Genomic DNA, 83,409 nt, shown 5'->3' with positions numbered 1-83,409 from the left:
GCGTCCTGGAGGATTCGAACCTCCGACCGCCTGGTTCGTAGCCAGGTACTCTATCCAGCTGAGCTAAGGACGCGCAGATCTTCTTGCTAAGAAGTTGTGAAGTAAATCACATTCATTTCTTACGAAACAAAAAAAAGGCCATCGGGCCAGTCAATGAATGGCGGTGAAGGAGGGATTCGAACCCTCGATACGGGATAAACCGTATACTCCCTTAGCAGGGGAGCGCCTTCAGCCTCTCGGCCACCTCACCGTTTTCATTGTTATATCTCAAAAGAGATATGGCGCGTCCTGGAGGATTCGAACCTCCGACCGCCTGGTTCGTAGCCAGGTACTCTATCCAGCTGAGCTAAGGACGCACTTTTTGTTGATAAATCAACGTTGCAAGAATGGCGGTGAAGGAGGGATTCGAACCCTCGATACGGGATAAACCGTATACTCCCTTAGCAGGGGAGCGCCTTCAGCCTCTCGGCCACCTCACCGTCTTGCGGAGGCACATATTACGTTTTACCGAAAATATGTCAAACACTTTCTTTGAAAAAATCTACGAAACTGGCTTAACCGTTGCTGATTTAATCAAAGTGACTATTAAACGAACTTTATCACTCTATTATGATGAAAAAAAGAGAGTCTTCTCTGAAAAAAAGACATTTATTTTCAAATAACTTTCTGAAGTTCGAATCAACATTATTGATGAATTCACAGCCATACTCAACACAATAGTTTCTGCAAATTTTCAAAAACAGTAAAAACTAAAAAGGCCAACCCTCCGGTTAGCCTTTTTCATTCAAACTAAGCTCTGTAAACAGGAGCGACTTAGTAGTTACCTGAAGCAACGTTGCCATTGCCTTTTTCAGCTTGAATGCGCATGTAGATTTCTTCACGGTGAACTGAAACCTCTTTCGGAGCGTTAACGCCGATACGCACTTGGTTACCTTTAACACCTAGTACAGTTACAGTCACTTCATCACCAATCATCAGTGTTTCGCCTACGCGGCGAGTCAAAATTAGCATTCTTTGCTCCTTGAGTAATCTCTAAATTTTCTTGCTACAAAGCTATTATCCAACAAAAGTTATATTTTCGTAAACTACCTTGTTAGCGAAAATCAGCCTAAAAAGGCATGTTTTTGTTGAATGTTTAATGCTTCACTAGACGTAATGTAAGCATCATGCAGAATGTTTGCTGCTGTATCCACACATTCGGGTGCTAAAACTAGCATCATAGTGAGTGCATTCGTTGCGCTGAAATTGATCTCAATATCTCGCTTTGCCAACAAATCGCATGCGTGCTCTACCATTCCATTGGCCTCAAGCCCCACTGCGGTCAACAGGCTTACCACTTCACTATTACGGATTTTGTCGCTGAACACCAGATCGAACTTGGCACATGCATCTTGTTTTATCATGATACCTGCCCGTTCTGTTTCCTCGATCACATTCCAAATGTCGATACCCAACATCTGACATTGTTTTGTAGCACTAGATAAATGTTCTTTATCGACTTCGATTATGGCAAGGTCACGTTGAATGGCTATACCAGAGACGGCTTGATTGCCTAACTCCCCCTTTACCAGACTGCCTTCATTAACATCAAATGTCGAAAGCACGCGCAGTGGCACATTATTCTTCCATGCAAATTGCACTGAAGGTAAATGTAATACTTTCGCGCCTCGGCTTGCCATCGCTTCCATGGAAGGAAAATCGATAACCGCCAATTTTCGCGCGTTTTTCACTACACGTGGGTCACAAGTATAAATACCATCAACGTCGGTAAAGATTTGACACTCATCAGCGCGCAATGCGCCTGCCAGTGCCACTGCGCTCGTATCTGAGCCACCTCGACCTAATGTGGTGATATCCCCGTTCTCATTCACACCTTGAAAGCCTGCAACAATCACGATTTGGTCTTGCTCAAGCAATCCCAGAATTGTCTTAGTATCAATGTGTTTAATCGTTGCGTCATTGTGTTGATTATCCGTCACAATATTCGCCTGTGCTCCGGTAAGCGAGCGTGCAGCATGACCCAATTTATTGAGTGTCATTGCTAACAGTGCCATTGACACTTGCTCACCAGCAGAGAGCAAAACATCAAGTTCTCGAGCTGTAGGCACGCTATCTATCTGTTTAGCGAGGTCCATCAGTCTGTTTGTTTCGCCTGACATTGCAGACACGACAACAACAACTTGATTGCCATCATTTTTCGCCTTAATGATGTGTTCAGCAACTTGGTGGATTCTTTCAATTGAACCCACGGAGGTTCCGCCAAACTTTTGCACGATAAGGGGCTTTTTCACCAGTCTTCACCTTCCCAAGACCGAAGTCTCTTTAGAACTGCTTACATCGTCAGTATTTCCTTTTAGAAAAATTATATAAGCAGTAGTTACAACAAAAACCAAATAGCTTAAATGACTCGGTTAACTTTTGGTCAATTAAACCACTTGGCTGCTAAAAAAAATTACGCTCAATCAAAGAAACTTGATTGAGCGTAATTTTAGTAGTTAAAAGCTTATAAGCGCTCTTCTAACCAAGGCTGAACTGTTTTAATTGCCTCTGGTAGTGCGGCTACATCAGTACCACCAGCTTGAGCCATGTCAGGACGACCACCGCCCTTACCACCGACTTGCTCAGCAATCATCTTAACTAGATCACCAGCTTTTACTTTACCAGTTAGATCTTTAGTCACACCAGCAATCAGGCCAACCTTGTCACCTGTTACGTTAGCAAGCAGTACGACACCAGACCCCATTTGGTTCTTGATGTCATCAACCATAGTACGTAGGTTCTTGCTGTCAGCGCCTTCAAGAGCTGCGACTAGAACTTTTGTACCATTGACTTCAACCGCTTTGCCCATGATGTTAGCGCTTTCTGCTGCCGCCATCTTATCTTTTAGCTTCTGCACTTCTTTCTCTAGCGCTTTTGCTTTCTGTGCAGATTCTGCGAGTTTCTCTTCGTACTTCGCGTTTTGAGCTTCAATAGCGTCTAATGCAGCCTCGCCTGTTACCGCCTCAATACGTCGAATACCTGCAGCAATGCCGCTTTCTGAAGTGATTTTGAATAGGCCAATATCACCTGTGCTTGATGCGTGAATACCACCGCAAAGCTCTGTCGAGAAGTCACCCATAGACAGTACGCGTACTTCGTCATCGTACTTCTCACCAAACAGTGCCATTGCGCCTTTCTTCTTAGCAGACTCAATGTCCATCACGTTGGTTTCAATCGTGTGGTTGCGACGAATTTGCGCGTTAACTAGACGCTCAACTTCTTTCAGTTCTGCTGCAGTTACGGCTTCTAGGTGTGAGAAGTCGAAACGTAGGTTGTCTGCCTTCACCAATGAGCCTTTCTGCGTTACGTGCTCACCTAAAACTTGGCGTAGTGCTGCGTGTAGCAAGTGCGTTGCTGAGTGGTTTAGAGAGATAGCTGCGCGACGCTCTGCGTCAACGATAGTTGCTACTTCATCACCTTTCGCTAGAACGCCTTCTGCCATTACACCGTGGTGCGCGATTGCGTTACCTAGTTTTTGAGTGTCCTCAACGCGGAATACACCAGACTCAGTACGGATTTCACCAGCGTCACCACACTGACCGCCTGACTCTGCGTAGAATGGTGTTTCACCAAGTACGATGATTGCTTTGTCGCCCGCAGATAGCGAATCTACTTCGTTGCCTTCAACGAACATCGCTGCTACAGAACTAGAGCCTTTAGTACCTGTGTAACCACAGAATTCTGTTTGCGTATCAACTTTGATTGCTGCGTTGTAGTCAGTACCAAAGTTACCCGCTTCACGCGCACGTTGACGCTGCTCTTCCATCGCTTTCTCAAAACCTTCTTCGTCGATTGCGAACTCACGCTCACGTGCAACGTCGTTAGTTAAGTCAGCTGGGAAGCCGTAAGTGTCGTAAAGTTTAAATACGGTTTCGCCGTCCAGTACTTTACCGTCTAGGTTATCTAATGCTTCGTTTAGAATCGCCATACCGCGCTCAAGTGTACGACCAAAGTTTTCTTCTTCGATACGCAGTACTTTTTCAACCACAGCTTGTTGACGCTTCAGCTCTTCACCAGCCGTACCCATGATGTCTGCCAGTACGCCAACCAACTTGTGGAAGAATGCACCTTGTGCGCCCAGCTTGTTACCGTGACGAACTGCGCGACGGATGATACGGCGTAATACGTAACCACGACCTTCGTTTGAAGGCATAACGCCATCCACGATCAGGAATGAACATGAACGGATGTGGTCAGCGATAACGCGTAGTGATTGGTTTGATAGGTCTTCGTAACCGATCACTTCTGCTGCTGCTTTGATAAGAGCTTGGAATACATCAATTTCGTAGTTTGAGTGAACGCCCTGCATGATTGCAGAGATACGCTCGATACCCATACCAGTATCTACCGATGGTTTGGGTAGCGGTTCCATAGTGCCGTCTGCGTGACGATTGAACTGCATGAATACGTTGTTCCAGATCTCGATGAAACGGTCACCATCTTCTTCAGGCGTGCCAGGACGGCCACCCCAGATGTGCTCACCGTGATCGTAGAAGATTTCAGTACATGGACCACAGGGGCCAGTGTCGCCCATTTGCCAGAAGTTATCAGACTCGTACGGCTTGCCGCCTTCTTTATCACCAATGCGAACAATACGATCAGCGGGCACGCCAACTTTCTTGTTCCAGATGTCAAACGCTTCGTCATCGGTTTCGTAAACAGTTACCAATAAACGATCCGCTGGCAGTTTAAGAACTTCGGTTAGGAATTCCCAAGCAAAGGAGATCGCATCTTCTTTGAAGTAATCGCCAAAACTGAAGTTGCCTAACATTTCAAAGAATGTGTGATGACGAGCAGTAAAGCCAACATTTTCTAGGTCGTTATGTTTGCCACCAGCACGTACGCAACGCTGAGCCGTAGTCGCTCGAGTGTAGGCTCGTTTTTCTAAGCCTAAGAAACAATCTTTAAATTGGTTCATACCTGCGTTTGTGAACAGCAGGGTTGGGTCGTTATGTGGAACTAACGATGAACTTTCTACGATTTGGTGTCCTTTGCTCTCAAAGAACTTGAGGAACGCGTTACGAACCTCATCAGTGCTCATGTACATGCAGCTCTTCCTGAAAATAGTCGAGTTAGAATTTTGCCGTATTGTAGATCATGCAAACAGCTGAGACTAGTTTTCTTGAGGAAAAGAGGGAGTAGGAGAAAAAATTTGAAGCAAAACAAAAATCAGTGCGGACGACTGACCGTTAATCTTCGTCCTCAAAGCTCAGCGCGTAGCTGATTTGGTCAAAACTGTAGCCACGATATTGCAGAAAACGAACTTGTTTTGCGTACTCTTTTTGGTCTTTGGCTTTAATACCTTTGAATTTCTTTTCTGCCGCCTGTTTAGCCAGTTCAAACCAATCTTGCGGCTCTTCAGCCATAGCTTGCTCAATCACCGACTCCGCAACACGCTTCTGGTTTAACTCTTGACGAATTCGACGCTCTCCATGTCCTTTGTATACATGCTGTCTAATTTGACTCTTCGCGTAACGTAAATCATCTAAATAGTTATGGTCTAGGCAAAAATTAATTGCGATGTCGATGTCTGATTCTTCATAGCCCTTCATCGATAATTTTTGGTAAAGCTCATACTGACCATGATCGCGACGGCTAAGCAATTGGATAGCAGCCTCTTTGCTCGATAATGTTGGCGCCTGGCGTTTTTGGTACATGATGATCCTAAAAGTATTTTTGCTGTACAGGCTCTCAATGGCCTTTGTGATAATTCGATTTTTGATTTCAATAGATACAACAAAGCCCCGCATTGCAGGGCTTTGTCATTTATTAATCTATGAGAGATTAAAACTCTTCAGCTTGCTCTGGCGCTTCACCAGCTTCAGGCGCTTCCCCAAGTGCTGGCGCTAGCAACATTTCACGCAGTTTTGTATCGATAGTTTTAGCCACTTCAGGATGCTCACGCAGGTAGTTACACGCATTCGCTTTACCTTGACCAATCTTATCGCCATTGTAGCTATACCAAGCACCGGCTTTTTCAACTAACTTGTGCTTCACACCTAGATCGACAAGTTCACCTTCGCGGTTAAAGCCTTGGCCGTACATGATTTGTGTGTTTGCTTCTTTAAATGGTGCTGCAATCTTATTCTTAACAACTTTGATGCGCGTTTCGTTACCTACGACTTCGTCACCTTCTTTGATTGCGCCAGTACGACGGATATCTAGACGAACAGAAGCGTAGAACTTAAGTGCGTTACCACCTGTTGTTGTTTCTGGGTTGAATGTATGATTACGTAAAGCGAGTAATTCTGTTCAAGTCGGTAATGAAAGACTACAACACCTTACAAAAGAAATCCACTCAGCTTCCAATTGCAATCAAAATCTATTCAGAACATATACCCACTCACTGAACAACTGACTAAAAATCAAACAAAGGTCAAACAGTTCAGATTACAACCCCCTTACTAAAGTGTAGTATTTACAGTTACACAACAGGAGGTTCCATGGCTGTAAAAGAAAGATTAATAGACATTTTTAACAGTAAGGCGGCAGGCCCATTCCTTTTTCTTGGTTCTGGATTTTCAAGAAGATATTTAGGCTTGGAAGATTGGAAAGGTTTACTTAATCGCTTTTGTGTTGCTGGAAAGCCATTCGAGTACTATCTAGCTTCTGCCGATGGAAATTACCCCAAAATAGCAAGCTTACTAGCGAAAGATTTCAATGAATATTGGTGGACTGCTCCACAGTATTCAGCAAGTGTTGAAAGGTACAAGTCAAAGATCGTCGATCAAACTTCAGCCTTGAGAATTGAAATAGCAAATTACTTATCAACATTAAACCAAGATAGAGCAAAAGAATCAGGATATCAGCAAGAGGTTGAACTACTAGCCAACCTTAATGTTGACGGCGTCATCACGACCAATTGGGATATGTTTATTGAACAGCTTTTCCCTGAATATACCACTTATGTTGGTCAAGAGGAGCTGCTTTTCTCTAATCCTCAAGAGATTGGAGAGATCTATAAAATCCACGGTTGCTCGACTAACGCTAACTCTCTCGTATTAACAGATTCAGATTATGTTGATTTTAATGAAAAAAACACATATCTCGCTGCAAAGTTGATCACGCTATTCGTGGAGCATCCTATAGTCTTCATTGGTTATTCTATTTCCGACGAAAACATTAGCAGCTTGTTGAAGGCAATCTCAAATTGTATCGGTAAAGACAATATAGAAAAACTGCGTCAAAACTTAATTTTCGTACAACGTTTAAATGCCAATGAAGAACCAAACATTTCTGATACTTACCTGTCAATTGATGGTATACAGATACCGCTTATTTTGGTTAAAACTAACGACTTTTCTCCAGTTTATGAAGCTATAGACGCAACAAAGAGGAAAATACCTGCTAGGGTTCTCAGGTATTGTAAAGAGCAACTTTATGAACTTGTCCAGTCGTCTGAGCCTGAGAAAAAAATATGTGTCGTTGATATTGATGAAATAGAGAGCAAGGATGATGTTGAGTTTCTCGTTGGGGTTGGTGTTGCATCAACAGAACCTGTCGGGCCATCGAGTCTTGGCTATGAACAACTATGTGCCGCCAACTTATATAGAGATATTCTTCATGGTGATTGTGAGTATGATAGTGAACAAGTACTCAAACATGTTGCACCGAGAGGTTTAAAAAGTTCACCAAATATCCCCGTATTTAAATACCTGAACCAACTGGGCATAACTACGCAAGCTGATTACGAAGCATCAGGCTATGCTTTAGGTAAAGCTATAAGTAGGGACTTCAAAAAGCTTGGAGTCGCCTCATATAAAAAATCCTTTTTTAGAAACTATCGTCACTCTTCCCTACAGGACATTATCGATAAATGTACTGTCGAAAATGCTTCAGCTTACATTCCCTACCTATCATCGGATAAAATAGACTTAGATTTACTACATCAGTTTTTACTCGATAACGAAGAAAAGCTTGATTATAAGGTTTCTAGTTACGCTAGCAACTTCAAGAAGCTAGTTTGCTTATACGACCGTTTAAAGTGGGGGTGGAAGTGATCTACAGGATGGCGTAAGTAATGTAGAATCTGCAAAGGTGGAGGGTAATACGTACACCTTTGCAGTGTTTAACTTACGGTTTAGTTTACTCGCCATAAAGGAGCCTAAAGTGGAGGAATTTGTTCGGTATATTGATAAATTAAACTCTGAAGACAGAATGAACTTGTTTCATGTAGTAAATGCCAGCCTTGGTGAAAAAGGGTGTGAGCTAACTTTATCTATAAAATCGTCAGAACCAGAGTTATCTAGCGATTGGTTGATTTCGTGCAAGGACTGCTTGAAGGTGAACATAGATAGAACAAATATGCCTGCCCATGAGATCACTATCAAATATGGGATAATACTAATCGGAAGCTCTTATATAACAGGCTCTTATTTTAAAGCTGTAAAACTACACACATCCCACATGTGATTGCTCAGCTCACACTGCTAGCAATGAGAGAAAATACTCGGATAGCCCTATCCGAAACTGTCGAGTCGAATTCGCCGCATTTTTGTAAATACTGCCTTTAGCATCCAACTCCATTACCGAGCACCTTTTCCAGTGTGAAGCGTTCTTGCTGTAGTCTAGCTGGCCTAGCTCTTTACCTGCGGTACTTAATTCGGTTAGTGACGCGCCATTGTTCACTAAGTGATGGATTGTGAGGCCTATTGCTTGCCAAACTTGAGGAGATAAATGGTAACCAGAGCGATTATGCACAAACGCTTCCTTCAATGGTTCAAGCCAAGCTGCTAAGAAGGCGGCTATATTACTAACATAACCTTCTGACAATATAGATGAAAGACTATCGCCACTCGATAAAGTCACGTCTTTCGACATCTTACTGTACTCTTGTGTTCCTACCCCAGCCACGGCACCAACAATTAATTTGAACAATATATACTGTGTGGTAATGCTGCTCTCTGATACTTTTACATGCTTAGAATTAAAGTTAACACCACCATAACGTTCAATATTCGCTTCTTTTATTAGCTGATTTATATAATCTTTTAGTGGGAAGTCATCATTCGGTAGTAAGTTTTTTCCTTCACTCAGATGAGGCAGGTTCAATGATGAGTCAAAAATGCTACTTTTTTTAAACAGGTCGATAGCATGACTGGCTTCCAACCCCTTCTCGTCATCAAATACAACTCGTACCTCCACGTTTTCCATAGCTAGGCGCTGCCTAAGCTCGCTCTTCTGATTAGCCTCTTTAACACTTAGCCTTGAGCTAAACAAAAACGTTTTTAAGCCAAGAATCTTACAGATTGCTACCAGCACTAAAACGTTCCCCACAATATGAGTATCCGAGGGGTTGTAACTCAGTATGGGCAGAGAACGAGCTGCATGATGAAGGTGTGGCTTTCCGATAACCGCAAATGTTAGGGACAACGGCATGCATACCGATTTATCAAACAGGATACTCTCTAGCTCAGCTTGAATTTCTTGAACCTTGTCAGCGTTTTTAGCATTAACAGCGGCATCGGCTGCCCATTTTAATTCGGGCAATAAGTTTCCTACCGAAAAAAAAGCGGCGACTTCAAACACAGGCATAGTTGCAATTAGTGTTTTTTGCGTTCGTCCTTCCGAAGAAAGCAAGATCCCACTGATTTTTTTATCCGAAAGTATCAATTTTTTTCATCCAGTTATCTGAAAAACGCAGTCTAAAACAAAATTAAAATTTGATCCGACATGCATGTCGGATCAATAATGGTAATTATCTAAGGCAGGTGAATGCCTAGTCATTATATTGCCACAAGTAATACAGAGAGGTCGCAAATGGCAGATAACAAAGAAAACGCATTTGATGAAATATCAGATCAGGAATTAGAAACATCGATAGTTGACTCGTTGGTAGATAGATATGATGACAAAGAAAGCTCTAGTTATTTAGCAAGTTCTAAAAAACTTTTAGCTAACTCCAGCTCTGTTCTATCGTCCGAACAACTAAAAGATATTTTTAAGTCCAACGCACGCTACTACTCCGGGGTAAAACAAGTAGAAACGAGTCTAAAACACACGGTCATTTACATCACACCACAGTTAGCCAGAGACATGTTGAAGTTTTCTCGGCGCGGAGCCATAAATGACAACAATAAAAATAGAAAATTGAGCAAGGCAAAGATCAGGAAATACGCGGAGGCTATGGCGAAAGGCCAATGGTGCCTGACTGGTGAACCACTCATTTTCTCTGATGAGGGAGAAATTTTGAACGGACATCATCGTCTAGAAGCATCCTATGAATCAGGGGCTGGATTTATTGCGCCCGTAACCTATGGAGTCACTGACGATCTGTCCTTCGCGCATATCGATGTAGGCAACCTGAGATCTAGATCTCAGGTTTTAGAAATGGCGGGGGTTAAGGTCAACGCGAACGTATTGTCTCGAGTAGCGATGTTAGCGAAGGCATTTGATAAAACATCTAATCCTTATGCGTTTAGGGGGACTCAAGGAACCTCATTTCAACCCGCTGAGATTTTGGCATATGTGGAAGAAAATGAAGAGCTAGCGTTATCGGTGCATTTTGTTGCAACTGTAGTAAAGCGCCATCGACTGGAGAGCCAAGTTTCTGAGGCAATTTATGCGTTTGCACACTATCTGATTACGCAAAAACTCAAAGAAACTTCACTTAATGATACTTTGCCTATGACACCAGAAACTTATCTTACTCGTATCATTTCATCATTGGGTTTAGAGTCGGAGGATGACATCGAGTATCAGGTACGGAACTATCTTCAGTCACTCGTTCATGAGTCCACCTCGTACTCACTATTGTGCAAATTGTCTGCAATTTTCAAGGGGTGGAACATGAATCTTGGTATTGCGGTTACAGGAAACAAAATTAGCGTGCGAAGGGTTGCACGATACAAAAAAGATGCAGACGGAAACAAAATCCAGCTTCCTGCTGCTGGTAATATTAATGAGGCCTTCACTATTCCTTGCTTACCTAAAGGAAGGACGCCAAAAAACATTCAAAAACAAGGTAATGTTCAGCTCAAGAGCGCTTAATAAAAGTAAGGGGTGAGCATGTCTGCTCACCTCTGCTTCCCATTCCTTCCCCTGTCTTTGAACCATGCGTTTATCCAACCACAACACCGCCACCTAAAGTACGAATATTGCCAAGGAAAAATACGTGTTCGTTACGTATTTTTCCTCTTCTTTAGTGATAGAATTGCAGCAACAAACATAAATAACAATGAAACTCCTTTTTGCTAAGTCCCTGAATCTTTGATTGTAAACATTAGCTAATGTTGGTTTCGATTTGATATTCACCATTATTCAAGAGCAAGTAGTAAATGCCCCATACTAATATCAGTCAAGATGCAATAAACAAAGCCGTCTGGGCTGCCTGTGATACTTTCCGAGGCACCGTTGATCCGTCGATTTACAAAGACTTTGTCCTAACCATGTTGTTCTTAAAGTACATTTCCGATGTACATAGAGATAAAGTAGCCGAACTAACGGTTGAATACGGAGATGTACCAGAGCTGATCGCAGCAATGATGGAGAGCCAGTCTTTTAAAGTCCCAACAGGCGCAACTTTTTGGGATCTATACGAAGCTCGCCATGAAGCAGGTAACGGATCACGTATCGACCAAGCTCTGCACGCTATCGAAGAAGCCAACGGCACCAAGCTAAAAGGCGTGTTCCAAGACATCAGCTTTAACACCGATAAACTTGGTGATGAAAAGCAAAAGAACGAAATCCTTCGCCACTTACTGGAAGATTTTGGTAAAGAGACGTTAAACCTTCGCCCTAGCCGTGTTGGCTCATTAGATGTGATAGGTAATGCCTACGAGTATCTAATCAAACACTTCGCGGCAAGTAGTGGCAAATCGGCTGGCGAGTTCTATACACCACCAGAAGTCTCTGATTTACTCTCTATCATCCTTGAACCACAACAAGGCGACAGTATTTGTGACCCTGCCTGTGGCTCAGGCTCACTATTGATGAAGTGTGGTAAGCAAGTTCAAAAGAACTTTGGCGGTTCGAAGCAGTATGCTTTGTTTGGTCAGGAGGCAATTGGTTCAACTTGGTCACTGGCGAAGATGAACATGTTCCTGCATGGTGAAGATAACCACCGTATTGAGTGGGGGGACACAATTCGTAACCCTAAACTACAAGATCAGGAAGGTGGATTACTGCACTTTGATGTGGTTACCGCCAACCCTCCATTTTCCTTAGATAAATGGGGATACGACATCGCGAGCAATGATCACTTTGGTCGCTTCCGCCGTGGTCTTCCACCAAAAACTAAAGGTGACTATGCGTTTATCTCACACATGATTGAGACGTTAAAACCACAGACTGGTCGTATGGGTGTTGTTGTACCTCACGGTGTGCTATTCCGAGCATCTTCAGAAGGTAAAATTCGTAAACAATTGATTGACGAAAACTTGCTGGATGCCGTGATTGGTTTACCTGAGAAGCTGTTCTTCGGTACAGGTATCCCAGCCGCCATCCTGATCTTCAAAAAGCAGAAAAACGATAACAAGGTATTGTTTATTGATGCCTCTCGTGAATTCAAATCAGGTAAGAACCAGAACCAACTAACGCCTGAGAACATTCAAAAGATTGTAGATACCTATAAGGCGCGTCAAACCACCGACAAATACTCATACCTAGCAACGCTCGAAGAGATTGCTGAGAACGACTACAACCTCAATATTCCTCGTTATGTCGACACGTTTGAGGAAGAAGAAGAGATCGACCTGATGGCAGTGCGTGAAGAACGTTTAGCACTGCAAAGTGAACTGGCTGATCTGGAAGCGGAAATGGCAGGTTACCTAGAGGAGCTAGGTTATGGTGCCTAATGGTTGGAAGGTTCTACCACTATCTGAGATTACTAAAGAAAAAATTTCTTATGGTATCGTTCAAGCTGGCCCACATGTTGAGGGTGGTATCCCCTATATCAAAAGTGCTGACGTAGGCGGTGATATCGATGTTCAAAAACTTCAAAAAACTGCCCCCGAAATTCATCATAAATATAGACGTTCGGCTGTACATCCTAACGACATAGTATTTTCATTGCGTGGGAATATAGCAAGAACAAGTATTGTACCTTCAGACCTACCAGAAGCTAACCTGACCCAAGGTACTGCTCGTATTTCTGTGAATGATAAAAATGATACAAAGTTTGTTTATTACAAGCTTGCTAGTACCTCCATCCTAAATCGAATCAATTCTTTAAGTAAAGGTTCTACATTTAAAGAGATTTCATTAGAAGAGTTACGCAAAGTCAAATTGCCATTACCTCCACTCTCAGAACAACGCAAAATCGCCAAAATTCTATCAACATGGGATAAAGCGATTAGCACCACAGAAAAGCTAATTGAAACCAGCAAGCAGCAGAAAAAAGCCCTGATGCAACAGCTTTTGACGGGTAAGAAGCGTTTGGTGAATCCTGAAACGGGTAAGGCGTTTGAGGGGGAATGGAAAGAAGTTACCGTTGATGATACATGTATTGTTGGTCGTGGTCGTGTCATTAGCAAAATTGAAATATCAGATAATCAAGGTATGTATCCTGTCTACTCATCTCAAACATTGAATAATGGGATCATGGGTTGCATTGGTACATATGACTTTGAAGGTGAATATGTAACGTGGACTACTGATGGAGTTAATGCTGGAACAGTATTTTTCAGATCAGGAAAGTTCAATTGTACTAACGTTTGTGGAACCCTCAAACCCAAGGATATAAAAAGCCTAGATACAAAGTACCTAGCATTAGCATTATCTTTAGAAACATTTAAGTATGTATCTCATACATTAGCAAATCCTAAGTTAATGAATGGTGTTATGAAGACAGTATTGTTTAGGATGCCATTATTTTCTGAACAACAAAAAATCTCCTCAGTCCTTACTGCTGCCGATAAAGAAATCGAAATACTGACAGCTAAACTTGCTCACTTTAAACAAGAGAAAAAGGCATTGATGCAGCAGTTGTTGACGGGTAAACGTCGTGTGAAAATTGAAGAAATGGAAGTCGCATAATGAATAAGAGACCTCGCACCATCCAGATTTTTCTACCAAGTGGTGACCCTTCTGGTATTCGCATTGCCGAACAAACCACTTCAATCATTCGTTTGATTGAAGTGCCGCGAAGTGAAATGGCCGAGTTTGTTAAAATGCCAGAATCAAAGCAAGTTGGTTTGTACTTTCTTGTTTCTGGTGACAACAAGGAAGAATGTTATATCGGTCAATCTGGTGATGTAGGGTCTCGGTTAATGCAGCATCATAAAGATGAGAAAAAAGATTGGGAACGAGCCTTAGTTTTGATTTCTCTTACCAATAATTTGACTCAGACCCATGTGCTGTATCTGGAATCTCTTTCGATTGAAAAAGCAAAGTCCTGCCAGCGTTATGACCTGCTCAATGGAAATGGTGGGCAAAAACCTCATACTCCTATCCCTCTCAAAGCAGATTGCGACGAAATCCATGATATTGGTAGTCTGCTTTTGGCTACATTAGGTTACCCGATTTTCGAACCGCTTACAGAACCAGCAATGACAAAGGCCGAACAGACCTTTATATGTAATCGCGCAGGTGTTGATGCGAAAGGCATCTATACCAGTAAAGGAATGGTTGTCTTGAAAGGCTCGTCCGCACCGATGACAACAAAAAGAAAAACCGATCAACGCTTTTACGATAAGCGTGATGCATTACTCGCCAAAGGTATCGTGGACACTGATGGTCAACGTTTTGTCTTTCAACGCGACTACCTATTCAGAACACCAAGCGGTGCATCCATGTTCCTGTTGCTCGCCACTTCTAATGGCTGGGTAGATTGGAAAACAGATAAAGGTGTTACCTTGCATGACTATCAAGGGCGAACGCTTGAATCAGCCAGTGAACAAACGATGAATTAAAACTAAAAACAAAGGCTAGGCTTTATGAACATCACATTTAATGAGCGAGATGAATTTCAACGTAAACAAATTGCAGAGAAAGCCATTCAACTACTAAGAGCAGACATAGATATCTCACCTATGGTGATTGATGGTAGTTGGGGAACGGGGAAAACGGAGTTCTGCCATAAGTTAATTAACCTTATGGCTGAAGATGAGACACATCACTTAATATATGTAGATGCCTTCCAAGCGGATCATGCTGATGAGCCTCTCTTAACTGTACTAGCAGAAGTTATTAATATTCTACCTTCAGAAGAAGCTCAAGAAAGCTTTATTCAGAAAGCCATACCTGCGGCAAGATACGGTTTGAAGACTCTAGCAAAAGCTGGCGTAGCGCATCTACTTCGCCAAGATGCCGCCGATGTAGTTGACGACTTCGACAAAGAAATTCAGCAAGCAGCCAATAAGGCCATTGATGCATCGGTAGAGTCGGTACTGAAAGATCACGTAAAGGCATCTGAAAGCCTAAAAGCGCTTCAAGAGACACTGCAAGAGATAGCTCAGGAAAAACCTATTATACTGTTTGTCGATGAACTAGATCGCTGTAGACCAGACTTCGCAGTTAACATGTTGGAGATCATCAAGCATACATTCAACGTTGAAGGTGTACAGTTTGTATTAGTAACCAATACTCAACAGCTTAGGTCTTCTATCAATCACTGTTATGGCAAGGCTGTTGATGCGCAAAGGTACTTGGATAAATTTCTCAAGTACTCCTTCAGCTTACCTCAAACACAAGGGCTTAACACACACCAAGAAACCGCTGTGTCATTGAGCCATTACAAAAATTTAGTTAGAACCAGCGATGTACTCAATATATTAAACTTACACGAGTGCGGTTCAGTTCGAGTCATAAAACAAATAATAAAAATCAATAACTTATCGTTAAGGGAAGTTGAAACCCTTGTGCGTCACCTAGAGGTATATGCAATACTCTCTCAGCAAGGGTATCTGGGTAATCGAGCAGTATTCGGCTACAAAGTTCTTACTGTTCTCGCCATTGCAATCTATTCAATAAGACCGACGTTAGGCAATTCCATTCTATCTCAAACATTTGATGCAAAAGATGTTGGAAGTATTTTAGGTAAAACAGAATTATCCGTAATCAATGAGCGGACTCACCCAGACGAGATGGAACTTTTGTGCTATCTGATATGCTCAAATAATTGTAAAAACTCAGATCTCTTTACTCCTGAAGAAGAAAATAAAACGTCATGGGAGCATGTTGCCGGAGAATACTTTAGAGGAAGTTACTTCAGACCACATGAGGGCTATGTATCGATTTGCAAAGAAGCATTAAGAGTAATGTCTCTTCACTAAAGGTGCTGAAAATATGAACTCTAATTTACCTAATTTTCGCGAAGAACAAAGTGCAAAAATCCCAACCCTTACGTTACTTACCAATCTTGGATACAAGTTCATTCCTCCGAGTGAATGCCTAGTCAAACGTGGTAGCCTTTCAACGGTCATCCTGCCGGATATCCTGCGTAGCGTACTTCGTCATAAAACTTACTCGTTTATGGGGAAAGAGCATACGTTATCGGAAGCTGCTATCGATAAAATCATTCACGAGCTGGCTAACCCAGCCATGAATGAAGGGTTAAAAGCCGCCAACGAAAAAATTTATGATGCTTTAACTTATGGCATCGGTGTTACAGAGTTTATTGATGGCAAAAAAGCCAATCCAACCATCAATGTGATTGATTGGCAAACTCCAGATAATAATCAGTTTCACTATACTGAAGAACTGATCGTAGAAAACGCTCATGGCACCGCAAATCGTATTCCTGATATCGTCTGCTTTGTGAATGGCTTGCCTTGGGTAGTCATAGAAGCTAAGCGCCCAGACTCATCTCATGAGGGTAAGCCAACGGTAGCTGAAGGTATTTCTCAAAACATTCGCAACCAAAAAGTGGATGAGATCCCACATCTTTTCGCTTATAGCCAATTATTACTGTCAGTGAATGGGCACGATGGCTTATACGGAACATGTGGCACCCCTGAAAAATTCTGGGCTAAGTGGAAAGAAGAAGAGATCACTGAAGCGACCTTTGAGCGCTTGAAGAATGCTCCACTTACTCAAGATGAATTGGATCTTATCTTTAATCACCGTCCTGCTAAGGTTCGAGATGAATACCTTTCGCTTATCGCAGGCGGTAAGCTTGTAGTCACCGATCAAGACCGTCTATTGGTGTCGTTATTGCGCCACGACCGTTTACTCGAAATGACTCAGCTATTTACTTTGTTTGATAAGAAAGTTGGTAAAATTGTTGCTCGTTATCAGCAAGTTTTTGGTATTAAAGCCTTGATTGAACGGGTAACTTCTTTTGATGAAAAAGGTGCTCGCAACGGCGGCGTGATTTGGCACACTACTGGCTCTGGCAAATCTTTTACCATGGTGTTCTTATCTAAGGCTCTGATTTGGATAAAAGAGCTAGCTAAGTGCCGTGTTGTGGTCGTAACCGACCGTGTCGATTTGGAAGATCAGCTCTCTAAAACATTTGCCTCTGGAGGGGCACTATCTGAAAAAGATCGTGAATCAGCAAAGGCAACCACAGGCCGACGCCTAGCCGAGCAAATAGGTAAAGGAAACGAGCGGATTATATTCTCTATTATCAACAAATTCGGCACAGCGATTGAGTTGCCTGAGTGTTATAACGATAGTCCAGACATTATCGTTCTGGTTGATGAAGGTCACCGTAGCCAAAACGGTGAGAATAACATTCGCATGCAGCAAGCTTTACCTAAAGCAGCTTATGTTGGTTTTACGGGAACACCACTGTTGCAAGATGATAAGACCGAGAACAAGTTCGGTAAGATCATTCACTCTTACACCATGCAGCAAGCTGTCGAAGACAAAACCGTCACACCACTACTGTATGAAGAGCGAGTACCTGATCTCAGTACCAATGATAAAGCCTTGGATGCATGGTTTGACCGCATTACCGATAAGCTCTCAGAAAAACAGCGTACCGATTTGAAGAGAAAATTTTCTCAGAAAGGTCAAATTTATCAGACAGAAGGACGCATAGAGCTTATTGCGCATGATATCTCTGATCACTTCCAAAACTTTAAGAACCAAGGTCTGAAAGGGCAACTTGCGTGTGACTCGAAAGCTTCAGCTATTCAATATAAGAAGCTGTTAGATCAAATTGGCAAGGTAACCTCTGTGGTTGCCATGTCGCCACCGGATACCCGTGAGGGGCATGATACGGTAGATGGTGAGAGCAAAGACATCGTACAAAATTGGTGGAAGGAAAATGTAGGCAACCAAGACGAAAAAGCTTACACCCAGCACATTATCGATGAGTTTGGTAAAGACGATGGCCCAGACATCATGATAGTAGTGGACAAGCTACTCACTGGGTTTGATGAGCCGAAAAACACCGTGCTTTACATCGATAAGCCACTTAAGCAACATAACTTGATTCAGGCTATTGCCCGTGTGAACCGCCTGCATCAAAAGAAACAGTTTGGCTATCTGATTGATTATCGAGGCATCTTGAAAGAGTTGGATGCTTCTATTGCGAGTTATCAGGAACTAGAGGAACGTATCAAAGGTGGTTTTGATATCGAGGATCTAAAAGGCCTCTACAGCCGCATGGATACCGAGTACAAGAAGCTTCCGGGTTTCTACAGTGATCTGTGGGCGATTTTTGAAGGCGTACAAAATAGGCAAGACGGTCAGGCGCTACGCCAAGCACTTGCACCTAAGATTAATACCATTGATGGCCAGCTAACTGATACTAACCAAAAGAAACGTGAAGACTTTTATGCAGCTCTCACCACATTTTCTAATTGCCTGAAAGTGGCTTTGCAGTCTGCAACTTACTTCGAAGATAAGAGCTTTGACGACAAGCGAGTACTCTACAAAAAGACGCTGAAATCAATGTCTGAATTGCGTAAGCAAGTACGTGAAGATGCGGAAGAGACAGTTGACTACGATGAGTATGCAGAGAATATTCGCACCATGCTGGATAAGCATATTGGTGGTGTCGAAATTCAAGAGTCAAAAGGCGCGTACCTTGTCGGTAATATGGGCAAGAACGTTAAGCCAGAAGAATTGACGGACGATGATGCTCGCAACAAGAGGGATGCTATCACAGGTCGTGTCACTAAAATGATTGAACAGGACTTGGCAGACGACCCATATGCTCAAGAATACTTTTCAAAGCTACTTAAACAAGCGATTCAGCAAGCTAAAGATATGTTCGATGCGCCTGTAAAACAGTACCTTCTATTTGCTGACTTTGAAGAGCAAGTAAAGGAACGCAATATCGATGGTATACCCACCGACCGCTTCGCTGAACTCGACCCTAAGGTTAAGCGACATGTTCAGGCGTACTTTGGGCTGTTCTTAAAACACTTGTCAGATGTAACGAGCCTCAGTGAAGAAGAACGCTTCAACTATGCGGTGCAAATTGATGAGGTAGTAACGGCTTCGGTTGCGGAGTTCTCAATTAACCCACAAGAAATTGAGAACCAAATTCGCCGTAAGTTGTTGCCTGTTTTATTTAAAGCCATTGGCATGGATACAGCCAAGCTCATCATCGCTGACGTTATCCAAATTACTCGCCTTGGCGTTGCAGGTCATCACTAATGACGGCAGTTGCATCTACTGAGCACAACAAAGAGGAATACAGCTTTGTCTATGGGGATGAAGCTGTCACTTACGAAGTTGTGCGAAAGGCTCACCCAGAAGGTAAGAAAAGGAAAATTACCATCAAGGTTCATCCTAACTGTGATGTCATCATTTCTGCGCCAGAAGATGCCGAGCGTAGCGATATTCATGAAGCTGTTATGAGGCGTGCTAAATGGATTTATGACGCACTGAAAGAGTTTCGTAGTCATTTGGAGTATGTGCAGCCAAAGCACTATGTCAGCGGTGAGATGCAGTTTTACCTTGGTCGGCGCTATGTCCTTAAAATCGTAGAGGACGCTGAAGCTTTGCCAACTGTAAAAATGACTCGCGGCAAGCTACTTGTTACCTTGACTCGGTTTAACAACGACAAGACAGCCATGGTTAAAGCTTTAGTGCGCAACTGGTACAAGGTTCGCGCTGAACGCATTTTCCATGAACGTTTGTCTGAGCTACTGCCTCAAGCTACATGGGTTGCTGGAATACCTAGCTTTCGAGTTTTACCCATGAGTAAACAATGGGGGAGTTGCTCGGCTAAGGGCACTTTGATGCTCAACCCACACCTCATCAAAGCACCCAAGGAATGTATTGATTACGTGATATTGCATGAGCTTTGCCACATCGCTGAGCACAATCACAGTGACAGATTCTGGCGTTTATTGACGAGTGTGATGCCCAACTGGAAAGAAGTGAAAAGCCGTTTGGATGGAATGGCAGAGTTGTATTTGAATGAGTGATGGCAACGTCGCAACTTTTGCAATATCAACTGTATTAGTCTGAATGCAATCTGCCAGTTTCGTTTCCACGATGTGACTAGATCTGACAGGTTACCCTAAATAGATTCTACCCCATTTCAATTTATAACCATTAACCCAAGCAGGACATTTCCTCTTTAGATAATACATGCCCCTTATGTGTAAAGTTGATTATTTCCCTAAAAGTGGCATGATTAATATTATTATGACGACATGTTCTACATTTATCTGATGATCTTCTGGTATTTAATCGATAAACCAGATGGTTACATTAGATTTATCTGTATTTTTACCTTGGAAAAATGCGGACATTGTCGGCTGAAAAAACACTGTTATGCGCACAGTCATCTACGCTACCAAAGAGAAGAAAATGACAGAATCTAACGAAAAAGAAATTGAAGTCAGTAATGATGCGAGCGAAAGCAATGAGTTTCTATACAGTGATTATTTTCATTGTAAAGAAGCCTTTTTGATATTCGTATTATTGTATGTTGATGGTGAAAAAAGAGCCGACTTTCTTGGTATTAAAGAAGAAATGTATGAGTCAAAAGCTAAGGCGAAAGAATGGCGAAATTCTTTGGTTAAAGTACTTCATTCTGACCGCTGCAAGCACCTATCTTCGGATGAGGCCACAGCAAAAGTCAACGAAATCTATTCAAGGATGAAAAAGCATGCCAAATAATGAGAAGAATAGTACCAGTAAGCTTCCTGTAACTTTAAAGCCAGTTGACTTTGAGTACCAAAAGCCAGAACGAAGAAATGAGTTAACTGAACCCAAAAAATACGACAAGATTGATTCGAAAGTTGGTGAACTAGTAAAGCTTGGAACTAATGGTGTAACCTACGTAGATGAAGATGCCTTTCCAACAATTTTTCAAACCACTGGGCCGAAAGCTGCTTTTATATTTGAAAACCAGATTCCAGAAGCAGACAAAAGAAGTTTTGATGGTAAAAATTACGCTCATAGCTCTGCGGTAGTGGGATTAACCGATAAGAAATCACAAGAAGTCAGAGATGCTGAAAAGCAAGCCTTACTTCAATATTCTCGGGACTCTATTATTAATGTGTCAGACTCACCTGAGGCGCAGGATATGAGAAGAAAGGTCGATTCATTCACATCCAAGACCCTTCCGAAACTCCGAGACGAGAGAGGTGTAAATACAGATGAAGTAACTGGTGAGGAAAGAAAAAAAGGCTTTGCATTTCATCACGTTAACCCCAAAGAATTGCATACAGATCCGGAGGATGTCTTAGATCCTACTAAGGGGAGGAATTTAAACCCTGAGACTCATGCGGATGTACACAGAAATAATATCAATAATGAAGTGCAGTTTGAGAGGTATCAGACTGAAAATAAACCGAAGTGAGGCGCATAACAAGTTGCTGTTCGCGGAAAAATTACTCTCTACACTCCTAATTTTCCGGTAAGCAAGGCGTTACTGAATTTCCGTCATAAATTGAAATTGTCCAAATGTATGCGGGATGTCGAGTGCGGGTGTTCGATTAAGCCACACTGTATAGTCAAAACTGTCAGATCGTGTATAAGTTAGTACATATCCAACCACACAATAACAAGTACCTCAGTGCTGTCGACCATCGTTGACCATACGTGGTCAATGGTGGTCAATGGTGGTCAACATGTAGGCTGTAAGACTGCGGACTCGATAAAGAACCTCTATAGAATATCTTGGGATGCACTCCCTGACAGACGCATCTTCAATTCATCATTCTCTCGTTTGAGTCTGGCTATTTCATTTTCTGCATCACTTAGCTCACATTTCAACGTTGCTGGATTTTCCATTTTCGCTAAATTTAAATCCCTTAACGCATCCAGGTAATGTTTACGTATAGTCGAGCCATCAGACTTACTAGAGTGCCCAGCATGCTCAGATAATAACAAGAGTATATCACCTTCACCAAGACCTTGATTCAAAAGCCCCATAGCCATTTCCGAAAGAGAGAGCATTCGGTTTAAATGTGGGTTAATGCCATACTCTTTAAAAATCCCATTAACTGAAGTTCTTGTGAGCGCCTTACCCGTTTTCTTTGATGGAAATACAGGGTCTGTAGGAGATGGTTGCAAACCCTTCATTGCTTTTGGGAGTATTTGCTTCCTGAACATCTTGATAAATCTTCGGATCTGCTTATCAAGCATTGCAGGAATCTCTACATACCTACGCACCTTGTGTTTACCCTTTGTCTCTGATGTCCGTATCCAGACCTTGTTGCCTTCTATGTTGTATTCAGGCTCCCCTTCAAACTGAGATAACTCAAGAGTTATATCCTCGACATTTCGCAGAGAGCCTTCCCTCATAACTCTCAGGATTAACAAATTTCGAAAGTGTAGCGCCATTTCTTTAGGAGTTGCTGAAGAATCCCTTTTGATCTGTAGATTTGTGTACGCATCATCGACCTTCTTTTTGACTCCGTAGCCATTCCTCCTACCTTGATCTTCCTTGTTTAACTGATGAGGGTTACTGTATTCATGGTACTTGTTTTTTTTAGGCTCTAAGGCTACCGAGAACTCGTTATCACCATGAACACCGCGATCATTAATTCCCGTTAGCCAACGACTGTATTTTTTCTCTTCTGCCCACCAAAGAAATGCAATAAAGTCACCCATCTTGCGATTTGTCGTGGAGTTTAGATTGGGGCTTGTCTGCTCGCTATTATTTAGCATTAGAGAAATTAAGGCGTCTGACGCTGATAGCCACGTTCTGTGAAAATCATCGCCATAAAGTTCAAAATCAAAACTCAAGTCAAGCTCATAGTTCATAAAGGACAATGCATTTTGCACTCGTTCCTCTTCTTCCTTTTTCTGTCCAATTTTGTCGGTTGAGATGAAGGTTTGACTTAGTTGATTAAACTGGCTTGCAATATTTCTAGCAGCAGCAAGAGCCGTAGTGGAGTCATTCTTTTTATTGAATACATGGTACTCTCGTAGAAACCTGTTGATTATCACATGAGGGTTTCCATATTTATCCATGACAAATGGAAACTTAGGTAATTTCTTTCCGTCTAACTCAAAATCTGAGGACAACGGCATTACAACCAATTCGTTCATGCGGCTTACCCCTTCGGGTTAAAAGGAACGACATCAGCTTTACTCTGAAGCTGATCATGTAATCGCTTATTGGCTTGCTGACTTGCTTCTAGCATACTTTTGAGGCGTGACACTTCGCGGCTAAGCTTCTGGTCTAATTTATGATTCGCCTCCATTAGGTTAGTATTAATTAACACAAGCTCATCAATCCTTTCATTAAGTGCGCTAATCTCACCATCCATCTGTTTAGGATTTTTGATGCGCTTAAAGAGGCCGTTAAGCCTCTTTTCAAACTTATCAATGTTCCACTCTTGGTAATAGGTTCCACGACTAAATGTCATCGACTCCAGATCAACATCACCCACAATCCAATCGTTGCTATCAGTGAACTCTTTGAGCTTGGTAGGAAGCCCTTCCATGCTGGCCAATCTAGTTTCTCGTTCACTGATGAGATTTTCAAGAAGGCTGATACGTTTATCAATGCGAGCTGTAGCCGCCGCTTTTTTCTCTTCCGAGTTATCGACATTCTTGTGACCTTTATTGACCTTCTTGTCTGACATCTTATCCAGCCTTCTGTGTTAAGTTTTTCAATATCGCAGACTCCCCGCATGCTCTCATTGGCCTCATCTCGCCCTTGGCTATCTCTGGGACAGTTACTTGTGCAGGGCAACCTTCGCACATCTCACTAGAAGCATCGTGCTGCATTACAAAGCCATCTCTAAAGCAGTTGCAGCGTTCAGAGAGCCAAGGAGTGTTGCCAAGACACAGGCCACTTGGAATAAAGTCAAAGACAAGGTTGTTGGCCTCAACAGTCTCGATGGCAATTTCACGCATCATCTCGGGCATAGATGAGACAGTTTCTTCAAGCTTTTCTTTAAGCAGGGGAAAACCTTCACCACCTAAGTCATCTCTAAGCGAATAGTCAACCAATCTATTCGATCGAGCCTTGTTATATTGTTGATGTAGTTTCCTAAGAGCAGCTCCTGTTTTTTTCTCGATAAGATAGCGGACGGTCATGCTCCAGTCGACGTGTGCCAGTTCATGCATAAGGGCATCAGCGTCAGCTTTCTCATAGCGGTAATAAAACATGATCGCGAAGAAGCGACGGAACTGGTGCTCTGATAATTTCCAATGCTTACCGTCATTTCCACGCTCTATACCAATGAAATCGAAGAAGTCATCCGCAATTCGGTTGATTGTTCTCATTGTTGTAGGTGGGCGGTCAAAGGTGTCGTCAAATACGAAAATAGAATCCGAATTCTTTTGTTGGCGCCCCTTCTCGCTCAACCGTTCAAGTATGGAGACCGCTTTTTCAACCAAAGAAACAGTTGTGAAATCATCGTGTTTCTGCAAGGTTTTTGCGACAAAGCTGTTTAGCCATAGCAAGCCGTCTAGGTCTTTTTTGATGCACCCAACCTGTAAGCCAAACACCTCGGATTCCCGCCTTGCTGTTAAGGCGAAAATGATGACAACGCAACAAAATGGTAGGAAATGATATAGAGCTTTATGCAGCGAAATTTTCTTAGTCTTGTTCGCTAAAATAGACAGCCTTATTGAGTTGTATTGTCCACGGGTTAACTTAAAATCTTCCATGGACTTTTTCCGTGAAACCCCAACTGCCATGTTGTTAGCTATGGCTTCGTAGACATTATCAGAATGTTTACGGTTGCCCTCTCTATTCTGGGCATGTTTATAAGCAGACATCGGGAAAGGTGAGTGCAACCTATCATCGTCAGTCCTGTAGTTCCTGACTAGTTTATTCGTCCGTTTACCAGCCTGATAGTCATCACCCTGAACCAAGTCAAGTTCACGGTTGTATATAGCTTTAAAGTGCTTTTCAGCTTCAAATAAATCGTCAGCGTAGTCCAAGACGAAACGAGCTGCACCATCCATCATGTCTAAAAAGAGCATGGGAGGTATATCTCGTGTTCGCTCCGCCAAATCCAACATCTCATTGAAGTCGGGGTATTCGTAATTGGTATCTGCCTGAATGTCTTCGACGTCAAACGGAATGAAGTTGTAATTAAACAAACTACCGTAAACAGACTTAGCCTGAGAGTATGCTTTCAGCGTGGCTAAATAGTCCTTGTAAGACTTTTCATGCCCCATCTTCCTTTCATTTTCCTCAGTTAAAGTTTGGGAGTATAAAACCTCAAATCTTTCACTACTGTAATGCCTTTGCAGTTCAAGACTTTTTAGTGCGACGACTCTTTTGGCGCTTTCGTAGTTGTTGAAAGCGTACTCATTGATTCCCAATTCCTTGAATATTGAAGTTGTGTCTATTTTAGTTGGCTGCTTCTTACCTTTACTTCTAAGTATAGGAATTTTATATATATCCATATCTTCAAAGTAATCTTCCAGTATCTCAACGTACTTCAGGTTGTAGCCAAGTTTGTTGCCAGCGTTTTGAATTAAGTCGAAAAAATCACCATAAGATAAATCTTCAAGGTTGGTGATATACGGAGTTGAGAGAGCCTCAGAGACATAACGCTTAAGAGAGTCAACAAAGACTTTAACACGACTGTTTGATCCTAGGGTTATTGTATTATTGAAGTTGGCTGTAATTGTAATGGCAACAAGCAACTTCATATCATCAATAAGCCTTTGATTGTCTGACAGACGACCTCCGCCTAGAACGACAGTATCAAAGTGGACGTTTAGTTCCCCTGATGGTCTCTTTGAAGCAGAATCCTTGTTCGGCATAGATACGCGCCAAATGTTTTCTTTATAGTCATTCAGTAGCCAAGCGTAGTCATGATCAATTAAATCAGAGGGCTTTGTAAATCCGCCAGCCGCTAACAAAGACTCCTTGTCTGTTGGACTAAGGGAAAGGTAATCAGTAAGCGATATTTTCCTTGAAAGCATCAACTAATCTCTTTGAAATCAATTAATAGGTATGGATTATCGTGTTTTGACTTTTGATTCTTTGCATCTTCGACCAGCGCCTGTTTATTCTCAACAGGAGAGTCAGTCAATCGCGACAGCATGGTCTGAATAAATTTGAACCAAAAGTGCCAGTTCAAGTCCGTTGCATCAATTTGGTTCTCATCATTGGCTTTAGTTAGGGCTTCTTCCCACATAAGCAGGTGCATAACATTATCGACCGTTTCAATAAACACGTGCTCTTTGCTCTGGCAGGTTAGGCAGCGACCTACCTTTGTGCATAACTCACCTTCTTCAACATCTGGTTGCGTTCCACCAGTTGGATTAGAGCAAGCTATTCCACCAAAACCAGAATCAATAATTTGTTCCAAACGCTTCTGGTATTCGTTCGAATCTACACCTAGCTTTTCTGCTGCGTTGTCAATACGCATAGTGATTAAGGTTTGTAACCACTCCTTAAATTCTCGCATAACTGCGTCATGCTTAGCCTTCATGGCCGCTCGGTCGGCATAGGTTGTAGAAGTCTTGCCTTTCTTGTGCTGCGCTTCATCTTTGAGTTTTGATACACCACCATTCATGGCTGACAGAAGTAGAACACTCTTCCTCACCATTTCTGCTGTTGCAAACCATTGACCATGACTTATTTCGGAAAGAGTGGCTTTCATCTGCTCAGTAAAAGTTTGATCATCTGGTTTTCTAGGGAGCATGTCATCTACTCTCTTGTCCATAGTATTTGCATACGACAAGAACAGCTTTTCCTTGTCATCAGGCATGATATCCATATCCCTGTATGGCTGAGTCACCCTTCTGACATGCCGAACAACATCAAAACTCGATACTTTGAGCTTGCTGCTTATCGCTTTAAATAGATTACTTTTGGCTCGGCGCTTGTACCATTGAATCTCATGACCATTAACTATTTGTTGTTTCTTTATACAGTCTAGGGGAAGGTTAGTTGCAGACGAGACATTCATACTGTTGTCAAAGATTAACAACAATGCTGCTGGGGCGTATAATCGTGATGTGCAGCCAAGGCGATCAGCAAACCATAAGTCATTCCAGCCATAGACTTTTACATCCAAGCCTTCCTTTTTCCGAAGTTCGTTTAACCGCTTAGCCGCTGTACGATAAATATTCCCGTCTTTGTCCTTTAATTGAATTTTACCGTTGTGATACCAGAACCAAGCAAGAAGCCCATTCCGAAGTTCGTCATAAGTAAGATTTCGAATGTCTTTTAGCCTTGGGCTAGTTCTGCCACTGCCACCTGCAAAATTAAGGTATTCATCGATAAGAGGGCACAAGTGGCGATGGTTACGAATGGCAACAAGCCCCTTGGCTCTAATTTCCCTAGCCTCAAGAAACTTACCTTCAAGCGCCAACCTTATCCCAGACAAGCGTTTTGTTAACAGCCACTCTGCTTTTTTATCAAGTGCGAGTTCATTGAAATGCTCAGGGAGTTGATATAACCCCATAACCTCAACAGCTTTCACGTTTGCAATTAGCCGACTCATTTCAGAGTGGTTGTCTTTCTTGGAGCCTCCAATTGCATCAAGAACATAAGGGGGCAACATCGCGTCAGCAACGGTAGCTGGCTTCTGGTCACCACTACCTCCACCGAAAGAGTTCAATTGATAGAGCCTAGGAATCTTGTTTTTATGCGCAAGCAGACCCGTCCAAAAATTCATTCCAGATAGATAATTATTCTTGTTCGACGGTGATTTGTAAGTTTGATCTACATGTTCACGAAAGGAGATCATTGCCGACTGCCAGTGCTCGAAAGAACCATAGTCATTGAAAGGGGAGTCAGTATGGAGGTGTTCGAAAAGAGAATGGTTAATTCCCTCAATATGTTTAAGGAAACTTTTGAGAGCCATCCAGTTGATATTAAAGGTGCTTTCGCTGACCTCGGAGAACTTAGTTAGCCAGCACAGAGTATCGATAAACTCAGAGTGGTAATGGGCGGTGAACCCATCTTTATTAAAACAATATTCACCGCCATACAACATGAAGTTGCTTCGCATCATTAAAATGCATCATCCTCAGCAACATCTTCTTTTTCGGTTTCTTCTGGCTTTTCTGCTACTGGAGTTAATAGCAACTCACGCAACTTCGCATCAAGCTCCTGAGAAATATGACTATTTTCTTCAATAAACCGACACGCATTCGCTTTACCTTGACCAATCTTGTCGCCATTGTAGCTATACCATGCACCAGCTTTTTCTACAAGTTTGTGTTTCACGCCTAAGTCAATCAACTCACCGAAACGATTAAAGCCTTTACCATACAAAATTTGAGTATTAGCTTCTTTAAATGGGGCTGCAATTTTATTCTTAACCACTTTGATGCGAGTTTCGTTACCTACAACCTCATCACCTTCCTTGATAGCACCTGTACGACGGATATCAAGACGGACTGAAGCGTAGAATTTTAATGCGTTCCCGCCTGTCGTTGTCTCGGGATTCCCGAACATCACGCCAATTTTCATGCGAATTTGGTTGATAAATATGCACATGCAATTTGAGGCTTTCAGGTTACCTGTAATCTTACGCATAGCCTGAGAAAGCATACGTGCCTGAAGACCCATATGGCTATCACCCATCTCACCTTCAATTTCTGCTTTTGGAGTCAAAGCTGCTACCGAATCGACAACCATCACATCAACAGCACCAGAGCGAGCTAGAGCATCAACAATTTCTAGGGCTTGCTCACCAGTATCTGGCTGAGAGACTAATAACTCATCAATATTAACACCAAGCTTTTTAGCATAAATAGGATCGAGAGCGTGCTCTGCATCGATAAAAGCACAAGTTTTACCAGCTTTCTGAGCAGCAGCAATAGCTTCAAGAGTGAGGGTTGTTTTACCGGAAGATTCTGGGCCGTAGATTTCAACAATACGTCCCATAGGCAAACCACCTGCACCTAACGCTATATCTAAAGCAAGAGAGCCAGTTGAAATAGTTTCTACGTCCATTGTGCGATTATCGCCCAACTTCATTATGGAGCCTTTACCAAACTGCTTTTCAATTTGACCTAGTGCAGCAGCTAGTGCTTTTTGCTTATTCTCGTCCATCGTATACCTTCAATTCTTTGAAATTTGTAAACTGATTATTAGGTTCTTTGCCAACCCTTTGTCAAATCTTAATTCCAGACCAAGACAAAAAGCACCGACTCAAACTGTTCGCATCGGTATTAGCACTAAAAATTACTTTAGATACAATACTAATACCGATACGAACAATTATGCAATAGCACATTCGGGATTACCAAACATCACACCAATCTTCATACGGATTTGGTTGATGAAGATACACATACAGTTAGACTGCTTTAGGTTACCCGTTAGCTTACGCATTGCTTGAGAAAGCATACGTGCTTGCAGACCCATGTGGCTATCGCCCATTTCGCCTTCGATTTCTGCTTTCGGTGTTAGCGCTGCAACAGAGTCGACAACCATAACATCGATAGCACCAGAACGTGCAAGTGCGTCACAGATCTCTAGCGCTTGCTCACCTGTGTCTGGCTGAGAAACTAGCAATGCATCGATATCTACGCCAAGTTTCTTCGCGTATACAGGATCTAGAGCGTGCTCTGCATCGATAAACGCACAAGTTTTGCCTTCACGTTGCGCAGCAGCAATAAGCTCAAGCGTTAATGTTGTTTTACCTGAAGATTCTGGGCCGTAGATTTCTACGATACGACCCATTGGTAGACCACCAGCACCCAAAGCGATATCAAGAGAAAGAGAACCCGTTGAGATGGTTTCTACGTCCATTGCGCGGTTATCACCAAGGCGCATGATAGAGCCTTTACCGAATTGCTTTTCAATTTGACCTAGCGCAGCGGCGAGCGCTTTCTGTTTGTTCTCGTCCATTACTTTCTCCGATTTATTCATCTTCTTTGGGCGACGAATAGTAATTCATTTTTCTTAAGCAGAAGAACTGCTCAGCAATGAAAGTTATTATACTGTTGATTCATACAGTGTCCATACCTGTATGAAAAAAATTTGGCTGACCTAAAGTCGTGATTTGCTCTAGCCCTTATCAATGCTGGGCTAAAACAATTTAAGAAATTCTAGAGTAGATGTTGATACAATTGAGTCAGCGCATGCTCGACCGCTTTTTTGCGAACTTCTGCACGGTCACCAGTAAAATGCATGGTTTCGACTTGCTGCCAACTTTGGTTATCAGCAAAAGCAAAGCAGACCATGCCGACTGGTTTCTCTTCACTGCCACCACCCGGCCCTGCAATACCACTGATGGACACACCGATGGTCGCATTGGAGTTTTTAATTGCCCCCTGTACCATTTCAATCACAACTGGCTCACTCACTGCACCATGCGCTTCTAACGTTGAAGCTTGCACACCAAGCATCTCCATTTTCGCTTCATTACTGTAGGTGACAAACGCACGGTCAAGCCACGCTGAACTACCAGCAATGTCAGTAATGGCGGTTGCAACACCACCACCTGTGCATGACTCTGCGGTTGTTAAAACATGCCCGTGTTTAGCCAATAATGCGCCTAAATCGGCACTCAATTTTGTTGTTTTTTCCATAGCCAAAGTGCCCTTTGTCTCTTTTTACTTGATAGGGATTCACGTATCCTAAGCCGCTACGGAAATAAACAAAAGAACTTACCTGTGAAAGCTGAACAAAAACACACTCCGATGATGCAGCAATACCTCAAGCTAAAAGCTGAGAACCCAGAGATTTTGCTGTTCTACCGCATGGGCGATTTCTACGAACTCTTTTACGATGATGCCAAGCGAGCTTCTCAGCTTCTTGATATTTCATTGACCAAACGTGGTGCGTCTGCAGGTGAACCTATCCCAATGGCGGGTGTGCCATTTCACGCCGTAGAGGGCTACCTGGCAAAACTTGTTCAGCTTGGTGAGTCTGTGGCGATCTGTGAACAGATTGGCGATCCGGCTACCAGCAAGGGCCCGGTAGAACGTAAAGTTGTGCGTATCGTGACACCAGGTACTGTGACGGATGAAGCGCTGCTTTCTGAGCGTGTCGATAACTTAATCGCAGCAATTTACCATCACAACGGTAAGTTCGGTTATGCGACGCTGGATGTCACCTCTGGTCGCTTCCAACTGACAGAACCAGAAACTGAAGAAGCGATGACAGCCGAGCTTCAACGTACCGCACCACGTGAGCTACTGTTCCCAGAAGATTTTGAACCTGTACATTTAATGGCGAGCCGCAATGGTAACCGTCGTCGCCCAGTCTGGGAGTTTGAGCTTGATACTGCTAAGCAACAACTCAATCAACAATTTGGCACAAAAGATCTGGTTGGTTTTGGTGTAGAACATGCGTCCTTAGGGCTGTGTGCTGCTGGTTGTTTGATCCAGTACGTAAAAGATACTCAACGTACGGCTTTACCTCATATTCGCTCTTTAACGTTTGATCATCAGGATCAATCCGTCATCCTTGATGCTGCTACCCGACGTAATCTGGAAATTACTCAAAATCTAGCAGGCGGAACCGATAACACGCTCGCTGCAGTACTCGACCATTGTGCAACTCCGATGGGCAGCCGAATGCTGAAGCGTTGGTTGCATCAGCCTATGCGTTGCATTGAAACGTTAAACAATCGCCTTGATGCGATTGGTGAGATTAAAGAACAAGCTCTGTTTGCCGATCTTCAACCAACGTTAAAGCAAATTGGTGATATTGAACGTATCTTAGCGCGCCTTGCATTACGCTCTGCTCGCCCTCGCGATATGGCTAGACTTCGCAATGCCATGCAACAGCTACCAGAGCTAGAATCTGTCACCGCTTCTTTGACCCATCCGTACCTAACGAAATTGGCGAAGTATGCAGCTCCGATTGACGAAGTATGTGACCTGTTAGAACGCGCGATTAAAGAAAATCCGCCGGTTGTTATTCGTGATGGTGGCGTCATCGCTGAAGGCTACAATGCGGAGCTCGATGAATGGCGAAAATTGGCAGACGGTGCAACAGAATATCTTGAGCAGCTTGAGCGAGATGAGCGTGAACGACACGGTATCGATACGCTTAAAGTAGGCTATAACAACGTTCATGGCTTCTTTATCCAAGTGAGCCGTGGCCAGAGCCATTTGGTTCCACCGCATTATGTACGTCGCCAAACACTCAAAAACGCTGAACGCTACATCATCCCAGAGCTTAAGGAACACGAAGACAAAGTACTTAACTCGAAGTCTAAAGCGTTAGCACTTGAGAAACAGTTGTGGGAAGAACTGTTTGATCTATTGATGCCAAACCTTGAGAAGCTGCAAAACCTAGCTTCTGCTCTGTCTCAGCTAGATGTATTACAAAACCTAGCAGAGCGTGCAGATTCGTTAGATTACTGCCGCCCAACGCTTGTGAAAGACGCAGGAATTCACATTCAAGCTGGCCGTCATCCAGTCGTAGAACAAGTAACAACAGAGCCGTTCATCGCGAACCCAATTGAGCTTAACCCAGCCCGTAAGATGTTGATCATCACCGGTCCAAACATGGGTGGTAAATCAACCTACATGCGTCAAACTGCGCTGATTGCATTGATGGCACATATCGGCTCTTATGTACCGGCAGAATCCGCACAGATTGGTTCTTTAGATCGTATATTTACTCGTATTGGTGCATCAGATGATCTTGCATCTGGCCGCTCGACCTTCATGGTAGAAATGACCGAAACAGCCAATATTCTTCACAACGCAACTAAGAACAGTTTGGTGCTAATGGATGAAATCGGACGCGGTACTAGTACTTACGACGGTCTGTCTTTAGCTTGGGCAAGTGCGGAATGGCTCGCAACACAAATTGGTGCGATGACCCTATTTGCAACTCACTACTTCGAATTAACAGAGTTACCGAACCAACTGCCAAACTTAGCGAACGTTCACTTGGATGCCGTAGAGCATGGAGACAGCATTGCCTTTATGCACGCAGTTCAAGAAGGTGCGGCAAGTAAGTCTTACGGCTTGGCTGTTGCGGGCTTAGCTGGCGTACCAAAAACGGTCATCAAAAATGCGCGTAACAAGCTATCTCAGCTAGAGCAACTGGGGCAAAACAGTGACACACCGCGTCCAAGTGCAGTAGATGTGGCTAACCAGTTGAGCCTGATTCCAGAGCCTAGCGAGGTCGAACAAGCTCTGTCAGGTATTGATCCTGACGACTTAACGCCACGCCAAGCTCTTGAAGAGCTGTATCGCTTGAAGAAGATGCTGTAAACAGACTCACACCAACGAGCAAAAAAGAAAAAAGGCGATGGGGAACCATAGCCTTTTGCGTATCTAGTGAAATACGGATTATTTAATCGTCTTCTACGTTAAATAAGTTTTCCATATTCAAACCTTGTTTGATTAGGACTTCACGAAGACGACGTAAACCTTCCACTTGTATTTGACGTACTCGCTCACGTGTCAGACCAATCTCTCGACCAACTTCTTCCAGCGTCGAAGGCTCGTAGCCTAGTAGGCCGAAGCGACGTGCAAGCACTTCTTTCTGTTTCGGATTCAACTCTTCTAACCAATGAATCAACGATGATTTGATGTCGTCATCTTGAGTCGAAACTTCTGGATCAGAGTTGTTTGCATCAGGAATAATATCCAGCAGCGCTTTCTCACCGTCACCACCGATTGGCGTGTCGACAGAGCTAATACGCTCATTAAGGCGTAACATTTTGCTTACGTCTTCGACTGGAATATCTAATTGAGCAGCAATTTCTTCTGCGGTCGGTTCGTGATCGAGCTTTTGAGAAAGTTCACGCGCAGTACGCAGATAAATGTTCAGCTCTTTCACTACGTGGATAGGTAGACGGATCGTGCGAGTTTGGTTCATCAACGCTCGCTCTATCGTTTGTCGGATCCACCATGTTGCGTAAGTAGAGAAACGGAAACCACGTTCTGGGTCGAATTTTTCGACCGCTCGGATCAAGCCGAGGTTACCTTCTTCAATCAGATCGAGTAGTGCTAGACCACGGTTACTGTATCGACGAGAAATCTTAACAACCAAACGTAGGTTACTTTCGATCATACGTTTGCGTGCCGCTTCGTCGCCACGTAGGGCGCGTCTTGCGTAAAGCACTTCTTCTTCGGCAGTAAGTAAAGGTGAGAAGCCAATTTCGCCCAAATACAACTGAGTTGCATCTAAGCTTTTACTGCTCGCGTCAAATTCTTCACGCGCAGTCGCTTTGCTTTCTGTGGATGATGATCTTTCGAGTTCGTTATCAATGGTCTTCACTGACGCATTGTCAAATGCAAACTCTTCAACTTTGGTTACTGTGTTGCTGATACTCATAACGCCTCCCCCTGGCGAGTTAGCAAGACATGACAACTCAATATGTCGCTAAATGATGTCGCAAGTTGTTTTTCAAAGTTTTAAGGCAAATAGCGTTTTGGATTCACTGATTTACCTTGATAGCGAATTTCAAAGTGTAGTTTGACCGACTTTGCACCTGAACTACCCATGGTGGCGATTTTTTGTCCGCTTTTTACGCTTTGTCCTTCTGTGACCAGCAGTTTGTCATTATGTGCGTATGCGCTTAAATAATTGTCGTTATGCTTTACTATAATTAAGTTGCCATAACCTCGTAGCGCATTGCCTGAATAAACGACTGTGCCGGCTGCGGTTGAAACGATAGGTTGACCACGCTGTCCTGCGATGTCGATACCTTTATTTCCCTGTTCTCCCGCCGAAAAGTTCTTGATTACTCTCCCTTTTGTTGGCCACAACCACTTTGAGACTTTATCACTCTTTGCTGTGGTAGTTGGCGCTTTTTGCTTCACTTTTTGGTTATCTTTTGAACCAACATACTCCTTTGTTTTCGATTGTTCAACCTTCTTTGGAGGCTGTTTTTGTACGACTTTAGGCTTAGTCTCTGTAGGTTTTTGACTAGAGTTTTTACTCGAAGGTTTAGGTTTAGAGGCTGTTGATGTTTTCGTCACTGGAGCTGGGGGTGTCGTAACAACAGGAGCCACAACGGGTTCAACTTTTTGACCATATTTAGGGGCGACATATTTCGGAGCCCAAAGTTTTAGCCTCTGTCCTGGGTAGATAGTGTAAGGCTGAGTTAACTCATTGTAACGAACAAGATCATTTACATCTTTATCTGTGACATAAGCTATGAAGTAAAGTGTATCGCCTTTTTTTACCTCATAATAACTCCCTCTGTAACTCCCTCTTTCAAGGCTTGAATAGTCTTTTTTTAGGCTAGAGACAGGTGCAGGGGAATGCGCTGCACAACCAACTAGTCCTGCAGCAAACACAAAGCTAATACCAATATGACGTAGTAACTTATTCACCTATCCCTAACCCTTAAGCTAAATCACCCGCAACCAGAGGTACGAACCGAACCATTTCTACAACGGTAGAGAGATATTCGTCTCCCTTACGCTCTATTTTTAATAACTGTTGTTCCGTATCTCCAACAGGAATGACCATTTTGCCGCCATCTCTTAATTGTGAGAGAAGAGCTTGGGGAATCACTTCAGCGGCAGCGGTAACAATGATAGCATCGAAAGGACCTCTCGCTTCCCAGCCCTGCCACCCATCAGCATGCTTAGTTGAAACATTGTAAATATCCAATTGCTTCAGGCGACGCTTTGCTTCCCATTGCAACGATTTAATTCGCTCAACGGAGTATACATGATCAACAATTTGCGCCAGTACCGCAGTTTGATAACCCGATCCCGTTCCGATTTCCAGAACACGACTCGCCGGTTCTAGCTCAAGCAACTCGGTCATACGAGCAACGATATAAGGCTGAGAAATAGTTTGTCCCTGACCAATTGGTAACGCATTGTTATCATAGGCTTGGTGCATCATCGCTTGAGAAACAAAGCTTTCTCGTGGCAAGCGTTGGATAGCATCCAGAACTCTTTGGTCTTTGATGCCACTGGAGATAAGAAACGCTATCAACCTGTCAGCATGTGGGTTACTCATTACTTCTCTTCCTTTAACCAACTATCCATAGCACGCAGCGACTCGTGAGCGGTGAGATCAACTTGCAGAGGCGTCATTGAAACTCGGCCATGCTCAATTGCATAAAAGTCCGTGCCCTCTCCTGCATCTTGCTCCTTTCCTGGTGGCCCTAACCAATAAATGTCATGGCCTCTCGGATCTTTCTGCTTGATCATATTCTCTGCGTGATGACGTGCACCTAAACGCGTAACTTCAATTTCACCTAAATTCTCTGATGGTAAGTCAGGCACGTTTACGTTCAGTAGACGATTCGTTGGAATCGGCGACGCTAAATGCTGTTGTACAATTTGACGTGCAATTTTAGCGGCGGATTCGAAATGTCGCTTACCCACTAGTGAAAAAGCCACCGACTGAACGCCAAGGAAATGACCTTCCATGGCAGCTGCTACTGTTCCAGAATAAAGAACATCATCACCCAAATTAGCGCCATGGTTGATTCCTGACAGAACAAGATCAGGCAAATCATCTTTCATTAGCTCATTCAGCGCGAAATGCACACAATCCGTGGGCGTGCCTTGCACTGAGTAGATATTTGGGGCAATTTCAGTCACGCGTAATGGTTGTTCTAATGTGAGTGAATTCGAAGCACCTGAACGATTTCGATCAGGTGCGACAATGGTCACTTCGGCGATATCTCTCAACTCATCAGCGAGGGCATGAATCCCTTGTGCATGAACACCATCATCATTGCTGATTAAGACTCTTAAGGGCTTCGGGTTTCGTGAATCCTGTTCCATTAGTATTCTCTTTCTACTTCAACCTCATTAACTAACTCACGAACAATAGAGGTCGCAAAAGATCCCGCATCCAGTGAGAAAGTCAGCGTAATGTTGTTACCTTCAACCGTCCAAGCTAAATCTTTTGGCTTCAGCGCAATATCGCGACGATCGTGGCGCATGCGATTACCACGAATCAGCGCCATGAGGTCAGGCTCTTCGTCTAAAAACGGTTGCTCTAATGCCAGAGCCTCGGCTTGAGTAGGCAGTGCATTATCGCCAGCAAGCGCAGCGGTAATTGCCGCTTCACCTTGTGCAAATTGCACTTGCAAATCAGTGATGTTGTTTGCATCAATCAACTGAGTGCCAGAATTCGTCTGTGCAATGTCACCATCAATGAACTTATCAAACACACAATTCTCTAGACGAGCTGAAACGATGCGGTTGAAAATCCACGAACGAGCCGCTGATAAATACATGCTTCGCTTGTTTTGATTGCGGGTACGAACGTTTTCGCGTCCCCATCGACGTGCTTCTTCAAGGTTGTTGCCATCGTTACCAAAACGCTGACTACCAAAGTAATTTGGCACACCAACTTGTTTCACTTTTTCAAGACGTTGTTCTACATCCGCTATATCTGTCACTTCAGACAAAGTAACCACGAACTCGTTCCCTACTAGGTCACCAGGACGCAGTTTTTTATTGTGACGATCTGTTGCAAGGATTTCGATACTTGGGTATTGAGCCAAAAACGCTGAAAAATCTGGCGTTTCACCTTTTGGTAAATGGACACTTAACCACTGTTCCGTCACCGCATGACGGTCTTTAAGACCCGCCCAGCTAACGTCTTTCGACTTAACACCACAGGCTTTTGCTAACTCGTTAGCAACGAAGCTGGTGTTCTCACCCGTTTTACGGATACGAACCATTAGGTGCTCGCCTTCGCCCGTAAAGGCAAAACCTAAATCTTCGCGAACCTGAAAGTGCTCTGGCTGCGCTTTGATTTTTGCCGATGCAACTGGCTTACCCGTTAGGTAAGCCAATGAAGATAAAATGTCTGACATGATGTGTTTCCGCTGATATCACAGCTTAGAGGAGCAAATTGCTAGTTATTGCTTAAACAGAAGTACAACGGCTTCCGTTACAATGCCTTCTTTGCGTCCAGTAAAACCGAGACGTTCTGTCGTCGTCGCTTTTACGTTAATGTTACTAATGTCGGTTTCTAGGTCTTCGGCTATCGCCGCACACATTGCGTCAATGTGTGGTGCCATTTTAGGCGCTTGTGCCATGATGGTTACATCAGCATTGCCGAGACGGTAACCTTGCTCTTTGACTCGACGGTAAACGTCTTTCAGTAATTCACGACTGTTTGCGCCTTTCCATTTATCATCCGTATCTGGGAAATGACGACCAATATCGCCGGCAGCAATCGCGCCCAGCAGAGCATCCGTTAACGCATGCAACGCTACATCGCCATCTGAGTGTGCAATCAAACCTTGCTCATAAGGGATTGCTACACCACCAATAATGACCGGGCCTTCACCACCGAATTTATGTACATCGAAACCATGACCAATTCGAATCATTTTCTATCCTTTCTTTATTCGCCGCGCTCACGGCTTAGATAAAACTCGGCTAACGCAAGGTCTTCTGGCTGAGTGATTTTTATATTGTTCGCATTCCCTTGAACTAAGGCTGGCTTCTCGCCTAACCACTCCAAAGCCGAGGCTTCATCGGTAATGGTTACACCCTGTTCTAATGCGTCAGCCAGTGCTTGAGTAAGCTGCTGAGTTTTAAACATTTGTGGAGTCAGTGCATGCCACAATGCTTCTCTATCTACCGTATGATCGATATCTTGTACTGCGTTTGCTCGCTTCATTGTATCTCTCACAGGAGATGCGAGAATGCCACCCGTTGAGTGAGCGCAGCAAACATCAATCAAACGGTCAATGTCGGATGTTAATACACATGGCCTTGCAGCGTCGTGAACTAATACCCACTCGCTTTCCAGATGCTCATTGACATAGTTTAGCCCTGATAACACAGAGTCTGCTCTTTCTTTACCACCAGCGACACGAATCACATCTGGGTGCTTAGCAATGGACAATTCTGGGTAATATGGGTCGCCGTCAGTAATGGCAACGACAACCTTAGAAATATTTGGGTGGGAAAGCAGTTTCTCTACGGTATGTTCCAGTACCGCTTTACCTTCGATCAATAAATATTGCTTAGGGCGATCTGCCTTCATTCTGCTACCCACACCCGCAGCTGGCACAATTGCGATATGCGATGAGTTCATATCCAACATTTTAATGGTTTTCCTCACCTATAATGCGGTAAAAAGTCTCGCCATCTTTAACTAAACCGAGCTCATGACGCGCACGTTCTTCAATCGCATCAAGACCTTGCCTTAAGTCATCAATCTCAGCGAACATTTCATTGTTGCGAGCTTGTAGCTTGCTGTTCACTTGTTGCTGAACTTCAATTTCATCTTTTACTGTGTAGTAGTCAGACACTCCGTTTTTACCAAACCATAGAGTGTATTGAAGCAAGCCAAACAGTAGCGTAAGGGCTATAACAAAGATTCGCATATCGCTGCTAACATTCTGTACCGGAAGGAATTAGATAAGGTGACATATATAGCATAAATGCGAGGTTGCCTCTAGGGGAGAAAGGGAGACTCACACGCTCCTTACAAGAAATAAGCAGCAAAATGAAACAAGCTCATGGGAAGCGAACCTTACCCATGACCAAAGTAAGACCCCAAAATACAAATCTATAAATACAAAAAAACGCCGTAGCGAGGGTTTCAAAAAGCTATTTAGCGAAACTTTACTCAATAAGAATTAAGCTTGGCCTTTAACTTCTTTAAGACCGCTTACTTGAAACATGGACTTAGCGCTTCCGTTATATAAAAAAACACCCCGCTAAGGCAGGGTGTTTTAAAAGCTTTAAGTTAAGCTGCTAATTCAGTGAAGAATTAAGCTTGACCTTTAACTTCTTTAAGACCGTTGAAAGGAGCGCGCTCACCTAGAGCTTCCTCGATACGGATTAGCTGGTTGTACTTAGCAACACGGTCAGAACGGCTCATAGAACCAGTTTTGATTTGACCTGCAGCTGTACCTACCGCTAGGTCAGCGATAGTTGCATCTTCAGTTTCGCCAGAACGGTGAGAGATTACTGCTGTGTAACCTGCGTCTTTAGCCATCTTGATTGCAGCTAGAGTCTCAGTTAGAGAACCGATTTGGTTGAACTTGATAAGGATAGAGTTAGCTACGCCTTTCTCGATACCTTCAGCAAGGATCTTAGTGTTAGTAACGAATAGATCGTCACCTACTAGTTGAAGCTTGTCACCTAGTAGTTCAGTTTGGTGCTTGAAGCCATCCCAGTCAGACTCGTCTAGACCGTCTTCGATAGAAACGATTGGGAATTGGTTAGCTAGCTCAGCTAGGTAGTGGTTGAACTCTTCAGAAGTGAAAGTTTTACCTTCGCCTTTCATGTTGTAGATGCCAGCTTCTTTGTCGAAGAACTCAGATGCAGCACAGTCCATAGCTAGAGTTACGTCTTTACCTAGTTCGTAACCAGCAGCTGCAACAGCTTCTGCGATAACTTCTAGAGCTTCAGCGTTAGATTTAAGGTTAGGAGCGAAACCACCTTCATCACCAACTGCAGTGCTGTAGCCTTTAGACTTAAGAACTTTAGCTAGGTTGTGGAATACTTCTGCACCGATACGTAGACCTTCTTTAAGAGTCTTAGCGCCAACTGGTTGGATCATGAACTCTTGGATGTCAACGTTGTTGTCTGCGTGCTCACCACCGTTGATGATGTTCATCATTGGTAGAGGCATAGAGAACTGACCTGCAGTGCCGTTTAGCTCAGCGATGTGCTCGTATAGAGGCATGCCTTTCGCAGCAGCAGCAGCTTTAGCGTTTGCTAGAGAAACAGCTAGGATAGCGTTAGCACCGAATTTAGATTTGTTTTCAGTGCCGTCTAGTTCGATCATTACTGCGTCGATTGCAGCTTGGTCTTTAGCGTCTTTGCCAACTAGAGCTTCAGCGATTGGGCCGTTTACAGCTTCAACTGCTTTAAGAACACCTTTACCTAGGAAACGTGCTTTGTCACCGTCACGTAGCTCAAGAGCTTCGCGAGAACCAGTAGATGCGCCAGATGGAGCTGCCGCCATACCTACGAAACCGCCTTCTAGGTGTACTTCAGCTTCTACAGTTGGGTTACCACGTGAGTCGATGATTTCACGACCTAGAACTTTAACGATCTTAGACATTAATGTTTCCTCTCGTTTCAAATATAAATGTCAATCTTAAAGGGCAGCAGCACAACCTTCGCCGCCGCCCGTATCCTTTTACTTCTCGAATTCGCCGCGTGCGTTTTGGCCCGCAGCCTTAACAAAACCTGCAAACAATGGATGTCCATCGCGAGGAGTCGAGGTGAATTCTGGGTGGAACTGAGCCGCTACAAACCATGGGTGAGCTGGGTTCTCAATCATTTCCACTAACTTCTTGTCCGCAGATAGACCTGATACTTTTAGGCCTGCTTTTTCGATTTGCGGACGAAGCACGTTATTCACTTCGTAACGGTGACGGTGACGTTCATGGATCGTCGCGCTACCGTACAGTTCACGAGCTTTAGTCCCTTTCTCTAGGTGACATAGCTGTGAACCAAGACGCATCGTACCGCCTAAGTCAGACTTTTCAGTACGCTCTTCTACGCTACCTGATTCGTCTACCCACTCTGTGATCAAACCTACCACAGGGTACTTCGTCTCTTTGTTAAATTCTGTTGAATGTGCACCTTCCATACCCGCAACGTTACGCGCGTATTCGATTAGTGCAACTTGCATACCCAAACAAATACCTAGGTAAGGCACGTTATTTTCACGTGCATATTGAGCCGCACGGATCTTACCTTCAATACCACGATCGCCGAAGCCACCTGGTACTAGGATTGCGTCCAAACCTTCTAGAAGTTCAACGCCTTTTGTTTCGATATCTTGTGAGTCTACATACTTAATTGTGACGCTTAGACGGTTTTTCAAGCCAGCGTGTTTAAGCGCTTCGTTCACAGATTTGTATGCATCTGGTAATTCAATGTATTTACCAACCATACCGATGGTTACTTCACCAGTAGGATTTGCTTCTTCGTAGATAACCTGTTCCCATTCAGAAAGGTCTGCTTCAGGAGCAGTAATACCAAAGCGAGCACACACAAGGTCATCTAGCCCTTGAGATTTAATCAACTGAGGGATCTTGTAGATAGAGTCTACATCCTTCATTGAAATTACTGCTTTTTCTGGAACATTACAGAACAGTGCGATTTTTTTACGCTCATTCGCAGGAATAACGCGATCGCTACGGCAAACTAGGATGTCTGGCTGAATACCGATAGATAGAAGTTCTTTTACAGAGTGTTGCGTCGGCTTAGTTTTCACTTCGCCCGCTGCCGCTAGGTAAGGAACAAGTGTTAGGTGCATGAACATTGCGCGCTCACGGCCTAGCTCAACAGCTAGCTGACGAATCGCTTCCATAAATGGTAGTGATTCGATATCACCAACAGTACCGCCAACTTCAACGATAGCCACATCATGGCCTTCAGAACCTGCAATAACGCGATCTTTGATTGCGTTAGTGATATGAGGGATAACTTGAATAGTTGCGCCTAGGTAGTCACCACGACGTTCTTTACGAAGTACGTCGGCATAAACACGACCTGCAGTGAAGTTGTTACGCTTGGTCATCTTGGTACGGATGAAACGCTCGTAGTGACCAAGGTCAAGGTCAGTCTCTGCGCCATCTTCTGTAACGAACACTTCACCGTGCTGAGTAGGGCTCATTGTGCCCGGGTCAACGTTGATGTAAGGGTCAAGCTTCATCATAGTCACTTTAAGACCACGAGCTTCTAGAATAGCCGCAAGAGATGCTGCTGCAATACCTTTACCTAGAGAGGATACAACCCCGCCAGTAACAAAAATGTAATTTGTCGTCATGTTTAACCTGAAATTGGTTGAATGAGGGAAATGGAGTGCTTCTGGACGGGAGATAAATATACCAGAAGCTCCTTACCGCCACAACGTGAAATCTATCACACCGTAATTTTTTATTTTTTGCTTCAAATCAAAGTGAGCAAAGACAAACCAAAGTCCGTTTTCGTGTAACCAAACAAGCGGACCTTATATTATGTATTCTGCCAGTTTACCTCTGCCTCGATTCTTCTTGTTTTACTTCATCCCAAAAATGGTCAAGTTCTGATAAAGAACAATCTGTAAGTACTTTGCCTGACTGCTGGACCTTGCCTTCAACTTGTTTAAAACGTCGCGCAAACTTTACGTTTGCTTTTCCTAGCGCGACTTCTGGGTTTTTATCAAGGTGGCGAGCCAAATTGACAGTCGCAAATAGCAAATCACCGAGCTCCAACTCAACTTTCTCTTCATCGGGCTGAACTTGCAGTGCCTCTTCCATGACTTCGTCAATTTCTTCTCGTACTTTATCGACAACCGGGCCAAGTGAATCCCAATCAAACCCAAATTTTGCACATTTTTTCTGAATTTTTGTAGCACGAGAAAGTGCCGGTAAAGAGTTTGGTATTGAGTCTAGGATACTTTCTTCCGCTTTGCCTACTAGGGCTTTTTCTTTTGCTTTTTCCGCTTCCCAGTTCGCGTTAATTTCCTCGTCAGATTCAAACTCAACATCTGAAAAAACATGCGGGTGGCGACGAGTCAGTTTTTCGTTCACGGTTTCGACGACATCCGAAAAGTCGAACAGCTCTTGCTCTTTCGCTAGCTGACTGTAAAAAATCACCTGAAACAACAAATCCCCTAGCTCTTCTTTTAGATTGGGCCAATCTCGATTTTGAATCGCGTCCACCACCTCGTAGGTTTCTTCTATTGTATGCGGAACGATGGTGTCAAAGGTTTGTTTTAAGTCCCAAGGGCAACCGTTTTCTGGGTCACGCAACTTCGCCATGATTTGTTCTAATTGTTCAATTGGATGACTCATTTTTTGTTCCTTTAAACCTTTCTACTAAAGAAAAAGGTGAGCGGCCAAAACCACTCACCTTCTACATTATATTTTCTCAGCAGCTTTCACTAAGTAATTGTTACTTTGACAAGGCAACAAGTTTTCGCGACTCCTGAGCATAGCTCGCCTATGTGATGAGCCTGGGCCGGCACTCCGGAGTGAGCGCAGGCAACAACGCTATCAGCTTCAAGTATGACGAGAATTTTAGCCGAGGCGTTTCACCGTCATCACATCCTTAATCTGCTCAACACGCTTCGAAACACGAGAAAGCACCTCAATATTGGTGACTTCTAGGTCAAAGTCCATGATGGCAAGTTGACGTCTGTAGTCGACTCGGTTCTTCATACTGGTCACTTTGATCTTTTCGTTGGCGAACAGTGTCGTAATGTCTTTGAGTAGACCACCTCGCTCCATCGCTTCAACACGCACCGTGAGGATGTATGACCCCACAAAGCCGCTGCCCCAGACTGTATCGATGATGCGCTCTGGCGCATGATGGCGCAGTTCTTCTAGCTGTTCACAGTCACTACGGTGTACTGAAATCCCACGACCTTGCGTTATGTAACCAGAGATATCGTCACCTGGAATTGGCTGACAGCAACGTGCTAGATGTGTCATTAGATTATCGACACCTTCTACAACGACGGCGTCTTTTTTCGGTCGGCTTTGCGCTGGTGATTTGTGCTCTGCTTCTTGCAGTTTTTCCAGTGCTTGCTGGTCTTCTTCCTCTGCCGTTGGCTTGTTAACTAACGCGTTGATATGGTTAATGATTTGGTTGATGCGCAAATCACCGCTACCTACCCCAACATACAATTCATCTGGTGTTTTGACGTTAAACCGCTTGAGGGCGTAATGCTCTGCATCTTTTAACGTTGCGCCAATTTTGGCTAACTCATGCTCAAGGATTTCACGACCTGCTTCAAGGTTCTTCTCACGGCTTTGTTTTCGGAACCAGGCGTTAATTTTGGCACGCGCACGACCAGAATGAACGAAGCCTAATGATGGGTTTAACCAGTCACGTGATGGGTTAGGTTCTTTCTGAGTGATAATCTCGACTTGGTCACCCATATGTAATTTATGCGTGAACGGCACAATACGACCTCCGACTTTGGCACCGATACAACGGTGTCCCACTTCGGAGTGAATGTGATAGGCAAAATCTAGCGGCGTTGCCCCCATTGGCAAATCGACAACATCACCACGTGGTGTAAAGGCATAAACACGGTCATCAAAGACTTGGCTACGCAGCTCATCGAGCATTTCGCCAGAGTCAGACATTTCTTCTTGCCAATCCAGTAGCTTACGCAGCCACGTGATCTTCTCATCATAACCGCTTCGGCTGCTTGCCCCTTCTTTATATTTCCAGTGCGCTGCAACCCCCAGTTCCGACTCTTCATGCATTTGCTTGGTACGAATCTGGATCTCGATGGTTTTGCCTTCTGGCCCTAGAATTACTGTATGGATCGATTGATAACCGTTTGGTTTAGGGTTAGCAACGTAGTCATCAAACTCGCTCGGTAGGTGCTTGTATTTGGTGTGAACTACGCCTAAAGCCGCGTAACAATCTTGCAGTTTGTCTGCGATGATACGCACTGCTCGCACATCAAACAGCTCATCAAAGGCCAAACTCTTTTTCTGCATTTTTCGCCAAATGCTGTAGATGTGCTTAGGTCGACCACTCACTTCGGCATTGATGCCCGATACTCCCATTTCGTGCGTGAGGTCTTCAACAAAGTCTTTGATGTACTGTTCACGAACGATGCGTCGCTCAGAAAGCTGTTTGGCAATTTGTTTGTAAGTTTCCGGTTGTTGGTAGCGGAAAGCGTAATCTTCAATTTCCCATTTCAGCTGACCGATGCCTAATCGGTTTGCTAGCGGCGCATAGATGTTGGCACACTCTTTTGCCGCCGCACGTCGAACTTCATCTGGCGCTTTTTTAACTTCAATAAGGTTACAAATTCGTTCCGCGAGCTTGATAACTACGCAGCGGAAGTCATCCACCATGGCAAGCAGCATGCGGCGTACGTTATCTACCTGAGATGACGCTGCACTGCCTTCCATGTTGACGTTGAGTTGGCCAATAGCAGCCATTTCTTCAACGCCGTCGATTAATTTTATGATTTCTTTGCTGTATTTCTCTTCCAGAATTTCTCTGTTGAAAGCACCACTTGAAACCAAAGGAAACAGTTGAGCAGCCACTAAAGTGGCTTGATCCATAGACAAGGTGATCAAAATTTCGATCATTTCTCGTCCACGCCACAACAACAGTTCCGCTTGCTCGTTATCAGCTAATACTGTCTGGCAATCTCGATATACTTCGATTAAGCGTGAGGCTGTGTTTTTCTCTTGTCCTAGGCTAGCCACCCAGTTTTCGAGTTCAAACTGTTCATCTTGGTTTAAATGCGCGCTTCTTACCGCAACCATCTCATCATCCTAATTATTATATTCGTGTGGTTTGACTAACACCGTCCAGGTTAGTTCTTTTTACCGCGCGTACACGCTGGCTTTATGACCACCCACCACAAATAAGGGGTCAAAGTCCTAAAGTTAGGACTTTTCAAACAATGCCATCGATTCTAGATGACTGGTATGAGGGAACATATCCAGCATACCTAATTTAGTTAATTTATAGCCTTGCTCTATCAAGCTTTGACTATCCCTAGCAAGGGTAGCAGGATTACAAGAAACATAAACTACACGCTGTGCGCCAAGCTCAGAAACTTGATCGATGATCCCACTCGCTCCCGCGCGTGCCGGGTCTAATAATACTTTATCAAACCGCTCTGCGGCCCAGGCTTGGCCTTCAAAATCTTGCTCAAGGTTAGCGTGATAAAATTGCGCGTTATTGATTTGGTTCAAAGATGCATTGTTTGTGGCTTTTTCTACCATCTCTGCAACACCCTCTACTCCAACCACGTACTTAGCTAATTTCGCAACTGGTAAACTAAAGTTGCCTAAACCACAGAACAAATCTAACACTCGGTCACTCTTTTGTGGGTCTAACCACTCAACCGCTTGTTTGACCATTTGTTGGTTTACACCTTGGTTTACTTGAATAAAGTTATTTGGTGCAAAAGGGATTTTCACTCCAACTTCTTGATAAAAAGGCATATCGCCTTCGATAAGGTCTAATTGTTCTGTCGATGGCATTAAGTACAACGATGCGCCATGACGTTTTGCCAACTCCGTTAGAGATTGAGTTTCACTCGTTGTCAGAGCGCTCAAGTGGCGCAGCGTAATACACGGCCCATTATCACCAAGTACCAGCTCTACATGACCCAATTGTTCCGGCTTTTTAAACGCTTTTAGGGCTGAGTAAATCTCTGGCAGCAAAACATTCAGTTCCGGTGCCAGCACTGGGCAATCGGTCACTTGCGCAATTTGCTTACTCTGCTTTTTACGGAAACCAAAATGTAGCTGACGTGTTTTTTTATCAACAAACAAGCTCACTCTCGCACGGCGACGGTAGGCCTGCGAATATCCCAATAACGGGGCATCTAGTTCAATATCACTGCCTGAAAATTTTCGCATTAGCTGACGCAACGTTTGCTGTTTGTACGTCAATTGTTGGTCATAATCTAAATGCTGCAAATCACAGCCACCGCACTCATGATAATGTGGGCAAAATGGCTCCACACGAGCTTCACTCGGCTTAAGGATTTTAATCAACTTACCGCGAGCGTATTTGCTCTTTTCTTCCACCAATTGAGTGACCACCTCCTCACCCGGCAGTGCTCCATCGATAAACAATGGCTTCTTTTTGAGGTAAGCAATGCCTGCGCCGTGGTGATCTAAACGCTCTACTTGCACTGCTTGGTGCCGAGTATTGAGTTGGGTTTTCTTTTTCGGTTGAAAGATGCGTGCCATGCTCTATGCCTGATTTATGTGTAATTGCTCTTCGGCTTCACTATTCTTGATTGCAGCCGTTGTGTGATTCGAGTGACTTGATTATGCTTACCGTTTATTCGGTGACGTCACTTCTTTGCTCAAGGCTTTATCGTGCGCTTGAGAAATAATGCGTTATTTTCCCATATCCAGACTCCGATGTAATTAGATAACATGACCAGATATGGCTTACGAGCACGTGTAATTACACTAACTCTCGCTCCCACTCTCATTATTGGTTTATTACTGAGCGGCTTTTTCTCATTTAACCGCTACCAAGACCTTGAGAAACAAGTTATCACCACTGGTAACAGCATTATTGAGCCGCTGGCGATTGCCAGTGAAACTCATCTACTATCAGAAAGCCGAGAGGCGGTACGTCGCTTGATAAGCTACGCGCACCGCAAAAACTCCAAACTGGTTCGTAGTATCGCGGTATTTGATGAACATCATGAGCTCTTTGTGACCTCTAACTTTCATCCTAATTTTGAAGCCTTGATGTTTCCCAAAGATAAACCGATCCCGCAACTGGGTAATTCGGAAATCTACGAAAACTCACTGATATTGCGTGTCCCCATTTTGTCAGAAGGTCACTACTTAGCGGAGTTGTCGAACGAAAGCCAAGGCACAAAAGCGATTGGTTACATCGCCGTCGAGTTAGATCTCTCCTCCTTGAGGCTGCAACAGTATCAAGAAGTCTTTTCTGCTTTTTTAGTTCTGGTTCTCGGTCTTGGCTTAGCAAGTGTGTTTGCTTCACGTCTAATGCACGATGTGACCCAACCTATCACCCACATGAAGAATGTCGTTGACCGCATTCGCCGCGGTCATCTTGATGTGCGTATCGAAGGCAAAATGCACGGTGAGTTAGACCAGCTAAAAAATGGCATCAACGCCATGGCGGTATCGTTATCAGAATATCACGTGGAGATGCAGCACAGTATAGACCAAGCCACGTCCGACTTACGTGAAACGCTTGAGCAGCTAGAAATTCAGAACGTTGAGCTGGATATCGCGAAGAAACGCGCGCAAGAAGCAGCTAGGGTTAAGTCAGAGTTCTTGGCGAACATGTCGCACGAGCTGCGTACTCCGCTCAATGGGGTGATTGGCTTTACTCGTCAAATGCTTAAAACGCAGCTTTCTAACAGCCAAACGGATTACCTACAGACGATTGAGAAATCGGCGAACAACCTGCTGAATATCATCAATGACATTCTCGACTTCTCGAAACTTGAAGCGGGTAAGCTGGCACTCGAAAACATTCCTTTTGATTTCCGAGAAAGTTTAGAAGAGGTAATTAACCTACAAGCCACAAGTGCACATGAGAAAGGGTTAGAAATCACCCTAAAAGTGGACCCTAAAATTCCACCAGGTTTAGTTGGGGATCCACTACGTATCCAGCAAATTTTGACGAACTTAGTCGGTAACTCAATCAAGTTTACCGAGCGAGGCAACATTGATGTTAGCGTAGAAATGCGCTCTCAATCAGGAGACTCCGTCGAACTGCAATTCATGGTGCGTGATACCGGTATTGGTATCTCTGAGCGTCAGCAAGCGCAGTTGTTCCAAGCCTTTAGCCAAGCAGATGCAAGTATTTCACGTCGTTACGGCGGTACTGGTCTTGGTCTGGTTATCACTCAGAAACTGGTGAGCCAGATGGGCGGCGAAATCAGTTTAACCAGCCGTCTACACCAAGGTTCAACCTTCTGGTTTACGGTGCGCTTGCACTCAACCGAGATGCCAATGAGCGAACTGATTGAAGTGGAACTTCTGACTGGGAAGCAGTTACTGCTGATTGAACCAAACATGCAAGCCGCATCCGTAACCCAACAGATTCTAAGTCAGGAGGGTATTTTAGTAACCTACCGCTCTTCGCTACCAAACAACGAAGAACAATATGATTATGTACTGTTGAATTTAGCGGCCAACCAGACTCACGATGCGGAAGTTATTACACCTTGGATAGAACAAGCGAAACGCATGGCTCCGAGTGTTCTCCTAGGGACACCGAGTACCGAATTGGCGCTTGCGGACCAAATAATGACAGAGCATCACGTCCAGTGCCTGACGAAACCATTGTCTCGCCGTAAGTTGCTACAAAGCCTGATTAGCGAACATGTAGAATCGCCACCGGTATTAAGCGCTCCAATTACGCCAAGCGAAGGGGACCGTTTACCTCTCACTGTACTAGCAGTGGATGACAACCCTGCAAACTTGAAGCTGATCTCTGCACTGCTCCGCGAACGAGTAGAAACCGTCACCGCCTGTAGCAATGGCCAGCAAGCGGTGAACCTGGCGACAGAGAAAAAGTACGATTTAATCTTCATGGATATCCAAATGCCACAAATGGATGGTGTGACCGCTTGTAAGCACATTAAAGAGTTGGAGCTAAATAAAGACACGCCAGTGATTGCGGTAACGGCGCATGCCATGGCAGGGGAACGAGACCGCTTGCTCTCGGCAGGAATGGATGACTACTTGACCAAACCTATTGAAGAGCATGTGCTACAACAGGTTTTGGTTCACTGGAACCCAAATGCTTGTACAGAGAGCATTGGCAAAGTCGCCCCTTCATACGTTGATGAACCTGAAGGAAGCGCACCACAATCCGTCTCTTCACCTCAACAGGATGTGATTATTGATTGGCAAGCGGCCTTGAAACAGAGCGCGAATAAAGAGGATCTCGCTAAAGACATGCTGCGCATGTTGATTGAGTTCATCCCTGAAGTAGAAGCAGTCGTTGACCAAGCTCTGGAGCAAGAAGATATCTCCCGTGATGACCTAATTCATGTCATCCATAAGCTGCACGGCAGTAGTTCATATTGTGGCGTTCCAAGACTGAAGTCACTCTGTGCGACGCTTGAGCAAGCACTGCGCTCAGGGGTCAGTCTTGAGGAAGTTGAGCCTGAAATGTTCGAGCTGCAAGATGAAATGATTAAAGTCATAACGACTGCAAAATTATACCTTGAACAGTAATCTGCTCGAGAGACAAGAAAGCCAGAGCATCTGCTCTGGCTTTTTAGTATTTTGTTTAAGACTTACAAGCTAGGATTCAAAAATGACCGTCGCCACAGCGTAATGACGCTCATCGGAAATGGACAGGTGAATGTGGTTAACGCCCATCGCATCCGCTATTTGCTTGGCTGTGCCCGTCAATGCGAGCACTGGTTTTCCAAGCTCATCGTTCGAGATGGAAAAATCGTGAAACGTGACCCCTTTTGCGATCCCTGTCCCCAATGCTTTTGAGGCCGCTTCTTTGACTGCAAAGCGCTTAGCAAGATAACGACCTTGCAGCTGAAGCTGTGAGAATTTGGCCATTTCTTCTTCTGAAAGAATCCGCTGAGCAAAAGGTTCACCACTACGAGCTAACGCTTTTTCAATACGCTCAATTTCTGCAATGTCGGTCCCTAACCCTATAATCGCCATCTAGATAGCCCTATGACTGGCGAGCCTCAATCATCAGTGCTTTCATGTCAGCAACCGCTTTATTTAAACCATCAAATACCGCGCGACCAATGATTGAGTGACCAATGTTGAGTTCGTAAATTTCTGGTAATGCAGCAATTGGTGCGACATTGTGATAAGTCAGGCCATGCCCGGCATTAACAATAATACCTAGATCATGTGCATAACTCGCAGCAGCGGCAATCTTCTTCAGTTCAGCTTGTTGTTCGTCTTCTGTAGTCGCATCTGCATAATGGCCAGTATGTAGCTCAATAAACGGAGCGCCACACTTTTTCGCAGCTTCAATCTGTTGACGGTCAGCATCAATAAATAGCGAAACTTTAATGCCTGCATCTGTCAGCTTTTTCGTCGCAGCTTTAATTTTTTCAAGCTGCCCTACTACATCTAAGCCACCTTCCGTCGTCAGTTCTTCACGCTTTTCAGGCACTAAACACACAAACTCTGGTTTAGTTTGCAGCGCAATCTCAACCATTTCGTCAGTCACTGCCATCTCTAGATTCATACGCGTTTGAATGGTTTCACGCAGAATACGTACATCACGATCCAAAATATGGCGACGGTCTTCACGTAAGTGGATAGTGATACCGTCCGCGCCTGCACGCTCTGCAATTTCAGCAGCGTGAACAGGATCTGGGTATTTTGTACCACGTGCATTACGTAGAGTGGCAATATGGTCGATATTGACGCCTAAATAAATTGAGCTCATTTTCCGTTACTCCGTGCTCTGGGGGTCTGAATGAAAAATTCACGACTTTTTAAAGGTTTGCCGCCAAGATACGGCTTTAAGGCTATACGTGTAAAGCGTTTTGCCGCTTTTAGCTGCTCTTTAGTGACGAACCGCCGCTCACTGATAGCAATCAGTTCATTCCCTAAAAACGTGAGGTTATCGCGCCTAACCGAAGCAATAAACCCTTTCTGTTCCCGGTAACGATAGGTCATTTCTGGATCGACGGGCTCGCCGGTACCTGCACAATGCAAAAAATCCACGCCATACCCCATCGCAGACAGCAAGGCTAACTCAAAACGACGCAGTGCAGGCTCAGGGTTCTCGTTGTGCGCCAACTCGGTTAACGCATGCAAATAATCATGAAATAGTGCTGGCATCGGCACTTCAGCCATCAAAATACGGCCAATCAGTTCATTGACGTACATGGCTGAGTAGAGATTAATGCCCGTTAACGGCAAACCTAGACTTATCGGCTCGGCTTGACGCAAAGTTTTCATTGAGCCTTTCCCCGACCATTTAAGTAATAGCGGGGTAAAAGGTTGCAATGCGCCTTTTAAGTTCGAACGCTTACTGCGCGCGCCTTTGGCCATTAAAGTCATTCGGCCATATTCCTCACTAAATACATCAAGGATTAAGCTCGATTCACTGTAAGGGCGTCGGTGCAATACAAAACAGCGCTGTAAACCTTCGGAAGACAGATTACTCATCTAAGTCATTGTGCCTAAAAAGTGTGAAATAAAAAATAAGGAGCCGAGCGGCTCCTTATTTTAATCGATACTGATTTTTCATCGATGTTGGAGCGAAGCACCTTCGCAGCCAAGATTATAAATCGTCTATATAACCCAACGATCGCAACGCTCGTTCGTCGTCTGCCCAGCCAGATTTCACTTTTACCCAGGTTTCTAGGTAAACCTTACGACCGAACAATTCTTCCATATCTAAACGCGCTTCGCGACCAATGGTCTTAATCTTCTCGCCGCCTTTGCCAATCACCATTTTCTTCTGACCATTACGCTCAACAAGAATCAAGGCATTGATGTGGAAACCGTCGGTTTCTGGGTTGTAATCAAAACGTTCAATCTCAACCGTTACTGAGTATGGCAGCTCTTCACCAGTAAAGCGCATCAGCTTTTCACGCACAATCTCAGACGCCATAAAACGCTGAGAACGGTCAGTCACGTATTCTTCTGGGAAGTGATGCGTTGCTTTAGGTAAGTGATTACGCACGTGCTTACGCAGTACGTCAATGTTCTTACCTTGCTTGGCAGAGATTGGCACAACATCCACGAAGTCCATCTTCTTCGACATCTCCGCCATGTGTAGCATCACGTCGTTACGATCTTGTACGTTGTCGACTTTGTTTACACAAAGCACAACTGGGAAGTTCGACTTTTGAAGTTTGGTCAGCACCATCTCATCGTCTTTAGTCCAATGCGTACCATCGACTAAGAAGAACACAAGGTTTACATCACTCAATGACGAGTTAGCTGCACGGTTCATCAAACGGTTAATCGCACGCTTTTCTTCAATGTGAAGTCCAGGCGTGTCGACGTAAATCGCTTGGTAATCGCCGTCCGTATCCACACCCATAATACGGTGGCGTGTCGTTTGCGGCTTACGAGAGGTGATCGAAATCTTCTGACCCAAAATCTTGTTCAAAAGTGTCGACTTACCTACGTTTGGACGACCAACAATAGCAATAAAGCCACAGTGTTGGTTTTCTGGCGAGCTTGGCTCACCCTGTGATGCGAAAAACGCATCGATATCGAATTCGTTATCAGCCATTTGTTAATTGCTCAAGTGCTGTTTCAGCAGCCGCTTGTTCTGCCTTGCGGCGGCTGGTGCCTTTACCGATTACAGGCTTATCCACACCTGCTACTTCGCACTCAACCGTGAACTCTTGGTTGTGCGCTTCACCTTTAATATTAGTCACTGTGTAGACAGGCAGCGGTTTTCTTCTGCCTTGTAGGAACTCTTGTAGGCGAGTTTTCGGATCTTTTTGTGAAACGCCTGGTTTAATGGCTTCAAGGCGTGACTGATACCAACTCAGTACAATGCCTCGCACAACTTCAAGATCACTGTCTAGGTAAATTGCGCCAATAATGGCTTCAACCGCATCGGCTAAAATAGAGTCTCGGCGAAAACCGCCACTCTTCAATTCACCTGGACCTAATTTTAAATAATCTCCTAGATCGAATTCACGACCCAGTTCCGCCAATGTATGTCCGCGAACCAAAGTAGCACGCATGCGGCTCATGTCACCTTCGTTCACTTTTGGGAAACGATGGTACAGATCATCAGCGATGACAAAACTTAAAATTGAATCGCCCAGAAACTCAAGACGTTCATTGTGCTTACTGTTGGCGCTGCGGTGCGTCAGCGCCAAATTGATAAGCCCGGCATCTTGAAACTGGTAGCCGAGCTTTCTCTCTAGTTTATCAATTGGAGAATTCATACTCTCTCGATATTTGAATGGTTAGTGAATGCCACCGATGCGGCTAAAACGCACACCAGTTGGAATCCATGAAGGTAGAACACTATCTGCGCCACGATCAAACTCGAAGCTGATCCAGATCGCGACAGCTTTACCGACTAAGTTTGCTTCTGGAACAAAGCCCCAGTAACGGCTGTCAGCACTGTTGTCACGGTTATCACCCATCACAAAATACTGACCTTGTGGTACAACCCACTCTGTCGTGCCGCTGCGTGGGAAATATTGCTCCACGCGGTTACGCACAAGAGGGTTAACCAAAATATTGTGCTCAACGTTACCCAATTTTTCATCCAGTTGGATCATTGGAATACCGTTCGAGCTAAACTGACTTTCTTCAACGTTGCTCAGTTTAACTGGCTTACATGCCGATTCGCCTTGGCTTTGCACGCAAAGCTGCTTATCACTTGAATAACGCACGATATCACCAGGTAAACCAACTACACGCTTAATGTAGTCCACACTTGGTTGTGGTGGGTATTTGAAGACCACGATATCACCACGCTCAGGCTTACCAGTTTCCACTAGCTGAGTACGCCATACTGGGTCTTTTAGACCGTACGCGTACTTCTCAACTAAAATGAAATCGCCAACCAGCAAGGTAGGCATCATTGAGCCTGATGGGATTTGAAATGGTTCGTAGATAAAAGAACGTAATACTAAAACGAACGCGATCACAGGAAAAATAGAGACGCTATTTTCAACCCACCAAGGCTGACGCTCAACTTTTTGCAAGGTCACTGCATCCAAACCATTAGACGTCTGAGCTTGAATCTCAGCCAGTTTTTCCTGACGCTTTTTCGCGAAAACCAGCTTTTCCAATAGCCAAACCACGCCAGTTACCAAAGTCGCAATAACCAACATCAGTGAGAATGTATTCGCCATTAAATTCCCTTATCTAAAAATACGAAAGTGAAAGAGCCGAAACCCTTTCACTTATTTTAATATCTAACGTCTTAAGACCGACAAGTGTGAGACAAAGTTCAACTTTAGTCTTTACCTACGTGAAGGATGGCTAGGAACGCTTCTTGAGGCAGCTCAACGTTACCGATCTGCTTCATGCGTTTCTTACCTTCTTTCTGTTTCTTCAGAAGTTTCTTCTTACGACTTACGTCACCGCCGTAACATTTCGCAATAACGTTCTTACGCAACTGTTTTACCGTTGAACGAGCGATAATGTGGTTACCAATTGCCGCTTGGATTGCGATATCAAACATTTGGCGAGGGATGAATTCTTTCATCTTCTCTACCAACTGACGACCGCGAGTCTGAGACTGATCTTTGTGTGTGATCATCGCCAATGCATCAACAGTGTCACCGTTAAGAAGAACGTCTACACGTACCATATTCGAAGCTTCAAAACGCTGGAAGTTGTAATCCAAAGATGCGTAACCGCGTGATGTTGATTTCAGACGATCGAAGAAATCCAGTACCACTTCAGCCATTGGAATATCGTAAGTCACAGCGACTTGGTTACCGTGGTAAACCATATCAACTTGACTGCCTCGCTTTTCAACACACAGTGTGATTACGTTACCTAGGTACTCTGAAGGCACAAGGATGTTACAACGCGCAATCGGTTCACGAATTTCTTCAATGTCATTGATCGCTGGTAGTTTTGCTGGGCTATCAACATACAGCAGATCGCCATCCGTCTTCTCAACTTCGTAAACTACCGTTGGTGCTGTGGTGATAAGATCCAAGTCGTATTCACGCTCTAGACGCTCTTGGATGATTTCCATATGCAGCATGCCAAGGAAACCACAACGGAAACCAAAGCCAAGTGCCGCAGAGTTTTCTGGCTCGTAGAATAGCGATGCGTCGTTTAGGCTTAGTTTGCCTAGTGCGTCACGGAAGTTTTCGTAATCGTCAGAAGATACAGGGAACAGACCTGCGTAAACCTGAGGTTTAACTTTCTTAAAGCCAGGTAGCGGTTTATCACAACCATTCTTCGCTAGAGTCAGAGTATCACCAACAGGGGCACCAAGAATGTCTTTGATACCACAAACAACCCAACCTACTTCACCAGTACGAAGGATATCGGTATCTACTTGTTTTGGCGTAAAGATACCAAGGCGGTCTACACCCCAAACTTGGCCCGTACTCATCACTTTGATCTTATCGTTCTTCTTCAGTTCGCCGTTTTTAATACGCACTAGAGAAACAACGCCAAGGTAGTTATCAAACCATGAGTCAATGATCAGCGCTTGTAGTGGCGCATCTGGATCACCTTCCGGTGCTGGAATCGCTGACACAATGTTCTCTAGAACGTCATCAACACCGATGCCTGTCTTCGCAGAACAGCGGGTTGCTTCCATTGCATCGATACCAACGATTTCTTCAATTTCTTCCGCTACACGCTCAGGATCGGCTGCTGGTAGGTCAATCTTGTTCAAGATTGGCACAACCTCTAGATCCATTTCGATCGCGGTGTAACAGTTAGCCAGTGTTTGAGCTTCAACACCTTGACCCGCATCCACAACCAATAGCGCACCTTCACAAGCCGCTAGAGAACGTGATACTTCATATGCAAAGTCAACGTGCCCCGGAGTATCGATGAAGTTCAGCTGATACGTCTCACCGTCTTTAGCGGTGTAGTTTAGCGTCACACTCTGAGATTTGATGGTGATGCCACGCTCACGTTCAAGATCCATAGAATCCAGAACCTGTGCGGCCATTTCACGATCGGTTAACCCGCCACAAACTTGGATTAGACGGTCTGATAGGGTCGACTTACCATGGTCGATGTGGGCGATAATCGAAAAGTTACGAATGTGCTTCATAGATTTAGGGTGACTAACTCTTTACAAATAGGGACAGTAAGAAACGCCATCTACTGACGGCATTTCAATCAAGTTGGCAGATTCTACCGAATTTCGTTAACGGGCGCACGTAATTTAAAGTACATACCCAAATAACCTTTAGTGGAGGGGGACAGCACTTACTGGATTGGCTCTCCAAGTACCCGAACGAGGGTAACTTGGCGCTTAGATTCATCTTCTAACGGACGAGAAACACGTTTTGCGATCCACATTCCACCAGCGGCAAACAATACCGATGCCAATATGATGATGCCTTCCCCGCCGGCTGTCAGCGGCGCTAATAGGAAGTGACCAAACATCGCACCGATAATCAAACCAAACAATGGCAGTAAATAAACCGCCATTGCTGATTTTATTAGGCTCGACTCAGGAAAACCAATCTCGACGACTTGACCTATTTTCACCGATTTATCCGTGCGCAGGTGCCAAGATAAACTCTTGTTACCAATGGCTTTAGTAACAACGCCCGTTCCACAGCTTTTCTGTGAAGAGCAACTACTGCAACTGGTCTGCTGTTCGCAACTTAAATCAATTTCGTATTGCTTGCCGCGACGATGCACGTCTGTCACGGTAGCCAACGCGGTCATCATTGTTATTTACTCTTTGTTACATTAAATGTGACAGATTGGGCGATACGCTGTGCTGTGGTCGGTGGAATGTCTCCTACAACAGAGATTTCATGTTGACCACTCACAAAACTGTGTAGCGTTCTTCTGCCTTGGCGAACCAACTGCCCTTTTAACGAATGCTCATCCTTGTTTGCTACGTAAACAGAGAAGCTAAACAGACCATCAGAATACAGCTGGCTCTCCACCATTTGGTTAGTAACGGCCATACGATAGCGGTTGAGCTCGTTCGGCTCGAAACCCTCAGGGATCCAACCAACCTGCCAATTACTGGTCCCAATATCGCCTTTTGGCATGGTGAGAACAGCAGGTAATTGAACATCTTGCAGGCCACTCATTAACTCTGCGATTTTTGGGTTTACCGTGTAAGAAATAGTGCGATATTGTTCAAGCATCTCACCATCGCGGTCCACAAGGTCGGCACGTAACGGCAATTTACTCTTCTCATCGATCCATAGTACGTATGAATAGCGCAGACCGTCTTTAGGAACAATACGCAGCACTTGTGTTGCCACACCAGCTTCACGAGCTCTACCCACTTTTACGTAGTCGTAATACAAGTTTAGCTCATCGATATTGGTGTTGAGCATAGGCATAGTCGGAGCGACCATTTTACCTGACTCGATGGTGAATGGTTCTAAACCCGTTTCGATATAACTTACTTCAGTTCCGCGACGAATCACTTCACGCACAGGGCCACTTAAGTAGACAAGATGAGCATATTGATCGTCACCATGCGTGGCATGACGATACAGCAACGGCTCAATGCTGTTCTTTTTGATAAGGATATAAGAGAGTTCGTAACTTAAATTCTTACTCGCCTCGCTCATTTGATGCAATAAAGCCTCCGCTGGCTTATCACCAGCAAAGGCTTGAGAAGACATCATACTGAACAGAGCGCAAGCGCTGATCAGAAATTTTTTCATTCAATATCCGGATTCAGATTTGCATCTTGTTGAGATGCATCACTGTTAATTCGTAACTGCAATTCGTAGTCTCGCAGCATAGCATGAACACGCTTGCGCTGCTCTTGCATATTTGCCTCGCCTACAGAACGTTCTACAGACTCACGAGTCAAACTCACTGGTTCTGCGCTGCCAGCAAACGGAACCGTCTGCAATACAGGTAATTGATCTGTTTGCGGCGACATTGAATCGCTACCACCGTACTGCTGTACACCTAAAATAACAACAAGCGATACACATGCAGCAACAGCAACTTGACCAAACTGCGTCAACCAACCTGGCAACTGACGTTTTGCTTTTTGCGGTTCTGGTTGCGACTCTTTTGGCGTATCCGCAATTGAGATAACATTTGCACTGTGCGAATCAAACGCACGGTGTGCAGGTTCATCTTCTAACGCTAACGCCACGCTTTCAGCAATATTCCACTCAGGTTTTGCTGGCGCTTCGCCTCGCATCACATCACCAATCAGGTGATAGTTCTGCCAAGCATCACGGCTCTCTTGGTCTTGCTCTAACTCTTGAATTAAAGCCTTATCGACCAATTCTCCATCCATGAGAGCTGAAAGTTTTTCTTTGTCAGCCATTATTTTCACCATAGTTATTACTTGTACTAGCGTTGCAAAAGAGGTCTGATTTTCTTTTCCACCGCCTCACGAGCACGGAAGATACGCGATCGTACCGTTCCTACCGGGCAATCCATCACTTCTGCAATTTCTTCATAACTCAAGCCATCGAGCTCTCGTAATGTCATTGCGGTTTTTAAATCTTCAGGTAAAGCTTCGATTGCACTGAACACCACCCGTTGCAATTCTTTGGACAACGTTAAGTTCTCAGGGTTCGATATTTCTTTAAGTGCACTACCTGTTTCGTAAAATTCAGCATCTTCAGCATCGACATCTGTCGCTGGAGGTCTACGCCCTTGAGCAACAATGTGATTTTTCGCAGTATTCACTGCAATGCGATACAGCCACGTATAAAACGCACTTTCCCCACGAAAGCTAGGGATAGCTCGGTAAGCTTTAATAAACGCTTCTTGTGCTACATCTGGTACATCGCCAGGATTACTAACGTATCTGGAAATAAGATTACATACCTTATTCTGGTACTTTGTTACCAACAGGTTGAATGCTTGCTTATCGCCATTCTGAACTCGCTCAATCAATACTTGATCGGTCAGCTGCTCGTTCATTCGAGCGGATACTCCTATTTGTTATGCCCCTACTCTTCTCAGATATGGGTACTAATTATGCAAAACGTAGTATTGACACCACTGCTTACTTGAGCACTATTGTGACCCTAACGTGAATGAGAAAGTTCCATGGTTTCTCAAGTTTTTTGTCATTGTTTTTTCACAGTGTGATGTCTGTACCCAAATGACCACCGCTGCCTGACTTTAGTCTAAGTTTGACAAGCGAGCATCTTGGAGGGAAATGGGTATAATGAATGATCTCTGTCCCAGATTGTGCTGGGTCGAGCATGGAAAAGCAATGGCATTGACAAACTATTACTTTTCATTTGCATGGCTAATGGCTATCTGAACACCGCGTTACAAATTATAACTTAGGAAGCATGCTCATGCTCTGCATGAAAAAGAAGAGTGGCTCAGTCACCGCCGTAACACGGACGTCGATAGGTCTCCCAACTTAGCCCTTAGCGACAGATGTCGCGATAATGGAATGCACATGGTGTGCAAATAATACACAAGGTAACTTTGTTACCTTAGCTTGGGATTATAAAAGTTATATGAACACAAATCGTGAACATGAGTGTGATGTATTAGTGGTAGGGAGTGGCGCGGCAGGTTTGTCGTTGGCTTTGCGCGTTGCTAACCACTGTAAGGTGATGGTGCTGAGTAAAGGACCACGCAGCGAAGGGGCAACCTACTATGCTCAAGGCGGTATCGCTGCCGTATTTGATGAGTCAGACACCATTGATTCACACGTTGAAGACACGCAAATCGCCGGGGATGGTATTTGCGATGAGGAGACCGTGAGGTTCATTGCTGAGCATTCAAAAGAGTGTGTACAGTGGTTGATTGACGGTGGTGTCCCATTTGATCGTGAAGAAGATGACTCTGACGATGAACCTCGCTACCACTTAACTCGTGAAGGTGGTCATAGCCGTCGTCGTATTCTTCACGCGGCAGATGCGACAGGTATGGCGATGCAAACCTCCCTGCAAGATAACGCTCATAACCATCCAAACATTCATGTTCTCGAACGTCACAATGCTCTGGACTTAATCACCGAAGACAAAATTGGCGGTGATAAAAACAAAGTTATCGGTGCTTATATTTGGAACCGCAACGAAGAGCATGTCGAAACCGTGCGAGCCAAATTTGTGGTTCTCGCTACAGGTGGTGCTTCAAAGGTTTATCAATACACCTCTAACCCAGATGTGTCGTCTGGTGATGGTATTGCGATTGCTTGGCGTGCAGGGTGTCGTGTGGCGAATATGGAATTTAACCAGTTCCACCCTACGTGTTTATATCACCCAGAAGCACGTAACTTCTTGCTGACTGAAGCGTTGCGTGGCGAAGGTGCTTACCTGCGCCGTCCAGATGGTTCTCGCTTTATGCCGGATTTCGATGAACGTAAAGAGCTTGCTCCGCGTGACGTCGTGGCTCGTGCTATCGACTTCGAAATGAAGCGTTTAGGCGCCGACTGTATGTATCTCGACATCAGTCATAAGCCTGCTGACTTTATTACGAAACACTTCCCAACCATTTATTCACGTTTGATGGACTTGGGCATTGACATGACTAAAGAGCCAATCCCAATCGTACCTGCTGCACACTACACTTGTGGCGGTGTCATGGTGGATAGAAATGGCTGCACCGATCTGAAAAATTTGTATGCGATTGGTGAAGTTAGCTACACCGGGCTGCATGGTGCTAACCGCATGGCATCAAACTCACTTCTCGAATGCGTGGTTTATGCTTGGTCTGCGGCAAAAGATATTCTAAAACATCACACTAACGTTGAGCTACCTTCACAGGTGCCATGTTGGGATGAAAGCAAAGTAACCAATAGTGATGAAGAAGTGATCATTCAGCACAACTGGCACGAGCTTCGTCTGTTTATGTGGGACTACATGGGCATTGTGCGAACTGACAAGCGTTTAGAGCGCGCCTTACGCCGCATCCAACTGTTGCAACAAGAAACACACGAGTACTACAGCAATTTCCGAGTGTCGAACAACTTATTAGAACTGCGTAACCTTTTACAAGTAGCAGAGTTGATGGTTCGTTGTGCGATGCAGCGTAAAGAGAGTCGAGGTTTGCACTACACGCTTGATTATCCGAACCAACTGGAAAACAGCGGACCAACGATTTTGGTTCCAGCTAAACAGCTTTAACTCTACCAAGTAAACTATTACATCAGCAGGGAGCATTAGCTCCCTGTTTCATTTCCCATTGGCGTAATACCAAAGATAGTTGACGATACTGCTCATCGTCACAGCTATCACGCCAAATCGTAACACTACGGCCAGATTGCAATTGGAATGTTATCTTGAATGGTGATGCCGATGTATCGACTCGCTGTAAATGACCCTTTTCGGACTCAATATCTTCCGAGTATTCGCCATACTCAAGGGCATCAAACCTAACCGAGCCATCGCAGTGCACATACCAATGCCCATGACTTGTAGGTTGAACAAGGCCTTGGCTTGAGAGAGCCTTAACAATCAGTAATAACAAATAAGTCGATAATACGAGCGGAATGCTAGAGAAGATAACAGCCCAAGTCATCAATAAGAAAAGTACAACATTGAGGACTCGGGCAGTCAGAGAGGGAGAAGCAGTAAAATTAACGAACTTTGCTGAGGTTATGGGCGACAATTTTATCAACCATTGCTGCATGACCTAAATTTTCGCTACGGCCATGCCCCATTACCCAAGTAAACAGATCAGGATCATCGCATTCAAGTAAAGAAACAAAGTCACGCTGCTCTTGTTCACTCAGAGTATCAAAGCACTCTTCAAAAAACGGCATAATTACTACGTCAAGCTCAAGCATGCCTCGACGACAAGCCCATTTAATACGCGCTTTTTCTTCCGGAGTGTACATTCACTATTCCTTCATAGATGTCTTGTTGTTAGTGCGGAGTGTAACAAGGGATGTGCTACGTCACTAGTGTGCGGGTCACAATACGATAGTGAAAGCAGACAAATGTTGATTCGTAAATCGCTCCCCTAGTATCTCAAGGTTATTTGGGTATAACATAGCGGAAAAATATCTTCAAAAGGCATTGTAATTATGGAATGGCAAACTCGTTTTTCAGCACTACCTATCTCAACTCAAGACGCACTTCCAGAGTTATCTATCTCGCTGCTGGACAATTTCGGCATGATCACCATGGTCGGTGACGATAAAAAATCATACTTACAAGGTCAGGTTACCTGCGATGTCGTTTCTTTAGAACAAGACCAATCAACATTAGGCGCACATTGTGATGCGAAAGGTAAAGTGTGGAGTGTGTTCCGCCTTTTCCATCACCACGATGGCTACGGCATGATCCAACCAAAATCGGCGATTGACGTAGAACTTAGCGAAATAAAAAAATACGCCATTTTCTCTAAAGTAACGATTGAAGCTTCTGATGAAGTTATCTTAGGTGTTGCCGGCGTCAAAGCCGATGAGCTTATTTCTTCAATGAGCAAAACGACTGGCAGCGTTCGCCCTGTTGAAGGCGGCACCGCGGTACAAGTTTCACAAAACCGCTGGCTACTGATATTAAGTGCGCCAGCTGCACAACAAGTCGTTGAAAATACAGATGCTGCCCTTACGACAAATGAGCTTTGGAATCGTTTCGACATTGAAGCTGGTTTACCATTTGTCTCTGCATCCGCGCAGAATGCTCACATTCCACAAGCACTCAACGTGCAAGCTTTAGGAGGCATTAGCTTCACAAAGGGCTGCTACACAGGACAAGAAACGGTAGCACGAGCTAAGTATCGCGGTACCAATAAACGTGCGATGTATATCGTAAAAGGTGCAACTTCTGCTCCATTCAGTGACGAACCAATTGAGCTCGAACGCAGCGTAGGTGAAAACTGGCGTTCAGTAGGTGCTTTATTAAATCACTACCAGTTCAGTGACAATCACGCGATTGGCCTGATCGTGCTGCCTAATAATCTCGATGAAGACACTCGTCTTCGTTTAGTTGCGCAACCAGAATGTGAATGGACAATCGAATCACTGCCTTACAGTCTTGATGATGAGTAATACAATCAATACTCCTTTGATGCAATTTCTCACAGACCAACACATTCCGTTTCGTCTGTTACCGCATCAAAGACCAGCAACGACCATTGAGGATGCCGCGCACCAACGCGGCATTCGCCCCTCTCAAATGGTGAAAGCAATCTTGCTACGAGACATGGGTAATCAATATGCACTCGCCTGTGCACCAGGTGATCGTAGCGTTGATCCCAAAAAAGTGCGCTCGTTACTGAAATGTCGCCGGATGACTTGTGTTGATCAAGCCGACGTTGAGTCCATCACTGGTTACAAAATTGGTACTGTCACTCCTCTGTTACTCAAACGTCATATGCCAATCGTGTTCGACCCTAGCTTACTAGAAGAACAGGAAGTCACGATCAGCAGTGGCGATCGAATGGCTGGGCTGGCGCTTTCTATTCAAGATCTTATCCAATTGTGCCAGCCGACCGTAGCTGAGATCTGTCGTTAATCGTCTAAAAACAATGTAATGACACGTAGTGTTTCTATCACTGCGTGATCTCGCTCATATCTACAAAAATAGACATGAGAATTTTTAATCACATATAAAACATAAATAGTCACAAAGATAAAACTCGTATATGCTGAATTTGTTGGTTAAGTTTCAAACAAGCACTTAACCAATATAAAGTGAGTCAGCTAGCTGAGTGACAGCATTCATGCAGTTAGTTATCCACTTTTGTGTAATGCATCTGTGACTATTCGCCCGCTGAAGCGGGCTTTTTTTTACGTGGAACTTTTTCTCTTTCATTTCCTCTAATCGTTAGAACGTAAAGTGTGTTACGCGAAGCACGACCTTAATAGAAACAACTAGCAAACAACCGTTTTCGTTCTATTCTTAATTCTGTAACAAAACTATTGCTTAATGCGTCACGTAAAAAGGAGTGTATTGGCGTAAGGGTTCCTTTAGAGAGGTTATTTTTGGGGTAATCCTCACGCTATTTAAGAGATGACACTGTCAAATTGTCTAAGACAACACAATTCTCTGACGCAACACCCTACATCTGTATTTAATACTATTGCTGTCACAATAATTTTCGCGTCCAGAACGTAGAATACCTAGGCTAGGTTAGATAAAAGGAAAGTAAATATGAGACTGTTTAAGCGCTATACACCAAGTATGATTGCTAAACATATAAGTCGTCTTTTTAAAGGAAGAATTTATATTTACGGGGTCGGTAGATTCGAGTTTGATAACGGTAAGTTAATACTGCCGGAGAAAGCAGAGCAACGCCATTTCCGAGCGGTCAAAGAGATCAATCAAGAAATAATGAAACTCCGATGCGCATATGCTTAGCAAAATGTTGATAAAACAAAGGCTGGATTAACCAGCCTTTTGTGTATTTGAAGTTTGCTTTGCACTTACTGACGCGCCAGATCCGGCAAGTGTCCCTTTAAACCAAGCGCGCGCTTCATGATCTCATCTTTCGCTCCCGGCAGTTGCCCCGCTAAACTTAAACCAATGCCACGAACGAGCTTCTTAGCAGGGTTCTCGCCAGAGAACAAATCTCGAAACCCTTGCATAGTAGCGATCATCTTTGCCGCTTCCGCTTTTCGCCAACGCTCGTAGCTTCTTAGGTTGCGTTTACTGCCGATATCTTGACCCTGCTTCCAAAGTGCTAATACCTCTTGAGCAAGACTGGCCGCATCTAATAAACCTAAATTCACACCCTGCCCCGCTAATGGGTGAATGGTATGGGCCGCATCACCAACCAGCGCGACTCGCTCGACAACAAAATCTCGCGCATAGCGCATTTTCAAAGGAAACGCAGCACGCTCTCCCACTACTTCACATAGACCAAGTCGAGCATCAAACTCACTCGTCAACGCTTTATTGAAATCATGTTCACTCATTGCCACTAACTGCTCTGCTCGATTTGGCTCCGTGGACCAAACAATAGAGCACATATCTGGTTGCGACATTGGCAAAAATGCCAACGGTCCGTGAGGAGTAAATATCTGGCGCGCAATGCTGTTGTGTGGCATAGCAGTTTTGACATTCGCGACCAAAGCATGATGACCATAGTCCCAATGCGTTAATGGAATATCCATTTGATGGCGAAGCCACGAATTCGCCCCATCGGCTCCGACCACTAATTTAGCGGTCATGGCTTGGCCATTATCGAGCGTCAGCCAGCTTTCTTGCTCACCGACCGCGAGAGTCGCGCAACGTGCAGGCATAAACATCGTGACGTTATCGAGCTTTTGGACTTGTTCAAGCAGTGCAAGTTGAATCACACGATTCTCAACAATATGTCCTAAATCAGGTTGTGCCATACTTTGTGCATTAAATTCAATGCTGGCAAAGCTATCTTGTTCCCATACTTCCATGCCATGGTAAGGCGAAGCTCGGCGCTGTTCTATGCCCTGCCAAGCACCAAGTTTACGCAAAATCGTCTCACTAGAGCGGCTCAGCGCAGACACACGAACATCGGGCAATTCTTTCAACGAATCATCTGGCACTTTACCTTCAATAACGGCGACACGCAGATCACTGTCTTTGAACGCGGCAGCAAGTGCCAACCCAACCATCCCTCCGCCGATGATGGCGATATCTACACTTTGCATCATTGCTTTTTATTACCTAATTCAGTGCGGCCGTTCATCGTTTTACCAAGCCAAGTGTATGGCGTAGTAGCGGCTGCTTAAAAATAGAAAGGTTATCCATCGCTGCTAAGGCAGTATTTCGGCCAATTCGCATCGCGGGTAAATCATTTGAAAAAACATGCACCAAGGCACTGGTTAGCCAAATAGTTTCGCTTCGATCTGTTTCTCTACGTTGACTAAAGCGCATCAGGCCTTGATAAAGACCCACATCCTCACTTTGCTGCACAATTTCTTCTGCTAGTGAGACTACATCGCGAATACCGAGATTAAAGCCTTGTCCAGCTATCGGGTGCAGCGTTTGCGCCGCATTTCCAACAATCGCAAAGCGATGTGAAATGTTTTGCTTTCGATGGCGAAGAAGCAATGGGTAACTTGCACGGCGCCCCACTTTTTTCATCGCGCCTAAACGCCAACCAAAATCGTTCTGTAAACGCTGGAGAAATGCTTGATCAGATAACTCAAGAACGGCTTGGGCTTCTTCAGGGTGCAAACACCAAACTAAGGACATTCGATTGTCACTCATTGGCAATAAAGCAACAGGGCCATTTTCAGTAAAACGTTCAAAGGCTCTACCTTGATGAGATTCTTGAGTCACAATATTGGCAATGACAGCCACTTGTTCAAAATCTTGCTCAGAAAGTTCTAGACCAATTTTCTGACAACAGGTCGAAACAGCACCATCTGCAGCCACCAACAGTTTTGCTTCAAGTTGCTCACCACTTTTCAACGTCACATGGGTACAGTTTTGCTCGCGCTCGATATCAGTAACCGAGTCAGGACAAAACAGCGTAATTGATTCGCTGCTGTCTAATAATTCTTGATATACACGCCCAACATCGGCTAATTCTACAACATACCCTAGAGCTCCCACCCCAACCTCTTGCTTGGTAATCTCCGTCATCCCAGCATGAGAACGGTCAGAAACGTGGATATGTTCAATGGGGGTGACAAACGGTTCTACTGACGTCCAGAGCTGTAGTTGACGCAACAGATTGACAGTACCGTAAGACAATGCGATTGAGCGAGAGTCAAAACCAGGGTGCATATCTGATTGTGCTTTAAAAGGCTCAACGACGGCAATGCGGAGCTTTCCCTGAGACAAATGGTCAATCGCCAATGCTAACGTTGCACCAGCCATGGCACCACCAGCAATGACTACATCATATTGCTTCATACTAACCTCTGGACGGTCTACGATTAGTGAATAGTAGGTTTTTTGTCGCTGCTTTCAGGACGAACACCAAATTCAGCATGAATCGTTAGTACGCAAGCTTTGATGTGCTCAATCACTTGCTCTAGCAATTGCGCTTGTTCACCAAGATCGTCATCTTCATCAATGCCTAATTTGGCAATCTCTTCTAGATCAGCCAGTGCTTCTTTAGCGTCATCAGATGCTTTGTTAAGCGCAACGCCTGCTAGACCTAGCCCAGAAATAAAGTGGTTTACAAAGTCGGACACACTGTCGGCTAATGCGAATAAGCCTTCTTCGCCCGGCTCATCTGGCAATAGTAAAGACAGCTCCATTGATGTGCCAGTAAGCTCATTAACAGTAACGTTGAATATGCTCTGAGCAAAAGTGAGTGCTGTCGAGGGCCACCCCATCCCATCATTGGTGTAGTCAAAAAGAATCGGCTGCCAAGTTTGATCATTGATCGCCAATCCACCACTTAACATGCCAACAAATAAGCCATGTAACTCCGCCGGTGTCACAGCCAGGCTTGCCGATTGCAGTTCAGCAGCAATAGATTGGTATTCAGGAAGGGTGATTTCACTCATAACTTGGCTCATTCTTGCGTAATAATGTATTGGTATATCCTACCATCAAGGTTAGTGGTCTGAAACGGCTATCAAATTCAATTTTGGACAGCATTTGTTCAATTTGCCCAATTCCTGTGTGATCTCGTCATCATTTCTCTTTCTGTGATGGGAAATGCTTGAATCTTAATAGCGGTTTTCCTATAGTTTGCTCCTCGGTAGTTGTATGAAGCAACACCTTAGATAGCGCGAATATAGAGTTTATTCATCATGAGCAATCAAGCGATCGACGTTGAAATATTAGGCAAACTTACACGTGTGAATTGTCCGACAGGACAAGAAGAGTCTCTTGTTGCAGCGGCAAAAGATCTGGATCGCCGATTGAAAGAAATGAGCGAACGTACTAAGGTAACCAATGAAATCCAACTGCTGACCTTTGCTGCATTGAATATTTGCTATGAGTTGCACACCAAGTCATACGAATCCAATGGTCAACAGCAAGAAATTACTGAGCGAATGGAAAAGCTCACCGCGTCTTTAGAGAACGCACTAAGCAAAGTTACGCAAGGACAGCAGTAAATACAAAATTTACCCTGGGGTGTGCGTCAGCAGGATTTAAGTCCCTGAGCCGATAAGCAATACCTAAGGGTTAGTATTTGGTAACTATTGAGCAAGCTCGGCATGCACCGAGAAGCCTACGGTTGTCATTGCTGATCCGCCTTGAACCAGCTGGTTCAAGGGCCACAATCCTCAACGGCACCCTGGGGTATTCTCTCTATGTCAGACCTCTCTCGACAAGACTTCCGCAAACTGATTCGTGAAAAGCGCAACGCTCTGTGCAGTGATACACAATACCAAGCGGGAATCGACCTTATTACTCAATTTTCCCAACTTCCTGAAATCGATCAGGCGCAACATATTGCCATCTACCTTTCTGCAGACGGTGAGCTTGATACTAAACCGCTCATTGAATGGTTATGGCAACAGGGAAAATCGGTTTATCTGCCCGTCATCCATCCCTTTTCTAAAGGTCAGTTACTGTTTCTTCAGTATATAAGTGATGAACAGCTCGTCTACAACAAGTACGGCATCTTAGAGCCCAAGCTCGATATCAGACACCTCAAACCCGTTCGCCAGCTTGATTTAATCTGCACGCCTTTAGTTGGGTTCGACAGTATCGGACACCGCTTAGGCATGGGCGGAGGGTACTACGATCGTACTCTGTCACGTTGGTTTATAACTGGAGAGGGTGCTAAACCTGTCGGTATCGCTCATGACTGCCAACATGTAGAACGCTTACCAATTGAAAGCTGGGATATTCCATTACCTAAGATCGTGACCCCAAGCCAAATATGGCAATGGGAAAGTGACAAGTAAGCCGCTATAATCACGCCCGCAAACGTTAACGAACATCTATTCAGGAGATTGGCATGACTCAAGATGAAATGAAAAAAGCGGCTGGTTGGGCAGCACTAAAATATGTTGAGAAAGGCAGCATTGTCGGTGTTGGTACTGGCTCTACCGTGAATCACTTCATCGATGCACTAGGCACTATCAAAGATGATATTAAAGGTGCAGTGTCTAGCTCTGTCGCTTCAACTGAGCGCCTTAAAGAGCTTGGTATTGAAGTATACGAGTGCAACGATGTAATGAAGCTGGATGTGTATGTTGATGGCGCAGATGAGATCAACCCAGCACGTGAAATGATCAAAGGCGGCGGCGCGGCTCTGACTCGTGAGAAAATTGTCGCAGCAATCTCTGATAAGTTCGTATGTATCGTTGACGGCACTAAAGCAGTTGACGTACTTGGCCAGTTCCCATTGCCTGTTGAAGTAATCCCAATGGCACGCTCTTACGTGGCTCGTGAATTGGTAAAACTAGGTGGTGATCCAGCTTACCGTGAAGGCGTTGTGACTGACAACGGCAACGTGATTCTGGATGTGCACAATATGCAAATTACCAACCCGAAAGAAATGGAAGACAAAATAAACGGCATCGCTGGTGTGGTGACTGTGGGTCTTTTCGCTCATCGTGGTGCAGACGTAGTGATCACTGGCACACCAGAAGGTGCAAAAATTGAAGAGTAAATAACAGCCCAAAATGAACCTATCTGGTTCACTTTTCTGTTATTTCATTACATACGGTGCTGCAAGGCACCGTTTTTTATTCCTTTCTATAAGAAAATTATCTCTTATTCCGTAATTTTCTTACCCAAAGCAATTTTTTTTTGTTACTTTATTGAACAGAAGACGCACAGGGAAACGTTTGTCTTCCTACAAAACTGTTAATTATCCCCTTTTTAATAGTTTTGCCCAATGTGCGCCACATTAGCCCACCTTTCCATTTTAAGGACGAGAAAAAATGGCCAAAGTTTCACTGGAAAAAGAAAAGATTAAGATCCTCTTGTTAGAGGGACTCCACCCTTCTTCAGTTGAAGTTCTTCAAGCAGCTGGTTATACCAACATTGAATACCATAAAGGTTCCCTTCCGGAAGAAGAACTAATTGAAGCGGTAAAAGACGTGCACTTCATTGGTATCCGCTCCCGTACGAACCTATCCGAAGAGGTAATCAATGCGGCGAACAAGCTGGTTGCAATTGGCTGTTTTTGTATTGGTACTAACCAAGTAAACCTAGATGCAGCAGCAAAACGCGGTATTCCTGTCTTTAATGCACCATTCTCTAACACTCGAAGCGTGGCAGAGCTTGTACTTGGGCAAATCCTTTTACTAGTGCGTGGTATTCCTGAAAAGAATGCACTTGCACATCGCGGTATTTGGAAGAAAAGTGCAGACAACTCTTACGAAGCTCGTGGTAAGTGCCTTGGCATTATCGGATACGGTCACATTGGTACTCAGCTTGGTATTATTGCCGAAAACTTAGGTATGCGCGTTTACTACTACGATATTGAGAACAAACTGTCCCTTGGTAATGCGACGCAAGTACATACCATGAGTGAACTACTGAACAAATGTGATGTGATTTCTTTGCACGTTCCCGAAACACCGGAAACGAAAAACATGATGGGTGAAGCTGAATTTGCTCGAATGAAACCAGGCTCCATCTTTATCAACGCGGCACGTGGCACCGTTGTGGATATTCCTGCACTTTGCCATAGCTTAGAAGCTGGTCACCTTGCCGGCGCTGCAATTGATGTATTCCCAACTGAACCAAAAACGAATGCTGACCCGTTCGAGTCTCCTTTACAAAAATTCGATAACGTCATCCTCACTCCACACGTTGGTGGTTCAACACAAGAAGCACAAGAGAATATCGGCTTAGAAGTGGCGGGTAAACTGGCTAAGTACTCTGATAACGGATCGACACTTTCAAGCGTAAACTTCCCTGAAGTGTCATTACCAGAACACAGTGGTGAGTGCTCTCGTCTGCTTCATATCCACAAGAACCGTCCTGGTATCCTAACTCAGATCAACACCATCTTTGCTGAAGAAGGCATTAACATTGCCGCGCAGTACCTACAAACAGCCGCTGAAATAGGCTACGTAGTGATCGACGTTGAAACTGAACGCTCAGAAGAAGCTCTAACAAAGCTCAAAAACATTGAAGGCACAATCCGTGCTCGTATCCTTCACTAAACAGTGAAACAGAAACGACAAAGGCAGGGGTTATGACTCCCTGCCTTTTGCTTTTCACTGTTTGCTAAGCCTTACTTTAGCTTATAAATGACATCGACTTGATCGCGAATGATCATAGTTGAATCTTGGTAGCTATTCGCTCCTTCTTTACTATCCATCGCCATTGAACGCATTAACACAGGCTGAACGTGCATCTGTCTGTAATTGATCTGCCATACATCGCCCAACTTTTTCTCAAAACCAGTCGCTAATGACCCTGCTTTTTCTCTTGCGTCCTTAATCGCAGCCATTCGTGCCTTTTGCTGATACTCGGCTTGGTTGCTTACCTTAAGTTGAATATTATCAACCTGATTAATTCCCGCTTCTAACGCCATATCTAGGTATTGGTTAAGGTTTTTCAGATCCTTCACCGTGACATCAATACTGCGAGATGCTCGGTACCCAACAAGTTCTGCTTTTCCTGATTTAGGGTAATGGTACTGAGGAGCAAGGTATAAATTCGAGCTAGTAATATTGTCTTTTGACAAGCCGGCATCCGACAAGCTTTTTAGAAACTCTTCAACGGTTTTATCTACGGACAATTTCGCTTGTTCAGCCGTCATTGTCGTATCGACTACTTTTACAGAAAACGTAGCCATATCAGGTGTGGCCGTCACTTCGCCATACCCCGTTGTCGTAACATGAGCAAACTCTGGCGTATTCGCCAAAACTGAAGCACTGGTAAGGCTGAGTGCTGAAGCCAGCAAAAATGAATACAATTTCATTCAATAAATCCATCCATACAAAATTAAGTACTTAATCTCAGATTCCAACATCACTATCATGGCTGAGAAAGCGTGTGGTTTCATAATAGAAACTTCCGCCGATTATCCAAGCACCCATAGTGACTTCTAACACAACTTTGACTATGTAACATTGGCGTAATTTTTAAACAAAACACACTTAAGTTAACGATATGCAGCTCTGACAAACTTATTGAGGTAGATGCTGCTGCGCATACCCGACTATCGCGTGTGAGATTTCTTGTAATACCCCAGTTTCTAACTGCCAGTGGTGCCAATAAATCCGATGGGACATTAAAAAACCTGGAGTCACATCAACCAACACACCTCTGTCTAATTCGTCGGTAATTTGCAAGCGGGGGATCAAGCAATAAGCAACACCAGCTAACGCCACTTTTAGAAACGCTTCAGAACTACTGATGTTGTGATGAATAACGCTGTCAGGATTGACGTTAAAATGCTCGGTAAGAAATGTTTTATGTAGATCATCATATTGGTCATATGAAACGGCCGGTGCTTTTGCCAATGTCTGATTATTTACGCCTTTAGAAAAATAACGCTGATAGAACTCTGGGCTCGCGACACAAACATAATCGATGCGACCTAAATAGTCTGCTCTGCATCCGGGGATTGGCTGGGACTCCAAGCTGATCGCTCCTGTCACTTCGCCACTTTTGAGTTTTTCAATAGAGCGGTATTCACCATAGATAGTCAGTTTTAGTTCAACTTGACGCTGCTTCATAACATTTTGCAGCGCTGGCAGTAGCCATGTTGCAAGGCTATCTGCATTAGTCGCTAAAGAGAGTTGCACAGGTCGCGTACTGGTATCATTCTTTAGTTCGGGGAGAATTTCATGCTCTAGCAAGCGTACTCGCCGATAAAGACCCAACAATTTTTTACCAATTGGCGTTGGCTTAGGTGGCTGGCTTCGAATTAAAACAGGCTGCGCGAGAAACTTCTCTAACTGCTTGATACGTTGAGAAATGGCGGATTGAGAAACAAATAAATACTCAGCAGCACGCTCAAAGCTACCCTGATAAACTATAGCGTCTAATGCCTCAATCCATTTGTAATCTAACCCTCGCATACCTTTCCTCTCACTCTTGATCAAACGCCTCCCGTTAAATTAGTCTATCTAATGTAAGATTAAAATCATTAATTATACTTATTTAGATAAACGCTTTATCTTTCCCTTTTCTGTAAATGTATTTGTTATTTTGAAGTGAGGTGAAGTGTGAGCTTGTGGGTTCTATTGCAAGGTTTTGGTTTAGGAGCATCAATGATCATTCCGATCGGCGCGCAAAATGCGTATGTTTTGAATCAAGGCATAAAGCGTAACCACCACCTAACAACCGCCACTATTTGTAGCGTGCTAGATATGATTTTCATCTCTCTAGGTATTTTTGGTGGTGGTGCAATTCTGTCTCAAAATGAAATCTTACTGACGTCGGTGACACTTGGTGGTATTGCTTTCTTGAGCTTCTATGGACTGCTCTCACTAAAAAGTGCTTTTAAGCCAGAGAGTGAATCGGAATCAAAAGGGGAGATCGTAGCTCGAGGTCGTCGAACGGTTATTCTAGGTGCGTTAGCCGTCACTGTGCTTAATCCGCACTTATATTTAGATACAGTCGTTATTCTAGGTTCGATCGGTGGACAATTTGAAGGCCATGATCGCATTGCTTTTGCACTAGGTACGATTATGGCTTCCTTTGTTTGGTTCTACACTTTATCGATAGGAGCCGCCAAACTAGGTCCAACACTCTCTAAACCAAAAGTGAAAAAAACCATCGACATTGCAATCGCAATGATGATGTTCACAATAGCGTATATCTTAGCGAGTGAGCTTATTGATAAGTATTGGTAATCATAAGGTAGTAAGGCAGCAAAGACATGGAGTCACTAAAACGTATTTATAACAACAATAGAGAGCGATTCAACGCGCTCTCTATTCCTTTTCGGGAATGGCAGCACGAAGCCATCTTAGACTTTGAGACAGATATACGTATTGCGAGAGAGCTTGGTTGGACGGGTACGCATACCAAAAGCCTCTTTTTAACACTCAAAGGACAAGGTTACGCGGTTTATCTGACAGATAAGGACTCGCGCCTCGATGCCAAGCAGATTAAAGCGATTACAGGTAAACGTCCCTCTATTTGTAATGACGATGAAATGGTCGAAGTGTTAGGTTGCGTACCCGGCGCGGTTTGCCCAATAGGCTTACCGGAATACATCACTATCATTGTTGATACCAATCTCTATCAACATCAAGAGTTGCTCTATACGCCTGGCTTACCTGAGTTCACATTTGGATTTGCAGGTAAACATCTAAAACGCCTCTTACTTGCTGGTCATCACACCCTTTACGAAATATAAAAAAGCGAGGCCTATTGGCCTCGCTTTTGAATATCGACTGCTTTTAATTAAGCGTCGACTTTGTTCAGGTGAACATCCATTTGTGGGAATGGAATCTCGATACCATTTTCATCCAATGCTTCTTTAATACCTTGCATTGCATCAAAGTATACGCCCCAGTAATCTGCAGTTTTCACCCATGGACGAACCACAAAGTTAACTGAAGAGTCTGCTAACGTAAGTACACCAATTGTGATATCTGGGTCTTTCAAGATACGTGGATCTTTCTCTAGCGTCTCACGAATCACTTTCTTCGTTAGTTTAAGGTCTGCTTTGTATGAAACACCAATCACTAGGTCGACACGTCGTGTCGCATGGCGAGAGTAGTTAGTAATGGCACCGCCGATAACTGAAGAGTTAGGCACAACAACCATTTTGTTGTCTGGTGTTTTTAGAACTGTTTGGAAGATTTGAATTGCTTCAACACTACCCGCTACACCACCGATTTCTACGTAGTCGCCTGATTTGAATGGACGGAACGCAACAATAAGTACGCCTGCTGCAAAGTTTGATAGTGAACCTTGTAGTGCAAGACCAACAGCAAGACCTGCCGCACCAATCACAGCAACAACAGAAGCGGTTTGAACTCCTAATCGACCAAGAGCCGCGATTAGCACGATTACAAATAGCAAGTAACGAACAAGACCGTGAATAAATTCAACGACGGCCTTATCCATGTTTTTCTTTTCTAGTACTTTAGAAACACTACCAGCGACTGCCTTAACGATAAGATTACCGATAAACAGAATAAGCACCGCAGAGATAATGTTCACACCGTACTGAACCAGTAGATCTGAATTGTTTGTCAGCCAAGTTTCAGCCTGAGTTAGACCATCCGTTAAAGTGGTATCGATACCCACCGATTCACCTGCCATAATTCTTATCCTCAAAAATAAAGAGATATAAATCCAATTGCCGTTAATTTATGAACCTTGTTTTTTAAAGGCTCTTTTCTAAAACAACATCCCTATTGCTCCACTGAACAGTGTCAGATTTTTGGCACAATATCCCAACTCTGACTTTTTTCAAAGTCAGAGTTTCGCAAAGATATGCAAAACAAGACTTTATCAGAGCTTTCTGACACTGACTTGTTACAGGTTACGCAATGCACTCTGATTTCGCCACTCTTAAGACTGATATTCCCATGTTTTCTTTAAAAAAACGTTAAAGGTGAGATATCTAACTAGCAAATACAACCTAACGCATAAAAATATCGGGAGAAAGCAGAGGGGAAGAAAATGATAGATATAAAAAAAACCCGCTCAAAGAGCGGGTTTTTAAGTAACTTAATCAGTAACGATTATAGTACGTCAACTGCGTTAAGGTCAGCAAATGCTTGCTCTAGACGAGTAACCATTGAAGCTTGGCCTGCACGTAGCCATACGCGTGGATCGTAGTACTTCTTGTTTGGTGCATCTTCACCAGTTGGGTTACCGATCTGACCTTGTAGGTAATCGTGGTTTTCAGCTTCGAACTTACGGATACCATCCCAAGTAGCCCACTGTGTATCAGTATCGATGTTCATTTTGATTACACCGTAGCCGATAGATTCACGGATTTCTTCTAGAGAAGAACCTGAACCACCGTGGAATACGAAGTTTAGAGAGTTCGCTGGAAGACCGAATTTCTCAGAAACGTGCGCTTGAGAATCACGTAGGATAGTTGGAGTTAGTACAACGTTACCTGGCTTGTATACGCCGTGTACGTTACCGAAAGATGCTGCGATAGTGAAACGGTGGCTGATTGCGCTTAGTTTCTCGTATGCGTATGCAACGTCTTCTGGAGAAGTGTATAGCTCAGACGCATCCATATCAGAGTTGTCAACGCCGTCTTCTTCACCACCAGTACAACCTAGTTCGATTTCTAGAGTCATGTTCATTTTAGCCATGCGCTCTAGGTACTTAGCAGAAATTTCGATGTTCTCTTCTAGAGACTCTTCAGAAAGGTCGATCATGTGAGAAGAGAATAGTGGCTTACCAGTTTGCGCGAAGTACTCTTCACCAGCGTCTAGTAGACCGTCGATCCAAGGAAGTAGTTTCTTAGCTGCGTGGTCAGTGTGTAGGATTACTGGAACACCGTAAGCTTCAGCTACAGCGTGAACGTATTTCGCACCAGCAACAGCACCTAGGATTTGAGCTTCTTGACCTTCAAGTTTTAGACCTTTACCAGCAAAGAAAGCAGCGCCACCGTTAGAGAACTGAACGATAACTGGAGCTTTAACTTTTGCAGCTGCTTCAAGTACTGCGTTTACAGAGTCAGTACCCACACAGTTTACTGCTGGAAGTGCAAAGCTGTTTTCTTTTGCAACTTCAAATACTTTCTGAACGTCATCGCCAGAGATAACACCTGGTTTTACGAAGTCGAAGATCTTAGACATGGATGTAATCCTATTTATCTGTCGTTTTTAAACAAAACTTGTTAAGTTGAAAATCTTGCAAACGTTTGCTCACAACTGAGGCTATTCTAGCAGAGTTCCTCACACGTTGCAGCAAACAAGAAAGCGGGAGAATCACTCCCCCGCTTTGCTTTAATTACTTAGCGCGTGCTTCTAGCATTTCTACTGCTGGAAGAACTTTACCTTCTACGAACTCAAGGAAAGCGCCGCCGCCAGTAGAGATGTAAGATACATCCGCTTTGATACCGAACTTGTCGATAGCTGCTAGCGTGTCACCACCGCCTGCAACAGAGAAGCCTTCAGAAGCTGCGATAGCTTCAGAGATACCTTTAGTACCTGCTTCGAAGTTCTTGAATTCGAATACGCCTACTGGACCATTCCATAGGATAGTCTTAGCGTTTTTAAGGATTTCAGCTAGTTCAGCTGTTGAATCTGGACCAAGGTCGAAGATCATGTCGTCGTCTTGTACTTCAGAAACGTGCTTAATTTCAGCTTCTGCGTTCTCGTCGAATGCTTTCGCACATGCAACGTCAGTTGCTACTGGAATTGCACACTCGTCCATTAGCTTCTTAGCTGTTTCAACTAGGTCTGCTTCGTATAGAGACTTACCAACGTTGTGGCCAGCAGCTGCGATGAATGTGTTAGCAATACCACCACCAACAACGAGTTGGTCAGCGATTTTAGATAGAGACTCAAGAACCGTTAGCTTAGTAGAAACTTTTGAACCACCTACGATAGCAACCATTGGACGAGCTGGCTTGTCCATTGCTTTGCCTAGCGCTTCTAGTTCGTTCGCTAGTAGAGGACCAGCACATGCTACGTCTGCGTGCATACCAACGCCGTGAGTAGATGCTTGAGCACGGTGAGCCGTACCGAATGCGTCCATTACGAATACGTCACATAGTGCTGCGTATTTCTTAGATAGCTCTTCGTCGTTTTTCTTTTCGCCTTTGTTGAAGCGAACGTTTTCAAGAACAACAAGTTCACCCGCATTTAGCTCTAGGCCATCTAGGTAGTCTTTTGCTAGCTTCACTTCGCAATCTAGTGCGTCGTTTAGGTAGTTAACAACTGGTTGTAGAGAGAACTCTTCAGCGTATTCACCTTCAGTTGGGCGACCTAGGTGAGACGTAACCATTACTTTAGCGCCTGCTTCTAGGCAGTGCTTAATAGTTGGAAGAGATGCGATGATACGTGCATCCGAAGTTACTTTACCGTCTTTTACTGGCACGTTTAGGTCAGCACGGATAAATACACGTTTACCTGCAAGATCCAGGTCAGTCATCTTGATTACAGACATGATGTGTCCTCTCAAATATTTAATAATTAAAGTTTTTGAAAACTCGGCAACCCTGCCAAGCCTGTTAATTCTTCAAACTGGTTATAGATATGGAGATATTATGGATTTATTTCAAGGCTAGAAATAAAAATTCTCCATCACTTCTTCGTCATTACTGTTCCACTTGCGAAGAAGCTTGCATTGCTAAGGCAGTATCCAGCATCCGGTTAGCAAAGCCCCATTCGTTGTCGCACCAAACGAGCATTTTTACGAGTTGCCCGTTACTCACTCTAGTCTGGCTTCCATCCACAATCGCACTATGGGGGTCGTGGTTAAAGTCGATGGAAACGAGTGGCGATTCAGTATAGTCAACAATGTTACGTAATGTACACTGAGATGCGTTAACAATGGTTTGATTTACGTCATTAACTTTCACATTTGTACTAATTGTGACACTTAAATCCATTGCAGTGACGTTAACCGTTGGAACACGAACAGAAATTGCTTCGAATTTGTTGGAAAATTTCGGGAAGATCCTTTCAATCCCCTTATGCAACTTAGTGTCCACCGGAATAATAGATTGGCTTGCAGCACGGGTACGGCGTAAGTCGTTATGATACGCATCAATTACTTGTTGATCGTTCATGGACGAATGAATTGTGGTAATGGTGCCAGACTCTATGCCGAAGGCTTCGTCTAATACTTTAATGATGGGAACGATACAGTTGGTGGTGCAAGAGCCATTGGAGACAACACGGTGCTCGTCTTTCAGAGTTTCGTGGTTCACGCCATAGATAATCGTATTATCTAGGTCGTTTGCGCCCGGGTGCGAAAACAGTACTTTCTTCGCGCCTGCTTCTATATGCGCTTGCCCATCCGCTTGCGAACCAAATACGCCAGTGCAATCCAAGACGATATCAACTTCTAAATCACGCCAAGGAAGTAATTCGATTTCGGAGAGATGGAGAATGCGAATGGAATCATATTCACCGCTGTCATGATGAACATGCAAATGTTCTTGGTCATGGGAAATTTTTTTACCAAAGCGACCATGACTGGTGTCATATTGCAGTAGGTGTGCCATCGCCTCTGGCTGTGCTAGTTCGTTTACCGCCACAACCTTGATCTGCTGGTGTTTTCCGCTTTCATACACCGCTCGCAGAACATTACGACCTATACGTCCAAATCCATTGATCGCAACCTTTAGCATTTATCCTTCGCCCTACCAAAAATTTCGTGTTACAGATACTACCTGATCAGGCTGACAAACGCACCTGTTGAATCACAGTAAAGCAGGATTAAAAAAGGTCGAGACTATGCTCGACCTTATTACAACGATAGATAATTAAAATGCGACGTCTAAACCTAACCAGTAGCGACGACCATCTTCAATATATCCGTATTCTTCGTAACTGATTTCCTCGTCCAGCAAGTTATAGATAGCGCCTTTAATACGAGTATTGTCGGTTAATTGGTATGTCACACCGGCGTCCACAAAGGTATAAGCTGGTTCTACAATACTGTTTCTTGATGGGCCAGTAACCGGATCCATTTCTTTACCTCGGTACGTGACTTTCGCCCAGCTCTCTAGATCTGTTGTCGTTTGCCAAGTCACATCCACATTAAACAGATGCTTTGGTAACTGCTGCAGCGGCATGCCTTTGTATTCACCTGTTTTTTGCTCTGAGTCGGTAAATGTGTAGCTCGAGCTAAGGTAAATGGTTTCCGTTAATGGCGATGCTAAGGTCGCTTCAATACCTTGTGTGACCGCTTCGTCCACGTTAATGCGGTACGTTGGATCTGCACCCCATTGGTTTGGTCCATCTGTACAGATGGTATCTGGACAAACAACACGTGTGATCTTGTCTTTGAACTCATTATGGAACGCAGTCAAAGAGACATCTAAACCAGAGTCACCTTGATACAAGACACTGATTTCTTTGTTTAGCGACGTTTCAGGGTCAAGGTCTGGGTTACCGTAGATATTACCGCCGCCACTGACTTGCGCCCAACCAGGAGTAATTTCACGTAATTGCGGAGAACGGAAACCTGTTGCCACGCCACCTTTCACAGTCCAAGACGGGTCAACTCGCCATACACCATAGACACGCGGACTAAAGTGCGCGCCATAGTTTTCGTCATGATCTAGACGGCCGCCAAGCGTAACGCTAAACGGATCAGCAATTCTCCATTCATCTTCAATGAAAACAGCCCACTGCGTATTCGATGTTTCAGTCTTCGATGACGCTTTGTTGGAGGTGAAATCCTCAAGCTCTGCATGAGTAGCGTCCACACCCGTCGTCAACGTATGGTTTCCAATACCAGTCACCAAGCTCGATTTGAACGTGGTGTTGGTGATCGTCATCTCACGAGATTTGTTCTCGCTCTCTTCTCGCTGTAAGTAAGTATCTGAAATTCCCACCGAATCCCAATCACCGTTGTGGCTTACCGTTACGTAATTACGACGATATTCATTCAGTGAATCTTCACACCCACCACGACACCCTGTGGTCGGCACTGAAAGGCCCACATTGCCACGACGACTTTGTGCCGACGTGCCGCCCTCTAATTGCACCGAGTGGCGATCATTAATCTGGTAAGTCAGTTTTGAAGAGATACTCTGCATATCTTTATCTTCATAACCGTATTCGATGTCATCTTCTTCTCTGGTTGTGTACTGACCATATACTTGGAGAGATAAATTTTCAGCCAACGGACCATTAACGAAAAAGTTCGCGCTCTGCTCTCCCCCTGAGCGACTATTCTCTTGTAGTACCGTGCCCAGTTGAACATTACCCGTCCACTCTAACGCATCTTTTCGTGTGATGACGTTAATCACACCACCAATCGCATCAGAACCGTAAAGCGTCGACATTGGGCCGCGAATAACTTCGATTCGCTCAATCGCTTGAAGAGGAGGTAACCAACCTTGTTCGATACCTGGGCCGTCACTATTTGGACGAGTTTCACGCGTGCTTTGACGTTTACCATCGACCAGTATCAAAGTGTATTTAGAACCCATACCACGGATACTAATGTCGGTAGTATCACCACCACCTGTCACGACAACACCTGGCACACTTTTTAGTGCATCAGTCACATCGCGGTAATAACGGGAGTCCAACTCCTCACGTGAAATCACACTAATACTTGCAGGCGCGTCCGCTTGAGATTGCTCGTAGCTTGATGCAGTTACAACCACTGTTTCCATTTTAGAAACTGCATCATTGGCAAAAACATGAGGGACACTGACGAAGGCTAAAATACCAGTTGCGGTAATAACTGGCAGTCTAAGAGTAGACATCTACATCTCCATAATTGATAATGATTATTATTTTCGAAAGTGAATTATTCACAAATAGAATGAGATGCATAGTGAGAGTTATGGAACGGTTCTTTCCATTTATGGAACTCGTACATAACGCAGTAAGGAGTAAAAGAAATATGCACGACTTAGCATCAATTAGAGCCTTTGATGCGCTCAATCAGCATAAAAGTTTGACAGCCGCTGCTAAAGCCCTTAATCAGCCAAAATCAACGCTAAGTCGTCGCTTGGCACAATTAGAAGAAGACTTCGGTCAGGCTCTAACCGCCAGACAAGGTAATCGATTAGTTCTGACAAGAGCTGGAGAAATCTTTGCCCACTACAGCCGCCAGATTCTTGAGTTAAGTGAAGAGAGTTATGATGCACTCCAAGGTTTAACGAACCAAGTTTCAGGGCCACTGCATATTGTTTGTCACACCGCCTTAGTTAGAAGCTGGCTCGGCGGCGTACTCAATCGTTTTCTTGCTGATAATCCCGATGTTAGAGTTCAGCTTACCAGTGACTTTTCTGAAGCGCACCATGACCCAGATTTGTTCATCTGGCTCGGTGAACGTAAAGAGCTAGACTGGCGAAAAGAAGTGCTGGGGGTATTTCGCTATACGCCTTTTGCCTCTCCAAATTATCTAAAACAACATGGGCCTATACCGCACCCCAAAGAACTTGAAGCACATCCATGGATCGATTTTGGTTCAGTGCAAGAAAATGGATTGATGCTAGCACACCCTCAACACGGTGAGTTCTTTTTAGAGCCCTTTGTTAGTCGCTTATACAGCGACAACATAGCAATGCAAATAGACAGTATCGCGAATGGTCATGGTATTGGACTGCTGCCGACTTGGACAGCATGCGGCTATGAGAAACATCACCCAGGGCGAATCACACCTTGCTTAGAAGGTTGGCTTTCTGAGCCTATTTCCATTAACTGCTATACACCAGCAGGACGACCACCACTGCGCTTATCCGTACTTTTAGACTGCATTCACCAAAGCATTCCACAAGGTTGGAAAACCTGACAAAAGTAAATTACCACCTTCTAAAGAAGGTGGCTTTGTGTGAGCCCCCTAAAAGGGGGCCTTTGTTTAGTCCAGCGCCA

70 protein-coding genes, 4 tRNA genes, 1 other RNA gene and 2 pseudogenes are annotated in these 83,409 nt (G+C 44.2%); 24 read left to right on the top strand and 53 right to left on the bottom strand.

Annotation, left to right across the window (positions count from 1 at the left end):
• The 9 genes and pseudogenes from R7Q09_RS16865 to recA (R7Q09_RS16825) all read right to left on the bottom strand — a co-directional run.
• Positions 1–73 (bottom strand) — tRNA-Arg (locus R7Q09_RS16865).
• Between the two features lie 85 nt (positions 74–158).
• Positions 159–250, bottom strand: a tRNA-Ser gene (locus R7Q09_RS16860).
• 29 nt (positions 251–279) lie between these two features.
• Positions 280–356 (bottom strand) — tRNA-Arg (locus tag R7Q09_RS16855).
• Between the two features lie 31 nt (positions 357–387).
• Positions 388–479: transfer RNA gene (locus R7Q09_RS16850), tRNA-Ser, on the bottom strand.
• A 334-nt stretch (positions 480–813) separates the two neighbouring features.
• Positions 814–1,011: a carbon storage regulator CsrA gene (gene csrA / locus R7Q09_RS16845; RefSeq protein WP_004415691.1), complete on the bottom strand. Its 198-nt coding sequence runs from the start codon at positions 1,009–1,011 to the stop codon at positions 814–816.
• A 92-nt stretch (positions 1,012–1,103) separates the two neighbouring features.
• Complete coding sequence (locus tag R7Q09_RS16840) at positions 1,104–2,291, bottom strand: aspartate kinase (RefSeq protein ID WP_005383803.1); 1,188 nt, start codon at positions 2,289–2,291, stop codon at positions 1,104–1,106.
• Positions 2,292–2,503: 212 nt separating this feature from the next.
• Positions 2,504–5,086 (bottom strand): alanine--tRNA ligase, encoded by a 2,583-nt coding sequence (gene alaS, locus R7Q09_RS16835; RefSeq protein WP_005380872.1) that lies wholly within the window; start codon positions 5,084–5,086, stop codon positions 2,504–2,506.
• 142 nt (positions 5,087–5,228) lie between these two features.
• Positions 5,229–5,696 (bottom strand): recombination regulator RecX, encoded by a 468-nt coding sequence (gene recX / locus R7Q09_RS16830; protein ID WP_017633543.1) that lies wholly within the window; start codon positions 5,694–5,696, stop codon positions 5,229–5,231.
• 127 nt (positions 5,697–5,823) lie between these two features.
• Positions 5,824–6,258: pseudogene (recA, locus tag R7Q09_RS16825) on the bottom strand (recombinase RecA); the annotation flags it as partial.
• Positions 6,259–6,482: 224 nt separating this feature from the next.
• Between recA (R7Q09_RS16825) and R7Q09_RS16820 the strand changes: the two are divergent.
• Positions 6,483–8,039: an SIR2 family protein gene (locus tag R7Q09_RS16820; protein WP_152811589.1), complete on the top strand. Its 1,557-nt coding sequence runs from the start codon at positions 6,483–6,485 to the stop codon at positions 8,037–8,039.
• A 421-nt stretch (positions 8,040–8,460) separates the two neighbouring features.
• Here the strand turns inward: R7Q09_RS16820 and R7Q09_RS16815 are convergent, their stop codons facing one another.
• Positions 8,461–9,573 (bottom strand): hypothetical protein, encoded by a 1,113-nt coding sequence (locus tag R7Q09_RS16815; RefSeq protein ID WP_318071143.1) that lies wholly within the window; start codon positions 9,571–9,573, stop codon positions 8,461–8,463.
• 225 nt (positions 9,574–9,798) lie between these two features.
• Between R7Q09_RS16815 and R7Q09_RS16810 the strand changes: the two genes are divergently transcribed.
• The 9 genes from R7Q09_RS16810 (at position 9,799) to R7Q09_RS16770 (ending at position 21,691) form a co-directional block, all read left to right on the top strand.
• On the top strand, positions 9,799–11,028 hold the full coding sequence (locus R7Q09_RS16810; RefSeq protein ID WP_318071141.1) for a chromosome partitioning protein ParB: 1,230 nt from the start codon (positions 9,799–9,801) through the stop codon (positions 11,026–11,028).
• 287 nt (positions 11,029–11,315) lie between these two features.
• Complete coding sequence (locus R7Q09_RS16805) at positions 11,316–12,833, top strand: type I restriction-modification system subunit M (RefSeq protein ID WP_318071140.1); 1,518 nt, start codon at positions 11,316–11,318, stop codon at positions 12,831–12,833.
• Positions 12,823–14,013 carry a restriction endonuclease subunit S gene (locus R7Q09_RS16800; RefSeq protein WP_318071139.1) on the top strand — a complete coding sequence of 397 codons (1,191 nt, stop codon included), beginning with the start codon at positions 12,823–12,825 and terminating at the stop codon, positions 14,011–14,013. The genes R7Q09_RS16805 and R7Q09_RS16800 overlap by 11 nt, the downstream gene beginning before the upstream one ends.
• Positions 14,013–14,888, top strand: coding sequence for a GIY-YIG nuclease family protein (locus R7Q09_RS16795; RefSeq protein ID WP_318071138.1), 876 nt, complete (start codon positions 14,013–14,015; stop codon positions 14,886–14,888). Before R7Q09_RS16800 ends, R7Q09_RS16795 begins: the two co-directional genes overlap by 1 nt.
• Positions 14,889–14,912: 24 nt before the next feature.
• Complete coding sequence (locus R7Q09_RS16790) at positions 14,913–16,250, top strand: KAP family NTPase (RefSeq protein WP_318071137.1); 1,338 nt, start codon at positions 14,913–14,915, stop codon at positions 16,248–16,250.
• A 13-nt stretch (positions 16,251–16,263) separates the two neighbouring features.
• Positions 16,264–19,530, top strand: a complete 3,267-nt coding sequence (locus R7Q09_RS16785) for an HsdR family type I site-specific deoxyribonuclease (RefSeq protein WP_318071136.1) — start codon at positions 16,264–16,266, stop codon at positions 19,528–19,530.
• Positions 19,530–20,306 carry a M48 family metallopeptidase gene (locus R7Q09_RS16780; protein WP_054395107.1) on the top strand — a complete coding sequence of 259 codons (777 nt, stop codon included), beginning with the start codon at positions 19,530–19,532 and terminating at the stop codon, positions 20,304–20,306. Before R7Q09_RS16785 ends, R7Q09_RS16780 begins: the two co-directional genes overlap by 1 nt.
• Positions 20,307–20,694: 388 nt before the next feature.
• On the top strand, positions 20,695–21,006 hold the full coding sequence (locus R7Q09_RS16775; protein WP_203346124.1) for a hypothetical protein: 312 nt from the start codon (positions 20,695–20,697) through the stop codon (positions 21,004–21,006).
• Positions 20,996–21,691, top strand: a complete 696-nt coding sequence (locus R7Q09_RS16770) for a hypothetical protein (RefSeq protein ID WP_203346123.1) — start codon at positions 20,996–20,998, stop codon at positions 21,689–21,691. The genes R7Q09_RS16775 and R7Q09_RS16770 overlap by 11 nt, the downstream gene beginning before the upstream one ends.
• A gap of 308 nt (positions 21,692–21,999) precedes the next feature.
• On the opposite strand, the gene R7Q09_RS16765 is transcribed toward R7Q09_RS16770, so the two are convergent.
• The 7 genes and pseudogenes from R7Q09_RS16765 to pncC all read right to left on the bottom strand — a co-directional run bounded on the left by R7Q09_RS16765 (position 22,000) and on the right by pncC (position 30,804).
• Positions 22,000–23,388, bottom strand: a complete 1,389-nt coding sequence (locus R7Q09_RS16765) for a site-specific integrase (RefSeq protein ID WP_203346122.1) — start codon at positions 23,386–23,388, stop codon at positions 22,000–22,002.
• A gap of 5 nt (positions 23,389–23,393) precedes the next feature.
• A complete protein-coding gene (locus tag R7Q09_RS16760) occupies positions 23,394–23,927 on the bottom strand; it encodes a hypothetical protein (RefSeq protein WP_152811569.1) in 534 nt (177 codons plus the stop codon).
• 1 nt (position 23,928) lies between these two features.
• Positions 23,929–26,232 (bottom strand): tyrosine-type recombinase/integrase, encoded by a 2,304-nt coding sequence (locus R7Q09_RS16755; protein ID WP_318071135.1) that lies wholly within the window; start codon positions 26,230–26,232, stop codon positions 23,929–23,931.
• Positions 26,232–28,274 (bottom strand): hypothetical protein, encoded by a 2,043-nt coding sequence (locus R7Q09_RS16750; RefSeq protein ID WP_169616062.1) that lies wholly within the window; start codon positions 28,272–28,274, stop codon positions 26,232–26,234. Before R7Q09_RS16750 ends, R7Q09_RS16755 begins: the two co-directional genes overlap by 1 nt.
• Positions 28,274–29,320: a recombinase RecA gene (gene recA, locus R7Q09_RS16745; protein ID WP_203346120.1), complete on the bottom strand. Its 1,047-nt coding sequence runs from the start codon at positions 29,318–29,320 to the stop codon at positions 28,274–28,276. Before recA (R7Q09_RS16745) ends, R7Q09_RS16750 begins: the two co-directional genes overlap by 1 nt.
• A gap of 183 nt (positions 29,321–29,503) precedes the next feature.
• Positions 29,504–30,121 (bottom strand): annotated as a pseudogene (gene recA / locus R7Q09_RS16740) (recombinase RecA); the annotation flags it as partial.
• 200 nt (positions 30,122–30,321) lie between these two features.
• Positions 30,322–30,804 (bottom strand): nicotinamide-nucleotide amidase, encoded by a 483-nt coding sequence (pncC, locus tag R7Q09_RS16735; protein ID WP_151515113.1) that lies wholly within the window; start codon positions 30,802–30,804, stop codon positions 30,322–30,324.
• An 84-nt stretch (positions 30,805–30,888) separates the two neighbouring features.
• On the opposite strand from pncC, the gene mutS reads away from it, so the two are divergent.
• Positions 30,889–33,450 (top strand): DNA mismatch repair protein MutS, encoded by a 2,562-nt coding sequence (gene mutS / locus R7Q09_RS16730; protein WP_033907432.1) that lies wholly within the window; start codon positions 30,889–30,891, stop codon positions 33,448–33,450.
• 82 nt (positions 33,451–33,532) lie between these two features.
• On the opposite strand, the gene rpoS is transcribed toward mutS, so the two are convergent.
• The 13 genes from rpoS to rlmD form a co-directional block, all read right to left on the bottom strand.
• Entirely contained in the window at positions 33,533–34,519 is a 987-nt protein-coding gene (gene rpoS, locus R7Q09_RS16725) for an RNA polymerase sigma factor RpoS (protein WP_005380887.1), read from the bottom strand.
• Between the two features lie 80 nt (positions 34,520–34,599).
• Positions 34,600–35,523, bottom strand: coding sequence for a peptidoglycan DD-metalloendopeptidase family protein (locus R7Q09_RS16720; RefSeq protein WP_017633546.1), 924 nt, complete (start codon positions 35,521–35,523; stop codon positions 34,600–34,602).
• A gap of 13 nt (positions 35,524–35,536) precedes the next feature.
• Positions 35,537–36,163: a protein-L-isoaspartate(D-aspartate) O-methyltransferase gene (locus R7Q09_RS16715; protein ID WP_005380892.1), complete on the bottom strand. Its 627-nt coding sequence runs from the start codon at positions 36,161–36,163 to the stop codon at positions 35,537–35,539.
• Positions 36,163–36,939 carry a 5'/3'-nucleotidase SurE gene (gene surE / locus R7Q09_RS16710; RefSeq protein ID WP_005380894.1) on the bottom strand — a complete coding sequence of 259 codons (777 nt, stop codon included), beginning with the start codon at positions 36,937–36,939 and terminating at the stop codon, positions 36,163–36,165. The genes R7Q09_RS16715 and surE overlap by 1 nt, the downstream gene beginning before the upstream one ends.
• Positions 36,939–37,982 (bottom strand): tRNA pseudouridine(13) synthase TruD, encoded by a 1,044-nt coding sequence (gene truD / locus R7Q09_RS16705; RefSeq protein ID WP_017821624.1) that lies wholly within the window; start codon positions 37,980–37,982, stop codon positions 36,939–36,941. The genes surE and truD overlap by 1 nt, the downstream gene beginning before the upstream one ends.
• Before the next feature lie 45 nt (positions 37,983–38,027).
• Positions 38,028–38,504, bottom strand: coding sequence for a 2-C-methyl-D-erythritol 2,4-cyclodiphosphate synthase (gene ispF, locus R7Q09_RS16700; protein WP_318071134.1), 477 nt, complete (start codon positions 38,502–38,504; stop codon positions 38,028–38,030).
• A 14-nt stretch (positions 38,505–38,518) separates the two neighbouring features.
• A complete protein-coding gene (gene ispD, locus R7Q09_RS16695; RefSeq protein WP_017821625.1) occupies positions 38,519–39,226 on the bottom strand; it encodes a 2-C-methyl-D-erythritol 4-phosphate cytidylyltransferase in 708 nt (235 codons plus the stop codon).
• A 1-nt stretch (position 39,227) separates the two neighbouring features.
• Positions 39,228–39,509, bottom strand: a complete 282-nt coding sequence (gene ftsB / locus R7Q09_RS16690; protein WP_005380907.1) for a cell division protein FtsB — start codon at positions 39,507–39,509, stop codon at positions 39,228–39,230.
• Positions 39,510–39,898: 389 nt separating this feature from the next.
• Positions 39,899–41,200, bottom strand: coding sequence for a phosphopyruvate hydratase (gene eno / locus R7Q09_RS16685; protein ID WP_005383785.1), 1,302 nt, complete (start codon positions 41,198–41,200; stop codon positions 39,899–39,901).
• Between the two features lie 78 nt (positions 41,201–41,278).
• On the bottom strand, positions 41,279–42,919 hold the full coding sequence (locus R7Q09_RS16680; protein ID WP_021034029.1) for a CTP synthase: 1,641 nt from the start codon (positions 42,917–42,919) through the stop codon (positions 41,279–41,281).
• Between the two features lie 205 nt (positions 42,920–43,124).
• A complete protein-coding gene (gene mazG / locus R7Q09_RS16675) occupies positions 43,125–43,928 on the bottom strand; it encodes a nucleoside triphosphate pyrophosphohydrolase (RefSeq protein ID WP_005383780.1) in 804 nt (267 codons plus the stop codon).
• Between the two features lie 225 nt (positions 43,929–44,153).
• Positions 44,154–46,373: a GTP diphosphokinase gene (gene relA / locus R7Q09_RS16670; RefSeq protein WP_318071133.1), complete on the bottom strand. Its 2,220-nt coding sequence runs from the start codon at positions 46,371–46,373 to the stop codon at positions 44,154–44,156.
• A 123-nt stretch (positions 46,374–46,496) separates the two neighbouring features.
• Positions 46,497–47,816 (bottom strand): 23S rRNA (uracil(1939)-C(5))-methyltransferase RlmD, encoded by a 1,320-nt coding sequence (gene rlmD, locus R7Q09_RS16665; protein ID WP_025768846.1) that lies wholly within the window; start codon positions 47,814–47,816, stop codon positions 46,497–46,499.
• Between the two features lie 192 nt (positions 47,817–48,008).
• Between rlmD and barA the strand changes: the two genes are divergently transcribed.
• Positions 48,009–50,807: a two-component sensor histidine kinase BarA gene (gene barA / locus R7Q09_RS16660; RefSeq protein WP_213867356.1), complete on the top strand. Its 2,799-nt coding sequence runs from the start codon at positions 48,009–48,011 to the stop codon at positions 50,805–50,807.
• Positions 50,808–50,876: 69 nt separating this feature from the next.
• Here barA and acpS read toward each other — a convergent pair whose 3' ends face one another.
• From acpS to rpoE, 11 genes are all read right to left on the bottom strand, one after another.
• Entirely contained in the window at positions 50,877–51,257 is a 381-nt protein-coding gene (gene acpS / locus R7Q09_RS16655) for a holo-ACP synthase (protein WP_213867357.1), read from the bottom strand.
• A gap of 10 nt (positions 51,258–51,267) precedes the next feature.
• Positions 51,268–52,002, bottom strand: a complete 735-nt coding sequence (pdxJ, locus tag R7Q09_RS16650; protein ID WP_213867358.1) for a pyridoxine 5'-phosphate synthase — start codon at positions 52,000–52,002, stop codon at positions 51,268–51,270.
• Entirely contained in the window at positions 51,999–52,730 is a 732-nt protein-coding gene (recO, locus tag R7Q09_RS16645) for a DNA repair protein RecO (RefSeq protein WP_005384578.1), read from the bottom strand. Before recO ends, pdxJ begins: the two co-directional genes overlap by 4 nt.
• 115 nt (positions 52,731–52,845) lie before the next feature.
• Entirely contained in the window at positions 52,846–53,808 is a 963-nt protein-coding gene (gene era / locus R7Q09_RS16640; RefSeq protein WP_005380931.1) for a GTPase Era, read from the bottom strand.
• Positions 53,801–54,478 (bottom strand): ribonuclease III, encoded by a 678-nt coding sequence (gene rnc, locus R7Q09_RS16635; RefSeq protein WP_005380932.1) that lies wholly within the window; start codon positions 54,476–54,478, stop codon positions 53,801–53,803. The genes era and rnc overlap by 8 nt, the downstream gene beginning before the upstream one ends.
• A 21-nt stretch (positions 54,479–54,499) precedes the next feature.
• The gene (gene lepB, locus R7Q09_RS16630) at positions 54,500–55,399 is read right to left on the bottom strand and encodes a signal peptidase I (protein WP_318071132.1); all 900 of its coding nucleotides are present in this window, start codon (positions 55,397–55,399) and stop codon (positions 54,500–54,502) included.
• Between the two features lie 104 nt (positions 55,400–55,503).
• Positions 55,504–57,297, bottom strand: a complete 1,794-nt coding sequence (gene lepA / locus R7Q09_RS16625) for a translation elongation factor 4 (protein WP_005384577.1) — start codon at positions 57,295–57,297, stop codon at positions 55,504–55,506.
• Between the two features lie 158 nt (positions 57,298–57,455).
• Positions 57,456–57,926 carry a SoxR reducing system RseC family protein gene (locus tag R7Q09_RS16620; protein WP_005384575.1) on the bottom strand — a complete coding sequence of 157 codons (471 nt, stop codon included), beginning with the start codon at positions 57,924–57,926 and terminating at the stop codon, positions 57,456–57,458.
• Positions 57,927–57,928: 2 nt separating this feature from the next.
• Positions 57,929–58,888 (bottom strand): sigma-E factor regulatory protein RseB, encoded by a 960-nt coding sequence (gene rseB / locus R7Q09_RS16615; RefSeq protein WP_005380941.1) that lies wholly within the window; start codon positions 58,886–58,888, stop codon positions 57,929–57,931.
• Entirely contained in the window at positions 58,885–59,511 is a 627-nt protein-coding gene (locus R7Q09_RS16610) for a sigma-E factor negative regulatory protein (RefSeq protein ID WP_005380944.1), read from the bottom strand. The genes rseB and R7Q09_RS16610 overlap by 4 nt, the downstream gene beginning before the upstream one ends.
• A gap of 26 nt (positions 59,512–59,537) precedes the next feature.
• Positions 59,538–60,116, bottom strand: coding sequence for an RNA polymerase sigma factor RpoE (gene rpoE, locus R7Q09_RS16605; protein WP_005380946.1), 579 nt, complete (start codon positions 60,114–60,116; stop codon positions 59,538–59,540).
• 554 nt (positions 60,117–60,670) lie between these two features.
• On the opposite strand from rpoE, the gene nadB reads away from it, so the two are divergent.
• On the top strand, positions 60,671–62,284 hold the full coding sequence (gene nadB, locus R7Q09_RS16600) for an L-aspartate oxidase (RefSeq protein WP_005380947.1): 1,614 nt from the start codon (positions 60,671–60,673) through the stop codon (positions 62,282–62,284).
• 22 nt (positions 62,285–62,306) lie between these two features.
• On the opposite strand, the gene R7Q09_RS16595 is transcribed toward nadB, so the two are convergent.
• Together R7Q09_RS16595 and R7Q09_RS16590 are read right to left on the bottom strand one after the other, a co-directional pair.
• Positions 62,307–62,768 (bottom strand): protein YgfX, encoded by a 462-nt coding sequence (locus R7Q09_RS16595; RefSeq protein ID WP_230623489.1) that lies wholly within the window; start codon positions 62,766–62,768, stop codon positions 62,307–62,309.
• Positions 62,737–62,997 (bottom strand): succinate dehydrogenase assembly factor 2, encoded by a 261-nt coding sequence (locus tag R7Q09_RS16590; protein WP_005380951.1) that lies wholly within the window; start codon positions 62,995–62,997, stop codon positions 62,737–62,739. The genes R7Q09_RS16595 and R7Q09_RS16590 overlap by 32 nt, the downstream gene beginning before the upstream one ends.
• Before the next feature lie 189 nt (positions 62,998–63,186).
• On the opposite strand from R7Q09_RS16590, the gene ygfZ reads away from it, so the two are divergent.
• From ygfZ to R7Q09_RS16575, 3 genes are all read left to right on the top strand, one after another.
• Positions 63,187–64,155 (top strand): tRNA-modifying protein YgfZ, encoded by a 969-nt coding sequence (gene ygfZ, locus R7Q09_RS16585; RefSeq protein ID WP_238843837.1) that lies wholly within the window; start codon positions 63,187–63,189, stop codon positions 64,153–64,155.
• Positions 64,148–64,621, top strand: a complete 474-nt coding sequence (locus R7Q09_RS16580) for an aminoacyl-tRNA deacylase (RefSeq protein WP_005384562.1) — start codon at positions 64,148–64,150, stop codon at positions 64,619–64,621. Before ygfZ ends, R7Q09_RS16580 begins: the two co-directional genes overlap by 8 nt.
• Before the next feature lie 639 nt (positions 64,622–65,260).
• Complete coding sequence (locus tag R7Q09_RS16575; protein ID WP_005380970.1) at positions 65,261–65,467, top strand: DUF1107 domain-containing protein; 207 nt, start codon at positions 65,261–65,263, stop codon at positions 65,465–65,467.
• A gap of 65 nt (positions 65,468–65,532) precedes the next feature.
• Here R7Q09_RS16575 and R7Q09_RS16570 read toward each other — a convergent pair whose 3' ends face one another.
• The 3 genes from R7Q09_RS16570 to R7Q09_RS16560 are packed head-to-tail and all read right to left on the bottom strand — an operon-like array spanning position 65,533 to position 68,553.
• Positions 65,533–66,741: an FAD-dependent 2-octaprenylphenol hydroxylase gene (locus tag R7Q09_RS16570; RefSeq protein ID WP_033907445.1), complete on the bottom strand. Its 1,209-nt coding sequence runs from the start codon at positions 66,739–66,741 to the stop codon at positions 65,533–65,535.
• Between the two features lie 31 nt (positions 66,742–66,772).
• On the bottom strand, positions 66,773–67,951 hold the full coding sequence (gene ubiH / locus R7Q09_RS16565) for a 2-octaprenyl-6-methoxyphenyl hydroxylase (protein WP_054575404.1): 1,179 nt from the start codon (positions 67,949–67,951) through the stop codon (positions 66,773–66,775).
• A gap of 23 nt (positions 67,952–67,974) precedes the next feature.
• Positions 67,975–68,553 (bottom strand): YecA family protein, encoded by a 579-nt coding sequence (locus R7Q09_RS16560; protein WP_005380976.1) that lies wholly within the window; start codon positions 68,551–68,553, stop codon positions 67,975–67,977.
• A gap of 249 nt (positions 68,554–68,802) precedes the next feature.
• Between R7Q09_RS16560 and R7Q09_RS16555 the strand changes: the two genes are divergently transcribed.
• From R7Q09_RS16555 to serA, 5 genes are all read left to right on the top strand, one after another.
• Positions 68,803–69,111: a cell division protein ZapA gene (locus R7Q09_RS16555; protein ID WP_005384553.1), complete on the top strand. Its 309-nt coding sequence runs from the start codon at positions 68,803–68,805 to the stop codon at positions 69,109–69,111.
• A gap of 8 nt (positions 69,112–69,119) precedes the next feature.
• Positions 69,120–69,304: non-coding RNA, 6S RNA (ssrS, locus tag R7Q09_RS16550), on the top strand.
• A gap of 5 nt (positions 69,305–69,309) precedes the next feature.
• Positions 69,310–69,909 carry a 5-formyltetrahydrofolate cyclo-ligase gene (locus R7Q09_RS16545; RefSeq protein ID WP_005384552.1) on the top strand — a complete coding sequence of 200 codons (600 nt, stop codon included), beginning with the start codon at positions 69,310–69,312 and terminating at the stop codon, positions 69,907–69,909.
• A gap of 53 nt (positions 69,910–69,962) precedes the next feature.
• A complete protein-coding gene (rpiA, locus tag R7Q09_RS16540; protein WP_005380982.1) occupies positions 69,963–70,619 on the top strand; it encodes a ribose-5-phosphate isomerase RpiA in 657 nt (218 codons plus the stop codon).
• Positions 70,620–70,893: 274 nt separating this feature from the next.
• Complete coding sequence (gene serA / locus R7Q09_RS16535) at positions 70,894–72,126, top strand: phosphoglycerate dehydrogenase (RefSeq protein ID WP_005384551.1); 1,233 nt, start codon at positions 70,894–70,896, stop codon at positions 72,124–72,126.
• A 71-nt stretch (positions 72,127–72,197) separates the two neighbouring features.
• Here the strand turns inward: serA and R7Q09_RS16530 are convergent, their stop codons facing one another.
• Positions 72,198–72,890: an oxidative stress defense protein gene (locus R7Q09_RS16530; RefSeq protein ID WP_318071131.1), complete on the bottom strand. Its 693-nt coding sequence runs from the start codon at positions 72,888–72,890 to the stop codon at positions 72,198–72,200.
• Between the two features lie 208 nt (positions 72,891–73,098).
• Positions 73,099–73,995: a LysR family transcriptional regulator ArgP gene (locus tag R7Q09_RS16525; protein WP_318071130.1), complete on the bottom strand. Its 897-nt coding sequence runs from the start codon at positions 73,993–73,995 to the stop codon at positions 73,099–73,101.
• A 147-nt stretch (positions 73,996–74,142) separates the two neighbouring features.
• Here R7Q09_RS16525 and R7Q09_RS16520 point away from each other — a divergent pair, with 147 nt between their 5' ends.
• Both R7Q09_RS16520 and R7Q09_RS16515 read left to right on the top strand, forming a co-directional pair.
• Positions 74,143–74,772, top strand: coding sequence for a LysE/ArgO family amino acid transporter (locus R7Q09_RS16520; protein ID WP_025998531.1), 630 nt, complete (start codon positions 74,143–74,145; stop codon positions 74,770–74,772).
• Positions 74,773–74,798: 26 nt separating this feature from the next.
• Entirely contained in the window at positions 74,799–75,281 is a 483-nt protein-coding gene (locus R7Q09_RS16515; protein WP_005380994.1) for a YbaK/EbsC family protein, read from the top strand.
• A gap of 47 nt (positions 75,282–75,328) precedes the next feature.
• On the opposite strand, the gene mscS is transcribed toward R7Q09_RS16515, so the two are convergent.
• From mscS to R7Q09_RS16490, 5 genes are all read right to left on the bottom strand, one after another.
• Complete coding sequence (gene mscS, locus R7Q09_RS16510; protein ID WP_005384548.1) at positions 75,329–76,195, bottom strand: small-conductance mechanosensitive channel MscS; 867 nt, start codon at positions 76,193–76,195, stop codon at positions 75,329–75,331.
• Positions 76,196–76,620: 425 nt separating this feature from the next.
• Positions 76,621–77,697: a class II fructose-bisphosphate aldolase gene (gene fbaA / locus R7Q09_RS16505; RefSeq protein WP_005380996.1), complete on the bottom strand. Its 1,077-nt coding sequence runs from the start codon at positions 77,695–77,697 to the stop codon at positions 76,621–76,623.
• Between the two features lie 154 nt (positions 77,698–77,851).
• Positions 77,852–79,012, bottom strand: a complete 1,161-nt coding sequence (locus tag R7Q09_RS16500; protein WP_005384547.1) for a phosphoglycerate kinase — start codon at positions 79,010–79,012, stop codon at positions 77,852–77,854.
• Positions 79,013–79,163: 151 nt separating this feature from the next.
• Positions 79,164–80,201 (bottom strand): erythrose-4-phosphate dehydrogenase, encoded by a 1,038-nt coding sequence (epd, locus tag R7Q09_RS16495; RefSeq protein ID WP_005384545.1) that lies wholly within the window; start codon positions 80,199–80,201, stop codon positions 79,164–79,166.
• A gap of 135 nt (positions 80,202–80,336) precedes the next feature.
• A complete protein-coding gene (locus tag R7Q09_RS16490) occupies positions 80,337–82,295 on the bottom strand; it encodes a ligand-gated channel protein (RefSeq protein WP_053306783.1) in 1,959 nt (652 codons plus the stop codon).
• 140 nt (positions 82,296–82,435) lie between these two features.
• Between R7Q09_RS16490 and R7Q09_RS16485 the strand changes: the two genes are divergently transcribed.
• Entirely contained in the window at positions 82,436–83,329 is an 894-nt protein-coding gene (locus R7Q09_RS16485; RefSeq protein WP_017633561.1) for a LysR family transcriptional regulator, read from the top strand.
• Positions 83,330–83,409 lie beyond the last annotated feature (80 nt).

This window comes from Vibrio sp. 2130-1, from assembly GCF_033339515.1.
The sequence above is the reverse complement of the archived record's forward strand: the minus strand, read 5'-3'. Positions and strand labels throughout refer to the sequence as shown.

Excerpts from the sequence above, each read along its gene's own strand:
- csrA (WP_004415691.1), bottom strand. The coding sequence starts at position 1,011 with ATGCTAATTTTGACTCGCCGCGTAGGCGAAACACTGATGATTGGTGAT.
- alaS (WP_005380872.1), bottom strand. The coding sequence starts at position 5,086 with ATGTACATGAGCACTGATGAGGTTCGTAACGCGTTCCTCAAGTTCTTT.
- recX (WP_017633543.1), bottom strand. The coding sequence starts at position 5,696 with ATGTACCAAAAACGCCAGGCGCCAACATTATCGAGCAAAGAGGCTGCT.
- R7Q09_RS16820 (WP_152811589.1), top strand. The coding sequence starts at position 6,483 with ATGGCTGTAAAAGAAAGATTAATAGACATTTTTAACAGTAAGGCGGCA.
- R7Q09_RS16815 (WP_318071143.1), bottom strand. The coding sequence starts at position 9,573 with ATGCCTGTGTTTGAAGTCGCCGCTTTTTTTTCGGTAGGAAACTTATTG.
- R7Q09_RS16810 (WP_318071141.1), top strand. The coding sequence starts at position 9,799 with ATGGCAGATAACAAAGAAAACGCATTTGATGAAATATCAGATCAGGAA.
- R7Q09_RS16805 (WP_318071140.1), top strand. The coding sequence starts at position 11,316 with ATGCCCCATACTAATATCAGTCAAGATGCAATAAACAAAGCCGTCTGG.
- R7Q09_RS16800 (WP_318071139.1), top strand. The coding sequence starts at position 12,823 with ATGGTGCCTAATGGTTGGAAGGTTCTACCACTATCTGAGATTACTAAA.
- R7Q09_RS16795 (WP_318071138.1), top strand. The coding sequence starts at position 14,013 with ATGAATAAGAGACCTCGCACCATCCAGATTTTTCTACCAAGTGGTGAC.
- R7Q09_RS16790 (WP_318071137.1), top strand. The coding sequence starts at position 14,913 with ATGAACATCACATTTAATGAGCGAGATGAATTTCAACGTAAACAAATT.
- R7Q09_RS16785 (WP_318071136.1), top strand. The coding sequence starts at position 16,264 with ATGAACTCTAATTTACCTAATTTTCGCGAAGAACAAAGTGCAAAAATC.
- R7Q09_RS16780 (WP_054395107.1), top strand. The coding sequence starts at position 19,530 with ATGACGGCAGTTGCATCTACTGAGCACAACAAAGAGGAATACAGCTTT.
- R7Q09_RS16775 (WP_203346124.1), top strand. The coding sequence starts at position 20,695 with ATGACAGAATCTAACGAAAAAGAAATTGAAGTCAGTAATGATGCGAGC.
- R7Q09_RS16770 (WP_203346123.1), top strand. The coding sequence starts at position 20,996 with ATGCCAAATAATGAGAAGAATAGTACCAGTAAGCTTCCTGTAACTTTA.
- R7Q09_RS16765 (WP_203346122.1), bottom strand. The coding sequence starts at position 23,388 with ATGAACGAATTGGTTGTAATGCCGTTGTCCTCAGATTTTGAGTTAGAC.
- R7Q09_RS16760 (WP_152811569.1), bottom strand. The coding sequence starts at position 23,927 with ATGTCAGACAAGAAGGTCAATAAAGGTCACAAGAATGTCGATAACTCG.
- R7Q09_RS16755 (WP_318071135.1), bottom strand. The coding sequence starts at position 26,232 with ATGCTTTCAAGGAAAATATCGCTTACTGATTACCTTTCCCTTAGTCCA.
- R7Q09_RS16750 (WP_169616062.1), bottom strand. The coding sequence starts at position 28,274 with ATGATGCGAAGCAACTTCATGTTGTATGGCGGTGAATATTGTTTTAAT.
- recA (WP_203346120.1), bottom strand. The coding sequence starts at position 29,320 with ATGGACGAGAATAAGCAAAAAGCACTAGCTGCTGCACTAGGTCAAATT.
- pncC (WP_151515113.1), bottom strand. The coding sequence starts at position 30,804 with ATGGAAAAAACAACAAAATTGAGTGCCGATTTAGGCGCATTATTGGCT.
- rpoS (WP_005380887.1), bottom strand. The coding sequence starts at position 34,519 with ATGAGTATCAGCAACACAGTAACCAAAGTTGAAGAGTTTGCATTTGAC.
- R7Q09_RS16715 (WP_005380892.1), bottom strand. The coding sequence starts at position 36,163 with ATGAGTAACCCACATGCTGACAGGTTGATAGCGTTTCTTATCTCCAGT.
- surE (WP_005380894.1), bottom strand. The coding sequence starts at position 36,939 with ATGGAACAGGATTCACGAAACCCGAAGCCCTTAAGAGTCTTAATCAGC.
- truD (WP_017821624.1), bottom strand. The coding sequence starts at position 37,982 with ATGTCAGACATTTTATCTTCATTGGCTTACCTAACGGGTAAGCCAGTT.
- ispF (WP_318071134.1), bottom strand. The coding sequence starts at position 38,504 with ATGATTCGAATTGGTCATGGTTTCGATGTACATAAATTCGGTGGTGAA.
- ispD (WP_017821625.1), bottom strand. The coding sequence starts at position 39,226 with ATGTTGGATATGAACTCATCGCATATCGCAATTGTGCCAGCTGCGGGT.
- ftsB (WP_005380907.1), bottom strand. The coding sequence starts at position 39,509 with ATGCGAATCTTTGTTATAGCCCTTACGCTACTGTTTGGCTTGCTTCAA.
- eno (WP_005383785.1), bottom strand. The coding sequence starts at position 41,200 with ATGTCTAAGATCGTTAAAGTTCTAGGTCGTGAAATCATCGACTCACGT.
- R7Q09_RS16680 (WP_021034029.1), bottom strand. The coding sequence starts at position 42,919 with ATGACGACAAATTACATTTTTGTTACTGGCGGGGTTGTATCCTCTCTA.
- mazG (WP_005383780.1), bottom strand. The coding sequence starts at position 43,928 with ATGAGTCATCCAATTGAACAATTAGAACAAATCATGGCGAAGTTGCGT.
- relA (WP_318071133.1), bottom strand. The coding sequence starts at position 46,373 with ATGGTTGCGGTAAGAAGCGCGCATTTAAACCAAGATGAACAGTTTGAA.
- rlmD (WP_025768846.1), bottom strand. The coding sequence starts at position 47,816 with ATGGCACGCATCTTTCAACCGAAAAAGAAAACCCAACTCAATACTCGG.
- barA (WP_213867356.1), top strand. The coding sequence starts at position 48,009 with ATGACCAGATATGGCTTACGAGCACGTGTAATTACACTAACTCTCGCT.
- acpS (WP_213867357.1), bottom strand. The coding sequence starts at position 51,257 with ATGGCGATTATAGGGTTAGGGACCGACATTGCAGAAATTGAGCGTATT.
- pdxJ (WP_213867358.1), bottom strand. The coding sequence starts at position 52,002 with ATGAGCTCAATTTATTTAGGCGTCAATATCGACCATATTGCCACTCTA.
- recO (WP_005384578.1), bottom strand. The coding sequence starts at position 52,730 with ATGAGTAATCTGTCTTCCGAAGGTTTACAGCGCTGTTTTGTATTGCAC.
- era (WP_005380931.1), bottom strand. The coding sequence starts at position 53,808 with ATGGCTGATAACGAATTCGATATCGATGCGTTTTTCGCATCACAGGGT.
- rnc (WP_005380932.1), bottom strand. The coding sequence starts at position 54,478 with ATGAATTCTCCAATTGATAAACTAGAGAGAAAGCTCGGCTACCAGTTT.
- lepB (WP_318071132.1), bottom strand. The coding sequence starts at position 55,399 with ATGGCGAATACATTCTCACTGATGTTGGTTATTGCGACTTTGGTAACT.
- lepA (WP_005384577.1), bottom strand. The coding sequence starts at position 57,297 with ATGAAGCACATTCGTAACTTTTCGATTATCGCCCACATCGACCATGGT.
- R7Q09_RS16620 (WP_005384575.1), bottom strand. The coding sequence starts at position 57,926 with ATGATGACCGCGTTGGCTACCGTGACAGACGTGCATCGTCGCGGCAAG.
- rseB (WP_005380941.1), bottom strand. The coding sequence starts at position 58,888 with ATGAAAAAATTTCTGATCAGCGCTTGCGCTCTGTTCAGTATGATGTCT.
- R7Q09_RS16610 (WP_005380944.1), bottom strand. The coding sequence starts at position 59,511 with ATGGCTGACAAAGAAAAACTTTCAGCTCTCATGGATGGAGAATTGGTC.
- rpoE (WP_005380946.1), bottom strand. The coding sequence starts at position 60,116 with ATGAACGAGCAGCTGACCGATCAAGTATTGATTGAGCGAGTTCAGAAT.
- nadB (WP_005380947.1), top strand. The coding sequence starts at position 60,671 with ATGAACACAAATCGTGAACATGAGTGTGATGTATTAGTGGTAGGGAGT.
- R7Q09_RS16590 (WP_005380951.1), bottom strand. The coding sequence starts at position 62,997 with ATGTACACTCCGGAAGAAAAAGCGCGTATTAAATGGGCTTGTCGTCGA.
- ygfZ (WP_238843837.1), top strand. The coding sequence starts at position 63,187 with ATGGAATGGCAAACTCGTTTTTCAGCACTACCTATCTCAACTCAAGAC.
- R7Q09_RS16580 (WP_005384562.1), top strand. The coding sequence starts at position 64,148 with ATGAGTAATACAATCAATACTCCTTTGATGCAATTTCTCACAGACCAA.
- R7Q09_RS16575 (WP_005380970.1), top strand. The coding sequence starts at position 65,261 with ATGAGACTGTTTAAGCGCTATACACCAAGTATGATTGCTAAACATATA.
- R7Q09_RS16570 (WP_033907445.1), bottom strand. The coding sequence starts at position 66,741 with ATGATGCAAAGTGTAGATATCGCCATCATCGGCGGAGGGATGGTTGGG.
- ubiH (WP_054575404.1), bottom strand. The coding sequence starts at position 67,951 with ATGAAGCAATATGATGTAGTCATTGCTGGTGGTGCCATGGCTGGTGCA.
- R7Q09_RS16560 (WP_005380976.1), bottom strand. The coding sequence starts at position 68,553 with ATGAGTGAAATCACCCTTCCTGAATACCAATCTATTGCTGCTGAACTG.
- R7Q09_RS16555 (WP_005384553.1), top strand. The coding sequence starts at position 68,803 with ATGAGCAATCAAGCGATCGACGTTGAAATATTAGGCAAACTTACACGT.
- R7Q09_RS16545 (WP_005384552.1), top strand. The coding sequence starts at position 69,310 with ATGTCAGACCTCTCTCGACAAGACTTCCGCAAACTGATTCGTGAAAAG.
- rpiA (WP_005380982.1), top strand. The coding sequence starts at position 69,963 with ATGACTCAAGATGAAATGAAAAAAGCGGCTGGTTGGGCAGCACTAAAA.
- serA (WP_005384551.1), top strand. The coding sequence starts at position 70,894 with ATGGCCAAAGTTTCACTGGAAAAAGAAAAGATTAAGATCCTCTTGTTA.
- R7Q09_RS16530 (WP_318071131.1), bottom strand. The coding sequence starts at position 72,890 with ATGAAATTGTATTCATTTTTGCTGGCTTCAGCACTCAGCCTTACCAGT.
- R7Q09_RS16525 (WP_318071130.1), bottom strand. The coding sequence starts at position 73,995 with ATGCGAGGGTTAGATTACAAATGGATTGAGGCATTAGACGCTATAGTT.
- R7Q09_RS16515 (WP_005380994.1), top strand. The coding sequence starts at position 74,799 with ATGGAGTCACTAAAACGTATTTATAACAACAATAGAGAGCGATTCAAC.
- mscS (WP_005384548.1), bottom strand. The coding sequence starts at position 76,195 with ATGGCAGGTGAATCGGTGGGTATCGATACCACTTTAACGGATGGTCTA.
- fbaA (WP_005380996.1), bottom strand. The coding sequence starts at position 77,697 with ATGTCTAAGATCTTCGACTTCGTAAAACCAGGTGTTATCTCTGGCGAT.
- R7Q09_RS16500 (WP_005384547.1), bottom strand. The coding sequence starts at position 79,012 with ATGTCTGTAATCAAGATGACTGACCTGGATCTTGCAGGTAAACGTGTA.
- epd (WP_005384545.1), bottom strand. The coding sequence starts at position 80,201 with ATGCTAAAGGTTGCGATCAATGGATTTGGACGTATAGGTCGTAATGTT.
- R7Q09_RS16490 (WP_053306783.1), bottom strand. The coding sequence starts at position 82,295 with ATGTCTACTCTTAGACTGCCAGTTATTACCGCAACTGGTATTTTAGCC.
- R7Q09_RS16485 (WP_017633561.1), top strand. The coding sequence starts at position 82,436 with ATGCACGACTTAGCATCAATTAGAGCCTTTGATGCGCTCAATCAGCAT.